The following is a 94027-nucleotide window of genomic DNA, read 5'->3' on the forward strand; positions in this document are numbered from 1 at the left end:
CGCGTTTCTCCAGGCTTCCCGCGTTATCGTTGAACACCTTCGCTGGCAAGCCAGCTCCTACAGGGGGGGATGTGTACTTAGGGCATTTTTGTAGGAGCGAGCTTGCTCGCGAAAAACCCAAGGTCGCCGCGTTTCTCCAGGCTTCCCGCGTTATCGTTGAACACCTTCGCTGGCAAGCCAGCGCCTACAGAGAGGATGTGTATTCAGGGCATATAACTGTCAGTTAGGATCATTGATCCCATCCCACAGCTGCTCTTATGGTTGCTCAACACTCATAAGAACAGGTACAGACCATGTCCGACGCTCTGCAATTATCCGTCCCGGCCGCCCATACCCTAAAGCGCTGGCATACCATGCTGGCCACTGCCAACCTCAAGGCCCTGCCCGAACTACTGGCACCAGATGCAGTATTTCGCTCGCCGATGGCCCATACCCCCTACCCCGGCGCCCCCGTGGTGTCGATGATCCTCAACACTGTGTTTAGCGTGTTTGAAGATTTCCAGTACCACCGTGAGCTGGCCAGCGCCGACGGCCACAACGTGGTGCTGGAGTTCAGCGCGCGAGTGGGCGACAAGCAGCTCAAGGGCATCGACCTGATCCGCTTCAACGAACAAGGGCAGATCATCGAGTTTGAAGTGATGGTCCGCCCCTTGAGCGGGCTCCAGGCCCTTGGCGAGGAAATGGGCCGGCGCCTGGCACCGTTCCTGGCCAAGACCAAGGGCTAACGCTGCAGGAATGCCAGCAGCAGCGTGTTGACCTGCGCGCCCTGCTCCACCTGGATCCAGTGCCCGCAGTTGGCCAGGACATGCTGTTCCAACTGCGGCACCACCTCGGGCATGCGCTTGAGGGTGTGAGCCTCAAACACCCCCACCGGATCGCGGTCGCCGATCAGGAACAGCGTCGGTTGCAGCACCTGCCGGCCCGCCAGGAACTCAGTGCGCTGCCAGTTGCGCTCGAAGTTGCGGTACCAGTTCAACGGCCCGCGAAAGCCATTGGCGAAGGTTTGCACATAGATATCCAGGTCGTGCTGGCTGCACCAGGCCGGCAAGGTGCCCGGCAGCGCGACGCCATCCAGCAAGCTGGCCGTGGCCGGCTTTTGTTGCAGGAACACATCCTGGTCCTGCATGAACAGACGCAAGGTACGCTCGATATCCGCTTCCAACTCCTGCTCCGCCACGCCGGGCTGCTGGAAGTACAGGATGTAGTTGAACCGCTCGGCATACAGCTCACGCATGATCTCGATCACCGGCCTGCGGGAGCGACCGGCGAACGGCACCGACAAGGTGACCAAGGCGCTGATACGCGCAGGTTCCAGCAAGGCCAGGTGCCAGGCAACCACCGCGCCCCAGTCATGGCCGACCATCGCCACCCGCTGATGACCGAACAGGTCCATGGCCTCCTGGATGTCTGCACACAGGGTCAACAGGTCGTAGTCGGCAATCTCGGCAGGCGCGCTGCTGCGCCCATAACCGCGCATTTCTGGCACAAATACGCGATACCCGGCAGCGGCCAGCACGGGTATCTGCTGGCGCCAGGAGTGCCAGCACTCGGGAAAGCCATGGAGCAACCACACGGGTGGGCCGCTTTCGGGGCCTGCGATGTGCAGGCTCAATTGAATGCCGTTGACCTGGATCGTCTGTTGTTCGATAGCACTCATCACGCAGCTCCATGAGGGGATTGCTGCAGACTGCCCCACCGGCGTGGCTCGTGCCAGCATCATTGATGGGGCAAATACCTCAGGTCACCGCCCACCAGCGCGGCAGCAGCGGCCGCACCTTGGGCTCGGCAAAGCGGTCATCGATCAGCATCACCACACCCTGGTCCTGCTGGGTACGAATCACCCGGCCGGCCGCCTGCACCACCTTCTGGATCCCGGGATACAGGTAGGTGTAGTCATAACCGGCACCGAACATCGCACCCATGCGCTGCTTCATCTGCTCGTTGACCGGGTTGACTTGCGCCAGGCCCAGGGTAGCGATAAAGGCGCCAATCAAGCGTGTACCGGGTAGGTCGATACCCTCGCCGAACGCCCCGCCCAGCACCGCAAACCCGACGCCCTGGCTGTGTTGGGTGAACTGGTCGAGGAAGGCCTGGCGCTCGACCTCGGCCATCCCCCGTGATTGATGCCAGGTGGGGATCGAGGGGTGAAGTTGGGCCAGTAATTGCGCGACTTGCTGCTGGTAATCGAAGCTGCTGAAAAATGCCAGGTAGTTGCCGGGCGTACGCTCAAACTGCTGGGCGATCAACGCGACAATAGGCTCCAGGGATGCCTGGCGATGCACGAAGCGCGTGGAGATGCGATCGATGATGCACACCTGCAACTGCGCGGCCTCGAAGGGTGATTCCACGTCAACCCACGCCGTATCTGCCGGTAGCCCCAGCAGGTCGGCATAGTAATGCCGGGGGCTCAGGGTCGCGGAAAACAGCACGCTGCTGCGGGCTGCGGTCAAGCGCGGGCGAATGAATTCGGCCGGCACCACATTGCGTAGGCTCAAGCGCGAGAAGCGGCGCTTGGCCAGCGGGTCGCGCTGGCTGATATCAAAAATAAACTGTTCGTTGAACAGCTCCGCCACCTTGGCGAACTGCAATGCGTCGAAGTAGAAACTTTGCAGTTCGCCATTGAGCGCGTGCGGGTGGTCGTTGAAATACTCACCCATGGCGCTGGTACACAGGGCCAGGGCGTGCAGCAGCTTGTCCGGTTTGCTGGTGTAGGCCTGATACACCGCGACCTGCTCCTTGTGCAGCGCATTCCATTCTCGGTTGAGCCGCTGCAAGGGCTTTTTCAACGGTTCGGGGGCCGTATCACGCAGGGTCTTCAGGGCGAATTGATCAAGATCGGCGCTATACATCGCGCGGCCCCGCTCCACCAGGTTATGGGCTTCGTCCACCAGCACCGCGACCCGCCATTGATTGAGCTGGGCCAGGCCAAACAGCAGCGCGCCAAAATCGAAGTAATAGTTGTAGTCGGCGACCACCATGTCGCACCAGCGCGCCATTTCCTGGCTCAGGTAATAAGGGCAGACATCATGGGCCAACGCCACTTCCCGCAGGTTGCGCTGGTCCAGCAGGCGGACCTTAGAAGCCGCTTCGCGCGCGGCCGGCAATCGATCATAAAAACCCTTGGCCAACGGGCAGGAATCGCCATGACAGGCTTTGTCCAGGTGTTCGCAGGCCTTGTCCCGCGCCACCAGTTCCAGCACGCGCAATGGCAGGTCGGCGCTTGCGTGCAGTACCTGCACCGCGTCCAGGGCCAGTTTGCGGCCGGGGGTCTTGGCCGTCAGGAAGAACAGCTTGTCCAACTGCTGCGGCGCCAGGGCCTTGAGCATCGGGAATACCGTGCCAATGGTCTTGCCGATCCCCGTGGGCGCCTGCGCCATCAGGCAGCGTCCGGTACTGACCGCCTTGTACACCGACTCTGCGAGGGTGCGCTGGCCGAGGCGAAAGCCTGCGTGGGGAAAGGCCAGGGCCTTGGCCGCAGCATCGCGGGCCTGGCGCTGGCGGGCCTGCTGCTCGGCCCAGTCGAGAAACAACACGCATTGCTGATTGAAGAATTTTTCCAGCTCATCCACCGGGTAAACCTGGCTGATTACTGTTTCACGCTCACTGACGATATCGAAGTACACCAGCGCCAGTTCTATCTCGGGCAACCCCAGCTTGCTGCACATCAGCCAGCCGTACACCTTGGCCTGGGCCCAGTGCAGTTGCCGGTGGTTGGCCGGCTGGGCAGCCAGGTCGCCACGGTAGGTCTTGACCTCTTCCAGCACATGGCGATCCGGGTCAAAGCCGTCGGCACGACCACGCACGGTCAGTTGCTGGTAGCACCCTTCCAGCGCGACTTCGCTCTGATAGTGCGCGCTGCGGCGTGACGCCACGGTGCGATGGCCGAGCATGCCTTCCTGGGCGCTGGGCGACGGCGTGAACCGCAGATCAAGGTCACCGACCTTGGCGGTGAACTCGCACAAGGCCCGTACGGCGACGGTGTAGCTCAAGCGTCCTGCTCCGCCCAGCGCACATAACATACGGTGACCGGCATCTGGTGCTCGCCACAGAACTCCAGCCAGCGCAGTTGGTTGTCTTGCAGGCGGTCGCCCGGGCCTTTGACTTCGATCATGCGGTAGGTTTTTTGCGCCGGCCAGAACTGGATCAGGTCTGGCATCCCGGCACGATTGGCGCGGATATCCAGCAACAGGCGCTCGAACCAGTGCCGCAGGTGGTCGGCCGGCAGGCAATCGAGGGCCTGGTCGAGCAGTTCTTCACTCAACACATTCCAGAATACAAAGGGCGACTGGATCCCCCATTTTTCGGCGTAGCGCTGGCGGATCGTGGTTTTGTAGCGCTGGTCGTGCAGTTGGTCCAGGCAAGCAACAAACAGCTCGGCACGCCGCTGCTGGAAGTCCTCACTGTGCAGATCCACCGGCCCACGCTGGAACGGGTGAAAGAACGAACCGGGCAACGGCGCAAAGATCGCCGGCCAGCACAATAGGCCGAACAGCGAGTTGATCAGGGTGTTCTCGACGTAGTGCACCGGCCCCTCCTCATCCCCCAGGTGCGCCTGCACGCAAAACTCCACGCCAGCCACCGGCTCCGGGAATGGCAGTTCCAGGTCCAGGCGCTGGATCACCTGGGGCTTGGGCCTGGGCTGCGCCGGCTCGCCCAGTTTGCGCCGCAACCGCGGCAGCACCCGTAACAGGTGCTGCTGCTCGGCCGCGCTGTGGGGGGCGGCGTGTGCCTGCAGTGCCAGGGCCAGCGCCTGGGCAAAATCCTCCTGGCGCTCCAGCACCCGGATCAGCCGTGCCCGAGCGCCGGGATAGGCACAATCGCGGTAGATCGTTTGCGCCAGGGCCAGTTCGGCGAGGCGTTCGCAATGCTGGCCGACCTGGAACAACAGCTTGGCCCGGCGTTTTTCCAGCCAAGGGTTATCGGTGTTCAGTGTGGCAATCTGCGCCAGTACCTCTTCCAGTGGTGCGCCTGCCTCGAAGGCTTGCTGGCACTGGTGCAGGAACAGCAGGCCAGACACATCGTCACGATGGCGCAACCCACGGGACTCGGCGCAGAACTCGACCTTCTCGTAGGTGTAGATCCCCAGGTCCGCCAGTACAAACTCCGACCAGTCCTGGTACAGATTGCCGAAGAACATCAGGCGCAGGCGGTCACACAGGTCCATCACCGTGAGGCTGTAAAGCCGGTCGTCCAGCGCCGGGCACCATTGGTCGAAGGTGCGCTGCTCTGTGAATTGGCTGGATAACGGCGCCAACCAGTCGGTTTTCTTGCCTTTGGGTTGCTCGATCCAAGGCTTGAACGCCTGCAGGATCTCTGCTTTCTGTAACTGGCCCCACAGCTCGTCAATCGATAACAGCCCCTGCTCACTGACCCAACCTTGCGCCAACAGTGGCTGCACCGCCGCCTCGGCCGCGCCGATTTCCCCATAGTTGAGCTTGCTGGCGCGAAAGTGCACGCCCTTGCGCATCACCATCCGCACCAGCAACGCCTGGGAAGGCTGCGGCAACTGGGCAAACTGCGTCATGAAGCGCTGTTCTTCGGCGTCCAGCAGATCGGCATAGCGCTGCTCCAGCCAGTCGAGCACTTGCTGGAAGTTATGCAGGTAGTAGAACGGCTCTTCGAGGGGATTGGACATCACAGGCACTTGGGCAACTACTGTTTATGCATACAGAGTGCCGTTGCGTGGCGAGTGTTGCAATCGGTAATAGATCAGTGGCGCACGCAACTTTTTGTATAAAAACGATCAGATGGGGGGTGTATCCGCGTAACATTTGTTACCCGCCGCCGTTGAGCACGGGGTTTTCGAAGGATGAAGGTAAGGGTTATGAACATGAAAAACTGTGGCCTGGCGCTGGTTGCAATGACTTTTCTGGTATTGGCCGGCTGCTCGACGCAAACCGTCGTGACCTTGCAAAACGGTACCCAGTACCTGACCAAGGACACGCCGAATGCCAAGACACCGGATGGTTTCTACGAATTTACCGATATCGCGGGCAAGCGTGTACGCGTCAAGGCCGCTGATGTAGCCACCGTACGCGAAGAAAAATAAGAGATTCCCTGTAGGAGCTGGCTTGCCAGCGAAAAACGCCCAGGCACTGCAGTGATCCAGGTGCCCAGCGTTTTCGTTAACGACCATCGCCGGCAAGCCGGCTCCCACAGGGGCAGTGCCTTGCCTCAGGTGATGACGATCCCATCCGCCGACAGGCTGCCAAGCCCTACGCCCACCAACGTCACCGAGTTATCCCCGAACGTCAGCAGCGTATCGCTACCCACCGCCTTGGCATGGTCGAGATAGTTGTACTGCCCATTCACGCCCTCGACACCCATGAACACCAATTTGTCGCTCGACTGGTAGCCCACGATCCGGTCCTGGCCAAAGTCCCCGTCGAACAGAAAGGTATTGCGCCCTCCCCCCGCGGCCAGCAGGTCATTGCCCGCACCGCCCACCAGCACATCATTGCCCTTGCCGCCGATCAGGTGGTCATTGCCGTCCAGGCCAAACAGCCATTTCCCGCCATCGCCCGCCTTGAGCAGATTGGCGTCGGCATCGCCCTTGAGCGACGCGGCGTAGGCCGTCAGGTCCCGGCCCGCCAGCAGACCTTGGTCGGTGACGCTGTGGGTCACATCCTTGTTGAAAAACCACAGGTAGCTTTCCTTGCTGACCACCGCGCCCATATCGCGGGTCATGCTGATGCCGCCTTGTCCGTCGCGGATATACAAAGTGCCTGCGCCATCGTTGGCCACCTCGACGTTTTTCAGCGACTGCTGCAAGTCCAGGGTATTGAACCCCTTGCCGCCCAGCAGGATGTTGTAGCCGCCGCCATCGCGGAAGGTGTCGTTGCCTGCACGGCCTTCCAGATAGTCATTGCCCCGGCCACCCTGGATCAGGTCATCGTTATCGCTGCCGATGATGAACGTGCTGCCCTTGTGGGTCTCGGCATTGCGATTGAGATCCTGCACCCAGGTATTGGCCCGGGCCGGGTCCGACAGGTTGGCGACAATGATGGTCGAGTCGCGCGTGGTCAGGTCATAGAACTTCGACTCAAGGATGCGGCCCATGCCATCGCCATAACCGGTGGGTAAATGGGAGATCCAGGTCGGCAGGTTGAGGATGGAGAACGGCAGGATGTTCCACAGCGTCGAGGCGTAATGGTCGTTGAAGCTGACGATGTTATCGGCGCTGGATGCGTGCGGTTGGTCGTGCACCCCAAGGGACGACAGGTTGAACGACGAACCGTCGAGCGCCCGATACACCGGGTCGTTCTCATAGCCGATGTTCAGCACCTTGTCGCCACTGCTCTGGGTCGGCGAGGCATAGGCCACGTAGTTGGCGTCCTTGTAGAAACCCGCCCAGGTATTGTTGCTCAAGTCCGCCATGCTGTTGACCGCCAGGCCACCCAGGCTATGGCCACTGACCAGTACATCCTGGCCACTCAGGCCTTGGGCGCTGGCATACGCGGCGACCTTGCCCAGCAAATCGCCAAACGCTTGGCCCGCGTAGTTTTTGGCATAATCCGCAGGGCCGAAAGCGGCCAGCAAGTCATTGATCACATCGCCGATTGAATCAAGGATCAGGTTCTCCCTGGGCCCTGAAGTCCCACGAAAAGCGATGCCGATTTCCAGCAGTTTGCCGGCGTCATCGTATTTGCCCAGCACCTCGACCTGGGCGCTGGTGTAGCCGGCTTTCTCGCCAAAGAACGTGCCCCGGACATCGACCTTGCCGCCATAGTCGAGGGTGCTCGCACTGATGGGCGTCCAGCCGGCCTTTTGCACCGCATCCAGGGCAGCCTTTTCCGAGTCGGGGTTCCACGGGATACCCGGGATCACACCTTGGGAGGTGCCGCTGCCTATCAATGCCTGCACCAGGGTGGCCGGCAACCCCAGGCCGAAGCCGTATTGCTGGTACCCCGCGGCAAAGCCGTTATCCAGGTTGTGGTAGGAATACAACGTGATCGCCATAGCATCGGCGAACAGTGCTTTGGAATCCTCGGTCGTGAGGTTTTTGTAGTCATAGACACCCATGGTATTGCCTCTCTTTTGTTGGAATTGTCGAGAAAGCCAAAACAGTTGGAATGCTGTAACTGTGGGAGCAAGCCCGCTCCCACAGTTTTCGATCTTCAGCGTTTAAAAGGCCCAGTCGAGGCTCAAGCCCACGCCGTGGATTTTCTCCTTGCTGGCCAGCAGGCCGTTGTAGTCAAAGTTCAGCCGCGCCTCCTTGCTCAGCGCCAGGCTGGCGCGTGCGCCCACCAAGGCGGCATCACGCACCATCGGCGAACTCTCCACTGCAAACGAGGTGCCGCCCGAAGCAAACGCCAGGTGACGTTCGGAGTCGGTGGAGCTGAGGTTGTGCTGCCAGCCCAGGGTGCCGGAAACGTCCAGTGCCTGATGGTCGGTGAGGTTGAAGGTCTTCAAGGCCCGTACCCCGAGGGTGCTGAGGACCAGGTCGCGCGTGTCATCGCCGCCCTTGAGCGCAGCGGCGTCGCCTTTCTCGCTGAACCCATCGCTGTCCAGGTGCACATAGGCCAGGTTGGCGAACGGCTCCAGTGCCAGCGGTTGCAGGTTCAAGCGGTAAGCCGCTTCGGTGAAGACCTGGGTGCTGCGGGCATCGACCTTGGCTTTTTGCTTGCCGGCAACCTCGCCGTATTGCAATTCACGCTTCACATCGGCGCGATGCCAGCTGTAGGTCGCCCCACCGCTCAGACGCCAGGCACCGATTTCGTGACCGGCATAGGCGCCAAAGTGGTAGCTGTCCACTGATGCCCGCGAGTGGGTGCCATCGCCCATGTTCAGCGACGTGTCGCTGTAGCCGGCAACCAGTCCCAGGCGCGTGTCTTCATCCAGCGCCCCGTCCACACCGGCCAGCAGGCCGCCGATGGAGGTGGTGTAGCCCGCCGTGTCGCTGCTGCTGTCGGTTTTACCCCAGGCGCCGAGGGCCTTGACCCAGACGTTGCCACGCGTGTCGATGGTCTGTGGCGAGGTGCCCATTTCCCCCTGCTGCAGGCGCTCGCCCACCGCTTCACGCAGGTAGCGGTTGTCATTGACCAGCGCGGTTTCCAGGGCCGGGTAGATTTCCCCCGACAGCTGTTGGAACGCACCTTGCGCCGAAGCCGCACTCGGCGCCAGCAACAGGCTTTCATAGACACCGTTACCAGCGCCCAGCTGCTCGGCAGCGGCCGCCACGGCGCGTTGGTTATCGGTCACTGCCACGCTGGCGAAGCTGTTGGCCGTGCGCGCGACATCCAATTGCACACCATTGGCGCCATAGCTCAGGTTGCCGCCAACAAACAGGTAGTTGGGCAATACCTGGGCGAAGCTGCCGGTAATTCCCCCGGCCGCCTGCAAGATGTTGTACTGGCGGCCGATCAGGCTTTGGGCTTCAGGCTGGCTGAGCAGGGTCGGGCTGTTCTCCAGGGCCAGGGTCACGGTGCCGCCGTTGAGGGTCGCCTTGCCGCCGGCGACGATGCGGTCACTGCTGGTGTTCGACAGCTCTACCGCATAGGTGGAACCTGCATCGAAGTTGACGTCACCAGCCACGTTCAAGGTGCCGATGGAATTGCCCGGGGCCACGGTACCGCCGCTTTTCGTCGTCAGCGCGCCGATGCTGCCGGAACCGCCCAGCACCCCGCTGTTGCTGACCGTAACCTGCGATGCCAGCGAGCCATTGACCGCCAACAGCCCTTGATTGACCAGGGTCGGCCCGCTGTAGGTGTTGTTGCCGGTCAGGACCAGCGTGCCGATGCCCTGTTTGGTCAGGCCGCCGTGACCGGAAATGTCGTTGCTCCACACATCCCGCCCGCAGTGCACATCGTTGCACACACGCTCGGTGGGTTTGCCTGCGTCGACCACTGCCCCAACCCCCGGCAAGTCCGCGACAAACTGGCCGCTGCCATAGCCGCCGTCGATGCGAAACTCGGCCGGAATGTCCTCGGCAGTGATGAACATCCCCGGCCCGCTGACCGCCTTGCCCAGGTTGATCATGCCCCAGCCGTACAACGAGTCGATGCCCGCTGCGCCAAGGTCGGTGGCCGTGGTTTTGAGCAGCGTGGAAATCTGCTCGCCGCTCATATACGGGAACCGCTCCATCAACACGGCGGCGGCGCCAGCCACGTGGGGGGCGGCCATTGAGGTGCCGTTTTTGTTGTTCCAGCCCAGGGTCATGTTATCGACCGTAGTGCCTACCATCACCGAGCTGTAAATCGCGGTGCCCGGTGCCGACACACAGAAGCTGGCGGCATAACCGCAGCGCGACGAGAAGGTGCTGATCACATAAGGGTTGGGGCTGCTGGTGTCCGGGTTGCGTTGCAACGCCGCCACTGACAACCAGTTGGGCGCGATCTCCGGCACAAAATAGGCCAGGCCAGAGATTGCATCGGGGTTGTTCAGGTTGTAGTCGTTACCGGCGGCAAAGATCGTCAGCACTCCGCTGCGCGCCGCATTGATCGCCCCCGTATAGGCGCCACCGGGTGCCGTGCCCAGCAACGGCTTGATCTGGTCGAACTGGGCCTGTGCATCGCTGAGGCTGAAATGAGGGAACGCTGGATCCTTGCCGCCCTTGGCAAATTGATCACCGATGCCGATGCCCCAACTGTTGTTGATGATGCGCGCGCCATGGGCCACCAGGCTGTCCCAGCCGGCCTGGTACACCGCACCGTCGTTGCCCAGGATGATCCCGTCTTCGGGCCCTGGGTCGCCGTTCTCGGCGCTGAGGATCTGCGCGTTGTACGCCACGCCATGCATCGGCCCACCGTTACGGTCACCGGCAGCAATACCGCCGACATGGGTGCCGTGGTCACCCAGCTTGCCGTTGGAGCCCAGGGACGGCGTGCCGTCGTAGCGGAACGCGTCACCGGCCTTCACCGGGATATACGGGTCGGTGTATTGGCGGATGCCTTCGGTGACCAGCACCTGCACCTTGCCAGGGCTGGAAAACTCCGGGTGCTGGGCATACACCGGCTGGTCGAAAATCCCCAGCTTCACGCCCTTGCCGCTATAGCCGGCGGCATAGGCCACATCGGCGTTGACCGCGCCCAGGCCCCAATCAGCCTTGAACTCACTGCTGCGCCAACTGGCGGCATCCCCCAGCTTGCCGGTTTCCACGTAGGGTGCGGCCTGGGCGGTACCCAGGCTGGCCAGGCAACACAGCAACGCGCCGTATGGCACGCAGCTCAGGGCCTTGAGCGGGTAGCCCGGGCCTGTTGGGATGGCGGAGTGAAACCCTCGTTGTTTTACGTTCACGGTGACCTTCCTTAGTTTTGTTGCGTTTGTTGTTCTTTTTGTTGGAGCCGATTCAGAACTGCCAATCGAGGCTCAAGCCCACGCCTTGGTTCTTCTCCCTGGAAGCCAATTGGCCGCTGTAGTCGAGGTTGATCCGCGTCGCCGCGTTCAACGCCAGGCTGGCCTTCAACCCCACCAGTGCGGCGTCGCGTTGCAACGGTGTACTGCGCACGGCGAACGATGGACCGCCGGCAACAAAGGCCAGGTGCTCCTCGGATTCCACCGGCGACAGGCTGTGCTGCCAGCCCAGGGAAGCGGAAAGCTCCAGTTGCTGCTGGTCATTGAGCGCCAGGGTTTTGAGGGCACGCAGGCCTAGGGTGCCGAGGGTCGCGTCACGGCGATCACCGCCGCGTTGCAGGGCTGCGCCATCACCTTTTTCATGGAAACGTTCGCTGTCCAGGTGCACATAGGCCAGGTTGGCAAACGGCTCCAGGGCCAGCGCTTGCAGGTTCAAGCGGTAGGCCGCTTCGGTGAATACCTGGAGGCTGCGCGCATCCAACTTGGCCTTTTGTTTGCCGCTGACGTCGCCGTATTGCAGGTCGCGCTGCACATCACCGCGATGCCAGCTGTAGGCGCCGCCTGCACTGAGGCGCCAGTTACCCAGCTCGCGCCCGGCATAAGTACCCAGGTGATAACTGTCGACATCGGCCGACGAGTGCGTGCCATCGCCCATGTTCAGCGAGCTGTCGCTATAACCCGCCATCACGCCCACGCGGGTCTGTTCGTCCAACTGGCCATCAACCCCGAGCAACATCCCGCCGATCGAACGGGTGTAACCGGCATATTCGCTGCGGCTGTCGGCCTTGCCCCAGGCACCGAGGGCCTTGATCCAGAGGTTGCTTTCGCCCGTGGCCGGCACATGGCGCAGGCGCTCACCGACCGCATCGCGCACATGGCGGCTGTCATTGATCAACATCGCGCCAACCGCCGGGTAGATTTCACCGGACAACTGCTGGAAGGCCTGGCGGGCAACCACCGTAGAGTCGGCACTCAGCACGCTTTCATACACCGGGTTGCCGGCCCCCAACTGCTCGGCAGCGGCGGCCACGGCGCGCTGGTTGCGCGTCGCTGCGACGCTGGCAAAGCTCGCGTCATTGCGGGCAATCGCCAGTTGCACACCGTTGGCCGCGTAATCGAGGTTGCCCCCCAGGAACAGGTAGTTGGGCAAGACCTCACCAAAACTGCCGGTAATCCCGCCTGCCGCCTGCAAGATGGTGTACTGGCGGCCGATCAGGCTTTGCGCCTGGGGCTGGCTGAGCAGGGTCGGGCTGTTTTCCAGGGCCAGGGTCACTGTGCCGCCATTGAGGGTGGCCTGGCCGCCCGCGACGATCCGGTCACTGCTGCTGTCCGACAGCTCCACGGCATAGGTGGAGCCTGCTTCGAAACGCACATCCCCGGCCACGTTCAAGGTACCGATGGAGTTGCCCGGCGCCACCGTAGCGCCGCTGTTGGCGAGCAGCGCACCGACGCGCCCGGCACCGCCAAGGGTGCCACCCTTGTTGACCGTGACCTGCGAGACCAGAGAACCATCGACCTTCAACACGCCGGCATTGACTGTGGTCGGGCCGCGATAAGTGCTGTCACCGCTGAGCACCAGGCTCCCGGCGCCGGACTTGATCAGGCTGCCTTGATAGACACGCAGGGAAGCCGCCGCATCGCGGGCCATGCCCACGGCATAGTCGGTCTGTTCCTGCTGGCTGGCATTGGCACCCAGGCCATTTTCCCAGCCCCTGTCCTTCAAGGTCTGCTGCCATGCCAGGTGCTCGGCGCTGTCTTCGGCCTGACGCTGCAGCAGCGCCTTGTCCGAGATGCCATTGCTCCATACATCGCCCTGCCCGGCCGCCAGATTGACGTCCATCGCCCCAAGCAACTGCCCTGGCCCGTGCATCGCCCGATCCAGGTCCGGCACGCCCCAGCCGACCTTGGTGGTTGGCGCCTCGGTCACGGAACCATCCAGTTGCGTGGCAGTGGTCAGCAGCACTTGCAGGGCCTGTTCATTGTTCAGGTACGGGTAGCGCTCCATCACCAGCGCCAAGGCGCCCGTGGCATGGGGCGCCGACATAGAGGTGCCGGATTTCACGGCGTAACCACCGCCGGGAATGGTGCTGTCGATCTTTGCGCCGGGGGTGGAAATGCACCAGTACTTTGCAATGCCACACTGGTTATATTTCTGGTTGTTCGCCTGGTCCAACCCCGACACCGCCAGCCAGTGGCCTTCCAACTCCGGTTCAAAGTATGGCAAGGCCGAACGCACGCTGGCGTTGGCATAGCCGCTGTTACCGGCGCTGAACACATTGATCACCCCGGCCCGGGCCACATCGGCGGCGGCATCCAGCCACGTGCCCTGGTTGAAGTGTTGCGCGTAGGCGGCGTGCAGACCGGCCAGGGTCTGATAGCTGACATCCTTGGGTTGGCTGCCCCAACTGTTGTTGATCGCCCGCACTCCGGAGTCGACCATGGCGCTGTACACCGCCTTGAAATATTTGGGGTCGGGTGTTGGGCCAAACAGGAAGCTGTCGTTGGCGTTGGTATTGCCCACATAGATCTGCGCGTTGTAGGCCACGCCATGCATGCCGTTGCCGTCACGGGCCGCGCCCATGGTGCCGGTGACGTGGGTGCCGTGGGAGTCGTTGTTGGGGTTCAGTGCGCCAGTGGTGGAGAACGGGCTGCCATCTACATAAGTACCGCTGGCGGTCACTGGGCGAAAGCGCTCCGGGGAAGCCTCCGGATGGCTGGCATCGAAGCCCGAGTCCAGCGCACCGATCTTGACCCCGGCACCGCTGATTCCCGCGGCATAGGCTTGATCGGCCTGCATACGCCCCAGGCCCCAGTCCCGCTGGAACTCGGCCGAACGCCAACTGGCGGGGTCGCCCAACTTACCGGTTTCCACATAGGGGGCGGCCTGGGCGGTCCCCAGGCTGGCCAGCCCACACAGCATCACGCAGTGATAGCCTCGTTGCTTTACGTTCACGGTGACCTTCCTCTTTTTATTGTGTTTGTTACCCCCAGTAGGCACCGGCTTACCGGCCCCTACAGGGTCAGCGTTGGGCTGGGCCGAAGGCTTCGTCGACCTTGGCCAGGTCGGTGTCGCGCAGGCTGCCCGCGTAGTAATGCAATTTGGTCCAGGCCATCAGGTAGTCGTAACGGGCCTGGGCCAGGTCGCGACGGGTGCTGTACAGCTGCTGTTCGGCGTTGAGGGCATCGAGGTTGACGCGCTCGCCGCCAAGGATGCTTTGCTGGGTCGACACCACCAGCGCTTCGGCGGAGGCCAGGGCCTTTTGATAGGCGCGCAGCTTGCTCACACCGGACAGGCAGGCGCTGAACTGGCGGCGCAATTCGATCAGCGTTTCGCGGGTCTTGCCCTCCAATTCGTACTCGGCCTGTTCCATGGAGCGGGCAGCCTGGCGAGTGGACGCCGAGATGCCGCCACCGGCATACAGCGGCATGCTGACTTCAATGCCGATGGTGTTGGTGTCGTAGCGCTGGTTGTAGGTGTTACTGCTGTCGGACTCTTGCTGGCGCGAGCTGGCGTAGGCTGTCACCCGTGGCAGGTGCCCGGCACGGTTGCGCTCCACTTCATAACGCGCCACTTCCACGGCCTGGCGCTGGGAGGCCAGTGTCGGGTTGTTGGTGATTGCCAGCTCATGCCAACTGTCGTAGTTGGCAGGTGTCAGGGTGAAGGCGGCAAAGTCCTGGTTCAACGGTGCCAGGTCGGCGATATCGACGCTGTGCACGCCGAGCAATGCCCCCAATTCGCGCAGCGATGCATCCTGCTCATCCAGGGCCTGGATCTCTTCGGCGGTGGCCAGCTCATAACGCGACTCCGCCTCCAGGATGTCGGTGCGCGTGCCTTCGCCTTGCTGGAACAGGTGCTGGTTCTGCTGGAACTGCTGCTCGAACGCCTTCTTCTTGGCCCGGGCAATCTCGATCTGGTCCTGGGCGAACAGGGCCTGGGTGTAATAGGTCAGTACCCGCACCAACAGCGCCTGGCTCTTGTCGCGGAAACTCTCGTCGGCAAACAGCGCCTGGGCCACGCCCTTGCGGTAGTTGGCATAGGCTTCGTAGTCGAACAGCGGCTGTTGCAGGGTGAAGGTCGAGCCGAAGCTGTTGTAGTTGCGGTCGTCGTGATAATGACCACCACGGCCATCGGGCAGGTTGGCCTGGGAGTTGTTGCGGCCCTTGTTGTAGTTGTAGGACAGCCGGGGCAGCAGGCCGGCGCGGCCGATGGTGCGGTTTTCCAGGCCGGCGTCACGCTCCTTGATCGCGCCGAGGAATACCGGATCATTACGCAGGGCCTGCTCATACACATCAAACGGTCCCATGGCGGCCTGGGCGCTGCTGCACGCGAGCAGCAAGGCGATGAACACTGGTTTCATGCTCATTCCTCGGTCAACGCCGAGCCGGCACGATCGAGCAGCGGCTTGAACAAATAATTGAGCAACGAACGCTCGCCGGTACGCACAAACATCTCGGCGGGCATGCCGGGCTTGATCACCAGGCCGTGGAGTTTTTCCAGGGCGTCGTCGCTGACTGTGGTGCGCAGCACGTAATACGGCGCCCCGGTCTTTTCGTCGAGCATCTGGTCGGCAGAGATCAGGCTCACTTCCCCCGGCACCCGTGGCGTACGGCTCTGGTTGAAAGCGGTGAACAGAATGTCCACCGGCAGATGAGTGCCGACCTTGTCCACCAGGTTCACCGGCAGGCGCCCCTCCACTTCCAGGCGCGTGCCCTGGGGCACGATTTCCAGCAGGGTTTCCCCGGCCCGCACCACGGCACCTTCGGTGTGTACGCCGAGGTTGACGGCAATGCCATCGGCTGGGGCGTTGATTTCACTGTGTTGCAGGTCGAAACCGGCCGATGTCAGTTGTTGCTCCAGGGTCAGGCTGCGCAGTTGCGCGTCGGCCAACTGGCTGCGGACTTCCTTTTGATACTCCTCGCTGTGCTGCTGCAACTTGAGGCGTGATTCGAGAATGCCTTGCTCGATACGCCCGCTTTCACCGGTGTTCTGCGCCAGGTCCTGCTGCACCTGGGACAGTTGGCGCTGGTACTCCAGCAAGCGGTTGCGCGGGATGTAGCCATTGTCGGCCAACGGTTGCAGGTTGCTCAGTTGGTCACGCAGCGATTGCGCCTGGGCGTTCAAGTCCGTGCGCGCACGGCGCATACCATTGAGCTGGGCGCTGGCGCCTTCGATACTGGCGCGGATCCCGGCCTGTTCGCGGGCAAAGGCCTCACGCCGGCTGCTGAACAACTGGCGCTGGCCCTCCAGCACCAAGGCCAGCGCAGGATCGGGGCTAGCGCTCAGTTCGGCGGGAAACATCACCGAAGGCAAGCTGTCGCGCTCGCTCTGCCAGCGGGCAACACTGGCCCAAGCCATGCGGTACTGGGCTTGCAGGGAATGCACGTCGGCCTGGCTTTGGGTCTGGTCGAGGCGAAACAACGGCTGGCCTTGCTTGACCACCTCGCCTTCGCGCACCAGGATCCGGCTGACCACGCCTGGGCTCAGGGTTTGCACGGCCTTGCGTTTGCCGGACACCACCACCGTACCCTGCACAGGAATGCCTTGGTCCAGGGGCGCCAGGCTGGCCCAGAGGAAGAACCCGCCGGCACCGACCACCGTCATCAGCCAGCCCAGGCGGGAGAAAAAACGCGCATCGCGCTCGGGAAAGATCTGTTCGTTTGGCAGGCTGTTATCGGTGCTCATTGGCCTGGATTCCTTGCCGCAGGGTATTGACGGTTGAGGCTGACGCCGGCCTTTTCACGGGGTTGTTCCGGTTGCCCGGACAGCGCTCGCAGCACCTCCTGGCTGGGGCCGAACGCTTGCAGTCGGCCCTCGTTGAGCACCAGCAGTTTGTCGGCCTGGGCCAGCGCCGAAGAGCGGTGGGTCACCAGGATCACGCTGCTGCCCTGGGCTTTCATCTGCATGATGGCGCTGGCCAAAGCGGCCTCGCCCACGGTATCGAGGTTGGAGTTGGGTTCGTCGAGCACGATCAGGCGCGGCCCGCCATACAGGGCGCGGGCCAGGGCCACCCGTTGTTTCTGCCCGCCGGACAGGCCGCTGCCGTCGTCGCCCAAGACCGTGTCGTAGCCCTGGGGCAAGCGCAGGATCAAGTCATGCACACCGGCTTGCTGGGCAGCCTGCACCACCTGCTCGGGGTCAGCCTGGCGAAAGCGTGCGATGTTATCGGCGATGCTGCCGCTGAACAGTTCGATGTCCTGGGGCAAGTAACCGACGTGCGGACCGAGGTCGTCGCGGTCCCAGCGATGAATGTCGGCGCCGTCCAGGCGCACCGTGCCAGCCAGGGTCGGCCATACGCCCACCAGCACCCGCGCCAGGGTCGACTTGCCGGAGCCGGAGGCCCCCAGCACACCCAGGACTTCGCCGGCCGCCAGGTTGAAACTGACCTGATGCAAGGTCGCCACCCGCCGCCCCGGAGGCCCGGCACTAACCTGCTCGAAACTCACCTGCCCCTTGGGCGCCGGCAATGCCATGGCCTGCGCCCCGGGCGGGAACTCCTGCAACAGCTCATCCAGGCGCTGGTAGGCCAGCTTGGCCGAGCTCCATTGCTTCCACACCGCGATCAACTGGTCGATCGGGCTGAGCACTCGGCCCATCAGAATGGTCCCGGCGATCATCATCCCGGCGGTCATCTGGCCCTTGATCACCAACAAGGCACCGAGCCCCAACACCAAAGATTGCAGGAGCAGGCGCAGGGATTTGCTCAGGGAGCTGATCACCGAACCGGTGTCGCTGGCCTGGTTCTGCAAGCCGAGGAACCGTGAATGCACCTGGAACCAACGGCTGCGCAACGCCCCAAGCATGCCCATGGCCTGGATGGTCTCGGCATTGTGCAAGTGACTGGTGGCCAATTGGGTGGACTGCTGGGAATAACCGCTGGCTTCGCGCAACGGTTTTTTGGTCAGGTATTCATTGAGGCAAGCCAAAGCGATCAACAACACTGCGCCCGCCGTGGCCAACACCCCGAGCCACACGTTGAACAGGAAGATCACCAGCAAGTAGATGGGGAACCACGGCGCATCAAAGAAGGCAAACAGCGCAGGCCCCGTGAGGAACTGGCGAATATGGGTCAAATCCCCCAGGGATTGCCCGGCGTGGCCTTCGCCACGTTGCAGGTTGCGCTCGAAAGCAGCCTTGTACACCTGCAGGTTGAACCGTCGCTCCAACTGGCTGCCGATGCGGATCACGATAAAGCTGCGCACCACTTCCAGGGTGCCGATAAAGGCAAAGAAGCCCACCACCATCAGGGTCAGCATGACCAGGGTGGTTTCGTTCTGTGATGACAGTACCCGGTCATAGACTTGCAACATATAAATGGACGGCACCAGCATCAGCAGGTTAATCAACGCCGTAAAACAGCCGACGCTGATCAGGATACTTTTATAAGCGCCAAGGGCCTTAAACAAGGGTGCGGCAGGAGTGGTCTTCGCCATGTTGCTTGATCTTCCCCGGGGCTGAAATACACACAGCAGTTTGCCCGGCGCGCCATAATGGGGCAGGCAACTACTTCAATTATGCTTAGTTCATCAAAAATGACAGATAGACGACTGTCACTTTCAATAAATGACTCTGCGGTCAGTGGTTATAACGATATAACCATTTGTTCAATTATTGTGTGCGCTGCAATATCAAGGCGAGTCCGGACTTGGAAGTCACCGTATATTCACCGTCTTTCTGCCGGCTCAAATGGGCAATACCCGTCCCCTCGGCATTTATCAGCAGTATTCCATCTGGCGTGGGCAGCCATGTCTGGGGTTTTTCTCCCAGCCACTGTTGCGCACACTGCACATCCCCTTTGAGGCCGTTGGGCTGGGCAATCAGATCCAGCTCGCAGACCTGCTCCTGCTGTCGCAGCTGCCAATGGCCGGCCAGTTGCGTGGTGCTGGGTAAAACAAGACTGCTTGCCATTGCGTGGGCTCCTGCCGACACCAGCAATGCCGGGATCAACCAGGCGATTGCGTTGCGAAAAATAGTCATCACCATTACCCGTTCACGGGGTTGTTGCAAGCAAAGAGCAGCGCCAGGGCGCCGCCCTTCGTTAAGCCTTGATCAAGCCACGATGTCGCTGTAGGCCGCCTGGCCCACGGTGGTGACGAGGAAGTCCGCCACACCGTGCCCAGAGAAGTCCACCGCCAACGTGCCCAGGTTGGTACCCGAGGCGTAGGTCAGCACGGCATCACCGGCGCTGCCTGTGAAGGCGTTGACGAAATTCAGACCGCTCCCCTGGGTGATACCGGTCAGGTCGATCTTATCCGAACCCGAGGTGAAGTCGAGGATCTGATCCGCTGCACCTGGCTTGGAATCGGAACTGGCACCGAACACAAAGGTGTCCGAACCCGCACCGCCCCACAGTTTGTCAGCACCGCCGCCACCGTAGATCAGGTCATTGCCGGCACCACCCTTGAGGGTGTTGGCCGCCGCATTACCGATCAGCAGGTCGTTGCCCGAGCCACCGAAGGCGTTTTCCACGGTCACGCCCTGGGCGATCGACACGTTACCCACCAGGCCGCCCACGTCAGAGAACGAGGTCTCGTTGAGGTTGATTTTCTGGTTCTGGGTAAAGCCGGAGAAGTCCAGGGTGTCATTGCCACCGCCGTCCCACACCGAGAACACCAGCTTGTCGGCATTGGACGTGGCACTGAGGTGATCGCGCCCGGTGTTGGAGTTGAACCCGTAGGTGGTATCACCGGCACGGGTGTTGTAGTTGGCACCGTAGAGCTTCTGGATCGCCGCAATATCGTCGATCAGCGGGCCGGAGGCATAGGCCTCTACCCCACCCTTGGTGAAGTTCTGGTTGGTGTTGAACTCACTCCAGTAGCTCATGACGCTGTAGCCACGGGTGTCCTGGCCGTAGTCCGCGTCTTTGTAAGACGGGTTGCCGGTCCCGGCGTTGTAGTCGCCAGGGTGATCCAGGCCCAGGGTGTGGCCGATTTCGTGAGTCAGGGTCTGGCGTCCGTAGTTGTTCAGGCCAGGGTTGATGTTATCGGTGTAGCCTCGGTTGATCAGGTACCAGGAAGTGCCATCCGTGCCACTGGTGTTGTACTTCTCATTGGTGCCCGGCAGATAGGCAAAAGCCGCGGCGCCATCCTGGCCCGCGCTGTAGTTGCCGAAGGTCATGTGGAAGTCGCCGCCCGAGGCTTTCTCGGTGAAGGTGACATTGGCCACATCAGCCCAGGATTGCATGGCCAGCACGGCCTGGCCTTTTTGCAGGTTGCTGAACTGGCTGAACCCGGAGATACCATGCTTGTTCATGGTCGCCGAGGAGGCCGAAGTCAGGAAGGTGTAGGTAAGATCGATCCTGCCGTTGCCGTCAACGTCCCGGTAGGCCGCGTTTTCGCGCAGCAAATGGTCCGCTGCCTGGTCGACAGAGAACGACGGTTTGCCATTGACCGTGAGATTGCCGCCACGGTCATACAAATGGCTAAAGCTATCGATCTGTGAATAGGCACTACTTGCTTGAGCTGCCGAGACAATAGCTTTGTCTTTTACTTTCGACATAAACGTACTTCCTTGTTTGCAAGTGGAACAGTTTTTGTCCGATAGCGACGCTCTCCGGCGAGAGCGTCCTATCACTCGCCTCTTATGAAGGCGAAAGAAAACTGACACAATTTGAAATCAGACGTCCAGCACTTTTTTTGCCAGGAAAGTGCGCAGAACGAATAATGCCTGCAAACATTGGGAAATACGTCTTTCTATCCTGCGTAATGAGCAGCGCGACGCAAGTCCGGCTATTTAAATATTAAATAATGCTAAACAGTTAAATGCCAGACAGGTCACATTTCAATATTGAATGGATCCAATATATTGAGTGGGGTGCACTTTTAAAGTGCCACCGTGTCATTGTAAATATTAAACGGCCATTGTTTTATTATTATTGACAGCTTGCTAATACGTCGATGATTCGCTGGCGATTTCAAGGTCGTTGCCAACCGGTCTGGTGCAGCGCTTCGAGCAACGTCTGCCCATCCAAACCCGGCACCAGAACACCTTCGGCAGTGGTCATGTCCTCCCCTGCGAGGATCGCGTTGATGATGGCTTCTTCCACCGCCTCCGCCGCAGCACTGAACAACGGCGAAATATGATCGTTATTGACCATGTTCAGTGCCGTGCTGAGCGGTAAATCCTTGCGCCCGTAATCTGCCGCCGGCAGGTCCTGGTTGCCGGTGGCAAACGCCAGGAACAGATCGCCACTGGAATCCTCGGTGCCGCCGCCGGTGCGCGCGATACCGATGGAGGCGCGTTGCGCCAGGCGCTGGCACTGGTGGGGCAATAACGGTGCGTCGGTAGCGATAATCACCACGATGGAGCCCATGCCCGGGGTGCCACGATTGGCAAATGGCGAGGCAATTTCCATCAAGTGTCGCCCCACCGGATAGCCATCGACCCGTAGTTCCTGGCGCTTGCCGTGGTTGGCCTGCACCAGCACGCCAACGGTCCAGCCGCCCTGCTCCCCTGGCAACTTGCGCGAGGCGCTGCCAATGCCGCCCTTGAACTCATGGCAAATCATCCCAGTGCCGCCACCCACGGCGCCTTCCTGCACCGGGCCCGATTCTGCATTGGCCATGGCCTGGAGCACATGCTCCGGGCCGATGTGCTGGCCCCAGATATCGTTGAGCAGGCCGTCATAGGTTTCCATCACCACCGGCATGCACCAGTACACCGCCGGGTCAGCCAGGCTGTCGCGCTCCAGGGCGATCAAGGTGTCGCGCACAATACCGATACTGTGGGTATTGGTGATCGCCAGGGGCGTGGTCAACAGCCCGGCTTCGCCGATCCACTCAAGGCCGGTGGCGTCGCCGTTGCCATTGAGCACGTGATACCCGGCAAAACACGGCTGCAGGCGCGCAGCACCGGCCCGCGGCTGGATCAGCGTGACCCCGGTGCGCACCTGCTTGCCATCGATCTGCGCCTTGACCGTGCTGTGACCGACCCGAACCCCAGGGACATCGGTAATCGCATTCAATTCGCCGGGTATCCCCAGCCCCAACGTAATGCCCAATTGACGTGCGCGCATAACCACTCCTTACAGTTTCTGAAACGCCGGACTCGACCGGCCGCTGATGCAATACAGGACCACCGACAACGCCAGCAGGCCGATGATAATCATGATGTCGCGCATGGATGCTGCGATAAACAAGGTGAGCAACAGATAACCCGCGCCGGCCACGGCCAGCAATGCCGGCACCGGCCACAGGGGCATGCGGTACGGATGCTCGCGGTCGCGCAACAGCACCCGGCTCATCAGCGCGCTCAAGGCGACGATCAGGTACACCAGCATGATCAGCAACACACTGAAGGACGTCAGGTCGGCCAGGTTGGAGCTGAAACTGAGCAGCGCCGAAGGGACTGCCAGGAACAGCGTGGCCAACCATGGCGAATCCCAGCGCGGGTGGATACGGGTGAAGAGTTTGTTGATGGTCGGTGTCCACAGCGCATCGCGGCCGCTGCTGAACACGACCCGGCCGATCTGGATCACGATGGCGACAATCGCATTGAACACCGAGAGGAAGATCCCGGCGCTGACCAGCCGCGACAGGGTTTCGTTGCCATGGCTGGTCAGCAGATAGCCGATGGGGTCCGGGCTGCTAATCATCTCACTGAGCGAGGGAGCGCCGATCAACAGCGCGGTGATTGGCACCAACTCGATCACCACCACCAGGCCCAGGGACCACAGCACAGCCTTGTGCACGCCCTTGCCGCCGCATTTCATGTCCTCGGCCAACAACACTGCCGGGCCATAGCCGTTGAACGAGAACAGGCCGATGCCGACAGCGCCGATCACCAGGGCCCAGGGCGCGAGGTGCAGCACGCCGTTTTCGACGATCTGCGGCTGGAACAGCACGCTGGCGGGCTGCACCGGGTTACCGAAACCGATAAACACAATCACCAGCAAGGCCGCCACTTCCAACAGCAGGCAGGTGCCGGTAATCCATGCATTGAGCTTGATGTTGAGAATACCCAGGGCGTAGCTGCACACCACAATCACCAGGGCCACGGTTTGTGAGTCGAACTTCGTACCCAAGGCGTTATTGAGGTAAGTCGCCGCGCCGGTGGCCAGGACCGGCGGGATAAACAGCAGCATCACCAGCACCGTGAGGAAGGTCGCGTAGCCGGCCATGCCGCCAAACACGCGCTTGGCGTACACGTACTCGCCACCTGCACTGTTATGGGCGCGCCCCAGTTCGGCGTAGCAAAAGGCGAACATCAGCGCCAGCAACCCGGCCATCACAAACGCCAGGAACACACCGCTCCCGGCTTGCTGGATTGCAAACGGGGCGATAACAAACACGGAACTGGCCGGAGTCACCGCCGAAACGGTAATGGCCACCACATCGAACACACTCAAGGTAGGTTTCAGCACGCCGTCGGGCGCGAGGGTTGTGCTCATATCGTTATCCTCTTGTTTATTCTTGGTTTGAGGCAGAAACGAAAAAGTAGGGGCGATCAATTTTTTTATTGTAGGAGCGAGCTTGCTCGCGAAAGACGTCAACGCAAACGCGTGCTGACTGGGTAACCGCAGCGCGCTCAGGTTTTTCGCGAGCAAGCTCGCTCCTACAGGGAATGTAGGTGTTGCCACTGCGCCGGCCAATTCCCCTATTGGAGTACTCCCCTTGACGGGGCCAGGTAAAAACCGAACCCTTGGCCAATCTTTCAGCCATCGGAACCCTTCACATGAGCCTGTTTCGGGAAATCGGCATGCATGCGGGCCTGGGCCGTACGGTGTCGCAAATTGGCACCGAGCGCTTCTGGAAGCAGTTAGTGCTGTTGCTGCACCAGAACCTGGCCTTCGATAACGCGCTGGCGATCTTCTACCCGGTGGACGGCCCACCCCAGGCGCTGGAAGAGTACGACGCGCAGCCGACCAGCAAACCGGCGTCGATGCTGGTGTACCTCAATGGCTTGTACTTGCTCGACCCGTTCTTCCAGGCCTGCCGCGAAGGGTATGCCAGTGGCGTGTATCGCCTGGAAGAAGTGGCGCCAGACCATTTCCGCCAGAGTGAATACTTCCTCAATTACTTCCACGACAACGTGCTGGAGGATGAAGTGCAATTCATCCTGCAACTGCCCGGGGTGGGCACCTTGTCGTTGTCATTGGGCATGCAGCGGGTATTTACCGCGACTGAAACCGGGCTGCTGACGCTATTGGCGGCGTGGGTGCTGCCGTTGATGCAGCAGCATTGGCAGCAAAGCACCCAACGCGCACCGGCGGGCGAAGCCATGGCCAGCCAGATACGCGATGCGTTGAGTCATTTTGGCAGTGGCGTGCTGTCAGAGCGCGAACTGGAAATCGCCCGCCTGGTATTACGCGGGTTTTCGTCCAAGGCCATGGCCGAACGCCTGAGTATCTCGCCGGACACGGTCAAGGTGCATCGGCGGCACCTGTACGCCAAGCTGGATATCTCGTCGCAGCCGGAGTTGTTTTCGTTGTTTATCCAGTCGTTGGGGCATGACCTGGATAACCCCTAGGGACGCCGCCGCTTGCCCAATACAGCTCCCATACCCGTGATGTGATCAGATCACGAAGCGCGCGACCATCCCATTCAAGTCCACCGCCAGGCGCGACAGTTCATGACTGGCGGCGCTGGTCTGGTTGGCTCCGGCCGCTGACTGGGTGGCCAGGTCGCGGATGTTCACCAGGTTACGGTCCACCTCGCGGGATACCTGGGCCTGCTCTTCGGATGCACTGGCAATCACCAGGTTGCGTTCGTTGATCAGGCTGATGGACTGGGTGATCTGCTCCAGCGCCACACCGGCAGCGCGGGCCATTTCCAGAGTGCTTTGAGTGCGCTGGTTGCTCTGTTGCATGGACTGCACCGCGTCCCCGGTGCCGTTCTGGATCCCGGCCACCATTTTCTCGATCTCCTGGGTCGACTGCTGGGTGCGATGAGCCAGGGCGCGTACTTCATCGGCTACCACGGCAAACCCGCGCCCGGCTTCACCCGCACGAGCGGCTTCGATCGCCGCGTTGAGGGCCAGCAGGTTGGTTTGCTCGGCAATCGCCCGAATCACGTCCAGCACCTTGCCGATATCACGCCCCTGGGTGGCCAGGCCTTCGATCAGCACCGAGGTGTTCTGCACGTCCTGGGTCATGGTCTGGATCGCCTCCACGGTCTCCACCACCCGGTCGCGCCCTTCCCGCGCGGCCTGGTTCGACTGGGCCGAAGCCTCGGAGGTGGACACCGCGTTGCGCGCCACCTCTTCTACGGCGGCGGTCATTTCATTGACCGCCGTGGCGGCCTGGTCGATTTCATTGTTCTGCTGCTGCAAGCCCTTGGAGGCTTCTTCGGTTACCGCACTGAGTTCTTCGGCGGCCGATGCCAGTTGCGTGGCTGAACCGGCGATGTGCTGGATGGTCTGGCGCAAGTTGCCCTGCATGGTCGCCAGGGCGCCGATCAGGCGGGCGGGCTCGTCCTTGCCGTCGTCCTCGATGACCTTGCTCAGATCGCCACTGGAGATGGTTTGCGCGGCCGCCACGGCCTTGCGCAGCGGCGTGACAATGCTGCGCGTCAGCAGCCAGGCGAGCAATACGGTCATCAGCGCCGCGACCACCGACACCACGACTATCCCACTGATCGCATCGTTATAGCTGCGACCGGCGTCTTCACCGGCCTGCCTGGCATCGGCGGCATTGATTGCAATCAGCTTATTGAGCTGTTCGCCCATCTGATCCGTGCCGTCCTTGATCCGGCTGTTGATCAGGGCACGCATGTCCTCGACCTTGTTCTGCTGGGATAACGCAAGCATTTCGGCCTGGGCTTTCAGGTAGTTGTCCAGCGTGGCCGCAAAGGTCTTGTACAACGCAGCTTCTTCGGCACCTGCCGGCATCGCGGCATATCCCGCCTGGGCCTGCCGGGCCTTGTCGACCAGGACCCCGATGCGCACTTGGGCTTCTTGCAGGGCGGCGGGGTCGCGATTGACCAGGACACGGAACGACAGAATGCGCAGGCGCAACACATTCTCGGTCATGTTGGCCAGGTAACCGACACTGGGCAACTGGTTGGCCCCCATGTCCAGCGAGGCCTGGCGGATCAGCGTCATACGGTTGACGGCAAACACCCCCAGAACAATCACTAACAACGCAATAAACGCAAAACCGAGAAACGCCCGAGGTGCGATGTTCAAATTACGGAGGGACATAGGAAAGCTCTCAAAGAGGGATGACTGCGAGCGTCCTTGCCGCGATACGATCACTTAGCGTCAACGCGCTTAGATGACTGTTCGGCGCCACTGTTATAAGGGTTGTGTGGGCCTATAAGAGGTATCGGCCGGCTTGAGGCTTTTTGCATGGATCGGAGAAATATATTTTCACACTTTTGACAGCGGGCGCTTTCTGGCATCCTGCGCCTCCATTTTCTGACCCGAGCACGTATTTTGTCTGACGCTCAAGCCCCTCAGCCACGTTACAAATCGGACCTGATCTATGGTCTGGAAGACCGTCCGCACTTCACCGCGGCGATGTTTGCCGCCCTGCAGCATGTGCTCGCCAGCTTTGTCGGGATCATTACCCCAACCCTGATCGTCGGGGGTGTATTGGGCCTGGAAAGCGAAGTGCCCTACCTGGTCAGCATGGCGCTGTTCGTCTCCGGCCTGGGCACCTTTGTCCAGGCGCGGCGCTTTGGCCCGGTGGGCTCGGGCTTGCTGTGCCTGCAAGGCACCAGCTTTTCTTTTATCAGTGTGATTCTCAGTGCCGGATTCATGGTCAAGGCGCGGGGCGGCGGCACTGATGAAATCCTCTCGACGATCTTCGGCATTTGTTTCTTTGCGGCGTTTATCGAAGTGGTGCTCAGTCAGTTCATCGGCAAGCTGCGCAAGCTGATTACCCCGGTGGTCACCGGCACCATCATCACCTTGATGGGCCTGTCGCTGATCAAGGTCGCCGTCACCGACATGGCCGGCGGCTACGGCGCCGCCGACTTGGGCGCAGCCAGCAATATGGGGCTGGCCGCCCTGGTGTTGCTGACCATCGTGGTGCTCAACCGCTTCAATAACCCGTTCCTGCGCCTGGGCTCGATTGTCATCGGCCTGACCCTGGGTTTTATCGTGGCCTGGTGGCTGGGACGGGTCGACCTGGCGGCGTTGCCCCAGGTGCCGCTGGTCAGCGTGCCGGTGCCGTTCAAGTATGGTTTCTCGTTTGACTGGGTAGCGTTTATCCCAGTGGCAGTGATCTTCCTGATTTCCCCGCTGGAAGCAGCCGGTGATCTGACAGCCAACTCGATGATTTCCCAACAACCGGTCAAAGGCCCGCTGTACATCAAGCGCATCAAGTCCGGCCTGCTGGCTGATGGCCTGAACTCCGTGATGGCAGCCACCTTCAATAGCCTGCCGATGGTGACCTTCGCCCAGAACAACGGCGTGATCCAGTTGACCGGCGTGGCCAGCCGCTACGTGGCGTATTTCATCGCCGGCCTGCTGGTGTTGCTCGGCCTGTTCCCGATGATTGGCGCGGTGCTGCAACTGATGCCCAAGCCGGTATTGGGTGGCGCGACCCTGATTATGTTTGGCACCGTAGCCGTGGCCGGGATCAAGATCCTCGCCGAGGCCGGACTGCATCGGCGCAATGTGCTGATCGTGGCCATTTCCCTGGGGATGGGCCTGGGCGTGGCGGCGGTACCGGAAGTGCTGCGCGAACTGCCCAAGGCCTTGCATAACATCTTCGAGTCGCCGATTACCGTTGGTGCATTCTGTGCGATCCTGCTGAACATCTTCCTGCCTGAAGAGTTCATGGAACTGGAAGAAGATGAATTTGATCCGGAAGCCTCGACCCTCAAAGTGATGCAGGACCCGGACCCGACGAAATAGGAACCCTTATGCGCAGATTGATCGGCCTGACCCTGTCCCTGATATTGCTCAGCCTGAGTGCCTGCGCCCTGTTTCCCAATCGCGACCCGGTCAACATCAATGTGGTCGGGATCGAACCCCTGCAAAGCCAGGACCTGGAAGTGCGCTTTGCCGTCAAGCTGCGGGTGCAGAACCCCAACGAAACGGCGATCGACTACAACGGCGTGGCCCTGGATCTGGAGGTCAATGGCCGGCCGCTGGCCTCCGGGGTCAGCGATCAACAGGGATCCATCCCACGTTTTTCCGAGACCGTACTGATGGTGCCCGTCAGCGTTTCGGCGTTTTCGGTGTTGCGCCAGACCCTGGGCCTGAGCCAGACCCAGAGCCTGAACAACCTGCCCTATGTGCTGCGCGGCAAACTGGCCGGTGGGTTGTTTGGCACGATGCGTTTTGTTGATCGCGGCACGTTGGACTTACCCAAGTAAACAGCCTGGAGTTCACTGGCACATGGATGCGCTGGCTGCTCCTACTTCGCGGCCATCAGGCGGTTGACTTCACTGCGCACCATGTTGGCAAATTCTGGTGGCGACATGCTGTCCAGTTCCGAACGCACCCATTCGGCCCATTTGCCCTTGCGCTTGGAGCGCTCGCCAAACAGCCGGGCGCCCTCGCCCTTGGCCTTGCCCAGGTTGCTTTGCCACAAGTCATACAGGCGGGACTTTTCATCTTCAAGCGCAGCGCGCTCGGCAAGGGGCTTGTTGGCCAGATTGAAGCTCATGTGGAATTACCTGCTGCACAAATAGGTGACATCTTACACTGTAGGTCGAAAGGTCCGAATTCGGATTTTTCATTGCCCCGGCAGTTGACGAAAAAAAACTGCAACTTTTGCCGTGCTTGAAGACTCCATTGTTCACTGCCCACTTACCCCGCAAGGAGCTACTCAATGGCCCGTAAAACCGCTGCCCAAGCTGTCGAAGAGCAAATCAAGGACCAGGCGTTCAGCGAACTCCAGGCCCTGATCGAGGAATCGGACAAACTGCTCAAAAGCAGCGCATCGCTGGTGGGAGAAGAAGGTGAAACCCTGCGTGAGCAGGTAGCGATCAAGCTCAAGCAGGCCCTGGACTCGGTGTCCAGCGTGCGTGAGCGCAGCAAGCCGGTGGTGGATGCCACCGAAACCTACATCGGTGGCCACCCTTGGCAGACCGTGGCGATTTCAGCCGGCTTTGGCCTGGTGGTTGGCCTGCTGCTTGGCCGTCGCCACTGATCGATTCCACGGCCGGGGCGGCTCAGTCCGCCCCGGCCATCAGCCCTGCGCCAACTTACGCAACCGCGCCAGCTCATCACCGTCCAGAACAATTCCTTCCACTTCTGCCTTGGCTCGCGTGCGATGACGCCTGTCGCCCGGCAAGCGTCGCAGCCCTGCCGCATGCATCTGCCGCACCAGTTCCTGGCTGCGCTCGGCAAAGTCTTGCCCGGCGGCTTTGCTGGGGTCGATCACGATCAGCAACTGGCCTGTCCAGGGGGTCTTGGCGCCGGGGTGGTTTGACCAGTCGAATTCGAACGAGAAGTTGCCCCCGGTCAGCGCGGCTGCCAGCAACTCCACCATCATCGACAAGGCCGAGCCCTTGTGCCCACCAAATGGCAACAACGCCCCGCCTTCGAGGATCGCCTTCGGGTCCTGGGTCGGCTGGCCCAGGCTGTCGACGCCAGTACCCGGCGGAACACGTTCACCCTTGCGGGCGGCAATCTGGACATCGCCATGGGCGATTGCGCTGGTGGCCAGGTCAAACACAATCGGTGGCCCGTCAGCACGTGGCGCCGCGAACGCGATGGGGTTGGTGCCGAACAAGGGCCGATCGGCGCCATGAGGGACCACGCAAGTCATGCTATTGACCACGCTCAGGGCAACCAAACCCTCTTCGGCAAACGGCTCGACATCCGGCCACAAGGCAGCAAAGTGGTGAGAGTTACGAATCGCCAGTACGGCAATCCCAGCGCTGCGGGCTTTTGCCACCAATAACGGGCGTGCGGCAGCCAGCGCCGGCTGGGCAAATCCATTGGCGGCGTCCACACGCACGAACCCCGAAGCCACATCCTCGACCACCGGCACCGCCTGGCCATTGACCCAGCCGCTGTCCAGGGTCGAGACATAGCCGGGTATGCGAAACACCCCGTGGCTGTGTGCCCCGTCCTGCTCGGCACGGGCGCAGTTGTCAGCCAGTACGCTGGCAACATCCGGCGAAGCGCCGTGACGGATGAAAATGGCCTTGAGCAGCGTCACAAGTTGCGTGAAGACAATTGAAGTATTCGCAGCGGTAATGGGCGTGGCTGACATCTGAAGCTCCAGAATTGTTATTGGAGGGGGCAACAGTCTGCTGGATTTGGCTCGTTGATTAACAACGTGCAACAAGTGAGCTGTCAACCACCGGCGCGGCTTCGCGGTTATTTATTTAATGCCCGCCAGATACCTGCCGCTCCTAGGCTCGGTGCCTTCTATAGCCTGCACCGAGACTTTTGCGATGAACGACCAGCAACTGCCGTATTTTTTCCCCGAGGCCATGAGAGTAGCCAAGCGCTTGAATGACCGAGAGCGTCAACTCACTATCACCGAAAATGATCGAGACTTCCTACGCAACCTGTTCTTTGCCAACGCGGCGGGACGCAAAGCACAGTCGCCGCCGATGATTGCCGAGCGCCTCTTGGTCAACCGCCCTGGTCACACATCGATTGAACTGGCCGGGGCATTCGTGATGGGTTCCGAGGGAAGCTATACCCCGGTTTTTTTCTACGGCCCGGAAACCGGGCTGGAAAAATTCAGCACTTACCCGCAGATGATAGAGGAACTGCAAGGCAGGCTTCAGGACGAGCACAAGCGTGATGACCTGCTGCGTTTCCTGTCTATTGACCAGCGGGTCGACTTTGCATTCCTGGATGGATCAACGCTTACTCGACAATTGATCGAAGGTAATGTGTTCGACGAGCAAAAGGCCTGCATTGAGCGCTACCAACAGTTGAATGTGCAGGCCATGCTTGATGAGTTGAGCAAACTGCCGTTGATAGAAACACTGTTGGAGCAACTGCTGGCCAACACCTTGCGCAAGGCCTTCCCTAACGTAGATCAACGTAAGACCCATGTGTTTTTCTACGCGCTGGCCGCCGACTCCACGGATCAGGACAAATGGGTCGAGGCGCTACAATTACCTGACGCACTCCTGTTGTTCTACCGCCAACAGTCCTGGCCTGTCGGCCAGCGGCGGGAGTTTACGAACCCCCAGGTGGTAGAGACTCAAGAGACCAACACTCAATGGGAAGATGGCCTGAAACAAGCGGCGCACCAGTTGCATCTGTTTCTGTACAGCGCATTAGAGACTTACTGGAATACCGAAGTGCATGCTGGCCAGTCACGACGCACGTACTTTGCCCAGGCGATGAGCGACAAATCCAGGGTCGACTTGCTGTTCAAGCGTCAGGAGGAAGTAATCTCGGCCCAGGAGCGGCAACAACTGGATGCGCTCTACCTGCCCGCCAACCGCCGAGTCACGCCCCAGATCGAAAAAGTCCGCCTATGGGAGTACTACGCCCACGCCATAGAGTTGGCCGGCACACTGGTCATTAGCAATACCCATACCTATCTGTATACCCAACCCAAGGGTTTGCAGGTACTCAAGGACTACGACGACTTGCAGGCAACACTCAAGGCAATGGCCAGGACGAGCGGCCATGAAGATGACTTCTTCGCTTTCCTGGCACTGGAAGAGCGAACTCGGTTTATTGGTTTTGAAGATCCGCAGTTCAGTTCCTCCCCCATCAGCGGCCTGGTCTTCAGCACATTGTTTGAGGACATCCTCCGCAAGCAGCGGCAGAACCTCGATTACTGCCTGGATATTTACCGGCGCAACCTAGGAACCATCAATGCCTATGCCATGCTTGACCACGGCCTGGACATCCGCGCCATGCTCGACCATCGGCTCCTCGCGCTGGACCCCGAGGGCCGCTGGAGTACTCATCCATCGGCACCTTCAGTGCCTGCAGAAAAGGCGCGCCAGACTATTCGCCAACTGCACAGTGTGGCTGATGGACTGAGTACCCTGCTGACACAGGTGCCCTCCCTCAATACGGTCATCGCCGACCAATTGCGTGCGACGTTCAACCTCCCGGTGCAACAGGCTCTTGATCCGATGAGTCTTTACATCAACCACTATGCTGGCAATGCCGACGATCAAGAGCGACGCACGCCCCAGTCCAGCCAGAGTCTGCTGAACCATTGCGTTGCCCGAGTGATTGGAGAAGCACAAGCCATCCCTGACTCGCGCGAGTACGGTGTGTACGGGCCACAGGTTCAAGGCCTGGCAACCAAAAGGCCGGAAATCTCCATCGCCAAACTCAATGACATGATGACGCACTGGCTGCTCGGCCTTAACCGCAAAACGATTGCACAGCTGCCCCGCGATGGCCTGGAGGCCTTGATTCCCACACTGGCGCACAGCCTGTCCGTAGGTGTTCTTGAAGAGGCTCGCCTCAGAGGGCTAGACAAAACCCTGGGCGAGCGTGATATCAACATTCTGCGGGCCGTCTTGAACCCGGATAACACCGCGCGTGAACAGCGAAATACCTTGGAGGGCTTCACGCCAGATGCTTTCACCCTGTCGGTGTTAGTAACAGGCAAAAACACACTGTTTCGTTTGGCCAACTGTTTTGTGCTCACCGAGCGCGGTGGCCTTGATCCGTATCACTCCGGGCACGCGGTGTTATGGACGCCAGCGGGAGGAGTGGAAGCCTTTGCCTCGGTCAAGAACCTGCGTGAATCATTGGCGCATCGGCTACGCACCCCCTCCCTGCGCCTGGGCCTGCTGGAGAACCTGGGGACCGCTGAGCGTCTCCCCCATCAATGCTATGACCTGGGGCCGCTCCAGTTAATCAAAGAAGCCGTCCTGTCTAAATGCCAGCAGTCGTGGATCGACTATTGCATCGCCCAACGCCAACACATCCTGACGCTCAAGGCTAATGCACAGTCAATGCACCAGATACTCGGGCAGGCACGCAGCCAAGTACCTGCCAATAACCTTCAGCGTGCCATCGATATCGCACGGTTGACTGAACTCAGGCACTCGCTATACGACCCATTGGGTGCAGCGCCCGCCAGAGAGCAACGACGCCAGGCCGAAATTCTTGAGCAATATCGCATCAACACCTTGCATGGCCGGGATTACCTGCATGACCTTCGCCCATTACGCCAGCATGTCGAGGACGCTCTCAACGACATGCTCGTCGATTATTCGTTGTTCGCCACTGACGTGACGATTGTGCCGAGGTTGGCTTTGGCCGGGCAACGCCAGGGTCTGCTGGATTTCGCCATGAACCCTTCCAGCTTGCAAACTCCCGGGTTTGATGTGGTCTCTACGTCATCCAGCCTGACGGAAGCCGTGGTGCGTCAGATGCTGACACAGTTGAAAATCCACGATGACTATCACGCTTATCTGACCGAGCACTTGTCTACTGGCAAATCCGGTGTCGATCAGCGCCGCAAAGACTTCAGCCAGCAATTACCCTGGCAACTGCTACAACACGCCCACACACTCAAGCTTCAGGAACACTTGTCAGACCGTGGATTTGACCTGGTTCAGCAGGTTTTCAACATGCCGGATGCGATTGCTCGGGCCTCTGTTGCAGGAACAACCGCCATCATCAGACCGCTTGAACTGATCGCCACCGCAGGTGCGACGACTGCTCCAGCCCTCGGGCTTTACCTCATCGGCGCAGGGCGTGAGGGTCCTCAAGTGTTGTATGCCCCTTATCACTCAACGTTAAGCTTCACCGAGTTCGAAAGTGAAGCGCAGTTCCTGGAGAACCTGAACCTGCCGGGTGCCCTGCAAGAGTGTGTGCTCAAGCGCTTGGCGGCACCTCAGGACACTACTTATCGCAATCTGTTATCCAGCACGTTGGGCAAGAAGTCGGAAATCACCCTCGGATTCACTCCGATCCAGGGCAACCTGTTTAGCCAACTGTTTGACGACAACCTGGCGTTGCTACTCAAGTGGCTTGGTGCGCGATTGATCCACGGGGCAGAGACTGAATGGGAAACCGTCAAACAGGTATTCAGCGAGTCCGGTAGCCGCGTGCTGAGTTTGCTACCTGGCAAACTGGCGCTGCCCTGGATGATCTGGCAAAGCATTTCACTGTTCAAAGAGTCCGCAGAGGCATTGCAAGACCACCATTGGCGCAAGGCATTGCAGACGTTTATCGAAGGCGTAGCCCAAATGGCCGCGCTGGGCCAGGCATTGCAGGAAGCCGAGTCGTTAATCTTCGACCCCGCACAGCCAACACCGGCTGCACAGCCACAGTCTGCTGCACACTGGTCGAAACTGGACATTACCGCGCCGCAACGCACGCTGCTTTCGCCCAGCGAAGTGAATGATATAGCGCTGGTGAACATGAGCAAAAATGAACTCAATGGTACTTACCAGCATAAAGGAGCCTCCTACATTCCGTTGGCCGGCAAAGTGTACAAGGCCCAATCCCTCGGCAAGTTCTGGCGTATTTCAACGGAGCAGCAAAACGGCCCGTTCATCCATCGCAACAACCTGGGGCAATGGGAGATCGACACACGTCAACACATCTCGCGCTTTGGCCAGGCCTATGGCCGTTTGCAAGATCGTTCACAAAGCCGAGCTTCAGCCCGTAGATCAATGAGCATCGAGGCCGTAGGCATGAGGGCGATTCGGGCGCTGTATCCCGAGCGCGCCAGAATGATCGTGGAGGCGATGGACCTGGCGACGTTTTATACGCAGAACTGCAAATTGAACCTCGCCTTGCTGGCGCCCGGAATCGCGCCAGTGACGCGTATCCATCGCTTCGTCAATGAGTTTTTTGGCATTGACATCGACCCGCTTCTTGGTCCGCAAGAGATCGACCCGATCCTGGTGCAGAAACTGCATCGCATCGTCGACCTGATCCTGGGAGGCTTGTTGGACCCCACGCTGTATTCGCTGGACTCGCAACGTTTCGTCGCCGGCACCCATAGAACAGACCCACAAAACAATTGGGCTTTCACCATCGATAGAGACCCGGAACAACGGATTTACCTGGCTGATAACTTTTTTGCGCCGCCGTTAAGCGACTATGACAACCTCCTGCCCGACTATTTCGATCGAGCAGCCCATGCACGGGCAACGCTGTTGATCCACGAGATGAGCCATTTGGTGGCGTTGACAGCCGATTCGGCCTACCTGAATTCCGTGATGCCGTTTTCCGATTTAATCGTGACCTTGACACAGGCCGGACGCGATTTAGCGCGCTTCCAAAAGAGCTGCCAGGGCAAAGGTTATTCACGCAAGACACCCGTTAGCCAATTATTCAAGCTCCCGGACGTGAGCGGCACCCATTGGAGCGACGTTGGAGAGACCCCGGAAACCAAGTACATCAAGGATCAGATACTGCGAACCACTGGAGGGGTGGATTTGAGTAATGCACGGGGGATTTTCATGACCAACCTGGCCAGGCGAGTCGACACCATCCTGGATAATGCCGACTCAGTGGCGCTTCTGATCACCCACCTGGGGCGTCAGTTGGACCCGGTGCCCTCCAGTCGGAGAGAGTCCATAAACTGAGGCCGTCGGGATCAGTCCTTCTGGTCGCGCAACACATTGCCCGAGGCGCCGTCGATGCGGATTTCATAAACGCTACCGTCAGCCTTGCGACCTTTGACTTCCCAATAACCATTGTCGTCAGCTTCGGCCTGGTAGACCTCAATGTAACCAGCCTTGGTCTTGGCGGTTTCGATGGCTTTCTCGATGGTGATCCAGCCGGCCCCAGGTTTGTCGGCCAAGGCGGCGCCAGCGCCGAACAAGGTGGCAGTGGCAAGCATGGCAGTGAGGGTATTCTTCAGCATTTTCTTACTCCGTTAGAGAGAATGACTTACAGATCCAGATTTTTAGGGTGTTTACAGCCCGAATTAGTTCCACATTGATGCTCATTCGCCATGATGGTTGTTCTCGGCACCCCGCCGGGAAGGTTAGAATGTAGGAAATCAGGAAGCACCAATGACCGAACAGCCCCTTTCAGAAGCCGAATATGATGCAGTCACCGATGCCGCCGCGCATTGGTGTATGCGTCTGCACGCTTTTGATTGCACCGTGGCAGAACGGCAGGCTTTCGAACAGTGGCACGATGCGCACCCTCTGCATGCCTTCGAATATGCTGCCATGCTGGAAATCTGGGATGTTGCCGACCACTTGCCGCGCACCAGAGAAGCGCCACCGCCGGTTGTGCTGGTCACACCACCCAGCCGCTGGCGCACCTATGCAGTCGCCGCCGCCATTTCCCTGGTGGCGTTGCCACTGGCCGCCTTCACCGGCTGGGAGGCCGGTTGGCTGCCCAGCTCTTATGAGCATTACGAAGCCACCAGTGGCCTGCGCCACGTCACGCTGGCTGATGGCAGTGAAGTTGAGCTGAACCTGGGCACCGAGCTGGTCTACAGCAACTACAAGGATGAGCGCCGGGCCACGCTGAAAAAAGGTGAAGCGTTCTTCAAGGTCAGCCATGACCTCGCACACCCGTTTGTGGTACACGCCGGCACGGGGCAAATCCGGGTGACGGGCACCCAGTTCAACGTCTGGAAGTATGACGATCAAGTGCGGGTGATGTTGCTGGAAGGCTCGGTAAAAATCACCAGCGACACCAGCCACAGCGGCCTGAGCCTGACACCCGGGATGCAGGCCAGTTACAACCAGGGGGACGCGCAACCGCAATTACAGGCGTTCTCCCCCCATGACCCGGCGCTGGCCTGGCGCACCGGCAAGTTGATTCTCGACAACCTGCCACTGGTGGATGCCTTGCCACTGATCAACCGTTACTTGAGCAAACCGGTGATGCTGGCCGATACGGGCACCGGGAATATTCGCATTGGCGGGATCTACGATATCCATGAAGTCACCCACTTGGTGTCCTCCCTGCCCAAAGTGCTGCCGGTCTACCTGACTCAGAACCAGGACGGCAACACCGTACTCAATTCAATCCCGCGCAAAACCCCCAAGACCTGATCAAGAGCCGTGACTACCGCGTACTGCGGTGGCACGGCTCTCGTTCGCAATGCCTTGTCCACTTTTGAAACACTCCTCACCGCGCAGCAGCCCGGTAGCTGCGGGTTCATCGTTTCGTCATCACAAGTGTTTCAGCCCTGAAACACCCCGAGCCCAGGCCTGGCGCAGGTCATTGGCCGCCGCCCTGTTTCAGGCCTGATACACCCTGCCCCCAGCCACCTCGCAAATAATCCCAAGCTGTTGAATAACCAGCCAATATAAAAAGCGGCACAGCTTCTGCTCTCTTCCTTGCAACGCTGTTTAGGGTCAGCGTTAAAAAACAAGGAATGCTGCCGTGGCGACTCTCAATCCAGGCTCACTGAGCCTACTGCTGATCAGCTGTGTACTCAGCGCCAGTGTGAGCGTTAGCGCTTTTGCGGAAGACGGCGTCATCGTGACCGGGCGCAATGTTCAAGGTTTCCACATTGGTCGCCCAGCCTTTGGTCCCGACCCTTACCCAACCACGGTGAATGCCAACCCAAGCAGTCAGATTCTGCGAGCTACCGGCGAACTCAGCGATAGCGATTTTGCAAGCCTGAGTAGCGGCTCCGGCATTACCCGCACGATCCTGCCAAACGGCGAACTCCCCGGCCTGAGCAACACTCTGGGCACCAATTCGGCTGGCTTGGGCACTGGCGCAGCAGCGAGTCATGGCGGCGGGAACAGCCTGGGTGGCCAGATCAGCGGCACGATTGAACGTGGCCTGGCCCCCCTGAACAACATCGGCAGCATGATGGGGGCTCAGTAATGAATCGCTCATGGCTGATCCCTGCACTGTTCAGTTGCTCTTGCGCAATGGCCGGCGACGGTCACGAAGCGCTCATCGACAACTCCGGCAAACAATACACCGGCGTTATTTCGGTCAACCAGGCCGCCGGCAATCAGCAACAACAGATCAACAGCCGGAGCATCACGGTCGGCGGTCAAGCCAGCACTGTGCTCATACAGAAGCTTGACGGCAAGGCCGACCCTTCCCTCAACGCCAACACGGCGATCCAGGGAACCTCTTTCAGCAATGGCAGCGGTGTACTGGGCGTCAACCAGTCGGCCGGGGCCAACAACCAGATGATCAATGCGGTGCGGATCAGTATCAATCCTGGCCCGCAAAGCATCGACGACAGCGTCCTCTCGCAACAGAACACGACGCTGTTACCAGACTCAAGGTCCTCCTCTACCACTGGCAGCCGCCAGGTCGTTACCAGCGACCAGGCCTTCACCGGCAACCGTGGAGTGGTACAGGTGAATCAGAGTGCAGGGGTGGGGAACCGAATGGCTAACACCCTCGGTATCACTATCAAGTAACGACTTGATAGGTGTTTGTTAGACCGTACCAACACTTAACCAACTAATTAGAAGCAAGGAGATACACCATGAAACCTACAATGGCTCTCAAACCACTGGTTTTTGCTCTGGCTGCGCTCATGGCTGTTGCTGCACAGGCTGACTCCAATAGGTGGTACCCAACCCCTGCACCGACCGGCACCGTAGCTGCCGTCGTCACTGACACCCAGATCAGCAAAGACAACAAGTTCGATGACACCAAAACCACCAACAATGCCTCGGCCAACCACTCGTTGAACCGCAGCAACGGCAACCTGGGTGGCAACGTCGCCGCTGGCTCCGGCAACCAGCAAGATAACGCCGCAGCAATCACCAGCAGCGCTGACGATTCAAACCTGGTTTTTGCCTTGGTGGATGTCGATCAGCAAAGCAAACAGAACGACTTTGAGAGCAAGGGCGTGCAAAACAATGCCTCGCTGAACAACTCGGCCAACAACAGTTCCGGCAACGTGGGTGTTAACGTCGCCGCCGGTCAAGGCAACCAGCAGAAAAACAACCTGGCGATCGTGGTTGCAGATGGCAACAACGTCGCCGCAGCCTCGAACACCGTGCAAACCTCGGTGGATAACGAGTTCCTCAATACTGCCTCCACGGGCAATGGCAACAACGGCAACAGCTTCGGCAACGGTAATGGCAACGGCAACGGCAATGGCAATGGCAATGGCAACGGCAATGGCAACGGCAACGGCAACGGCCAAGCCTCTTATGTCGTCAACAATGCCAGCCTGAACCACTCGGCCAACAACGCCTCTGGCAACATCGGCGTCAACGTGGCTGCTGGCATCGGCAACCAGCAGAGCAACACGCTCTCCCTCGGCAGCGGCTGCACCGTCTGCGCAGCGGGTAGCGGCGTACGCTTCTGATGCAATCGGGCCTTGGCAACAAGGCCCTTTTTATTTTCGTGTCCGACAGGTCATCCGATCATGCGCCTCGCGACCCTCACGCTTCTATTACTGCTTGCTGGCCCTTCCTGGGCCGGGCAAATGGCTATTTCCGCCATGCCCGGTGGTGCAGTGATTTTCAAGAAGGTCGAGAGCATCCGCGAACGCCGGTTCGCTAACCTGGTGGAACAAAAAACCGATTTCAGCTGTGGTGCGGCAGCACTCGCAACCATCCTGCGCCAAGCCTATTGGATGGACGTTGATGAAGAACACGTCATCAAGGGCATGCTGGTCAACGCTGACCAGGACCTGGTACGCACCCAGGGTTTCTCCATGCTCGACATGAAACGCTACCTCGAAAGCATCGGCATGCGTGCCAGGGGCTACAAGATCGGCCCGGACACCCTGCTGACCGTGAAAATCCCCGTGGTGGTGTTAGTGGAGATCCGTGGCTACAAGCACTTCGTCGTGATGCAGCGTGCCGAAAAAGACTGGGTCTATATCGGTGATCCTGTCCTGGGCAATAAACGCTATGCACGGGACGACTTTGTCAAAGGCTGGAACGGTGTGGTGTTTGCCGTGTTGGGTGAGGGCTATGACAAGACCAACGCCCTGCTCGATCCTCCCACACCATTGACCGCCAAGACCAAAATGAACGAGTTCCGGCCCGTGGGCGATGCAGAGCTGATGGACTTCGGTTTTATCCAGAGCGATTTCTTCTAGAAGCGCGATAAGGAGCAGGAAGCTCCAGGAGCAAAACATGAACACTTATCGTTGGCTTACGGTCCTGTGCCTGGCAGCCTCGATGCCTGCCTATGCTTCCTCAGCGTTCAAGCCCATCGAAATGAAAGACTCGGAACTGGCTGAACTGCGCGGCCGTTTCGTGATGCCAGGGCGAATTGTCAGCTTCGGCATTGTCATGAGTACCACCTGGACCAACGCCGCTGGCGACACCAGTACCGTGAACGCCAATATGCACATCGACTCCGCCACCATCACCCCGCAATTCTATGTGCAGTCCACCGGCTCAGTCGGCAGCGGTACCAATCGCGACCCTGGCACCGGCACTGTCGTGGGTGGCGCCGGCCTGGGCAGTGGCCAGGGCGTGACCCAAACCGTACGCGCCGCCGGCGATGGCAATACGGCCTATAACAACGTCGGGATCAATGTCAGTGAAAACGGCCTGTCACCGGCCAACGTGGCGCAGTCGGGGCATGCGTTGATGGCGGGCGGCTCCTTCACGACCGACAGTGCGGCCGGTCGAGTCAGTGTTTCGGCCAACAATGGCGGCGTGCAGATGGCCATCCAAGCCAATAACAATCAGGGGAGCGCCCTGCAGCAGATCGGTGGCGGCAATGTACTGCAAGGCACGGTTTTGCAAGGCAACAGTAACTTCGTCAACAACATGACGCAGCTCAATGTGGTGCTAGGCAACAATGGTCTGAACGCGGGCGCCTTGAACTGCAACCTGGATCAACTCAAAGGCCTACGCACGCTCGGTTATTGAACTACGCTGACCCTCGACACTTCCGCATTAGAAAAGGACGGCTTATTTCATGCATCGATCGTTATCACTACGTGCCGTTGTCTGTTTAAGTACGCTCTTGCCAGCGAGTCTGTTGTACGCCGCACCAGACGCAGACATAGAAACCCTCAAACAAGAACTTCTGGAGCTCAAGCAGCGCTACGAAGTCCAACAAAAAGCCCTGGCGGTCCTGGAACAACGGGTGCGCCAGGTGGAAGACCAGCCAGTAACCCCAGCGCCCAAACGCCTGGCAAAATCGCCAGCAGACTTCAAGCAAAGTGGCAGTACCGTGGCCGCCAGCAGCAGTACGGGTGGAGCCACAGGCGGCAGTTCCTACGGTCAATCGCTCAAGGATGATTCGGCGCCCGCGCAAAGTGTCAGCAACTTGTATAACGAAGCCAGCGGCTTCTTCGGTAACGGCAAGTTCAGTTTTGAAACCGGCATTACCTACGCGCGCTATGACGCCCGCCAATTGACCCTCAATGGTTTTCTCGCGCTGGACTCGATCTTCCTGGGCAATATCAACCTGGACCGTATCAAGGCCGATAACTGGACCTTGGACCTGACGGGCCGCTACAACCTTGATAACCGCTGGCAGTTCGACGTTAACGTTCCGGTGGTCTACCGCGAGTCGACCTACCAGTCTGGTGGGGCCAGTGGTGGTGACCCGCAAGCGACCTCAGAAGAATCGGTGAGCCGTGATCCAACCATCGGCGACGTCAACTTCGGAATTGCCTACAAATTCCTCGACGAATCACCGACGATGCCCGATGCCGTGGTCTCAGTGCGCGTCAAGGCGCCCACCGGCAAGGAACCCTTCGGGATCAAGCTGGTGCGTTCAACGGCCAACGACAACCTGTTTGTACCGGAGAACCTGCCAACCGGTAACGGTGTCTGGTCGATAACCCCTGGGATATCCCTGGTCAAGACCTTCGATCCGGCAGTGCTGTTCGGCAGCCTTTCCTACACTCATAACTTCGAAGATTCGTTTGACGATATCAGCAGTGACGTCAACCAGAAGGTCGGTGGCAAGGTGCGCCTGGGCGACAGTTTCCAATTTGGCGTAGGTGTGGCATTTGCCCTGAACGAGCGCATGAGTATGTCGTTCTCGGTGTCTGACCTGATTCAGCGCAAGAGCAAGCTCAAGCCTGATGGCGGTGACTGGCAGTCGATTGTCTCCAGCGACGCCAACGCCGGCTACTTCAACGTCGGTATGACCATAGCGGCCAGTGAGAACCTGACCATCGTGCCCAACCTGGCTATCGGCATGACCGATGATGCGCCTGATTTCACCTTCAGCCTGAAATTCCCGTACTACTTCTAAACGCTATACCTCCTACAGGGGATGGTGGGTTTAGGGAAAGGAAAAGCCCCGCCGCGATAAGGGTCGCGACGGGGCTTTTTTTACCCGCCCTAGCGGATCTGGTGTTTGTGCAGCAACCGGTAGAACGTGGGCCGCGAAACCCCCAGCACACGGGCAGCGACACTCAGGTTGTCGCTGTGCCGGTTCAGCACATCGCACAACGCCTGACGTTCGGCGCGGTGCTTGTAATCTTCCAGTGTAGCCATCGGCAATATGATTGCCTGGTGGCTTTGCAACCCCAGGTCGATCGCTTCGATTTGTCGCCCTTCGGCCAGTACCAACCCGCGCCGTACCCGGTTGGCCAACTCACGCACATTGCCCGGCCAACCATGCTTGCCCATGGCGACCAGGGCATCCTCGCTGAAGCTGCGCGGGCGACGGCCGGTTTCCTGACTGTAGAAACGGGAGAAATGGTTGGCCAACATGCCCACATCGCCATGCCGTTCACGCAGGGGGGCAGTGATCACTTGCAAGACATTCAGGCGGTAGTACAAGTCTTCGCGAAATGTGCCCTTCTCGATCGCCGCCTCCAGATCGACATGGGTCGCCGCCAGTACCCGCACATCCACCGGGATCGGCTGGCTGCCACCGACACGCTCGATGTGTTTTTCCTGGAGAAAACGCAGCAGGTTGGCTTGCAACTCCAGCGGCAGATCGCCGATTTCGTCGAGGAACAAGGTACCGCCGTTGGCCGCTTCGATACGCCCGATCTTGCGTTGATGGGCGCCGGTGAACGCGCCCTTTTCATGACCGAACAGTTCGGACTGGATCAAGTGTTCTGGAATCGCCCCGCAGTTGATCGCCACAAACGGCTTGGCGTGGCGCTGGGATTGCCGGTGCAGGGTCTTTGCCACCAACTCCTTGCCGGTGCCACTGTCACCACGGATCAGAATCGGCGATTCGGTGGGGGCCAGTTTAGCCAGCAACTTGCGCAACTCGCGGATCGGCCGGCTGTCGCCCAGCAGCTCATGTTCTGGCTCATCCACGTGGGCAATGCCTTTACCACGCAGGCGCGCCATGCCAAACGCACGGCCGAGGGTGACTTGGACCCGCGACACATCAAATGGCAAGGTGTGAAAGTCAAAAAACCATTCACAGACAAAATCGCCGACCTTCTGCAAACGCAGCACTTCGGGGCTGAGCACGGCAATCCATTCAGTACCGCTGCGGCTGATCAGCTCCTTGACCGCTTCGGGCCGCTGCAAGTGAGCGGGCTGTAGCCGTAGCAATCCCACATCACAGGTACGATCCCCCAGGGCGTCCAAGGCACAGCTGTCGACATCCCACCCGGCCGCCCGCAAACCAGGTAATAACTGGTGGCAGTCATCACAGGGATCGACCACAAGTAAGCGACGCAGTGGGGGTGTAACAATCATGACTATTCCTTGGCGTCAAAATCATTAAAGTTATTTAGAAACAACAGTTTGAGGCGACTGTTGATAACCCTAGCAAGATCTTGACACCCCCTTGTATCGTTTTGCGATAACCCCACCCTGAATACAGCATTTGGCGATCAGGCACCTTTGCACGGCGCTACTTCAATCTTTCATTCAGCTTTCAAATGGGCCTCTTACATGACGTTAATCACGAAAAGTTGAATTTTCTTGTTTTAAGATGTGACCCGTACCCCGTCATCGTGCATCAGTACAGGTACTAGCCGAACGGTAAGCCCAACCGACGGCACATCATTTGATTGGGCACTTAGAGAGAAGACCCCATGAACGCCCCGCTCCGTATCAACGAAGCTCTTTTGATCGCAGACCGTGCTTTCCAGCCCTTTCATTGCGTGGCCTGGGCCCCACAAGACGGGACTGGCGAATTGAGCCTGACCGTTATCGACCGCACCGAAAACCGTATTGGTCGCAAGCAGATTCCTTGCAGCACTTATTCCGATCCCAAGCAATTGGAAACCCTGCTGCTGCAAGCCCGCGCGGAACTCAACGGCGAAGGTTATCAACTACTGTCCTGGGCAATGCCTAAGTAAGCTCACGCACTTACTGCAACTTTGTAAGTGCTGATCGGTTATTCGCTGACTGACGCATTTACTGTAGGAGCGAGCTGGCTCGCGAAAAACCTTAAAGATGCGCAGGGCACCAGGGTGTATGCGGCGACCTCAGGTTTCTCGCGAGCAAGCTCGCTCCTACAGGGGTGAATATCGGGTATCTTGCGCGCTTCTCGCCCCAAGGAGCACTCCATGTCCGGATCAATGGCCCAGGCCTTCGCCCATAATTTTCTTGGGCACTCGCCCCGTTGGTACAAGGCCAGCATCCTCGCATTCCTGATCCTCAATCCTCTGGTACTGTGGGTTTTCGGCCCAGTGGCGGCCGGTTGGCTACTGGTGGCAGAGTTCATTTTCACCCTGGCCATGGCGCTGCACTGCTACCCGTTGATGCCCGGTGGGCTGTTGATGGTCGAGGCGCTGTTGCTGCGCATGACCACGCCCCAGGCGCTGTACGACGAACTGCTGCACAACTTTCCGGTGATCCTGCTGCTGATGTTTATGGTGGCCGGCATCTACTTTATGAAGGACTTGCTGCTGTTTCTGTTTTCGCGCCTGCTGCTCGGTGTGCGCTCCAAGGCGCTGCTGGGGCTGATGTTCTGCTTTTTGTCTGCGTTTCTGTCCGCCTTTCTCGATGCCTTGACTGTGACGGCGGTGATTATCAGCGCCGCCGTGGGGTTCTATTCGGTCTATCACCGAGTGGCCAGTGGCAACGATCCGCGCCAGGACAGTGAATTCAGCGACGACCAGCAGTTGCCCACCTTGCACCACGCCGACCTTGAGCAGTTCCGCGCGTTTCTGCGCAGCCTATTGATGCATGGTGCCGTCGGCACAGCCCTGGGTGGTGTGTGCACCTTGGTGGGCGAGCCACAGAACCTGCTGATCGGCCATGAGATGGGTTGGAATTTCAGCGAGTTTTTCCAGCGGATTGCCCCGGTATCCCTGCCCGTGCTGGTCGCCGGCCTGGCCACCTGCGTCCTGCTGGAAAAATTGCGCTGGTTTGGCTACGGCACACTGCTGCCGGATAACGTACGCCAGGTGCTGGCCAACTACGCCCGTGAAGACAATGCCGAGCGCACGCCACGCCAGCGTGCGGCGCTGATTGTCCAGGGCTTGGCGGCGCTGATACTGATCGCCGGCCTGGCCTTTCATATCGCTGAAGTGGGCCTGATCGGCTTGCTGGTGATTGTGCTGATCACTGCCTTTACCGGGATTACCGAAGAGCACCGCATCGGCAATGCCTTCAAGGACGCCCTGCCCTTTACCGCGTTGCTGGTGGTGTTTTTTGCCGTGGTGGCGGTGATCCATGATCAACAACTGTTTACCCCACTGATTCAATGGGTGCTGGCCCTGCCCGCCGAACAACAACCGGGCATGCTGTTTATTGCCAATGGCCTGTTGTCCGCGATCAGCGATAACGTGTTTGTGGCGACGATCTACATCACCGAGGTCAAGCAGGCGTTTGTGTCCGGCCATATGAGCCGCGAGCACTTCGAGACCCTGGCCATTGCGATCAATACCGGGACCAACCTGCCCAGCGTGGCGACGCCCAATGGCCAGGCGGCGTTCCTGTTCTTGTTGACGTCGGCGATTGCACCGCTGATTCGCCTGTCCTACGGGCGCATGGTATGGATGGCCCTGCCGTATACGGTGGTGATGGGTGTACTGGGCTGGTACGGGGTCAGTTACTGGCTGTGAAGGGATGGCGAGCGCTCAAGCGCTCGCCAGGATAAACCGCTCAATCGCCTGGGCCGCGCCGTCCTCGACATTGCTGCCAGTGACCACATCGGCCTGGCGCTTGACCGCCTCTTCGGCCTGGCCCATGGCAATCGACAGCCCGGCGACATGAAACATCGCCGGGTCATTGCCGCCATCACCGATAGCCGCCGTCTGCTCCAGCGCCACCCCAAGATGGGCTGCCAGGGTTTTCAGGGCATCGCCCTTATTAGCCTGCATTGCCGTGACATCCAGATAGACCGGCTGCGAACGCGACACCTGCGCCAGCCCCTGGACCTTGGGCTGCAATTGCGCCTCCAGTTCAATCAGCAGTTGCGTGTTGTTACTGGCAGCGACGATCTTATCGATCCGTTCCAGGAACGGCTCGAAACTCTCCACCACCACGGGCGCGTACCCCAGGCCGTGTTGCTCACGCGGCACCATGGGACCGCTGGCGTCGCGTAACAGCCAGTCGCCATCGGCAAACACCCAGACTTCCACATCCGGATGCGGGGAAAACAGCGCCAGTGCTACCAGGGCCGCTTCCGCCGGCAAGTGGTGGGCCACCAGGATGCTGCCGTCCGGGTTGACCAGGGTGCCACCATTAAAGCCTGCTGTTGGCACATCGACGCCCAGGGCTTCGATCTGCTGCAGCATGGCCTTGGGCGGCCGCCCGGTGGCGAGGCTGAAAAACACCCCGGCATCGCGCAACGCACGCACCGCGTCAATGGTGCGCTGGCTCAGGCTGTGATCGGGCAGCAACAGGGTGCCGTCCATATCACTCAACAAGAATCGGATGGGGTGAATCGTCGCCTCACTCATCCCAGGCTATGCCAGGCACGGCCATCACGGGCCAGTAATGCATCCGCCGCTGCGGGGCCGTCTTCGCCTGCCTTGTAGGCCTCAATTCCATCGTCCTCCTTCCAGGCATCGAGGAACGGCTGCACGGCACGCCAGCCATTTTCGATGTTGTCGGCACGCTGGAACAACGTCTGATCGCCGGTCAGGCAGTCATAGATCAACGTTTCGTAGCCAGTGGAAGGCTGCATCTCGAAGAAGTCCTTGTAGGCAAACCCTAGCTGGATATTGGCCATGTCCAGGGTCGGCCCGGGCTTTTTCGCCAGCAGGTCGAACCACATGCCTTCATTGGGCTGGATCTGGATCTTCAGGTACGTCGGCTTGAGTTCGTCGACTTCGGTGTCGCGGAACTGTGCATAGGGCGCCGGCTTGAAGCAGATGACGATTTCGGTGTCGCGCACGCTCATGCGCTTGCCGGTACGCAGGTAGAACGGCACGCCGACCCAACGCCAGTTATCGATCATCACCTTCAGCGCCACGAAGGTCTCGGTGCTGCTGTCGGGTGCGACATTCGCCTCTTCCCGGTAGCCCGGCAGTGACTTGCCGCCGATCTCGCCGGCGGTGTACTGGCCACGCACAGAGTTGGCCCGCGCATCCGCAATCGACCATGGGCGCACGGCACCAATCACTTTGGCCTTCTCGCCACGCACCGCGTCGGCGCCAAAGGCCGCCGGCGGCTCCATGGCAATCATTGCCAGCAGTTGGAACAGGTGATTGGGCACCATATCGCGCAAGGTCCCGGTGTTTTCGAAGAAACTGCCCCGGGTTTCCACACCGACGGTTTCGGCAGCGGTGATCTGCACGTGGTCGATGTAGTGGTTGTTCCAGAATGCTTCGAACAGCACGTTGGAGAAACGGCTGATCAGAATGTTCTGCACCGTCTCCTTGCCCAGGTAATGGTCGATGCGGTAGATCTGCTTTTCGCTCATGACCTTGAGCAGGCAGGCGTTCAGCGCCTCGGCAGTGGCCAGGTCGGAGCCGAATGGTTTTTCGATCACCACGCGGCGGAAAGCCTCGGGGCTTTCCTCCAGCAGGTTGGCCCGGCCCAGGCGCTGCACCACTTCACTGAAGAAGCGCGGCGCAGTGGCCAGGTAGAACACCGCATTGCCAGTGCCACTGTCGGCGATCTTCTGTGCGATATCGGCATAGGTGCCGTCATCGAGAAAATCCCCCTGCACGTAGCTGATGCCCTTGGCCAACTGGGCCCACAACTGTGGGTCCAGTGCATGTTCGGCATTGCCCTTGACCTTGCTCGCCGCTTCGGTGCGGATGAAGTCTTCGAGTTTTTTGGCGAAGTCGGCATCGCTGATAGCGTTGTGATCCACCCCGACAATCCGCAGCCCGTCACCCAGCAGGCCATCGCGACTGAGGTTGTACAGCGCCGGCATCAGCAGGCGCTTGACCAGGTCGCCATGGGCGCCGAACAGGAACAAGGTAGTGGGTGGAGCGGGTTCGGCCTTGGGTTTCTTGCCGTTGGCCGTCATTTTTTGGAAGTCTCCACATGGCCGCCGAAGCCGAAGCGCATGGCCGACAGCAACTTGTCACCGTAAGTGCTTTGCTGACGCGAGCGGAAACGGGCGAACAACGAGTTGGACAGCACCGGCACCGGCACCGATTGCTCCATGGCCGCTTCGATGGTCCAGCGCCCTTCACCGCTGTCGGCCACGGAACCTGAGTAACCGTCGAGCTTGGGGTCGGTCGCCAGGGCATCGGCGGTCAGGTCCAGCAGCCAGGAGGAAACCACGCTGCCACGACGCCAGACTTCGGCAATGTCGGCCACGTTCAGGTCAAAACGCTGGTCTTGCGGCAGGTTTTCCGAGTTCTTGGTCTTGAGGATGTCAAAGCCTTCGGCAAACGCCTGCATCATTCCGTATTCGATGCCGTTGTGGATCATCTTCACGAAATGCCCGGAGCCAGCGGGGCCGGCATGGATGTAGCCACGCTCGGCGCGATCATCAGTGGCGGTACGGTCCTTGGTGCGTGGGATATCGCCCAGGCCTGGCGCGAGTGTGGCGAAGATCGGGTCCAAGTGCTTGACGGTCTCGGCGTCGCCGCCAATCATCATGCAGTAGCCACGCTCCAGGCCCCAGACGCCACCGGACGTCCCGACGTCGATGTAGTGCAGGCCTTTTTCCGCCAGGGCCTTGCCGCGACGCACGTCGTCTTTATAGAAGGTGTTGCCGCCGTCGATGATCACATCGCCGGCTTCCATCAGTTCGCTCAGGTCGTTGATCGTGGTTTCGGTCGCCTCGCCCGCCGGCAGCATGACCCAGATCGCCCGCGGCTTTTGCAGGCCGGCAACCAGGGCAGCGAGGTCGGCAACGCCGGTCGCACCCTCTTCGCTCAAGCCTTTGACGAATGCTTCATTGCGGTCGTAGACCACGGTGGTATGCCCATTGAGCATCAAGCGGCGCGCAATATTCCCGCCCATGCGGCCTAGTCCAATAATCCCCAGTTGCATGTGTTGATGCTCCTAACTACAAATCAAAAAAATGTGTGACACAGTTTATAGCGCAATGAGGGATTAGTCCGGCGCCAATCGCACTAGTTTCATCAGAAAAAGTGGCCATCCTTTCACCATCACGCCCTGAAAAGTCACATCGACCGTGAAAAATAAAAAAGTTCCATTGAGACAAAAAAGAAATCAGAATCGCCCCTGACTCCTGCCAAGCGCCTTCAGTCACGCGCTCTGGCACCGCAATACACCGGCTATTTGCGAGGTAAGCAATGCGCACAGCACAGATGACACGCCCGCCACAGACCCTTTACGTGACCGTGCGCCGCGACGAGCTACGCCAGTTGAAAGACGAACGTGAACAGTTGCAGCAGGAAGTGCTACGTCTGCGTGCGCAGTTGCAGGCCCAGCTCACGAATCAAGCCATCACCTGCTGACCCTTTGCAGGAGCCGGCAAGCCGGTTCCTGCAAGGTTTGCCACCTCGGATCCAACTCACAAAGTTTTCACCCGCCCTTCCCGATAATCCCCCGCCAGAACGCCGCCTCACGCATGGGCAGTGGCAACTGGGACAATTATTGGGTTGGAGCGCTGCATGGCGATGTTCAAACGCAGCACGAAGTCTGCAAAAGGGTTTGATTGGGCCGGCCTTGGCTGGATGTTCCTGTTCTTCTGGTATTTCTCAGGCATTACCCAACTGCTGATCCAACTGACCGGCACTTCCGGTTTCAGTGGTTTCCGCCAGGCGTTCTTCATGAGCGCATTGTGGTTGGCGCCCATGCTTCTCTTCCCACATCGCACCCGGCTGCTGGCCGCGTTGATCGGTGTGGTGTTGTGGGCCTGCTCCATGGCCAGCCTGGGCTATTTCTTTATTTACCAGCAGGAATTTTCCCAGAGCGTCATCTTCATCATGTTCGAGTCGAACATCTCTGAAGCCGGCGAGTACGCCACCCAATATTTTGCCTGGTGGATCGTGCTGGCCTTCATTGCCCACACCGCCCTGGCCATTTTCCTGTGGACCCGCGTGCGCCCGGTCTATCTGCCAAGGGGCCGGGCCATGGTCGCGGCGACCGCGATTGTGCTGGCGATTGTTGGTTATCCGCTGGTCAAGCAGATCGCCACCAACGACACCCTGGAGCGGGCCATTGATGGTTTCGAAACCCGTGTCGAACCGGCTGTACCGTGGCAGATGATCGTCGCCTATCGTCGCTACACCCAGCAACTGGATAACATGCAGGGCATGCTCGACAACGCCAGCAAGATCCCACCCCTGAGCAACTTCAAGGACAGCATGGCCGGCCAGCCGTCGACCCTGGTCCTGGTGATCGGCGAGTCCACCAACCGCCAGCGCATGAGCCTCTACGGCTACCCACGCAAGACCACCCCGGAGCTGGACAAGCTGCGCGACCAACTGGACGTCTTCGACAACGTCATCACCCCGCGCCCCTACACCATCGAGGCGCTGCAACAGGTGCTGACCTTTGCTGACGAAGACCACCCGGACCTGTACCTCAAGACCCCGTCCATCGTCAGCATGATGAAACAGGCCGGCTACAAGACCTTCTGGATCACCAACCAGCAGACCATGACCAAGCGCAACACCATGCTCACCACGTTCTCCGAACAGGCCGACGAGCAGGTGTACCTCAATAACAACCGCAACCAGAACGCCCGCCAATACGATGGCGATGTGCTGGAGCCGTTCACCAAAGCCCTCGCCGACAAGGCCGAGCGCAAGCTGATCGTGGTGCACCTGCTGGGCACCCACATGAGTTATCAGTACCGCTACCCGCCGAGTTTCGACACGTTTACCGACCGTCAGGGCGTTCCGGACGGTGTGAACGATGACCAACTGCCGACCTACAACAGCTATGACAACGCGGTGCGCTACAACGATTTCGTGGTGTCGAGCCTGATCAAGGATTACGCCAGGACCGACCCCAACGGCTTCCTGCTCTATCTGTCCGACCACGGCGAGGACGTGTTCGACTCGGCGGGCCATGACACCCTGGGCCGCAACGAAGGCAAGCCGACGGCGCCGATGTACACCATTCCCTTCATGACCTGGGCATCGCCGAAGTGGCGCGCTACCCACGACTGGAATATGCAAGGCGACGTGCAACGGCCCTACAGTAGCTCGCAGCTGATTCACACTTGGGCCGACCTGGCTGGCCTGAGCTTCGACGAACTGGACCGCAGTCGCAGCCTGGTCAGCGATAGCTTCAAGCCACGGCCGTTGTTGATTGGCGATCCCTACCAGCGTCCGCAGAAGGCCTTGATCGACTTCAGCCTGATCAAGCCCAAGGCCAGCACCGCCCCAAGGAATGTGGTGCTGAAGTAACCCCCTCCGCACGCCATCCAAAGTTAACCGTCCCGTTAACTTTGGATGTTCTTGACGTTAATTCCCACTTAATAAGTTTCCTACAGACTATTCCCATAAATCTGATCAGGGACGGTGCAGATACCGATCACTTTTAATGGGAATACATGCGATGAAACTTTCAGCCTTGATGCTCGCCAGCCTGCTGGGCCTGACCTCCGTTGCCGCCTTCGCCGAAGGCGGCTCGGATCGCGTGAAGGAGCATTTCAACAACTTCAGCTTTATCCAGGAGCAGGCCCGCAGCAGCACCGAGCAAACTGCGGCCGCCGATACCAAGGGTGCTAAATCCGGATCCGCCGAACAGGCGCGGGACACCGAGCAACCCAAGAGCTGATGCACTGAGTACTACCCGGCACCATTGTGCTCCGATGGTGAAGGTCAACTTGGCGCCCTGTATTGGGCGCTTTTTTTTGCCTGATGATTCCCATGCTTCGCGTGAAAACCATCAGCATTGATTAGAGCGCCTTGCTCCAGAACAACATGCGGCCATGGGCCGGGTCGAACACCGAATCATCAAAACCAAACTTGCGGTATGACGCCTGCGCCACTGGATTACCTTCCAGCACCTCCAGGGTGATCTTGCAGCAACCGCGCTGACGGGCGATTTCCTCGACCTTTTGCAGCATTTTCTGGCTCAGGCCCAGGCCACGAAATTGCTCCATGACCACCACATCATGCACGTTGACCAGCGGACGGCAGGCGAAGGTCGAGAAACCTTCGAAGCAATTCACCAGCCCAGCTGGCTCACCGCCGACAAAGGCCAACACGCTGAATGCATGGGGACGCTTGGCCAGCTCAGCCGGCAGTTGCTCCAACAGGTCGGCGGACAAGGCCTTGCCCCCGCCCATGGGGTCTTGTGCATAGTGATTGAGCAACAGGCCAATGGCCTCGGCCTGTACGGGATTGCTGTAGCTGGCTTGCAGCACCAGTATTTCTGCGGCTTCCATTTCCTTCCTCGATAGCAGATAGGCAGGGATCACCTCCCCGCAAAACCTCGATTGTAAGCGGGCTGTAGGCCATAGATGAAGGAGATTAATGACAGGTTGGTGCAGGAAAGCGCGATCGCGCTTTCAATCGACAAAAGGTGGCTCAAGGCCATTATCTACCAAAGCGCTGCAGCTGCATTTCTTGCAAGCGACTGAGGGTCCGGCGGAAGGCAAACTCCAGGTAACCCTCGGTATAAAGCGACACCAAGGGCACCTTGGCCTCGATATACAACGGTACTTTGCGGTCGTAACACTCATCGACCAGGGCGATAAAGCGCCGCACGCTGTCGTCGTGCACAGACAGTTGCGGTAACTCACGATCCCCCGCATCCACACGCTGGGCACCGTCTTCGGTGCCGCGGGCGATACGTCCGGGACGCTGCTGTGCACTCAAGCTGGGGACTTCGCCGAGTAATATGGCGCTGTAGCGATCACACAGCTGCATGAAATCCATGGCCGCCAGGGGTTGCTCGCACAAGTCAGCGTAACGGCACCACAGCACCGTCTCGCACGACTGCACCGTGGCAATACTGCGCGAACCCACGACAACCGGCGCAGCGCTGCAGGCTTGCCCCTCGCTCAAGCGCGCAAAGACCTGTGCCAATGCCTGAGGCTCATCCACCCAGTAGCGCTGCTCAGCGGTTCCCGGATGCAAGCGGTGATCTTCACTCCCGGCGACCGCCACCACCTGCATATGGGCCTTGATCGCCTCAATGGCCGGCAGGAAACGCTCACGGTTGAAACCACCGGCGTACAACTGCTCCGGCGGTTGGTTGGAGGTGCAGACCATCACCACCCCTTCGTCGAACATCACCTGGAACAGGCGACCCAGGATGATCGCATCGCCGATGTCATTGACGAACAGTTCGTCAAAACACAACACCCGCACGTCCCCGGCCAATTCACGGGCCAGGGCCTGCAAAGGATCGGGGGTGCCGGTCAACTGGAACGAGCGCTGGTGCACCCAGCCCATGAAGTGATGAAAGTGCTGGCGCCGCGCAGGCACCCGCAGGCTCTGATAGAACTGATCCATCAGCCAGGTCTTGCCACGCCCCACCGGCCCCCAGAGGTAAACCCCGGTGACCGCTGTTTCGGCGCCTTGGTGCAGCGCCGCATGGCATACCTGCAACGCCTCGACCGCCTGGCGTTGCGCATCGTCAGCCACAAAACCATTGGCCAGGGCCTGCTGGTAGGCGGCCAGGGGTGAGTCAAACGTCATGCGAGGCTTTTGCTGACCACCTCGAACACATCGCTGGACAACTCGCCCGAACCCCGGATGCGCTCAAGCTCGGCCTTCATCAGCGCCTGGCGGGCGCTATCGTATTTGCGCCAGCGAGTCAGCGGCGCCAACTGCCGCGAGGCAATCTGCGGATTGAAGGCATTGAGCTCGATCACCAGATCAGCCAGGAAGCGATAGCCCGAGCCATCGGCGGCATGGAAGTTGATCAGGTTCTGCCCGGCGAATGCACCGACCAGAGCACGTACCTTGTTCGGGTTCTTGAGGGTGAACGCCGGGTGTTGCATCAGCGTCTTGACCCGCGCAAGGCCGCCTGGCAACGCACTGCCGGCCTGGACGCTGAACCATTGGTCCATGACCAGCGGGTTGTCCTTGAAGTTCTCGGCAAACACTTGCAGGGCCTTGGCCTTCTCGGCGTCGAACGGCGAGTTGACCAGCACCGCCAGGGCCGTCAGGCGTTCGGTCATGTTGTCACAGGCGTCGAACTGCTCCAGGGTCGCGGCCAGCACTTCAGGCTTGCCACTGAGCATCACGTAGGACAGCGCAATATTCTGCAAGGCGCGGCGTGCAAAGTGCTCAGCCGTTGCCACGTAAGGCGTCTTGCGCGACAGGTCGCGATTGGCCTGATAACGCAGCCACAGGCCTTCGAACAGGTTGTCGGCCAACTGCTTGCGCGCAAACTCGCGAGCGGTATGGATGGCTTCGACGTCGGCCACTTCGCTGATTTCGGTCAGGTAGGCTTCGCCCGGCAACGAAAGCATTTCCGCGACCATGGCCTGGTCCAGGCTGTCGTCGCTCAACACACTGCGCAGCGCGCTGATCAGGCGCGGGTCCAGGACCAGGGGCTTGCCCTGCTGGTGTTGGCCGATCAGTTCCTGCAACACCTGCACCGCCAGTTGCTGGCCGGCATCCCAGCGATTGAAACCGTCGCTGTCGTGCTGCATCAGGAACATCAACTGGTCGCGGCTGTAGGGGAAGCTCAGCTTCACCGGTGCCGAGAAGCCACGCAGCAGCGACGGCAACGGCTGCTCAGCGATATCAACAAAGGTAAACGTCTGCTCGGCCTCAGTCACCGACACCACCCGCGACGTACCCTGCGCAGCCGCTTCACCGGCCAGGCGCAACGGCAGGTCAGCACCGTTGGCGCCCAGCAGGCCCAGGGCCACGGGAATCACGAACGGCAGCTTTTCCACGTTATCCGGGGTTTGCGGGCAGCTCTGGCGGAAGGTCAGGCTGTAGGTCTTGGCTGCGGCATCGTAGGACTCGCTCACCGCCAGACGTGGCGTACCGGCCTGGCTGTACCAGCGCTTGAACTGGGTCAGGTCGGCGCCATTGGCGTCTTCCATGGCCTTGATGAAGTCATCGCAGGTCACGGCCTGGCCGTCGTGGCGCTCAAAGTACAGGTCACTGCCTTTGCGGAAGCCTTCGGCGCCGAGCAAGGTGTGGATCATGCCGACGACTTCCGAACCTTTTTCGTACACGGTCAGGGTGTAGAAGTTGGAAATCTCGATAAAGCTGTCAGGGCGCACGGCATGGGCCATCGGGCCCGCGTCTTCGGCGAACTGGTGGGTACGCAGGTAAGCCACATCCTGGATCCGCTTGACGGTGGCCGAGTTCATATCAGCGGAGAAATGCGAATCACGGAACACCGTGAAGCCTTCCTTGAGCGACAGTTGGAACCAGTCGCGACAGGTCACGCGGTTGCCCGACCAGTTGTGGAAGTACTCGTGGGCGACGATCGCTTCGACCCGCTGGTGCGCGGCGTCGGTCGCCGTCTCGGCGCGGGCCAGCACCGCACTGGAATTGAAGATATTCAGGCCCTTGTTTTCCATGGCGCCCATGTTGAAGTCGTTCACGGCCACGATCATGAAGATATCCAGGTCATATTCGCGACCGTAGACCTCTTCATCCCAGCGCATGGACTTCTTCAGGCTGTTCATGGCGTGCTGGCACTTGTCGATGTTTTCCGGCTCGACATAGATGCGCAGCGCGACGGTACGCTGGCTCATGGTGGTGAAGGTGTCTTCGACGCACCACAGGTCACCGGCTACCAGCGCGAACAGGTAGGCCGGCTTCTTGAACGGGTCTTCCCAGGTTGCCCAGTGCCGGCCGTCTTCGCCGGGGCCGCTGGCAATCGGGTTGCCGTTGGACAGCAGCACCGGATAGCTGTGCTGTTCGGCGATCACGGTGGTGGTGAACGTGCTCATCACGTCCGGGCGATCCAGGTAGTAGGTGATCTTGCGAAAACCCTCGGCCTCGCATTGGGTGCAGAACATGCCGCTGGATTTGTACAGGCCTTCCAGGGCGGTGTTGGTTTGCGGGTGGATGCGCACGCTGGTATCGACCGTAAAGGTATCGCTGGCCGGGTGCAGGGTCAGGTGACTGTCAGTCAACTGGTAGTCGGCAACGCTCAGTTCCCGGTCACCCAGGGTCACGCTCAACAGCTCCAGTTGCTGGCCGTCCAGTACCAATGGCGGCAAGCCGGCGCCGCGCTCGGGATTACGGCGCATCACCAGCTGCGCGTGAACCAGGCTGTGGTCCTCGAACAACTCGAAGGTCAGGTGGGTCTCGTCGATCAGGTACTCGGGCGCCTGATAGTCCTTCAGGTGAATCATCTTCGGTTGTTCGGTGCGCATGCGTGAAATCCTTCTACTGATGCACGGCGAGCTGGTAAGCCGTGTATTTACGAATATTGATAACGCCGGTATCGAAGATCAGGTATTGGCCCTTGATCCCCAGCAGCGTGCCTTCGGCAATCGGGTTCTTGTCCAGGTTGAAGCTGACGATCTTGGCCGGATATTGCTCCACCGGGTAGCGGATTTCGAGGGGTTCGATATCGGTTACCGGTTGGATGGCCTGCAGGCCAAAGCGTTCCTGCAATTGCAGCAGGCCATCGGCGCAGGAGACGAACAGCTCGTCGCGTACCTGCTTGAGGTCCACCGCCGCCGCGTCGCCCTTGAGCAATGCGCGCCAGTTGGTCTTGTCGGCCACTTGGCTGCGCAACACGTCCTCGACGAAGCCCGATTGCTGGCGTGTGGCCACGCGCATGATCGGCAGCGCCTGGCTTGCACCCTGGTCCAGCCAGCGCGTGGGCAACTGGGTGGCGCGGGTGATGCCGACCTTGATCCCTGACGAATTCGCCAGGTACACCACATGGTCGGTCATGCAGAATTTTTCGCCCCAGGCCGGGTCGCGGCAGGTGCCGGCATCGAAATGGCAGCGCTCGGGGCTCATGATGCACAGGTCGCACTGGGCCAGCTTGGTCATGCACGGGTAGCAATAGCCCTGGCTGAAGCTGGTCTTGGTCTTGCGCCCGCAATGGGTGCAGTGGATCGCACCGAGGTATTCCAGGCGCACATGCGTGCCGATCAACGGGTTGACCGGCACCTCGGTATCGCCCAGGCGAAAAGCATATTGAACGGTCGGCGAACCCAGTTGCGCCGACATCTTGCTGACTGCACCACGGCCAATCTCAATCAATGGATGGCATCCGACTTGAACAGGATGTTTTCCACCGGGGTCGATTTGGACTGGCATTCCTGCGGGCCCATATAGCCGGTGCGCTGGTCTTCCGGCAGGTTTTGCAGTTCCCAGGCGATCATCGCCTGCAAGGACAGCTCGCGCTGTTCGGCGGTGAGCTTGCGGCCATCGGACCATTTGCCGATTTCCACGGCAAGCTTGAGGCTCTGGTAGATATCCGGGGTGATGTTTTCGATCATTTCAGCAAAAGAGGACATAAGACTCTTCCTTAACAAATTAGGAGATTCACTGGGCCTGCTTGTGACGGCTATACAAGCCGCCCAGCAAGCCCGTCAGGCAACCGACTGCCAACCCGCCGACATGTGCCGCGTTGGCGATTTCGCCGAAACCGATCATCGAGACCAGCCCCGACAGGCAAAGCAACAACCACACCAGCATCATCACCAGCACACCACGCGGCAAGCGATACGCCGGGTTGGGCGCGAGCATCTGGTAGATCCAGCAATGGCCCAGCAGGCCGTACAGCACGCCAGACAAACCACCGAACAGGCCAGGTCCGCCAAAGGTGTATTGCGCGTAGTTGGACGCCAGGCTGAACAGCAAGGTCAGGCCCAGCAGGTTGATACTGCCCTGGCGCGACTCGATGCGCCGCCCCAGTTCCCAGTACCACATGCCATTCATCGCCAGGTGCAGGATGCCGAAGTGGATCAGCATCGGCGTCACCAACCGCCACCACTGCCCCGCCGCCAGGCTGTCGGCCAGGGGGGTGAAGTACAGGTATTCACCGGCCACGTGGAAATTCAGGAAGGTCAGCCAACTCATGGCTTGCAGGTTGTCGCCAAGCAGGGTCAGTGCAGCGACGATCAGGCTCAGCAGCAACACACCGGCCGTCAGTGGGCTGTGGCGCAATTGCTGGAGGAAACCGGGACGCTTGGCCACCTGTTCCTGGGGAATATCCAGCTGCTGGTCCGGGTCGCCGGCGGGGAAGCGTTGATACAGGCTGCGCACGTCCTCGCTGATCGCGTCCGGCACCCACAGCACTTGCTCGCCGGCCTCTTCGCTGACGCGATGGGGCACCTGCATGCGCTGCAACAGCTTGACGAAGCCGCCCAGGTCCACATTCAGCGGCAAACGTAAAACCGCCACGCTACTCATGAAATCACCTCGGGACGCTCGACATCGACCCAGACAAACTTGTTCGGATCGAGGCGGGTTTCCTGGTCCAGCCGGTACGCTACCAGCTTGCCGTACAGCACTGCGCTGTAGTCCAGGCAGGCCAGGTTCGGACGGATCGGCGCCGGCTTGCCACTGCGCCAGTAGTGGCCGACGAACAACAGCGGCTCATCGACGCCATAGCGCAGCAGGGAATTTTTCTCGCTCGACGACAGCGGCGTACGCGCCACAGGGTCGGGCAAGGCATCGGGCTGGAACACGATATCGCCGTAGGTTTTCGGATCGTCTTCCCAGAATTTGGTGCGAAAGAACGAGCGGGTCAGCCCGTCGCCGCCGGTCAGCGTCAGGCCGTCCGGCAGGCGCATGTCGGTGCCGCGCAGCAGGCGGTCGAAGGCGTTGCAGGCAAAACTGCCAGGTACCGCTGCGGCCTGCAGGAAGTGCTCGTCGATACAGCCGTCCGGGAATTGCCCGCGCAGCGGTTCGATCAGCCCCGAATCCCAGCAGGCGTGTACCACCCGGAAACGCCCGGCGTCGACAAACAACGGCATGTCGTAGAACCAGCCGAGGAAGTCGTGCCAGTCAGCCGGATGGTGTTCGAACTGGGTCAGGGTCTCATGGATCAGCCGCGCGTGGCGTGGCGAATGTTCACGCACGTACTGCTTGCCACTGCCAGGCGGCGCCAATGTGCTCCAGCCCAGGGCGTTGAACTCATGATTGCCCATGATGCACAGCGCCTGGCCGGCTTCGGCCATGTCATGGACGATATGCAGCGCCTCACGAATGCGTGGGCCACGGTCGATGATATCGCCGAGGAACACCGCCATGCGTGAAGGATGGCGCCAGGTGCCGCCCTGCTTGTGGTAACCCATCTGGTCGAGCAGGTGCTCAAGGGTATGAGCGCAACCGTGTACGTCACCAATCAGGTCGTAGCTACGCGCGGGATCGAGCATCAGTCGCCTCCACCCCCCAAGCGGCTGCCCCAGCCCAGCTTGGTGCGGCACACTTCGTAGTAGTTGTGATCCAGCGGGTGGATCAACCGCAACTTCTGCGCCTTTTTGCTCACGGTGATGGTGTCACCGGGGGCGCAGGTGAAGTGGTTCTGCCCGTCACAGGAGACTTGCGGGTAGATCTGCATGTCTTTGGAAACCACGATTTTCAGCTCACTGTTGCCATCGACCACAATCGGCCGGCTGGACAACATATGGGGGTACATCGGCACGATCACAATGGCGTCCAGCTTGGGATGCATGATCGGCCCACCGGCAGACAGCGCGTAGGCCGTGGAACCGGTAGGCGTGGCGACGATCAGGCCGTCAGCCTTCTGGCTGCACACGAACTGGCCATCGATGTACAGCTCGAACTCGATCATCCGCGTCGACTTGCCGGGGTGCAGCACCACATCATTGAGGGCATCACCCTGGCCGATGGCTTCGCCGTGGCGACGCACTTCGGCTTGCAGCAGGAAGCGGTTTTCCACCAGGTAATGGCCGTCCAGCACCTTGGCCACTTCGACTTCCAGGTCGTCGGGGCGGATATCGGTGAGGAACCCCAGGCTGCCGCGGTTGATCCCCAGCACCGGCACGTTATGTCGCGCCAGGGCCCGGGCTGCGCCGAGCAGGCTGCCGTCGCCGCCGACCACGATCACCATGTCACAGACTTCACCGAGCATTTTGCGCGACGAGGTCTGCAGGCCGTGGCCTGGCAGAATCTCGGCGATGGTGTCTTCGAGGATCACATGCAGGTGGCGCTCAAGCAGAAACTTTTTCAGCCGGCGGACGGTGTCCAGAACCTGGGTACTGCCCAGGCGACCGATGATGCCGATATTGCGAAATTGCTCCATGGGGCTCCTGCGGGGTTTGGGTCTGGCAAAAAGAACGATTATGGGCGAAAGGCCGCGTTAGACAAAATCCTTTGTCGCCCCAGGGCCCAGACGACAACGGTTCTCAACATCCGGCACGATCACGCAGGGGGTAGGAAACAGCTATGCTCGGACCATGAATCCGTTCCCAGACTTGCAGTACCTGCCCCATCAACTACGTCATCCCGAGGTGCGGGACCTGGCGTGGGTGATCCTCGCCCCGCCGATGCTGGAACAGACACCCTGGCCCCAGCGTCATCCCCTGGCCGGCAGCGACTGGGTGCAGCAACCCGCGGCACTGGAGCAATGGCTCAAGCAACTGGACCAGGACAGCAGCGCCCTGCTGCATTGGCTGAGCCTGGCCCGCACTCGGCGCCTGGGCCTGTATTACGAGCGCCTTTGGCAGTTTGCCGTACAGCACGCCCCGGGCGTGGAATTGCTGGCGGCCAACCTGCCGATCCGCCAGGCCGGGCATACCCTCGGCGAGCTGGACATGCTGCTGCGCGACCGTGATGGCGTGCATCACCTGGAACTGGCGATCAAACTCTACCTCGGCCCCCGGGACGGCAGCGGCCAGGACACGGCACAGTGGCTGGGCCCTGGCTGCCATGACCGACTGGACCGCAAACTGGCGCATCTGGCTGACCATCAACTGCCCATCTCGGCCAGGGCGGAAAGCCGCGAGGTGCTGGCGGCGCTGGATATCCAACAGTTCGATGCCCATCTGTGGCTGGGTGGCTACTTGCTGTACCCCTGGCCCGGCGAGGCTGGGCCGCCCCTTGGCGCCCACCCCCAGCACTTGCGGGGGCGCTGGTTGCATCAGCGTGACTGGCTGGACTTTATCCGCAACAGTCCAGCGGGCCGCTGGCAACCGCTGCCTCGCCATGCCTGGCTTGCACCGGCGCATTACCCGGCTGGGGAAATCTGGAGTGAAGAACAGATGCAGCGCTGGCTGGCCGACCTTGACCCGATGGCGCCGGCACAGTTGTTGGTGCGGATGATTCCGAACGGCGGGGACTGGGAGGAAGCGGAGCGGCTGTTTCTGGTGGCGGATCTTTGGCCGAATGTGCCGGGGGCGGGGGCGGGTTGATATTTATGGGGTGGGTTTGCGGGCCTCATCGCAGGCAAGCCAGCTCCCACAGTTGACCGAGTACATCCGTTGGAATGCGGTCAACTGTGGGAGCTGGCTTGCCTGCGACAGCGGTAGCCCCAGCGCTACAGACTATCAATATGCCGATAATCGACCTGCAACCCGGCAGCCAGCTCCCGAGCCCGCCCCAGCCGGATCGGCCCACGTTCGATATCCACCAACAACCCCGGACAATCCAGCAGCGGTAATGGACCGATATCCTTGAGTCGGCCATCGGTCATCACCAGCAACCGCTGCTGCTCGGCCGGGTAGCGCTGACGGCGGGCCTTGAGCCAGTGCCCGGCCTCGGTCAATGCCGCCAGCAGAGGCGTACCACCACCGGCGCCCAACGCTTGCAACCAGCGGCCCAAACCTTTGGCGGCCTTCAAGCCTTGGACCTGCCAGCTCGGCACTTGCCCGCTCACCGTCAACAACGCCAATCGCGCGCGCTGGCGATAAGCATCGTCAAACACCTGGGCAAGCACGCCTTTGGCGTCACTCAAGGCTTGATGGCGACGGGTAGACGCCGACGCATCGACGATCACCAACCACAGTTCATGGGGCGAACGACTGCGCAGTCGATACACCAGGTCTGCCCGACGTTGCGGTCGCCCGCCGAGCAAGGTCGCCGGCCAGTTGACCGAGCCCTCAGCACCATTGCGTGCCCGCCCCTGCCTGCCCTTGTCCAGTCGACCCGCCTTGGGCCGGGCATCCGCCCCCGCGTCAGGCCGGGGACGAATGCCTAGGGCTTTTTTGGCCAGGCCGGCACTTCACGCCGGGCGCCCATGGCTTGCGCGGGCGCCGGCATTTCGCCCCACTGACCTTGTCCAGTAGAAGGCTCAGAGGGCTTGGGCGCCTGACCGCTGTCGGGCGGGCTCGCAGGGGGTGCATGCTCCTGGCGTCGATGACGCAAGGCAAACTCGGCCACCGCGTCTATATCTTCCTCACTGATCGCCGCAGCCCCACGCCAGGCCGCATGCGCCCGCGCCCCGCGCAGCCACACCAGGTCGGCGCGCAGGCCATCGACACCGGCCGCAAAGCAGCGCTCGGTAATCTGTGCCAGGGCCGGATCATCCAGGGCAATGCTGTCCAGTCGCGCGCGGGCCTGGGTACAACGCTCGCGCAACGCGGCCTGTTGTCCGGCCCACTGCGCACAGAAGCCCTGGGCATCGCTGTCGAAATCCAGGCGCCGACGGATAATCTGCCCACGCTCGGCCGGCAACGTCTGCCCGCTCAACGCCACATTGAAACCAAAGCGATCCAGCAGTTGCGGACGCAATTCACCCTCTTCCGGGTTCATGGTGCCGATCAGCACGAAGCGCGCCGCATGCCGGTGGGAGATACCGTCGCGCTCGATCAGGTTGGTGCCGCTGGCGGCGACGTCGAGCAACAGGTCCACCAAGTGGTCGGGCAGCAAGTTGACTTCATCGACATACAGCACGCCGCCGTCGGCCTTGGCCAATACACCAGGGGAAAACTGCGCACGGCCTTCGCCAAGTGCTGCATCCAGGTCGAGGGTGCCCACCAGGCGCTCTTCAGTGGCGCCCAAAGGCAAGGTGACAAACTGCCCGCTGGCCAGCAGGTCTGCCAGGCCACGGGCCAGGGTGGACTTGGCCATGCCGCGCGGGCCTTCGATCAGCACACCGCCGATTTTCGGGTCGATAGCCGTCAGGCACAGCGCCAGTTTCAGCTCGTCGGCGCCGACCACGGCGGACAGTGGGAAATGCGGGGTGTCAGTCATACTGATATCTCGATGAATTCTGTAGCGCCCCTGTAGGAGCGAGATTGCTCGCGAAAATAGTCAACGTTGACGCGAGCATTCTGGATGAGCGCGTTGCCCTTGCGTTTTTCGCGAGCAAGCTCGCTCCTACCGTGAGGCGTGCGCTCTGGTAAGCATCAGGTGTCTTCTTCTATATCCAGCAACAGGTTTTCCAATGCCTCGCGGTACGCCCCCGGTTCCTGCCACATACCGCGCTGCTGGGCTTCCAGCATGCGCTCGGTCATGTCACGCAGGGCATCAGGATTGTGCTGCTGCACAAACGCCCGAGTGCCGGGGTCGAGCAGGTAGGCATCGGCCAGCAATGCATATTGATGATCGTCGATCAACGCGGTGGTAGCGTCAAAGGCGAACAGATTGTCCACCGTCGCCGCCATCTCGAACGCGCCTTTATAGCCGTGGCGCTTGACCCCTTCGATCCACTTGGGATTGGCGGCGCGGGAACGGATCACCCGGTTCAGCTCTTCCTTCAGTGTGCGGATTTTCGGCAGGTCCGGCTGGCTATGATCGCCATGGTAGCTGGCGGCCTTTTCGCCGCTCAGGGTCTCCACGGCGGCGAGCATGCCACCCTGGAATTGATAGTAGTCATTGGAGTCGAGCAGATCGTGCTCACGGTTGTCCTGGTTCTGCAGCACCGCCTGCACCTGGCTCAAACGCTGGGCGAATTGTTCGCGGGCGGCGGTGCCTTCATCAGAACCACCATAGGCGTAGCCGCCCCAATTGAGGTAGACCTCGGCCAGGTCTTCGCGGCTTTGCCATAAACGACCGTCAATGGCGCCCTGCACGCCCGCGCCATATGCACCGGGCTTGGCGCCAAAAATGCGCCAGCCGGCCTGCCGGGTCGCCGCGTCTTCGTCCAGGCCAGACGCAATCAACGCCTTGCGCTCGCTGCGCACCTTGGCCGCCAGCGGGTTCATGTCGTCCGGTTCATCCAGCGCCGCAACCGCCTGCACCGCAGCATCGAACAGGCGGATCAGGTTGGCGAAGGCATCGCGAAAGAAACCGGACACCCGCAGCGTGACGTCAACCCTTGGGCGGTCCAGCAGACTGATTGGCAGGATTTCAAAGTCATCGACGCGCTGGCTACCTGTGGCCCACACCGGACGCACGCCCATCAACGCCATGGCCTGGGCGATATCGTCGCCGCCGGTGCGCATGGTCGCGGTACCCCACACAGAAAGCCCGAGTTGGCGCAAATGGTCGCCGTGGTCCTGCAGGTGTCGCTCAAGCATCAGGTGTGCGGACTGGAAGCCGATACGCCAGGCGGTGGTGGTCGGCAGATTGCGCACATCCACGGTGAAGAAGTTACGCCCGGTCGGCAGTACATCGAGGCGCCCACGGCTCGGCGCACCGCTGGGCCCGGCCGGCACGAAACGACCGCCCAGGGCATCCAGCAAACCGCGCATTTCCGCCGGGCCGCAGGCATCCAGGCGCGGCGCGACGACGATGCGCAGGCTTTCGATCACCGATTTCACGCCCTCCCAACCGGGCTCCTCAAGCTGTTCGAGCGGTCCTTCCAGTGCTTGTTCGATCAACCGCGCCGCATACAGCTCCAGGCGTTCACGGGTATCGCCAGCGGTGCGCCACAACTGTCCATCGATCTTCTGCAACACCTCGGGGCGTCGCCCGGTCCAGGGTTCTGCCAGGGCACAGTCCAGCGGGTCAAAACCCAGCTCGAAGGCCTTGGCCAACACCCGCAGCAGGCTCGATTGCGGACCGCGCCCGTCGCCACGCGGGATACGTAGCAGGGCCAGCAAGGTGTCGATACGCAAGCGGCCCTCTGGCGACTCGCCAAAGATATGCAGGCCATCGCGGATCTGCGATTCCTTCAAATCGCACAGGTAGGTGTCCAGGCGCGGCAGCCAGACGGCAGCATCGGCATCGTTATCCAGCTCAAGCTCTTGATCGATGCGGGTTTCGCGCACCAGCTTGAGGATGTCCTTCTGCAGTTCCAGGGCGCGGCGTGGGTCGAGCAACTGCGCTTCGTAATACTCGTCCGCCAACAACTCCAGGTTGCGCAGCGGGCCGTAGGTTTCGGCGCGGGTCAGCGGCGGCATCAGGTGGTCGATGATCACCGCCTGGGTACGGCGCTTGGCCTGGGCGCCCTCGCCCGGATCGTTGACGATAAACGGATAGATATTGGGCAGCGGGCCCAGCAGCGCATCCGGCCAGCAGTTCTCGGACAGCCCGACGCCTTTGCCCGGCAACCACTCCAGGTTGCCATGCTTGCCCACGTGGATCACGCCATGGGCGCCGTAGGTGTGGCGCAGCCAGAAATAGAACGCCAGGTAAGCATGGGGCGGCACCAGGTCCGGGTCGTGGTAGACCGCGCTGGCATCCACCTGGTAACCCCGGGCCGGCTGGATGCCGACAAAGGTCAGGCCCAGGCGCAGACCGGCGATCATCATGCGCCCGTCGCGACACATCGGGTCGTTGTGTGGCGTGCCCCAGCGTTCCAGCACGGCCTGGCGATTAGCTTGGGGCAGGCGCATGAACATCGCCTCGTATTCATCCAGGCCCAGGCTTTGCTGGCAAGGGCGCAGGTCGAGGCTATCGAGGTCGTTGGTCACACCGCCAAGCAGCTCGTGGATCAAGGCGGTGCCGCTGCCGGGTAGCGTTTGCGGCAGCGGATAGCCCTCGGCTTGCAGGGCAAGCAGGATATTCAAGGCGGCGGCCGGTGTGTCCAGGCCCACGCCGTTGCCGATGCGTCCGTCGCGGGTCGGGTAATTGGCGAGAATCAGTGCGATACGTTTATCTGCATTCGGCACCCGTGCCAGCTCGACCCAGCGCCCTGCCAGCTCGGCCACGAAGTCCATACGCTCGGGCGCCGCGCGGTAGCACACCACGTCCGACTGACTGCGTTCGCTGCGCCAGGCCAGATCCTTGAAGCTGATCGGACGACTGATGATGCGCCCGTCCAACTCCGGCAAGGCGATGTGCATCGCCAAGTCGCGGGGCCCCAGGCCCTGTTCGCTGGCTTCCCAGCCGGGCTGGTTGTCTTGGGCGCAGATCGCCTGGATCACCGGGATATTGCGGCGAAACGGTCGCAAATGGGGGGCTTCGGGGCTGGATTGGGCAAAGCCGGTGGTGTTGAGAATCACCGCCGCCTGAACCTCATCCAGCAGATCCTCGACCACCGCCAGGCAGCCGGGCTCTTTCAAACTGGCCACCGCCATCGGCAGCGGGTTAAGACCCGCCGCCTGCAAGCGCTGGCAGAAAACATCAATAAAACCAGTATTGGCCGCCTGCAAGTGCGAACGGTAGAACAGCACCGCCGCTACCGGCCATTCGGCGTTCCAGTCTGCCTGCCAGTGACTCAAGCGGGCATTGGCCTGGTACGGGTGATAAATCGCCGTGCGCGGCAAGGTTTGCGGCTCGGCCCACGGGTAATCACGGCCCAAGTAGCTACTGGCCAGGCAGCGATAGAAATCCAGCGCATTACCCAGCCCGCCCTGGCGCAGAAAGTGCCACAGGCGGTCGCGTTCTGCGGCGCAGACGCTACTCAAGCTGCTGAGTTCAGGATCGGGGCGGTCGTCCCCCGGAACCAGAATCAACTGCACGCCCTGCCCGGCCAGCTCCACCAGGCGTTGGATACCGTAACGCCAATATCCGATGCCGCCGTGCAGGGAAATCAGGATGACCTTGGCGTGGCGCAGCACTTGGTCGACGTACAGGTCGACCGAGGCGTGGTTCTGCACCTGCATCGGGTTGGCCAGGCGCAGGCTCGGGTAGTCGTCGGGCAGTTGCTGCGCCGCTTCGGCCAGCAGCGCCAGGCTGGAATCACCGCTGCACAGGATCACCAGCTCGGCGGGGGTTTGTCCAAGGTCGGCGATGTTGTCATCGCTGATGAAACCACCGGGCTGGGTCCTGAGCAGATGCATGGGTTAAACGCTGAGCGCAGCGCGCAGTTGCGCTTCGAGGCCAGCGGCATCCAGATCCTGGCCGATCAGCACCAGGCGCGTGATGCGTGCTTCGTCGGCGCTCCAGGCACGGTCGAAGTGCTTGTCGAAACGCGTGCCCACGCCCTGGATCAGCAGGCGCATCGGCTTGTTCGGGATCGCCGCAAAACCTTTGACACGCAGGATGCCGTGTTGCACCACCAACTGGGTCAAGGCATCGAGCAGCAGCGCTTCGTCAGCCTGTGGCAGGTCGATGGAGATGGAGTCAAAAGCATCGTGATCGTGATCGTCTTCACCTTCGTGGTGATGATCGTGATGACTGTGGCGCCCATCGATATGCTCCTCGGAACCGGCGCCCAGGCCAATCAATACGTCCAGGGGCAGGCGACCGCTGCTGGCTTCGACGATCTTCACCGCTGGCGGCAGTTCTTCGGCGACTTCCAGGCGTACCCGGGCCAGGTCTTCGGCGCTGATCAGGTCGGTTTTGTTGAGGATCACCAGGTCGGCACTGGCCAGTTGGTCGGCAAACAGTTCGTGCAGCGGCGATTCGTGGTCCAGGTTCGGGTCGAGTTTGCGCATGGCATCGACCTGATCCGGGAATGCGGCGAAGGTGCCGGCGGCCACGGCCGGGCTGTCGACCACTGTAATCACGGCGTCTACGGTGCAGGCACTGCGGATTTCCGGCCACTGGAAGGCCTGGACCAACGGCTTTGGCAGGGCCAGGCCGGAGGTTTCGATCAGGATATGGTCAAGGTCGCCACGGCGCGCGACCAGTTCACGCATCACCGGGAAGAACTCTTCCTGCACGGTGCAGCACAGGCAGCCGTTAGCCAGCTCATACACTCGGCCGTTGGCTTCTTCTTCGGTGCAACCGATGGAGCACTGCTTGAGGATCTCGCCGTCGATGCCCAGCTCACCGAACTCGTTGACGATCACGGCAATGCGGCGGCCCTGGGCGTTATCCAGCATATGGCGCAGCAAGGTGGTTTTGCCCGAGCCGAGAAAGCCGGTGACGATAGTGACGGGGAGTTTGGCCAGTGTTTTCATCGGATGCCCTTTGGGGCGGGCATACGGGACGACTGGCCCTGCGGCGGCGCGCAGGCGCTGGATACGTCACCGGATCACCCCGCCCGGTTGAAATGGAAAATCGGTTGCGAGGCAGGTCTCCTGGCTTGGGGCTTGCCGGCCTGGTGGCTGGCGCTGGCTGCGCCTTCCCGCCGGGTTCAGGCAGTGGCGTGGCAGTCAGATAAACCCTTTACAGTTGCGGGGGCAGCCGCGGCTTGGACCGCGTTCCCTTCTTAGCTTCGACCGGGGCCGAAGAACCTCGAACGTGCAAGGCTACGCAGTGCATGAGGACCGGTCAATTGAAAAGCAGTCGCTCAACCCTGTCCCCCTCGCCACAGGTACAGATTGACGGCCATCCCGCGCCCATGCTCTCCTACACATCTTGTTTCAGGTGCCCTTCACAGGGTGAAACGGGAAACCGGTGACTCATGCCTGCATGACAGTCCGGTGCTGCCCCCGCAACGGTAAGCGAGCGAAGCGTCAGATCCACTGTGCCCCGGCATGGGAAGGTGATGCTTTCAGGCCCAGAGCCCCTCGCAAGCCCGGAGACCGGCCCGAACAATCAGATAACAAACCCGCGGTGGGCGGGCGCTGTTCAGAACCCTGCGTGCCCGGCTCGCGGGGTTTTCATGCGCTCGTGTCACCCTGCCACTCGAAAGGGACGTGCCATGTCGATCATCAGCAGCACCTCACATACCGCCAGCACCAGCGCCACTTTGAGCCAACGTCTGACCGCCGCCATCGGCGCGTCGATCCTCGGTGCGTGCCTGGTGTATTTCGCCGGGTTCTCCCATATCGAGGCCGTGCACAACGCCGCCCACGATACGCGCCACAGCGCCGCCTTCCCGTGCCATTGAGACCTGCCGCCATGATCAAGCGTATTGCGCAAACCGCAGGGTTCACCGGCCTGCTGGCCGCCCTGTTGCTGACTCTGCTGCAAAGTTTCTGGGTGGCTCCGCTGATTCTGCAAGCCGAGACCTTCGAAAACGCCCCGGCCGCGACCGAGGTGCATGAGCATGCCGCAGGCGCTGCGGCCCATAGCCACGACGCCGAAGCGTGGGAGCCTGAAGATGGCTGGCAGCGCGTGCTGTCCACCACGGGCGGCAACCTGGTGGTCGCCGTCGGTTTTGCGCTGATGCTGGCCGGCTTGTACACCCTGCGCGCCCCGACACGTACCGCCCAGGGCTTGCTCTGGGGCCTGGCCGGTTATGCGACCTTTGTTCTGGCCCCTACCCTCGGTTTGCCGCCTGAGCTGCCTGGCACTGCGGCGGCCGACCTGGCGCAACGGCAGATCTGGTGGATCGGCACGGCAGCGTCTACCGCCGCTGGCATTGCGTTGATTGTGTTTGGCCGCAACTGGCTGCTGAAAATCCTTGGCGTGGCGATCCTGGCGGTGCCCCATGTCATTGGTGCGCCACAGCCGGAAGTTCACTCGATGCTGGCCCCCGAAGCATTGGAAGCCCAATTCAAGATCGCCTCGCAGCTGACCAACGTCGCGTTCTGGCTGGCTTTGGGGCTGATCAGCGCCTGGTTGTTTCGCCGCAATCGTGACGATCAATACGCCGCATGATTCTGACTGTCGGCCTGGGTTGTCAGCGTGGCTGTGAGGTTGAGGCCTTGCTGGAACTGTTCAACAGCGCTCTGGCCGAGGCCGGTATCGACCCCGGCCAGATAAACGCATTGGCAAGTATTGCCCACAAGCGTGATGAGCCGGGCATGACCGCCCTGGCCAACACCTTGAATCTGCCATTGCAGTGCTTTGATGCACAACAACTGCTGCCTTACGAAGGGCGCTTGAGCCACAGGTCGGCTGTGGTTTTCGCCCATACGGGGTGCTACGGCATTGCTGAAAGTGCCGCTTTGGCATTGGCAGAACAGCTCGCCAATGCCCCTGCCCGACTGCTGATCACCCGCAAAAAAGCCGCCAGGGCCACGTTTGCATTGGCCTGCGCCGGCTAAAGTCCGATAATTGCCCCTCTCGATCATGAGCCGTACTCATGCTCGCCCGCTTTTGCACAGGATTTTTCCATGACCGTCTTCTTCATCGGCGCTGGTCCCGGCGACCCGGAACTGATCACCGTCAAGGGCCAGCGGCTGATCCGCAGTTGCCCGGTGATCATCTACGCAGGCTCACTGGTGCCGGCTGCCGTACTCGAAGGGCATCGGGCCGAACAGGTGGTCAACAGCGCCGAACTGAACCTGGAGCAGATCATTGGCTTGATCAAGGTCGCCCATGAGAAAGGCCAGGACGTGGCGCGGGTGCATTCCGGTGATCCGAGCCTGTATGGGGCGATTGGCGAACAAATCCGCCATTTACGCGAGCTGGGGATCCCCTTCCAGATCATTCCCGGGGTCACGGCGGTGGCAGCCTGTGCCGCGCTGCTGGAAACTGAACTGACCCTGCCGGATATCGCCCAAAGCGTAATCCTGACCCGTTATGCGGATAAAACCACGATGCCGGCCGGGGAAGCCTTCGCCAGCCTGGCCAGCCATGGCACGACCATGGCGGTGCACCTGGGGGTCAATCATCTGGAGAGAATCGTCGCCGAACTGCTGCCGCACTATGGCTCGGATTGCCCGATTGCCGTGGTGCATCGCGCGACGTGGCCGGATCAGGATTGGGCCATTGGCACCTTGGCGGACATTGTCGAAAAGGTCGCGGCGAAGGGTTTCAGGCGCACAGCGCTGATCGTGGTAGGCCGGGTGCTGGCCAGTGATCACTTCAGCGAATCCTCGCTGTATCGCGCAGGTCACGCCCACCTCTACCGGCCCTGACACCACGTTAGACAAAATGTAGGAGCTGGCTTGCCTGCGATCGCGGTTTAACCGTCAGTACAGAAGTTGCCTGACACACCGCTATCGCAGGCAAGCCAGCTCCTACAGTTGATCTTATTTGTTAGATAAATCGCGTAACTTACTAATTTTAAACCATAAAAAACGGCGCTCACGGGCGCCGTCTTTTGTTTGCAGCGAACACCTTAGTAGTAGGCGTTTTCTTTCTGCGTGTGGTCGGTCACGTCACGTACGCCCTTGAGCTCGGGGATCCGCTCCAGCAACGTGCGCTCGATACCTTCACGCAAGGTCACGTCAGCCTGGCCGCAGCCCTGGCAGCCGCCACCGAACTTGAGCACGGCGATGCCGTCATCCACCACGTCGATCAGGCTGACCTGGCCGCCATGGCTGGCCAGGCCCGGGTTGATTTCGGTTTGCAGGTAATAGTTGATGCGCTCATTGACCGGGCTGTCGGCATTGACGTTCGGCACCTTGGCGTTAGGGGCCTTGATGGTCAATTGGCCACCCATGCGGTCAGTGGCGTAGTCGACCACGGCATCGTCAAGGAAGGCTTCGCTGAAGGCGTCGATGTACGCGGTGAAGCTCTTGAGCCCCAGGGCGGTGTCTTCAGGCTTTTCTTCCCCCGGCTTGCAGTAGGCAATGCACGTCTCTGCGTACTGGGTGCCAGGCTGGGTAATGAAGACGCGGATGCCGATACCCGGGGTGTTCTGCTTGGACAGCAGATCAGCCAGGTAATCGTGGGCGGCGTCGGTAATGGTTATGGCAGTCATGGGAACTCCTCACAGGCTTGCTGGCAGTTTACGCCAATCGCCTGCGCGGTACAAAGTCCTAGTATTTTTGTCAGGCAAATCTGCATCTACAGGTTCTCGTAGCGATTCATGTCCAGCACGCCCTCTTCCACCGGCGTGGTTTCGTGCAGGTACTGCGACAAATCGTGGAAGTACTCCCAGAACTGCGGGTGACTGCGGCGGATGCCCCAGCGCTCGACAATCCGCTCAAAACGCTTGGCGTCCCTGGCCAACTCCATGTCTTCGACGAACTCCGGTACGTCCTCGGCAGGCACGTTGAAGATGAAGTTGGGGTAGCTGCTGAGCACGCCTGGGTAGATCGTCAGGGTATCCAGGCCCGGCTGATAGCGATAAGCCTCGCCCAACATGAATGCCACGTTACTGTGGGCGCGGTTGCGCAGCAGGCTGTAGACCTCACGTTTGCCGCTGCGGGTCTGGATGCGCAGCAGGGTGGCTTCGGGCAATTGCTCGATCACCTTGAGCCCGGCCGCCGGCCTTGAGGTCAGGCGGCTGAGGGTCTGTTCGGCGTCGCGCAGTTGCGGGTCGAGGCCAGGGCGCGAGCAATACGCACCCATGCAGCGGTTGATGGGGTCCGCACTGGCATTCAGGCTGCCAAAGCGGGCCAGCAGTTGATTGGCGAAGTCACGTTTCGGATCTTTCTCATCCAGCTTCAGGCCCGTGGGCTTGTCGTTGTCGATGGCTTCATAGTCCAGCCACAGCTTGACCTTGCCGCTGTTCTGGTACCAGTCATCGAGGAAACCATCCCGTGAGTCCGCCGGCATCAGGCGCAGGAAGTTCTGCTCGGCGCCATTGCGGATCAGGTCGAAATACAGGCGCGTCTGGGCCTGGTGCGAGACATTGCCAAACACATCAAAATTGACTGCCAACTGGTAATAGGTGCGCTCCAGCAGTGGGTAGTCGAATAGCCACATAGTCTGCGGCACTTCGCCAATCAGGCCCTTGGTCACCGAGGCACTGTCGAAGTGGCGGAAAATGCTCAGCAGCGCGTTGTCATTGCCCTCCCACAGGCTCGACCAGCCCGGCGCCGGCAAGTCGGCGTAGTTGTCGCGGCGCAGGGCCTCGTACTCATTGCGTTTGTCGCGGTAGGCCAGCCACAGGCCCAGCACGCTGCCCACGTCATCGTTCTGCCCCGGCATCGCCAGCAACGGCGTGGCCTGGCCGCGATAACGGGCATCAGTGATGTACAAGTCGTGGTCCGGGTCCTGGAACAGGGTCCAGAAGTTGTCGCGGATCACGTCCGTGGCAATCTGCCCACGGCACACCGGCCCGCGAATAAAGGTGCGCACGAAGTATTCGGCGTTATCCAGCATGAACTGGTAGCGCGCCTTGGCCGGGATTGCCTCGAAGGTTTCGAACGGGTTGGCCCGGCGGCCAGGCCCGTAGCCCGGTAACGCCACGGCTTGCCAGTCGCCGCTGTAGAACAGCGACTTGATCCGCGCCATCTTCGCCGCGCTGAACGGATAGGTGATGTGGGTCTTGTGCACGATCACCCCTTGTACCGGCCACAAGCGGTAGTACACCTGGGTGCCAGGATCGTCATTGGGACGCCGGGTGTTGATCAGGTCGATCGGCTGGCCACTGGGCGTACGCGAGCGCACCCACTGGAAGTAATGCCCCGGCTCACCGCCTTCAAAATAGATATGGGCGAGGAACAGATGCTCGTACAGCCAGCGCGCCACCAGGCTTTCCCGGGCGCCGGGCTGGTTCAGCAGGTTTTCCCATTGCTGGACCTGCAAGGCTTCCTGGGCGCTGGGCGCCAGGCCTTGCTCGTCAATTGGCGCGCCGGACGCCAGCCAGCGTTGCAGGGTCTGGTACTGCTGGTCGGTCAGGCCGGTGACGGCCAGCGGCATGCCTTCTTTGGGGTGCGCGCCAGCGTAGGCGTCGAACTCACCAGGTAACGGGCACATGTTCTCACGGTTCAGGCCCAACACGATCTCATCAGGCAGCTTGGCATTGGGCGCCAACGGCGTTTTATGGCCCAACTCCAACATGCGCGCCATCAGCCCGGCCTGGGTGCCCTGGGCATCAAGCACCGAGCCAAACCCCTGGCGCTGCCAGGCCGTCTTGCCAAAGGCGTCATAAAACAACCGGGTCGGCTGTGAAGCCTGGCTACGCTCACCGTTGTACACGGGGATTTTGCTCGCGCCACGTGCCGCACCTTCGCCACTGCCCAGGTTGAGCTGGCAGGCGGAGTCGTAGCAGGCATGGCAAGCCACGCATTTCTCGGTGAAGATCGGCTGAATGTCACGGGTATAGGAAATCGCCGGGGCGGGTCCGTTGGCCTGTGCGATGCAGGCGACCAACGCCAAGGCGGCACTGGTGATGATGCGAAGTGACATGTATCCGGTCCCGATTCAAAGCATGCGCTGAAAAATTGCGGCAATTCTACCGATGTCGACACGCTATCAACATGAGCGATATTCATGCAAAACCCTGACATGCTCTAAAAGCGCACAGGTTTGCTATGATCCACGCCCTCCGTAATGCCTGATTAGAGTAGCCCCATGTCCGATCGTAGCACTCGCCTGCAAGCCCTCCAGCAAGCCCTCAAGGAACGCATCCTGATCCTCGATGGTGGCATGGGCACGATGATCCAGAGCTATAAGCTGGAGGAAGAGGACTACCGCGGCAAACGCTTCGCCGACTGGCCGAGCGACGTCAAGGGCAACAACGACCTGTTGATCCTCACCCGCCCGGATGTGATCGGCGGGATCGAAAAGGCGTACCTGGATGCCGGTGCCGACATCCTCGAAACCAACACATTCAACGCCACCCAGGTGTCCCAGGCCGACTATGGCATGGAGGCGCTGGCCTATGAGCTGAACCTGGAAGGCGCGCGCCTGGCGCGTAAAGTCGCCGACGCCAAGACCCTCGAGACCCCGGACAAGCCACGCTTTGTCGCCGGCGTCCTCGGCCCCACCAGCCGCACCTGCTCGCTGTCGCCAGATGTGAACAACCCCGGCTACCGCAACGTGACCTTCGATGAACTGGTGGAGAACTACACCGAGGCCACCAAAGGCCTGATCGAAGGCGGTGCAGACATGATCCTCATCGAAACCATCTTCGACACCCTCAACGCCAAGGCCGCGATCTTCGCCGTGCAGGGCGTGTACGAAGAACTGGGTGTCGAACTGCCGATCATGATTTCCGGGACCATCACCGACGCCTCCGGCCGCACCCTGTCGGGCCAGACCACCGAGGCGTTCTGGAACTCCATCAGCCACGCCAAGCCGATTTCCGTCGGCTTGAACTGCGCCCTGGGCGCCAGTGAGCTGCGTCCATACCTGGAAGAGTTGTCGAACAAGGCTGACACCTATGTATCGGCGCACCCCAACGCCGGCCTGCCCAACGAGTTCGGCGAGTACGACGAGCTGCCAGCACAAACCGCCAAGGTCATCGAGGAGTTCGCCCAGAGCGGCTTCCTCAATATCGTCGGCGGCTGCTGCGGTACCACGCCGGGGCATATCGAGGCCATCGCCAAGGCCGTGGCCGGCTACGCGCCGCGCCCGATCCCGGACATTCCCAAGGCCTGCCGCCTGTCGGGCCTGGAGCCGTTCACCATCGATCGCCAGTCGCTGTTCGTCAACGTCGGCGAACGCACGAATATCACCGGTTCAGCCAAGTTCGCCCGCCTGATCCGCGAGGACAACTACACCGAAGCCCTGGAAGTCGCCCTGCAGCAGGTGGAAGCCGGCGCCCAGGTGATCGATATCAACATGGACGAGGGCATGCTCGATTCGAAGAAGGCCATGGTGACCTTCCTCAATCTGATTGCCGGCGAGCCGGATATCTCCCGTGTGCCGATCATGATCGACTCCTCCAAGTGGGAAGTGATCGAGGCTGGCCTCAAATGCATCCAGGGCAAGGGCATCGTCAACTCCATCAGCATGAAGGAAGGCGTCGAGCAGTTCATCCATCACGCCAAGCTGTGCAAGCGCTACGGCGCAGCGGTGGTGGTGATGGCATTCGACGAAGCCGGCCAGGCCGACACCGAGGCGCGCAAGAAAGAGATCTGCAAGCGCTCCTACGACATCCTGGTCAATGAAGTGGGCTTCCCGCCCCAAGACATTATCTTCGACCCGAACATCTTTGCCGTGGCCACCGGTATTGAAGAGCACAACAACTACGCCGTCGACTTTATCAACGCCTGCGCCTACATCCGCGATGAGCTGCCGTATGCCCTGACCTCGGGCGGCGTGTCCAACGTGTCGTTCTCGTTCCGCGGCAACAACCCGGTGCGCGAGGCGATCCACTCGGTGTTCCTGCTGTATGCGATCCGCAATGGCTTGACCATGGGTATCGTCAACGCCGGCCAACTGGAGATCTACGACCAGATCCCCGCCGAACTGCGCGACGCGGTGGAAGACGTGGTGCTCAACCGTACCCCGGAAGGCACCGACGCCCTGCTCGCCATCGCCGACAAGTACAAGGGCGATGGCAGCGTCAAGGAAGCCGAGACTGAGGAGTGGCGTGGCTGGCCGGTCAACAAGCGTCTGGAGCATGCACTGGTCAAAGGCATCACCACGCACATCGTTGAAGACACTGAAGAGTCACGCCAATCGTTCGCCCGTCCGATCGAAGTGATCGAAGGCCCGTTGATGTCCGGCATGAACATCGTCGGCGACCTGTTCGGCGCCGGCAAAATGTTTCTCCCGCAAGTGGTGAAATCCGCCCGCGTGATGAAGCAGGCCGTGGCCCACCTGATCCCGTTCATCGAACTGGAAAAGGGCGACAAGCCGGAAGCCAAGGGCAAGATCCTCATGGCCACGGTCAAGGGCGACGTGCACGACATCGGCAAGAACATTGTCGGCGTGGTGCTGGGTTGCAACGGCTACGACATTGTCGACCTGGGTGTGATGGTGCCCGCAGAGAAGATCCTGCAGGTGGCCAAGGAGCAGAAGTGCGACATCATCGGCCTGTCCGGCCTGATCACGCCGTCCCTGGATGAAATGGTGCACGTGGCCCGCGAGATGCAGCGCCAGGACTTCCACCTGCCGCTGATGATCGGTGGCGCGACCACCTCCAAGGCGCACACCGCAGTAAAAATCGAGCCCAAGTACAGCAACGATGCGGTGATCTACGTAACCGACGCCTCGCGCGCGGTGGGCGTGGCCACCCAGTTGCTGTCCAAGGAGCTCAAGGCCGGTTTCGTCGAGAAAACCCGCCTGGAATACATCGACGTGCGTGAGCGCACCTCGAACCGCAGCGCCCGCACCGAACGCCTGAGCTACCCGGCGGCCATCGCCAAGAAGCCACAGTTCGACTGGAGCACCTACACCCCGGTCAAGCCAACGTTTACCGGGGCCAAGGTGCTGGACAATATCGATCTCAAGGTACTGGCCGAATACATCGACTGGACGCCGTTCTTCATCTCCTGGGACCTGGCCGGCAAATTCCCGCGCATCCTCACCGATGAAGTGGTCGGTGAAGCGGCGACCGCGCTGTACGCCGACGCACAGGAAATGCTCAAGAAGCTGATCGACGAAAAGCTCATCAGCGCCCGAGCCGTGTTCGGCTTCTGGCCGACCAACCAGGTGCAGGACGATGACCTGGAAGTCTACGGCGACGACGGCCTGCCGATTGCCAAGCTGCATCACCTGCGCCAGCAGATCATCAAGACCGACGGCAAGCCGAACTTCTCCCTGGCCGACTTTGTTGCGCCCAAGGACAGCGGCGTGACCGATTACATCGGTGGGTTCATCACCACCGCCGGCATCGGTGCCGAGGAAATAGCCAAGGCCTACCAGGACGCGGGCGACGACTACAACTCGATCATGGTCAAGGCCCTGGCCGACCGCCTGGCCGAGGCCTGCGCCGAGTGGCTGCACCAGCAGGTGCGTAAAGATCACTGGGGCTATGCCAAGGACGAAGCGCTGGACAACGAGGCGCTGATCAAGGAGCAGTACAGCGGTATCCGCCCTGCTCCCGGCTACCCGGCGTGCCCGGACCATACCGAAAAAGCCCAGTTGTTCCAGTTGCTGGACCCTGAGGCCCGCGAAATGCAGGCCGGGCGCAGTGGTGTGTTCCTCACCGAACACTACGCGATGTTCCCGGCAGCGGCGGTCAGCGGCTGGTACTTCGCCCACCCGCAGGCGCAGTACTTTGCCGTGGGCAAGATCGACAAGGACCAGGTAACGAGCTACACCGCACGTAAAGGCCAGGACCTGGCCGTGACCGAACGCTGGCTGGCGCCGAACCTGGGTTACGACAACTGAGGGTTGCTATCGCCGACAACCCGGCTCCCCTAGGAGCCGGATTGTCCCTTATATGTTCAGCGCTGTTCGTTCCTGCCGAGTAAGGCGGATCGCCAGGGCGGTACGCTGCTCCTTGCTCCAGGCCCCCAACACGGCGTAGTCGCGCAGGTAGTCCGCGCCACCGTCGGGATAGCGCTCATCCAGCGCATCGGTCTTCTGTTCCAACTCGCGGGCCAGGGACGAGAAGTCCGTGGCGTATTTTTTCTTCAGGTAATTGCACCAATACTCAAGGCCCACCAGTTTCTCCTCGAAATCCGGCGTGTTTTCACTGTCCACAATCGTGGCATACGCACGGTCAAGGTCGGCCTGGGAAACCTCCGACAATTCGCCGAACAGCATGCCCGTGGGCTGCCTGGGTAGCTCCAGGCGCTGCGCCAGGCCAATACGCAAAGCCAGGCGAATTTCTACCGGGTCGATGTCCGGACGCCTTTCGATAGTCGTTTGGGCGATGCCCTCTACCGCCTCCAGCCGGATCATGCTGCGGGCAAATTTCAACAATTGAGCCCCGTCCTGCCCCACCTCAGCCACTCTCAGCGCGTCAAACTCAAGCACACGGGTTTCAAGGGTATTGAACAGCAGGATCCTGCCATCACCACAGGTGACATCCGGCACCAGCGCCGTCGCCCTGGCAAACAGGTCACGCCGCATGGCCGGGTTTCGGCTGATTGCTTCCAGCACCGTCCACACACGCTGCGTCAGTTCGGCCGGAGCCTCAAGGAAGTCCTCGGTATGGCGCAACTGTGAAAGGCTGAAGAAAAAGTCGCGACTACCTTCCTGTGCATTGAGCTCGTCCCAGATCCGGTGTTTTGACGAGTGTTGCGCCACCCCGGCAAACCACTGGGCCTTCTGCATATGGGGGGTCTCGATTTCCGGATGATCCAGCGAGTAGTCAGAGGTGTCGGAAAAACCCAGCTCATCGCGTTCCCGGTACTCCAGGACCATGACCTCAAGCTGCTCGACGGAAAATCCCAGGCCATTGCCGGTCTGGCCCAGGTAGACCTGCAAATTCTCACAGCTTTGCTGATCAAGGCGGTTGCCCGATAAGTTGGTGCCCGCCATCAATGGGCGATGCTGAGGCTCGAATACCGCATCCGGCAGGGTCTCTACCCAGTTGTCACGCAAATCCAGGGTCCGCAGGCGTGGTAATTCGAGCAGCGACATGGGCCATTCGTCCAACATGTTCTGTTGCAGATACAGAGTGTCGAGCTGCGCCAGACCACTCAACTCCAACTCGCCAATTACGTTCTCGCCCAGATCCAGCCATTCCAGTTCATGCATCTGCGCCAGATAATCCTGTAGCTGGGAGGTGCCCTGCAGTTCATTCCTGCGCAGCTCCAGCCGCCGCAACCGGCGGAACTCACCAAGAGCCTCAGGCAAGGCGCGCAGACCGTTGTTGCTGAGTGTCAAGCTGCGCACGTGACTGAAGGCCCGCAGGAACTCGTTGGAACCCTGGGCCGTGAGATTGACGCGGCTCAGGTCCAGCTCACTGACGTGCGTAAAGGACCTGGGTAACCCCGGCAAGTCTCCCAGGGACAAGCCGGACAAGTCCAGGCGCTCAGCCCCATCGACCCCAGCCGTGAGGGGCCTGGCGCGCAGGGTAAAACGCCAACTCTCCAGCAACCGGTCCGCCGCACGTCGGCGGTCCAGTGCGCTGATCCAGCTGCCGTCCTGGTAGCCATGGACATCCATCCACTCATTGAGCAGCGACACCCATTGCCCATACTCGGATTCCCACTCTTGCAGCCGCGCGTCGATCTGCATGGCATCGAGACCGATGGCGCGCAGCTCTTCGATGCGCTGCGCCGCCAGCGTGCCGTCCAGCGCCGGATCCAGGCGTTGCAGGCGCTCTGATGGCGCCAGGTCGATGGCCGTCGTGGGCAGCGCAACCAGCAAGTCGGGGCGGCGCAGCATGTCCTCGGCAAAGTACTCCGGCTCGCCCCCCGTCATGCCTTGGGCCAGAAGTTCACGAGGGATGCCCAAGGGGCTTTCCTGCGGGCTTGCAGGGTAGTCACGGGCGTAACGCCGGGCAAACAAACGCGCATCGGCACGCGCTGCCACGCTCAGGCGGCAGCCGCGCAAGCGGGTATTGGCCAGCAGCAGGTCATGCCCTTGCAGCGCCGCTTCGGGGATCGAGGTGACGGCGCTGTGGCTCAAATCCAGGCTGTGCAAGGATGGCAGTTCAAGTACACCCTGCGGCCAGTCGCTGATCGCACTGTGGCTCAGGTCCAGGATCTGCAGCTCGCGCAGACCGCTTACATCCAGGCCACTGATGGGGTTGTACGGCAACCGCAGCGATACAAGCCCGGCCAACCGGCTCAACTGCGCCTGGACCGCGGGGGTGACAACCAGCCAGTTGTGGGACAGGTCCAGGTGACGCAGGTATGGGAGGTCAACCAGCCCCGAGGGCAGTTCGGCCAAATTGTTGCGGGCCAGGTTCAACGTATCGAGCCGGGGGAAGTGGCCAAGCCAGGTATTGATGCCGTCCAGCGGCACACCTATGTCACTGAGGTTCAAACTGCGCACATGGGTAAACCCGGTGGCAGGCAACTTGGGCAAATCAATCAGGTTGGCATCTGACAGGTCCAGTACCGTTGCCGCAGCCGACATCTGGCCATCATCGACAATGCGCGGCTCCAGGCCTTGGCGCCAGCAATCAAGCAGTGCTTCGGAAGCGATCTGCCGCTCGACCTCAACCCTGCCAACGCCGGAGTCACGATTTGACCATTGCTCCAGCTCATCGACCAACCGGTGGTGTTCCTCGCGCACGCTGTTAACCTTCTCCAGACGCTGGCGGGGGGTCAGCCCCCGCGCGCTGAAATGGGCCAAGACCCGTTCGATAAAGGCCGCAGCTCCAGGTTGCAGACCGCCCAGGACGCCTTCGCAGTAGCCCTGTACCAGCCGCTGCTCTTCGACCAAATGGGCCGGGTTGTCATGCAGGTGCTCATAAACCTTCATGAATTCCTGAGGTTCATAGGCTGACCAATTCATTTGCAGGCCTCGCCACAAGCGTTGGTGCCCGGTAAACATTTCATCGGGTACAGAACGCAATTGGGTCTGGGTTATATCGAGAAACTCCAGGTGCTCAAGCTCCAGGATTCCTTGTGGCCAGGTTTCCAGCGTCCCGGATACCGTTAAACGACGCAACGCGGTCAACCCGCTGACGTCCAGGGTTTGCAGGTTGCCTGCCAGGGATAACTGCCTGAGCCCGGCCATGCGCCCAAGCGGGCGCAGTGCTTGCGCCGAATACGTGAGCGAAGGGCCGGTGAACGATAGTTGGGTGATCCCGGGCGCGCTCGCCAAGCGCTCTGTCACTGCACCCAGGTGCTCGGGGCGCACATACAACTGCAGATGTTGCACGTTGGGAAACCGCTGGAGCAAAGCAGTGGTTTCCTGGGCCAGCAATGCGCGCCCTGACAGGTTCAGGGTTAGCACATGGGAAAAGTCAGCCTGCCACTCGGGCAACGCCTCCTCTACCCGTAAACTCAGACTGCCATGGGCCGCCCTATCCCGATCAAAGCCTTGGCGCCAACAGTCGATAAGATCTTCAACCGAACGCAGGCGCCTCCCATCCTCCCCCGCCCATTGTTCAAGGGTCGTACGCAATGCCGTCAATTCGCGCTGGCGGTTGGCAAATAGCCGCCAGATTTGCGAGTCACTTTCACGGTCCAGCCGGCGGGCCGTTACCAGCGCCTGTGCCTCGGTTTCGCTCATGTTCGGATACACACTGCGCGCATGGGCGATCAAGGCGTCATCCGTGGCGAAAAGCTCTCCCCGCCCCGACAACTCATACCCCAGACGCCCGCTCGGCAGGCGTAACGCTGGCCGCGCGCGTGGCGTGCGCAACTTGAGGATGTCGTGGGCGATGATCTCGCGGTGCTCCCTGGCGTAGGTCGCCAACGCCTGCTGCAAGTCCCCGCCCTGGCCGGTCGGTACTAGCGCTCGACGCGTTTCATCGGGCAAGGCGTCCAGGATCGACTGGAACAGATTGCGTCCATGGGCGGGCACGCTATTGAGTGCGCGGCCACTTGCATCATGGGCCTGGAAGCACTCGCCGCTCTTGACCAGGTATCGGCGCACTGCGGCGCTCTCATCGCCAATGCTGTCCAGCAAGGGGCCGCGAATGCCCCCCAGGCGCATTTCAAGGCGCACACCTTGGGGCCATCCGGGCAGGCGCGCCAGGGCCTGCAAGGCAAGCCGGTCACTGTCAGTGTTGGCCAGCCGGTCACGGTGCAAGCCACTGATCGCCCGGCTCAATCGCCCCTGTTGCATACTAAGGCGGGCCTGGTGGTCCAGGCGCGCGCTGACACGCCCGCTGTCTTGCAGACGCCTGAGCTCCTGCGGGCTGGCGCGGTCAAGCAGCTCCTCACGAGCGCGCTGGGTCAAGCCGGGAAACCGCCGTTGCAGTGCCCCACTGTCGCTCACGGGCGCGCCATTACCGTGTAGTTGGGCGTCGAACAGCGCCGCCTGCCGTTGTAGCGCGTAGTCTGCCAGGCGCTCATTGAATACCTGTTCCCTGGGTAGCCCCCCCCAACTGGAGGCGCTGCCCAGCAAGCCGGTGACTTGCTGTTCATCCAGGCCATTCAGCACCACTTTGGCGAGTTTGCCTTGCAGCAAATCGGCGCGGCTGATTTTCAGAGTTGGGCGGCCATCGTCCGCCGACAACGGGCTGCCATAGCGAGTCGAGCGCCCCGCCAGCTCCTCACCCAACCCTTCCTGCCCTGGCTCGCTGCGCCCAACCACCGCTATCTGCTCAAACACCTCCAACACCCGCCCTGGGGGCCAGCCGGGCATTTCCACGGCGAGGGGCAAGGCGTACTCGTGGCGGCTGTCCAGACCTGCACCACGGCGCAGCCGCCCGATCAGTTCATCAACGTCGCGGTCGGCCCTGAACGCCTCCAGGGTATCGGCCAACACGGCGGGCACCGGCACCCCGTCCAGATGCACTTTGCGCAATAGGTCGTCCTGCACACCGCTTACGTCGCCAATCACACTCAAGGCCTCATCCGAGAAACCTTCGGTGATAGGTCCCAATCGACGCAGCAGGGTCAGGCGATCCCAGGCCAAGGGACGTTCATGACTGTGCCGCCAGGCCCCTGCCCGGTTGTGCTCAAGGATCGGCTGGTACGCCCGGGGGTTGCGCGGGTGTTTGATTCGCCATTTGTTTAGCTGCGGGTCGAAGGTCTTTTCATAGAGCGCGTTATTGATGCGCACATGGAGCCTGCCATCGACTTCGTACTGTCCCAAGGCATTGGGTTTGCTGCCGGGCATCAGGGCAACGTCACTTTGGTACACACCCAGGTCCGGTTTCCATAAGCGAACCTGCCCCCCCGGCAACTTCACCGGGACCAGGTCTTCGATAACCGGTTCAGGCCTTAACTTGCTCAGGGCCTTACCGCCACCAGCCGTCACACCAAGCAACGCAAGGTTCTGCGCCAGGTCGATCAAGTGCGCCTTGGCAGCCTTGCGATCGCCCTCGTTCCACTCCTGCGCGGCCTCAATCACTTCCGTCAACAGTTGCTCGGCCATCACCGCCATCATGAGTTCGCCCAGTACCGGCACAAACCCCGCGATCGCACCCAAGCCGAACATCCCGATATTGAGCAGCAGGGCCAGCTTTCGCGTGCGCACCCTGGCATCGACGTCCGCCGTGGGCACGGCGTGGGCGGCAGCCTCAGCGAGGCTCTTGTCCCGGTGCTGCTCATACAGGTAGGTCCACAGGTCGACCTTATCGCTACCCAATGTCTGGCCTTTGAACGCCAACGCCACGGGCGCCAGATAGGGGGCCGGGTTCGGCACCTGGGGGGCCAGGGGCAAGGGTGGGAAATTCTTCAGCTTGAAAACGGTCACTTTGCTGATCAGTTCATAAAGCTGGCCTATGCCGGGGAAGTTCGAGCCGACTTTCTCGCGCAAGGTGGCATCGGGCGCATCCAGGGTGAATTGGCTGAAGTAGTGCGAGCGATCGGCATAGTCGACGAACTGACTGAAAAAAACCTGGTAGGCCGTGGGGCGATCCACCCGGGTCGAGGCCGAGCCCGGCGTGCTCAAGCGTTGCTTCAGGGCCGCCAACAGTGGGGCACGATGGGTGTAGCGTCTTAGAGGCTGATAAGGGTCCTGAGGGATGTACAGGATCTGCGAATCGACACGCTCGTCATTGAGGACCAGAAACAGCACACAGCCGGTCATGCGCAGCTTCATCAGGCCAAGGTCGCAGATCCACACCGGTTTTCCGCCCACCTGCGGCGAGCGTTCGCCAGCGATCACCGACAGCACCACGTTGTAGTCAGCCTGGGTAATGTCCTCGCGCAATAGGGCCAACTCAGCCGCCGCGCGCATCGCGGCCTTTTGGCTGGCGATGAATTGCTGGCGCAGGGTGGTTTCGTGGGTGGTGAAAAAACCCTTGAGATAGGTTTGGAACTTACCGCCCAGATCCAGGCTGCGGCACAGCCTTAAAAACTGATGGACCTTAAGGCTACCCAAGCGCACCGGTAGCAAGGAATCGGCGGCTGCGCTACCACGCGATGACGCTTGCCAGCGGAAGCCCGACGATGAGTGAAAGGCCCCTTCCTCGCATTCACCCTCCTCGAAGTTGTGCAGCGCCGCCTGCAATAGCTCCAGCTTCAAAAAATCGTAGGTTCGCGCCTCGATATTGAAATCGCTCACCAGCAGGGACTTCTTCAGGCTTAACCATGTGGCAATGTGGGGGGCCAGGGTTACGCCATACTGGTCCTTGAGCGCCTTGACCAGCAGCGGCCGGGCAAACACATCGATGCTTTGCAAGGCCGACATGGTTTGGTCAAGGGCTGTCTGCGCGGTGAAACTTGCGATAAAACAGTCATGTAACTTGCGACGTTGCTCGGGTGTCGCGTGCCAATAGGCCGGCGGTAAAGAGGTATCGGCGTGTTTGAGTGCCATTCGGCGTGAGGGCGTGCTATCGACCAACCATTTCGGCATGGCGCTGATCAATAACGGTCGATGGATACTGGGTGTTGCCGGCAACGCGGGCGAGTCGGTCATGATGCGGCTCCAGGAAAAGGAGCCACAGCACATCACAGGGACCAAGGCCAACCGTGGTAACTACGTCTATCCTGTGGGGAGCAGCAACTTCTACCAGCCCTCGCAGGAGGACTCATGGACGCACCGGACAATAAACCGCCGACTTTCTGGCAGATGCTTCATAGCGTGATGGCTGCCGCTTTCGGGGTACAAAGCGGCAAAAACCGCGCACGGGACTTTACCCATGGCAAACCCAGCCACTTTGTGGTGCTGGGGATTGTATTTACCGCCGTATTTGCCCTGACGCTGTTTGCCATCGTCAAGCTGGTGTTGCTTGTGGCCGGGGTATAGGCCCGATTATTTCAACAGCATCTGCAGGCTGAAGGGATATTGGTAGGCCGCAGGCTTGCCCAGGGCCGAGAGTTCGCGAAAACTCACACCATCGCCCTCATGGTCACGCTTGTCCAGCAAGAGCTGGGCCTGTGGGCCGTCAATCAGTTGGAATAACTTCACCTGCCGCTCGCGCCCGCCGTGGCGTTGGATGTCCACGCCCCTGGCGTCGTCATGCAGCAGCACCATGGCCCAGCCACCGACGGTAAAATGCCCGGCCACCAGCGCACTGATTCGTCCCAGCAGGCGCGCTTGCAGGACGTCGGGAGAGCTGTTGATCGCGCTGAACAAAACCTCCTTGCCGGGCGTGCGCCCGCTGCCATTCAAGGCTTGCATCGCCCCCAGGGCCATTTCATCATTGGCCGACCAGACCAGCGTGGCCTGCGGGTAACGCTTGAACATCAAGGTTGCTTGATCAAAGGCGCGCTGGCGGTTCCATTCGCCATAGACCAACTGGCGCAAATGAACTTCAGGGTGTTCGCGCAAAGCGCGCTGCAGCCCCTGCTCGCGTGCCTGCGCGACCGGTGTGTTCTTGGCGCCGGAGAATGCCAGCAAATCAAGGGTTCCACCGGCCGGGACTGGGCCATGCTGGTGCAACAACTCCTTGAGCATCAGGTAGCCGCCCTCCTCGTCGTTAGCGGTGATGCTGCCCATCCAATTGGGGTACTTGCCAGCGTCCAGCAGTTGCACCTGATCGGGTGTCAGGGCGTTATTGACAATCAGCAACTTGACCTGGCTGCCCTGGGCCATGCGCAGGATCTGCGGGGCGATGTACTGCTCATTGACCAACACCAGGTAATCCGGGGATTGTGGGCCTTGCAGTGCTTCGCGGGCTTGTTGCAGGGTGTTTTGCGGGTCGCGCTCGGAATAGCGCACACGCAAATCCAGGCCGAGGTCCTTGGCCGCGGCCTGCATGAATTGCGTATAGCTGACCCAGAAGGTTTCAGTGGACATACCTGGGTTGAGAAACACCACTGACGTGGCATGGGCCATCGCCCCGAACGTCATCCCCACCCACCACAAGCACCCGCAGATAACCTTCAACATTACTGCCCGAACCCTGAGAATTGACAGATCATAATAGTGGCAATGAGCCTTTTGATCTTGCCTATTTGTCAGCAGGTCGGACAATTTCGTAGCGATCAGTTCCCTCTATTGATGGCTGACCCAGAACACGGCGGTTGCAACCACCAGGATAATCAGGAACAGAATCGCCCAAGCGTCCACGGTACTGTCGGGTTTACGGGCTTTGGTTGGATTGCTCATCGCATCGCCTCTTGTCGGTTTTATAGGTGATTGCACTAAGACTCGACCACAGTAAAGATCATGCTTTCCCGCATGACAAGTGTGGGTATCGCGATAACTGTTCTCATTAGTCGATTTGGTTCTTTGCATATACTAAAACATCACTTTTGCGCATAAACGCAAGCTGGTATCGTGCGCCGGCTCCGTTGGGAGTGCGCGGCCGTGCGCGCAGATTTGCCGAGAACAGGACCTATATGTACGTATACGACGAATACGATCAGCGCATCATCGAGGACCGCGTCAAGCAGTTCCGTGATCAGACCCGACGCTATCTGGCAGGTGAACTGAGCGAAGAAGAGTTCCGCCCTCTGCGCCTGCAAAATGGCCTTTATGTTCAGCGCTTTGCGCCGATGCTGCGGGTCGCCGTGCCTTACGGCCAACTGACTTCGCGCCAGACGCGCATGATGGCCAAGATTGCCCGTGACTTCGACAAGGGCTATGCCCACATCAGCACCCGCCAGAACGTGCAGTTCAACTGGCCGGCCCTGGAAGACGTGCCGGACATCCTGGCTGAATTGGCCACCGTGCAGATGCACGCCATTCAGACCAGCGGTAACTGCCTGCGCAACGTAACCACCGACCAGTTCGCCGGCGTGGCCGCTGATGAAGTGATCGACCCGCGCCCGTGGTGCGAGATCGTTCGCCAATGGACGACGTTCCACCCAGAATTTGCCTACCTGCCGCGTAAATTCAAGATCGCCATCAATGGCTCGACTTCCGACCGCGCCGCGATCGAAGTCCACGACATCGGCCTGGAGCCGGTGTACAACGCCGCTGGCGAACTGGGCTTTCGCGTGCTGGTCGGTGGCGGCCTCGGCCGTACGCCGGTGGTCGGTGCCTTCATCAATGAATTCCTGCCGTGGCAAGACCTGTTGAGCTATCTCGACGCCATCCTGCGTGTGTACAACCGCTATGGTCGTCGTGACAACAAGTACAAGGCGCGCATCAAGATCCTGGTCAAGGCCCTCACCCCCGAGGTGTTTGCCCAAAAGGTCGACGCCGAGATGGAACACCTGCGCGGCGGCCAGACCACCCTGACCGAAGCCGAAGTGCATCGCGTGGCCAAGCACTTTGTCGACCCGGACTACAAGGCCCTGGGCAACCAGGACGCCGAACTGACCGCACTCGACCAGCAGCACCCAGGCTTTGCCCGCTGGCGCACCCGCAACACCCTGGCCCACAAAAAGCCGGGTTATGTGGCCGTGACCCTGTCGCTGAAACCTACCGGTGTTGCACCGGGCGATATCACCGACAAGCAACTGGATGGCGTCGCCGACCTGGCCGAGCGCTACAGCTTTGGCCAACTGCGCACCTCCCACGAGCAGAACATCATCCTCGCGGACGTTGAGCAGAGCCAACTGTTCACCCTGTGGGGCGAACTGCGCGAGGGTGGTTTCGCCACGCCGAACATCGGCCTGCTGACCGATATCATCTGCTGCCCGGGCGGCGACTTCTGCTCCCTGGCCAACGCCAAGTCAATTCCTATTGCCGAATCGATCCAGCGCCGTTTCGACGACCTGGACTACCTATTCGACATCGGCGAGCTGGACTTGAACATCTCTGGCTGCATGAACGCCTGTGGTCACCACCACGTCGGCCATATCGGCATCCTCGGGGTGGACAAGAAAGGCGAAGAATTCTACCAAGTGTCCCTGGGTGGCAGCGCCAGCCGCGATGCGAGCCTGGGCAAGATCCTTGGCCCATCCTTCGCCCAGGAAGCCATGCCTGACGTGATCGGCAAACTGATTGACGTCTACGTCGAACAGCGCACTGAAGATGAGCGTTTCATCGACACCTACCAGCGCATCGGCATTGACCTGTTCAAGGAGCGCGTCTATGCAGCGAATCATTAAAAACAACCAAGTCGTCGACGAAACCTGGCACCTGCTGCCCAAGGACGCGGCGTTCGATGGCGTCTCCAATTGCGACGACCTGATCGTGCCATTGGCCCTGTGGCGTGAGCATGGCCACGCCCTCAAGGCCCGCGATGGCGGCCTGGGTGTGTGGCTGGACGCCGATGAAGAAGCCGAAGAAATCGGTGATGACGTGCAGCACTTCCAGGTCATCGCCCTGAACTTCCCGGCCTTCACCGACGGGCGCAACTACTCCAACGCGCGCCTGCTGCGTGACCGTTATGGTTACAAGGGCGAGCTGCGGGCGATTGGCGATGTGCTGCGCGACCAGTTGTTCTACCTGCACCGTTGCGGTTTCGATGCCTACGCCTTGCGCGCCGACAAAGACCCGTACGAAGCGCTGGAAAGCCTCAAGGATTTCTCGGTGACCTATCAAGCGGCAACGGATGAACCTCTGCCGCTGTTTCGCCGCCGCTAAGCCCTGACAGGAAACAAAAAAACCCGAAACCTGGCGTCGCAGGTTTCGGGTTTTTTATGGCTTCCCCCATCAATCAGAACCCGCACTCCCTGTGAAGAGAGGGCTTGTTCCTCGTTGGGCTGCGCAGCAACCCTAAAACCTGCCCCTCGGTCCATCACAAAACCCACGCTCGTAGTGGCGCTGGAGCGACCCCAAGCAGTCACCGGATAGATTTAAACAAGCCAACCACAGCGTCTGTTGACACATGGTGATTATTTTTAATTTTTATCAACTCTATATTTATAGCCAAAGCATCTAAGAAACTGTCAATTATCACAGGTTACCTATTTTTCATTTCGTCTAGTTTCTACTTGGGTATGTTTCTCGTACCCATGACGGGTAGGCTTTAGTGCTTTTCGATAGCTGCAGCTTTCCCTATCCATTACCTGTCGGTGGAGACTATCATGAGTTCTGACGTAGAAAGATCTTTTACAGGTCGACTTAAGTATATGTATAGCAACAACTCCAAAAGAGCTGCTGTGAACTTTAATACATTGCAAGAAGCCAGTAGGCCCGATGGCTCTGGCGCAATCCCCAGCGCCACTAGATCAGAGTATCTATGTGCAAACACATACGATTCCGAGGGAGCCCTACTCTACTTTCGTTGCGTTGAAAACTCCTATGTAATTTATAGCCGCGATAAAAATCAGCACAATGGAAAGTCGCTTTACATGTATGGCAACCATCTGTGCCCAGGGAGCAACTCAAGCAATTTTGACATTGGCATATATAATGATGAGTACAAAAAACAAACAAAGTTTGATTTGAGTGCAGTTCCTATCGAGAGCAACTCTATTAAAATCAGTCTTAACTCCTTGGTGAAAGGGATAATCGGGGTGTATGAGGAGGTAAATGCTGCCGGTTTCTGGTGGGGATATTTATATGCGAGTGGCGCAAAGGGCGGAGTGGGTTTTGAGCTGACTATAGTTGAACGAAATGTTGACTGGTTAAGCAAGGGGTAGAAGTACAGTTACATCATATGCACATACGGCGCAGACCGTTTATTTGTTCCGTCCCGATCCGCCTTTTCACTGCACCGGAAGCCCGTAGCGATGCGGGCTCGCGCCTGGGCATTGTCAGGCGACAATAGTCAGTTAATAGTTCCGACATCTAGTGACGAAGAGATGCGCCGTAACGGATAACGACTTGGGTGACCGCCTGGATAACACCCGGGTCGGCATCCGGTGCACTGAACAAGCGGAACACTGCATCAGGCAACGCGGGCAAGCCATACTCAGCACCAAGCTCTGCCAGCCCCTGGGACACCTGGCTACGTGCCATGGGCGCGATGGCGAAGCCGGCCAGCGCCGCAGCCTGTAAAGCGGCATAGCTGGTGCAGAGCATCGCGGTGCGCTGGGCAATCCCGGCTTGCGCCAGGCGACTCAGGGCGACTTCCCGGTAAGGACAAGGCTCGGGGAACAAGGCCAACGGCAACGGCGTGGGCAATACGCCCGCAGGCTGCGCAGCCCAGGCCCACACCAACGGCTCCTGCCACAGCGCCAGGCCAGGCTCGCTGGATTCACACAGCGACCCTACTACCAAGTCCAATTCACCCTGTTTCATCAAGGTCAGCAATGAGCCAGGAATGCTCACCTGGACCTTGACCTGCATGCCTGGATAGCCAGCGGCAAATGCCTGCAGCTCGCGTAGCAGGCGTGCATCGGCGAACTCTTCGCTGATGCCGATGCGCAGATCCCCTTCATACGCCGAACGGGTCAGTTCAGCCCAGGCATCACGGTTGAGCGCGAGGATACCGCGCGCATACGTCATCAGGCGCTCACCATCGGCGGTCAGTTGTTGTGAACGTGTGGTGCGGGTCAGCAAGGGCTTGCCCACCTGCTCTTCCAGGCGCCGCAGGTGACCACTGACCGCTGACTGGGTCAGGTGTAGCCGAGAGGCCGCGCGACTGAAACCGCCTTCATCGACTACGGCCACAAAGGTTTTGAGGAGTTGGGCATCGAACATATATGGATTCGTGATCAATCATAGATATAAATACGATTTATATTCCATCAATCGCTATGTTGCAATCGCTTGGCCCCCTCACCTCCTTGAGACAACTCATGGCCACTCTATTGCACCTTGAATGCTCCCCGCGCAAACAGCGCTCCGCCTCCCTGGAAGTGGCGCGCAACTTCATCAGCCGTTATCAGCAAAATGCGCCACACACCCAGGTGGTGACCCTGGATCTTTGGGGACTGGAACTGCCGGAGTTCGATGGCTCGGTCATGGCGGCCAAGTACGCCGGCCTGAGCGGTACGGCCCTGACCGAGGAACAACAAACCGCATGGAGCGCTGTCAGGGGCCTGGCGGCTTACCTGCATGAGGCGGACATACTGGTGTTTTCGGTGCCACTGTGGAATTTCGCCATACCCTACAAGCTCAAGCACTTCATCGATGTGGTGTCGCAGAAGGATGTGCTTTTTGACTTCAACCCGGAGCATGGCTTGCAAGGCCTGTTGCATGACAAGACGGCAATCAATGTGTATGCACGCGGCATGGATTTTTCACAGGGAACGGACCCGACCGGGCACCCCATGGACTTTCAGAAACCCTACATGGAGGCCTGGCTCAAGTTTATCGGGGTGACCGATGTACATTCATTGTATGTAGAAAAAACCATCCTGGGGCCTGACGTGGACCTGGCGTCACGCCAAGCTGCCAATCTGCAAGCGCAGTATCTGGCCGACCAGCTGAGCTGACCCAATGCAACAGCCCCAGCCACCAGGACTGGGTCTGGTTGATCCGTCAGCCCTTCTGCTTTGCTACCCACTTGCCATAGGCATCGATGAACGCCTGCAAGAACGGCTTGGTTTTTTCCGACAGCTTGCCCGCCTCATCGAACGCACTGCCTGCGCCACCCAGATAGGCTTCCGGCTGCTGCATGCAGGGCACATCCAGAAACACCAGGGACTGACGCAAATGGTGGTTGGCGCCAAACCCGCCAATGGCCCCCGGCGACACACTGATGATCGCCCCCGGCTTGCCGCTCCAGGCGCTCTGGCCGTAGGGGCGTGAGCCTACGTCAATGGCATTCTTCAAGGCCGCCGGCACCGAGCGATTGTATTCGGGGGTGACAAACAACACCGCATCGCAGGCAGCCAACTGCTGGCGGAACGAGGTGTAGGCCGCAGGCGGCGTTGCGCCATCAAGGTCTTCGTTATAGAGCGGTAATTCGCCGATTTCGACGATGCTGAGCTTGAGGTTGGCCGGTGCCAATTGCGCCAATGCCAGGGCGACCTTGCGGTTGATCGACTCTTTTCTCAAGCTGCCGACCAGTACGGCAATCGTATAGACCTTGCTCATGGGGCTTTCCCGACATCTGACTAAAGGAACCTGTAGTTATAGAGCCTTCGCCGGCCTATCACCAGCGGGTTTTGCCCAACTGGCGGTTGTTTTGCGCCGAGATCTGCCTATAGGAAAAATAAGCAGAACATCAACGAATAGTATTTTTCCTATGTAGGTAAACTACCCGCCTTAATGACGGTCTACAGAACCGCAAATCGGTGTTTTTCTCCAGAGGTTCTAAACAGATGGCAGCAGTACTTGTCGGACAATTCCATGCCCGCGACGCGGAAGGCCGCGTTTATTCAGTGCATGAATTTCAGGAGTCCACCTCGTCAGACGGCGGTTCAGAACCGGTAATTTCCTACAAACTGGCGATTGGTGACCGGGTCAACAAGGTCGATGACAACACCTTTGTATTGGTTCAATCGCAGGTCTCCCTGACCCGCGAACCCGAAAACACGCCTGTTTGATAAGGCTGTGCCTCCAGGCAGAAGTCATATGAGCGGACTTGGGTTAGGATTCACCCGGTGAATCCCTTACCTGCTGAACATGGACTTCATGCATGCGTTTACGTCATATCGAAGTGATTCAAGCCATTTTGCAGACCGGACACCTCGGCACTGCCGCCGAATGGTTGCAACTGGCTGTGTCCGATGTGGACGCCACCCTCAAGGACGCTGAACAGCAGCTGGGATTCATGCTGTTCGCCAGCGTCCGCGGGCGGTTGCAGGCCACCCGCGAAACCCTGGCCATGCAGGCGCAGATCGCCCATCTCTACGAAGCCCTGGAGCCTATACAGCGCCTGGCCAGCAGCCTCAAGCACCATCATGCCCCACCGCTGCGCACGCTCTGTACACCGCCCTTGGCCAACCAACTGCTGCCGCAAAGCATCGCGTTGTTGCGCCGACGCTTCCAGGACACCCCCTGCAACCTGTCCAGCCAACCGACACGCGACATCGTCAGGAGCCTGCTGCTGCATGAGGCCGACCTGGGCCTGAGCCTGCATGACCCTGAACACCCGCAAATCACCAGTACCGTGCTGGCCCAAGGCAAGTTGCAGTTGTTGGCACCCCATGGCTGGCTCAAGCCCCGGCAGAAATACATCGCCCTGCAAGAACTGGCCGGCCAGTCGATGATCGGCCTGGAGGGGCAAGACCCGTTGAGCCAGTGGCTGGACAGCAAGCTACAGGCCCTGCGACCGTTGCCGGTGATCCAGACGCGGGTGCAGACCTACCAGATGATGCGCAGCATGGTCGAGGCCGGCGAAGGGTTGGCGGTGGTTGATCCATTCACCGCCAGCGGCGCGCGGGAGGCCGGCCTGGATACTTGCCCGCTGTCGCCGCCAATCATGGTGAGTTTGTATGGATTGACGGTCAAGGACAGCAGCCCGAGCCCTGCGCTCAATGCGTTGCTGGAGATTGTCACGCAGAAGGCACAAGCCCTGTTGTCCCCGATCGGCTAAGCACGCACTCACAGTGGCCTTGCTACCGTGTAGGAGCGAGCTTGAACTGGCCTAATGAATTTGGACACATCAATAGGGCGCTATGATGGCGCCCAAA

At 60.4% G+C, this 94027-nt stretch carries 71 protein-coding genes and 2 riboswitches; of the genes, 32 read left to right on the plus strand and 39 right to left on the minus strand.

Features of this window, described 5'->3' with window-relative positions:
- Positions 1–293 precede the first annotated feature (293 nt).
- A complete protein-coding gene (locus KL786_RS17130; RefSeq protein WP_215518378.1) occupies positions 294–725 on the plus strand; it encodes a nuclear transport factor 2 family protein in 432 nt (143 codons plus the stop codon).
- Here the strand turns inward: KL786_RS17130 and KL786_RS17135 are convergent.
- From KL786_RS17135 to KL786_RS17145, 3 genes are all read right to left on the minus strand, one after another.
- Positions 722–1657, minus strand: a complete 936-nt coding sequence (locus KL786_RS17135; RefSeq protein ID WP_215518379.1) for an alpha/beta fold hydrolase — start codon at positions 1655–1657, stop codon at positions 722–724. The genes KL786_RS17130 and KL786_RS17135 overlap by 4 nt on opposite strands.
- Before the next feature lie 79 nt (positions 1658–1736).
- Positions 1737–3989 carry an ATP-dependent DNA helicase gene (locus tag KL786_RS17140; protein ID WP_215518380.1) on the minus strand — a complete coding sequence of 751 codons (2253 nt, stop codon included), beginning with the start codon at positions 3987–3989 and terminating at the stop codon, positions 1737–1739.
- Entirely contained in the window at positions 3986–5635 is a 1650-nt protein-coding gene (locus tag KL786_RS17145; RefSeq protein WP_215518381.1) for a VRR-NUC domain-containing protein, read from the minus strand. The genes KL786_RS17140 and KL786_RS17145 overlap by 4 nt, the downstream gene beginning before the upstream one ends.
- Before the next feature lie 189 nt (positions 5636–5824).
- On the opposite strand from KL786_RS17145, the gene KL786_RS17150 reads away from it, so the two are divergent.
- Positions 5825–6049 carry a YgdI/YgdR family lipoprotein gene (locus tag KL786_RS17150; protein WP_032861135.1) on the plus strand — a complete coding sequence of 75 codons (225 nt, stop codon included), beginning with the start codon at positions 5825–5827 and terminating at the stop codon, positions 6047–6049.
- A gap of 125 nt (positions 6050–6174) precedes the next feature.
- Here the strand turns inward: KL786_RS17150 and KL786_RS17155 are convergent, their stop codons facing one another.
- The 10 genes from KL786_RS17155 to KL786_RS17200 form a co-directional block, all read right to left on the minus strand.
- Complete coding sequence (locus KL786_RS17155) at positions 6175–8022, minus strand: polyurethane esterase (RefSeq protein WP_215518382.1); 1848 nt, start codon at positions 8020–8022, stop codon at positions 6175–6177.
- 102 nt (positions 8023–8124) lie between these two features.
- Positions 8125–11202: an autotransporter outer membrane beta-barrel domain-containing protein gene (locus KL786_RS17160; RefSeq protein ID WP_458730132.1), complete on the minus strand. Its 3078-nt coding sequence runs from the start codon at positions 11200–11202 to the stop codon at positions 8125–8127.
- Between the two features lie 85 nt (positions 11203–11287).
- Positions 11288–14212, minus strand: coding sequence for an autotransporter serine peptidase EprS (gene eprS, locus KL786_RS17165; RefSeq protein ID WP_215518424.1), 2925 nt, complete (start codon positions 14210–14212; stop codon positions 11288–11290).
- 100 nt (positions 14213–14312) lie between these two features.
- Positions 14313–15650, minus strand: coding sequence for a TolC family outer membrane protein (locus KL786_RS17170; RefSeq protein ID WP_215518384.1), 1338 nt, complete (start codon positions 15648–15650; stop codon positions 14313–14315).
- A gap of 2 nt (positions 15651–15652) precedes the next feature.
- Positions 15653–16975 (minus strand): HlyD family type I secretion periplasmic adaptor subunit, encoded by a 1323-nt coding sequence (locus tag KL786_RS17175; RefSeq protein ID WP_215518385.1) that lies wholly within the window; start codon positions 16973–16975, stop codon positions 15653–15655.
- On the minus strand, positions 16972–18723 hold the full coding sequence (locus tag KL786_RS17180) for a type I secretion system permease/ATPase (RefSeq protein WP_032861145.1): 1752 nt from the start codon (positions 18721–18723) through the stop codon (positions 16972–16974). The genes KL786_RS17175 and KL786_RS17180 overlap by 4 nt, the downstream gene beginning before the upstream one ends.
- Before the next feature lie 175 nt (positions 18724–18898).
- Positions 18899–19267, minus strand: a complete 369-nt coding sequence (locus KL786_RS17185) for an AprI/Inh family metalloprotease inhibitor (RefSeq protein WP_032861439.1) — start codon at positions 19265–19267, stop codon at positions 18899–18901.
- Between the two features lie 72 nt (positions 19268–19339).
- On the minus strand, positions 19340–20788 hold the full coding sequence (locus tag KL786_RS17190; protein ID WP_032861147.1) for a serralysin family metalloprotease: 1449 nt from the start codon (positions 20786–20788) through the stop codon (positions 19340–19342).
- A gap of 415 nt (positions 20789–21203) precedes the next feature.
- Positions 21204–22304: a DmpA family aminopeptidase gene (locus KL786_RS17195; RefSeq protein WP_215518386.1), complete on the minus strand. Its 1101-nt coding sequence runs from the start codon at positions 22302–22304 to the stop codon at positions 21204–21206.
- Between the two features lie 9 nt (positions 22305–22313).
- Positions 22314–23678, minus strand: a complete 1365-nt coding sequence (locus KL786_RS17200; RefSeq protein ID WP_215518387.1) for an APC family permease — start codon at positions 23676–23678, stop codon at positions 22314–22316.
- Positions 23679–23962: 284 nt separating this feature from the next.
- On the opposite strand from KL786_RS17200, the gene KL786_RS17205 reads away from it, so the two are divergent.
- Positions 23963–24757, plus strand: coding sequence for a helix-turn-helix transcriptional regulator (locus tag KL786_RS17205; RefSeq protein ID WP_032861150.1), 795 nt, complete (start codon positions 23963–23965; stop codon positions 24755–24757).
- A 45-nt stretch (positions 24758–24802) separates the two neighbouring features.
- On the opposite strand, the gene KL786_RS17210 is transcribed toward KL786_RS17205, so the two are convergent.
- Positions 24803–26428, minus strand: coding sequence for a methyl-accepting chemotaxis protein (locus KL786_RS17210; protein ID WP_215518388.1), 1626 nt, complete (start codon positions 26426–26428; stop codon positions 24803–24805).
- A 234-nt stretch (positions 26429–26662) separates the two neighbouring features.
- Between KL786_RS17210 and KL786_RS17215 the strand changes: the two genes are divergently transcribed.
- Both KL786_RS17215 and KL786_RS17220 read left to right on the plus strand, forming a co-directional pair.
- A complete protein-coding gene (locus KL786_RS17215; protein WP_032861152.1) occupies positions 26663–28090 on the plus strand; it encodes a nucleobase:cation symporter-2 family protein in 1428 nt (475 codons plus the stop codon).
- Positions 28091–28098: 8 nt separating this feature from the next.
- Complete coding sequence (locus KL786_RS17220; RefSeq protein ID WP_032861153.1) at positions 28099–28554, plus strand: LEA/WHy family protein; 456 nt, start codon at positions 28099–28101, stop codon at positions 28552–28554.
- A gap of 41 nt (positions 28555–28595) precedes the next feature.
- Here the strand turns inward: KL786_RS17220 and KL786_RS17225 are convergent, their stop codons facing one another.
- Positions 28596–28847 (minus strand): hypothetical protein, encoded by a 252-nt coding sequence (locus KL786_RS17225; protein ID WP_032861154.1) that lies wholly within the window; start codon positions 28845–28847, stop codon positions 28596–28598.
- A 165-nt stretch (positions 28848–29012) separates the two neighbouring features.
- Between KL786_RS17225 and KL786_RS17230 the strand changes: the two genes are divergently transcribed.
- The gene (locus tag KL786_RS17230) at positions 29013–29333 is read left to right on the plus strand and encodes an ElaB/YgaM/YqjD family protein (protein ID WP_032861155.1); all 321 of its coding nucleotides are present in this window, start codon (positions 29013–29015) and stop codon (positions 29331–29333) included.
- A gap of 39 nt (positions 29334–29372) precedes the next feature.
- On the opposite strand, the gene KL786_RS17235 is transcribed toward KL786_RS17230, so the two are convergent.
- Positions 29373–30404 carry an Ldh family oxidoreductase gene (locus tag KL786_RS17235; protein WP_032861156.1) on the minus strand — a complete coding sequence of 344 codons (1032 nt, stop codon included), beginning with the start codon at positions 30402–30404 and terminating at the stop codon, positions 29373–29375.
- A 184-nt stretch (positions 30405–30588) separates the two neighbouring features.
- On the opposite strand from KL786_RS17235, the gene KL786_RS17240 reads away from it, so the two are divergent.
- The gene (locus KL786_RS17240) at positions 30589–35676 is read left to right on the plus strand and encodes a dermonecrotic toxin domain-containing protein (protein ID WP_215518389.1); all 5088 of its coding nucleotides are present in this window, start codon (positions 30589–30591) and stop codon (positions 35674–35676) included.
- Positions 35677–35687: 11 nt separating this feature from the next.
- On the opposite strand, the gene KL786_RS17245 is transcribed toward KL786_RS17240, so the two are convergent.
- On the minus strand, positions 35688–35957 hold the full coding sequence (locus tag KL786_RS17245) for a PepSY domain-containing protein (protein ID WP_032861157.1): 270 nt from the start codon (positions 35955–35957) through the stop codon (positions 35688–35690).
- Positions 35958–36108: 151 nt separating this feature from the next.
- On the opposite strand from KL786_RS17245, the gene KL786_RS17250 reads away from it, so the two are divergent.
- From KL786_RS17250 to fapF, 7 genes are all read left to right on the plus strand, one after another.
- On the plus strand, positions 36109–37107 hold the full coding sequence (locus KL786_RS17250) for a FecR family protein (RefSeq protein WP_215518390.1): 999 nt from the start codon (positions 36109–36111) through the stop codon (positions 37105–37107).
- A 334-nt stretch (positions 37108–37441) separates the two neighbouring features.
- Entirely contained in the window at positions 37442–37894 is a 453-nt protein-coding gene (fapA, locus tag KL786_RS17255; protein ID WP_215518391.1) for a fibril amyloid chaperone protein FapA, read from the plus strand.
- On the plus strand, positions 37894–38448 hold the full coding sequence (fapB, locus tag KL786_RS17260) for a fibril amyloid subunit FapB (RefSeq protein WP_215518392.1): 555 nt from the start codon (positions 37894–37896) through the stop codon (positions 38446–38448). Before fapA ends, fapB begins: the two co-directional genes overlap by 1 nt.
- A gap of 68 nt (positions 38449–38516) precedes the next feature.
- Positions 38517–39350 (plus strand): amyloid-like fimbrin subunit FapC, encoded by an 834-nt coding sequence (fapC, locus tag KL786_RS17265; RefSeq protein WP_215518393.1) that lies wholly within the window; start codon positions 38517–38519, stop codon positions 39348–39350.
- 60 nt (positions 39351–39410) lie between these two features.
- Positions 39411–40091 (plus strand): fibril amyloid maturation endopeptidase FapD, encoded by a 681-nt coding sequence (gene fapD, locus KL786_RS17270; RefSeq protein ID WP_032861163.1) that lies wholly within the window; start codon positions 39411–39413, stop codon positions 40089–40091.
- 37 nt (positions 40092–40128) lie between these two features.
- On the plus strand, positions 40129–40875 hold the full coding sequence (fapE, locus tag KL786_RS17275; protein ID WP_032861164.1) for a fibril amyloid subunit FapE: 747 nt from the start codon (positions 40129–40131) through the stop codon (positions 40873–40875).
- 49 nt (positions 40876–40924) lie between these two features.
- Positions 40925–42217, plus strand: a complete 1293-nt coding sequence (fapF, locus tag KL786_RS17280) for a fibril amyloid transporter FapF (RefSeq protein ID WP_215518394.1) — start codon at positions 40925–40927, stop codon at positions 42215–42217.
- Positions 42218–42306: 89 nt separating this feature from the next.
- On the opposite strand, the gene KL786_RS17285 is transcribed toward fapF, so the two are convergent.
- A complete protein-coding gene (locus KL786_RS17285) occupies positions 42307–43632 on the minus strand; it encodes a sigma-54 dependent transcriptional regulator (RefSeq protein ID WP_215518395.1) in 1326 nt (441 codons plus the stop codon).
- Between the two features lie 341 nt (positions 43633–43973).
- On the opposite strand from KL786_RS17285, the gene KL786_RS17290 reads away from it, so the two are divergent.
- Positions 43974–44240 carry a hypothetical protein gene (locus KL786_RS17290; RefSeq protein WP_215518396.1) on the plus strand — a complete coding sequence of 89 codons (267 nt, stop codon included), beginning with the start codon at positions 43974–43976 and terminating at the stop codon, positions 44238–44240.
- Between the two features lie 210 nt (positions 44241–44450).
- On the plus strand, positions 44451–45953 hold the full coding sequence (gene nhaB / locus KL786_RS17295) for a sodium/proton antiporter NhaB (protein WP_215518397.1): 1503 nt from the start codon (positions 44451–44453) through the stop codon (positions 45951–45953).
- A 15-nt stretch (positions 45954–45968) separates the two neighbouring features.
- Here the strand turns inward: nhaB and KL786_RS17300 are convergent, their stop codons facing one another.
- From KL786_RS17300 to gnd, 3 genes are read right to left on the minus strand one after another with little or no spacing between them, the layout of a single operon-like run.
- On the minus strand, positions 45969–46793 hold the full coding sequence (locus KL786_RS17300; protein ID WP_215518398.1) for an HAD family hydrolase: 825 nt from the start codon (positions 46791–46793) through the stop codon (positions 45969–45971).
- A complete protein-coding gene (zwf, locus tag KL786_RS17305) occupies positions 46790–48313 on the minus strand; it encodes a glucose-6-phosphate dehydrogenase (protein WP_154841795.1) in 1524 nt (507 codons plus the stop codon). The genes KL786_RS17300 and zwf overlap by 4 nt, the downstream gene beginning before the upstream one ends.
- The gene (gene gnd / locus KL786_RS17310; protein ID WP_090291170.1) at positions 48310–49290 is read right to left on the minus strand and encodes a phosphogluconate dehydrogenase (NAD(+)-dependent, decarboxylating); all 981 of its coding nucleotides are present in this window, start codon (positions 49288–49290) and stop codon (positions 48310–48312) included. The genes zwf and gnd overlap by 4 nt, the downstream gene beginning before the upstream one ends.
- A 281-nt stretch (positions 49291–49571) precedes the next feature.
- Between gnd and KL786_RS17315 the strand changes: the two genes are divergently transcribed.
- From KL786_RS17315 to KL786_RS17325, 3 genes are all read left to right on the plus strand, one after another.
- The gene (locus KL786_RS17315) at positions 49572–49721 is read left to right on the plus strand and encodes a DUF6026 family protein (protein ID WP_223232685.1); all 150 of its coding nucleotides are present in this window, start codon (positions 49572–49574) and stop codon (positions 49719–49721) included.
- A gap of 156 nt (positions 49722–49877) precedes the next feature.
- Positions 49878–51623 (plus strand): phosphoethanolamine transferase CptA, encoded by a 1746-nt coding sequence (locus KL786_RS17320; protein ID WP_215518399.1) that lies wholly within the window; start codon positions 49878–49880, stop codon positions 51621–51623.
- 151 nt (positions 51624–51774) lie between these two features.
- Positions 51775–51996, plus strand: a complete 222-nt coding sequence (locus KL786_RS17325) for a hypothetical protein (RefSeq protein WP_215518400.1) — start codon at positions 51775–51777, stop codon at positions 51994–51996.
- A gap of 121 nt (positions 51997–52117) precedes the next feature.
- Here the strand turns inward: KL786_RS17325 and KL786_RS17330 are convergent, their stop codons facing one another.
- The 8 genes from KL786_RS17330 to KL786_RS17365 all read right to left on the minus strand — a co-directional run bounded on the left by KL786_RS17330 (position 52118) and on the right by KL786_RS17365 (position 60378).
- Entirely contained in the window at positions 52118–52609 is a 492-nt protein-coding gene (locus KL786_RS17330; protein ID WP_215518401.1) for a GNAT family N-acetyltransferase, read from the minus strand.
- Between the two features lie 151 nt (positions 52610–52760).
- A complete protein-coding gene (gene zapE, locus KL786_RS17335) occupies positions 52761–53867 on the minus strand; it encodes a cell division protein ZapE (protein WP_215518402.1) in 1107 nt (368 codons plus the stop codon).
- Positions 53864–56521: an aminopeptidase N gene (pepN, locus tag KL786_RS17340; RefSeq protein ID WP_215518403.1), complete on the minus strand. Its 2658-nt coding sequence runs from the start codon at positions 56519–56521 to the stop codon at positions 53864–53866. Before pepN ends, zapE begins: the two co-directional genes overlap by 4 nt.
- Before the next feature lie 13 nt (positions 56522–56534).
- Positions 56535–57365 (minus strand): DUF2797 domain-containing protein, encoded by an 831-nt coding sequence (locus KL786_RS17345; protein WP_032861181.1) that lies wholly within the window; start codon positions 57363–57365, stop codon positions 56535–56537.
- Positions 57362–57622 carry a YeaC family protein gene (locus KL786_RS17350; RefSeq protein ID WP_029291449.1) on the minus strand — a complete coding sequence of 87 codons (261 nt, stop codon included), beginning with the start codon at positions 57620–57622 and terminating at the stop codon, positions 57362–57364. The genes KL786_RS17345 and KL786_RS17350 overlap by 4 nt, the downstream gene beginning before the upstream one ends.
- A 28-nt stretch (positions 57623–57650) precedes the next feature.
- Complete coding sequence (locus tag KL786_RS17355) at positions 57651–58520, minus strand: rhomboid family intramembrane serine protease (RefSeq protein ID WP_215518404.1); 870 nt, start codon at positions 58518–58520, stop codon at positions 57651–57653.
- Positions 58517–59491 carry a metallophosphoesterase gene (locus KL786_RS17360; RefSeq protein WP_215518425.1) on the minus strand — a complete coding sequence of 325 codons (975 nt, stop codon included), beginning with the start codon at positions 59489–59491 and terminating at the stop codon, positions 58517–58519. Before KL786_RS17360 ends, KL786_RS17355 begins: the two co-directional genes overlap by 4 nt.
- Positions 59488–60378: an NAD(+) kinase gene (locus KL786_RS17365; protein ID WP_010210870.1), complete on the minus strand. Its 891-nt coding sequence runs from the start codon at positions 60376–60378 to the stop codon at positions 59488–59490. Before KL786_RS17365 ends, KL786_RS17360 begins: the two co-directional genes overlap by 4 nt.
- 154 nt (positions 60379–60532) lie before the next feature.
- On the opposite strand from KL786_RS17365, the gene KL786_RS17370 reads away from it, so the two are divergent.
- Complete coding sequence (locus tag KL786_RS17370) at positions 60533–61486, plus strand: DUF1853 family protein (RefSeq protein ID WP_215518405.1); 954 nt, start codon at positions 60533–60535, stop codon at positions 61484–61486.
- 125 nt (positions 61487–61611) lie between these two features.
- Here the strand turns inward: KL786_RS17370 and KL786_RS17375 are convergent, their stop codons facing one another.
- From KL786_RS17375 to cobW, 4 genes are all read right to left on the minus strand, one after another.
- Positions 61612–62214 carry a vWA domain-containing protein gene (locus KL786_RS17375; RefSeq protein ID WP_090293150.1) on the minus strand — a complete coding sequence of 201 codons (603 nt, stop codon included), beginning with the start codon at positions 62212–62214 and terminating at the stop codon, positions 61612–61614.
- A gap of 53 nt (positions 62215–62267) precedes the next feature.
- Complete coding sequence (locus KL786_RS17380; RefSeq protein WP_215518406.1) at positions 62268–63266, minus strand: magnesium chelatase ATPase subunit I; 999 nt, start codon at positions 63264–63266, stop codon at positions 62268–62270.
- Positions 63267–63421: 155 nt separating this feature from the next.
- The gene (cobN, locus tag KL786_RS17385; RefSeq protein WP_215518407.1) at positions 63422–67183 is read right to left on the minus strand and encodes a cobaltochelatase subunit CobN; all 3762 of its coding nucleotides are present in this window, start codon (positions 67181–67183) and stop codon (positions 63422–63424) included.
- Between the two features lie 3 nt (positions 67184–67186).
- Positions 67187–68248, minus strand: a complete 1062-nt coding sequence (gene cobW, locus KL786_RS17390) for a cobalamin biosynthesis protein CobW (RefSeq protein WP_215518408.1) — start codon at positions 68246–68248, stop codon at positions 67187–67189.
- A 93-nt stretch (positions 68249–68341) separates the two neighbouring features.
- A riboswitch (cobalamin riboswitch) is annotated at positions 68342–68543 on the minus strand.
- A 95-nt stretch (positions 68544–68638) separates the two neighbouring features.
- Positions 68639–68838: riboswitch (cobalamin riboswitch) on the plus strand.
- 96 nt (positions 68839–68934) lie between these two features.
- On the opposite strand from cobW, the gene KL786_RS17395 reads away from it, so the two are divergent.
- From KL786_RS17395 to cobM, 4 genes are all read left to right on the plus strand, one after another.
- A complete protein-coding gene (locus KL786_RS17395) occupies positions 68935–69123 on the plus strand; it encodes a CbtB domain-containing protein (RefSeq protein WP_032861188.1) in 189 nt (62 codons plus the stop codon).
- Positions 69124–69134: 11 nt separating this feature from the next.
- A complete protein-coding gene (locus KL786_RS17400) occupies positions 69135–69836 on the plus strand; it encodes a CbtA family protein (RefSeq protein ID WP_215518409.1) in 702 nt (233 codons plus the stop codon).
- Complete coding sequence (locus KL786_RS17405; protein ID WP_215518410.1) at positions 69833–70225, plus strand: cobalamin biosynthesis protein; 393 nt, start codon at positions 69833–69835, stop codon at positions 70223–70225. The genes KL786_RS17400 and KL786_RS17405 overlap by 4 nt, the downstream gene beginning before the upstream one ends.
- A gap of 69 nt (positions 70226–70294) precedes the next feature.
- A complete protein-coding gene (gene cobM / locus KL786_RS17410; protein ID WP_215518411.1) occupies positions 70295–71041 on the plus strand; it encodes a precorrin-4 C(11)-methyltransferase in 747 nt (248 codons plus the stop codon).
- A 203-nt stretch (positions 71042–71244) separates the two neighbouring features.
- Here cobM and nfuA read toward each other — a convergent pair whose 3' ends face one another.
- On the minus strand, positions 71245–71829 hold the full coding sequence (gene nfuA / locus KL786_RS17415) for a Fe-S biogenesis protein NfuA (RefSeq protein ID WP_003190728.1): 585 nt from the start codon (positions 71827–71829) through the stop codon (positions 71245–71247).
- Positions 71830–71915: 86 nt separating this feature from the next.
- Positions 71916–74207, minus strand: coding sequence for a fatty acid cis/trans isomerase (locus KL786_RS17420; protein ID WP_215518412.1), 2292 nt, complete (start codon positions 74205–74207; stop codon positions 71916–71918).
- A 165-nt stretch (positions 74208–74372) separates the two neighbouring features.
- Here KL786_RS17420 and metH point away from each other — a divergent pair, with 165 nt between their 5' ends.
- On the plus strand, positions 74373–78083 hold the full coding sequence (gene metH / locus KL786_RS17425) for a methionine synthase (protein ID WP_215518413.1): 3711 nt from the start codon (positions 74373–74375) through the stop codon (positions 78081–78083).
- 48 nt (positions 78084–78131) lie between these two features.
- Here the strand turns inward: metH and KL786_RS17430 are convergent, their stop codons facing one another.
- Complete coding sequence (locus KL786_RS17430) at positions 78132–85136, minus strand: NEL-type E3 ubiquitin ligase domain-containing protein (protein ID WP_215518414.1); 7005 nt, start codon at positions 85134–85136, stop codon at positions 78132–78134.
- A 114-nt stretch (positions 85137–85250) separates the two neighbouring features.
- Between KL786_RS17430 and KL786_RS17435 the strand changes: the two genes are divergently transcribed.
- The gene (locus tag KL786_RS17435; RefSeq protein ID WP_215518415.1) at positions 85251–85466 is read left to right on the plus strand and encodes a DUF2970 domain-containing protein; all 216 of its coding nucleotides are present in this window, start codon (positions 85251–85253) and stop codon (positions 85464–85466) included.
- A 6-nt stretch (positions 85467–85472) separates the two neighbouring features.
- On the opposite strand, the gene KL786_RS17440 is transcribed toward KL786_RS17435, so the two are convergent.
- The gene (locus KL786_RS17440) at positions 85473–86552 is read right to left on the minus strand and encodes an ABC transporter substrate-binding protein (protein WP_215518416.1); all 1080 of its coding nucleotides are present in this window, start codon (positions 86550–86552) and stop codon (positions 85473–85475) included.
- 452 nt (positions 86553–87004) lie between these two features.
- Here KL786_RS17440 and KL786_RS17445 point away from each other — a divergent pair, with 452 nt between their 5' ends.
- From KL786_RS17445 to KL786_RS17455, 3 genes are all read left to right on the plus strand, one after another.
- Positions 87005–88663: a nitrite/sulfite reductase gene (locus tag KL786_RS17445; protein WP_215518417.1), complete on the plus strand. Its 1659-nt coding sequence runs from the start codon at positions 87005–87007 to the stop codon at positions 88661–88663.
- Positions 88647–89141, plus strand: coding sequence for a DUF934 domain-containing protein (locus tag KL786_RS17450; protein WP_215518418.1), 495 nt, complete (start codon positions 88647–88649; stop codon positions 89139–89141). The genes KL786_RS17445 and KL786_RS17450 overlap by 17 nt, the downstream gene beginning before the upstream one ends.
- 443 nt (positions 89142–89584) lie before the next feature.
- Positions 89585–90142, plus strand: a complete 558-nt coding sequence (locus KL786_RS17455; protein ID WP_215518419.1) for a hypothetical protein — start codon at positions 89585–89587, stop codon at positions 90140–90142.
- A gap of 148 nt (positions 90143–90290) precedes the next feature.
- Here the strand turns inward: KL786_RS17455 and KL786_RS17460 are convergent, their stop codons facing one another.
- The gene (locus KL786_RS17460) at positions 90291–91145 is read right to left on the minus strand and encodes a LysR family transcriptional regulator (protein WP_215518420.1); all 855 of its coding nucleotides are present in this window, start codon (positions 91143–91145) and stop codon (positions 90291–90293) included.
- 98 nt (positions 91146–91243) lie between these two features.
- Here KL786_RS17460 and KL786_RS17465 point away from each other — a divergent pair, with 98 nt between their 5' ends.
- On the plus strand, positions 91244–91882 hold the full coding sequence (locus tag KL786_RS17465) for an FMN-dependent NADH-azoreductase (RefSeq protein WP_215518421.1): 639 nt from the start codon (positions 91244–91246) through the stop codon (positions 91880–91882).
- Between the two features lie 46 nt (positions 91883–91928).
- On the opposite strand, the gene KL786_RS17470 is transcribed toward KL786_RS17465, so the two are convergent.
- A complete protein-coding gene (locus KL786_RS17470) occupies positions 91929–92486 on the minus strand; it encodes an NADPH-dependent FMN reductase (protein ID WP_215518422.1) in 558 nt (185 codons plus the stop codon).
- Positions 92487–92713: 227 nt separating this feature from the next.
- Here KL786_RS17470 and KL786_RS17475 point away from each other — a divergent pair, with 227 nt between their 5' ends.
- Together KL786_RS17475 and KL786_RS17480 are read left to right on the plus strand one after the other, a co-directional pair.
- On the plus strand, positions 92714–92938 hold the full coding sequence (locus KL786_RS17475) for a hypothetical protein (RefSeq protein ID WP_032861205.1): 225 nt from the start codon (positions 92714–92716) through the stop codon (positions 92936–92938).
- Between the two features lie 92 nt (positions 92939–93030).
- Entirely contained in the window at positions 93031–93930 is a 900-nt protein-coding gene (locus tag KL786_RS17480) for a LysR substrate-binding domain-containing protein (RefSeq protein ID WP_215518423.1), read from the plus strand.
- Positions 93931–94027: the final 97 nt, after the last annotated feature.

It is taken from the genome of Pseudomonas sp. TAE6080 (assembly GCF_018732265.1).
Taxonomy (GTDB): domain Bacteria; phylum Pseudomonadota; class Gammaproteobacteria; order Pseudomonadales; family Pseudomonadaceae; genus Aquipseudomonas; species Aquipseudomonas brenneri.

Coding starts and splice junctions, on each gene's coding strand:
- KL786_RS17315 (WP_223232685.1), top strand. CDS start 49,572: ATGACACGCCCGCCACAGACCCTTTACGTGACCGTGCGCCGCGACGAG.
- KL786_RS17420 (WP_215518412.1), bottom strand. CDS start 74,207: ATGTCACTTCGCATCATCACCAGTGCCGCCTTGGCGTTGGTCGCCTGC.
- KL786_RS17325 (WP_215518400.1), top strand. CDS start 51,775: ATGAAACTTTCAGCCTTGATGCTCGCCAGCCTGCTGGGCCTGACCTCC.
- fapF (WP_215518394.1), top strand. CDS start 40,925: ATGCATCGATCGTTATCACTACGTGCCGTTGTCTGTTTAAGTACGCTC.
- KL786_RS17205 (WP_032861150.1), top strand. CDS start 23,963: ATGAGCCTGTTTCGGGAAATCGGCATGCATGCGGGCCTGGGCCGTACG.
- KL786_RS17145 (WP_215518381.1), bottom strand. CDS start 5,635: ATGTCCAATCCCCTCGAAGAGCCGTTCTACTACCTGCATAACTTCCAG.
- KL786_RS17405 (WP_215518410.1), top strand. CDS start 69,833: ATGATTCTGACTGTCGGCCTGGGTTGTCAGCGTGGCTGTGAGGTTGAG.
- gnd (WP_090291170.1), bottom strand. CDS start 49,290: ATGCAACTGGGGATTATTGGACTAGGCCGCATGGGCGGGAATATTGCG.
- cobN (WP_215518407.1), bottom strand. CDS start 67,183: ATGCATCTGCTCAGGACCCAGCCCGGTGGTTTCATCAGCGATGACAAC.
- KL786_RS17175 (WP_215518385.1), bottom strand. CDS start 16,975: ATGAGCACCGATAACAGCCTGCCAAACGAACAGATCTTTCCCGAGCGC.
- KL786_RS17470 (WP_215518422.1), bottom strand. CDS start 92,486: ATGAGCAAGGTCTATACGATTGCCGTACTGGTCGGCAGCTTGAGAAAA.
- KL786_RS17185 (WP_032861439.1), bottom strand. CDS start 19,267: ATGACTATTTTTCGCAACGCAATCGCCTGGTTGATCCCGGCATTGCTG.
- pepN (WP_215518403.1), bottom strand. CDS start 56,521: ATGCGCACCGAACAACCGAAGATGATTCACCTGAAGGACTATCAGGCG.
- KL786_RS17380 (WP_215518406.1), bottom strand. CDS start 63,266: ATGACTGACACCCCGCATTTCCCACTGTCCGCCGTGGTCGGCGCCGAC.
- KL786_RS17355 (WP_215518404.1), bottom strand. CDS start 58,520: ATGAGTAGCGTGGCGGTTTTACGTTTGCCGCTGAATGTGGACCTGGGC.
- KL786_RS17430 (WP_215518414.1), bottom strand. CDS start 85,136: ATGACCGACTCGCCCGCGTTGCCGGCAACACCCAGTATCCATCGACCG.
- KL786_RS17370 (WP_215518405.1), top strand. CDS start 60,533: ATGAATCCGTTCCCAGACTTGCAGTACCTGCCCCATCAACTACGTCAT.
- KL786_RS17220 (WP_032861153.1), top strand. CDS start 28,099: ATGCGCAGATTGATCGGCCTGACCCTGTCCCTGATATTGCTCAGCCTG.
- KL786_RS17250 (WP_215518390.1), top strand. CDS start 36,109: ATGACCGAACAGCCCCTTTCAGAAGCCGAATATGATGCAGTCACCGAT.
- KL786_RS17460 (WP_215518420.1), bottom strand. CDS start 91,145: ATGTTCGATGCCCAACTCCTCAAAACCTTTGTGGCCGTAGTCGATGAA.
- KL786_RS17130 (WP_215518378.1), top strand. CDS start 294: ATGTCCGACGCTCTGCAATTATCCGTCCCGGCCGCCCATACCCTAAAG.
- metH (WP_215518413.1), top strand. CDS start 74,373: ATGTCCGATCGTAGCACTCGCCTGCAAGCCCTCCAGCAAGCCCTCAAG.
- KL786_RS17440 (WP_215518416.1), bottom strand. CDS start 86,552: ATGTTGAAGGTTATCTGCGGGTGCTTGTGGTGGGTGGGGATGACGTTC.
- KL786_RS17365 (WP_010210870.1), bottom strand. CDS start 60,378: ATGGAGCAATTTCGCAATATCGGCATCATCGGTCGCCTGGGCAGTACC.
- KL786_RS17475 (WP_032861205.1), top strand. CDS start 92,714: ATGGCAGCAGTACTTGTCGGACAATTCCATGCCCGCGACGCGGAAGGC.
- cobM (WP_215518411.1), top strand. CDS start 70,295: ATGACCGTCTTCTTCATCGGCGCTGGTCCCGGCGACCCGGAACTGATC.
- KL786_RS17235 (WP_032861156.1), bottom strand. CDS start 30,404: ATGTCAGCCACGCCCATTACCGCTGCGAATACTTCAATTGTCTTCACG.
- KL786_RS17350 (WP_029291449.1), bottom strand. CDS start 57,622: ATGTCCTCTTTTGCTGAAATGATCGAAAACATCACCCCGGATATCTAC.
- fapD (WP_032861163.1), top strand. CDS start 39,411: ATGCGCCTCGCGACCCTCACGCTTCTATTACTGCTTGCTGGCCCTTCC.
- KL786_RS17150 (WP_032861135.1), top strand. CDS start 5,825: ATGAACATGAAAAACTGTGGCCTGGCGCTGGTTGCAATGACTTTTCTG.
- fapC (WP_215518393.1), top strand. CDS start 38,517: ATGAAACCTACAATGGCTCTCAAACCACTGGTTTTTGCTCTGGCTGCG.
- KL786_RS17135 (WP_215518379.1), bottom strand. CDS start 1,657: ATGAGTGCTATCGAACAACAGACGATCCAGGTCAACGGCATTCAATTG.
- KL786_RS17180 (WP_032861145.1), bottom strand. CDS start 18,723: ATGGCGAAGACCACTCCTGCCGCACCCTTGTTTAAGGCCCTTGGCGCT.
- KL786_RS17450 (WP_215518418.1), top strand. CDS start 88,647: ATGCAGCGAATCATTAAAAACAACCAAGTCGTCGACGAAACCTGGCAC.
- KL786_RS17330 (WP_215518401.1), bottom strand. CDS start 52,609: ATGGAAGCCGCAGAAATACTGGTGCTGCAAGCCAGCTACAGCAATCCC.
- KL786_RS17200 (WP_215518387.1), bottom strand. CDS start 23,678: ATGAGCACAACCCTCGCGCCCGACGGCGTGCTGAAACCTACCTTGAGT.
- fapE (WP_032861164.1), top strand. CDS start 40,129: ATGAACACTTATCGTTGGCTTACGGTCCTGTGCCTGGCAGCCTCGATG.
- nhaB (WP_215518397.1), top strand. CDS start 44,451: ATGTCCGGATCAATGGCCCAGGCCTTCGCCCATAATTTTCTTGGGCAC.
- KL786_RS17170 (WP_215518384.1), bottom strand. CDS start 15,650: ATGAAACCAGTGTTCATCGCCTTGCTGCTCGCGTGCAGCAGCGCCCAG.
- nfuA (WP_003190728.1), bottom strand. CDS start 71,829: ATGACTGCCATAACCATTACCGACGCCGCCCACGATTACCTGGCTGAT.
- KL786_RS17320 (WP_215518399.1), top strand. CDS start 49,878: ATGGCGATGTTCAAACGCAGCACGAAGTCTGCAAAAGGGTTTGATTGG.
- KL786_RS17285 (WP_215518395.1), bottom strand. CDS start 43,632: ATGATTGTTACACCCCCACTGCGTCGCTTACTTGTGGTCGATCCCTGT.
- KL786_RS17210 (WP_215518388.1), bottom strand. CDS start 26,428: ATGTCCCTCCGTAATTTGAACATCGCACCTCGGGCGTTTCTCGGTTTT.
- KL786_RS17245 (WP_032861157.1), bottom strand. CDS start 35,957: ATGCTGAAGAATACCCTCACTGCCATGCTTGCCACTGCCACCTTGTTC.
- KL786_RS17195 (WP_215518386.1), bottom strand. CDS start 22,304: ATGCGCGCACGTCAATTGGGCATTACGTTGGGGCTGGGGATACCCGGC.
- fapB (WP_215518392.1), top strand. CDS start 37,894: ATGAATCGCTCATGGCTGATCCCTGCACTGTTCAGTTGCTCTTGCGCA.
- KL786_RS17155 (WP_215518382.1), bottom strand. CDS start 8,022: ATGGGTGTCTATGACTACAAAAACCTCACGACCGAGGATTCCAAAGCA.
- KL786_RS17230 (WP_032861155.1), top strand. CDS start 29,013: ATGGCCCGTAAAACCGCTGCCCAAGCTGTCGAAGAGCAAATCAAGGAC.
- cobW (WP_215518408.1), bottom strand. CDS start 68,248: ATGAAAACACTGGCCAAACTCCCCGTCACTATCGTCACCGGCTTTCTC.
- KL786_RS17480 (WP_215518423.1), top strand. CDS start 93,031: ATGCGTTTACGTCATATCGAAGTGATTCAAGCCATTTTGCAGACCGGA.
- KL786_RS17190 (WP_032861147.1), bottom strand. CDS start 20,788: ATGTCGAAAGTAAAAGACAAAGCTATTGTCTCGGCAGCTCAAGCAAGT.
- KL786_RS17435 (WP_215518415.1), top strand. CDS start 85,251: ATGGACGCACCGGACAATAAACCGCCGACTTTCTGGCAGATGCTTCAT.
- KL786_RS17400 (WP_215518409.1), top strand. CDS start 69,135: ATGATCAAGCGTATTGCGCAAACCGCAGGGTTCACCGGCCTGCTGGCC.
- KL786_RS17465 (WP_215518421.1), top strand. CDS start 91,244: ATGGCCACTCTATTGCACCTTGAATGCTCCCCGCGCAAACAGCGCTCC.
- KL786_RS17225 (WP_032861154.1), bottom strand. CDS start 28,847: ATGAGCTTCAATCTGGCCAACAAGCCCCTTGCCGAGCGCGCTGCGCTT.
- KL786_RS17455 (WP_215518419.1), top strand. CDS start 89,585: ATGAGTTCTGACGTAGAAAGATCTTTTACAGGTCGACTTAAGTATATG.
- zwf (WP_154841795.1), bottom strand. CDS start 48,313: ATGACGGCCAACGGCAAGAAACCCAAGGCCGAACCCGCTCCACCCACT.
- zapE (WP_215518402.1), bottom strand. CDS start 53,867: ATGACGTTTGACTCACCCCTGGCCGCCTACCAGCAGGCCCTGGCCAAT.
- KL786_RS17240 (WP_215518389.1), top strand. CDS start 30,589: ATGAACGACCAGCAACTGCCGTATTTTTTCCCCGAGGCCATGAGAGTA.
- KL786_RS17395 (WP_032861188.1), top strand. CDS start 68,935: ATGTCGATCATCAGCAGCACCTCACATACCGCCAGCACCAGCGCCACT.
- KL786_RS17290 (WP_215518396.1), top strand. CDS start 43,974: ATGAACGCCCCGCTCCGTATCAACGAAGCTCTTTTGATCGCAGACCGT.
- KL786_RS17445 (WP_215518417.1), top strand. CDS start 87,005: ATGTACGTATACGACGAATACGATCAGCGCATCATCGAGGACCGCGTC.
- eprS (WP_215518424.1), bottom strand. CDS start 14,212: ATGCTGTGTGGGCTGGCCAGCCTGGGGACCGCCCAGGCCGCCCCCTAT.
- KL786_RS17300 (WP_215518398.1), bottom strand. CDS start 46,793: ATGAGTGAGGCGACGATTCACCCCATCCGATTCTTGTTGAGTGATATG.